Consider the following 112,511-nt stretch of genomic DNA (forward strand, 5'->3'; position numbering starts at 1 on the left):
TCTTGTTGTGTGGGGCCTCGCTACGGGGCCTGCTATCTGATGGAGGATCTTTTTCGTGAACATACTGGTAAAAGTGTTTGGCCTGGCAATTGGCCTCGGCGCCGGCGCGCTCGCAAACAAGACGCTGGAAGGCCTCTGGGAGAAGAAGACCGGCAAGCCTGCCCCCAAAGACAGCACGGACCTCAGTGACTCACTCCCCGGCGTGCTGGTCTTCGCGGTAGTTTCCGCAGGTGTCGGCGCCATAGTTCACGTCCTCACCCAGCGGGGCACCAAGAGGGCCCTGGCCCGTATGAAGAAGACTGCAGACGAGGTTTAACACATGGCTATAGCTAAATACCCGAGTGTCGTTATCGATTGTCCTGACGCTGCTGCCTTGGCCGCCTTCTACGGCGAGCTCCTTGGGTGGGAGGTGTCCGAGGAAGACGGCGGATGGCTCGATGTCCGCCCCGCCGATCGCAGCAACTGCATCTCCTTCCAGCAGGTGGAGGTCTACCAGGCGCCGGTATGGCCGGGGCAGACAATCCCCCAGCAGATGCACTTTGACATGATCGTGGAGGACCTGGACAAGGGTGAGGAGGTTGCCCTCTCGCTGGGCGCCACCAAGGCGGACCATCAGCCCGGCGAAACCTTCAGGGTATTCCTGGACCCCGCCGGGCACCCGTTCTGCCTATGCCTGACGTAACGGTCCACGGATCCTAGCCCTGCTGCGCGGCCCACTCCTCTACCCGGCGGTTGCTCTCCTCCTCCGAGAGGTCTTCGACGCGGGTCATGATGGACCAGCGAACGCCAAACGGATCGCGGATGCTCGCGTAACGGTCACCTGAGACGAACGTGGTCAGCGGCTCCCGGATGGTCGCGCCGGCCTGCTCTGCCTTGTGGACAAGTCCGTCGGCATCGGAGCAATACAGGCCCATGGAGTAGCAGTCGTTTTCGCCCTCCGGTGCCGGGACCAGGTGGTACTCCGGGGTGGGTTCGCCCAGCTGGAGGTGGCCGTTGCCGAAGTCGAGTTCGGCGTGCACCACAACCCCACCCATCTCGGTCTCGCCCACCACTCTGGCGCCAAACACATCCCGGTAGAACGTGATCGCTTCCTTGGCGTTGGGTACAGCGAGGAACGGTGTAAGGCTGGTCAGTCCGTTCGGGATACCGTGTGTGGTGTGCTGGCCGTTGGCGGCGGTGGTCGCTTCGGTGCTTGTAGTATCTGTCATGGTTATGACGCTACGTGCCTGGTGAGGGCAGGCGCTTGGAGATTCGCGACGGGTTTTCGCGAGAGGCATGGTTCCTGGGAAGGCTCCAATGACGGATTCATTCAAAGGCATCCTCTACCCCGCGCGGCTGCCCACTTTTCATCGCCTTCCCGCGCCCGCCGCCGTGGCGGATCTGGTCCAGTGGTTCTGGATTCCCGAGTGGGACATCGAACCTGGCCGCTCGTCCCGCCAGCACGTCATCGCCTACCCGGCGTCCAATCTGGTGGTGCAGCCTGCTGATGTGGTCTTTTCGGGACCCACAACCCGTGCCGCTTACCGGGACTTGACTGGTAAAGGGTGGGCCGTAGGCGCCTTGCTGCGTCCGGCAGCTGTTCCACTGTTTACGGATGCTCCCGGCACTGTCCTGGACACGGAGGTGGCGATGGAGCTGGGGGAACTGCATGCGGACGTCTCCGGCGCCATGAACGCGCGCCCCGGCCAAACAACGCACGACGGCGGCACCCACCGCGGGCGGGCAGTGGAAGCTTTTGCTGCGTGGCTGGCTTCCTTGGGTGTTGTGCCCTCCGAAGAGGCTTTGCTCGCCAACCGGATGATGGACATCATCGCCTCCGCGCCTGAGGTGGTCCTGCTTGAGGACGCGGCTTCCCGTCTCGCGGTGTCCCCGCGAACGCTTCAACGGATCGCGAAGAAGTACGTTGGGTTGAGTCCCACGGCCCTGATCCGGCGACGAAGACTGCAGGATGCCGCGGAGCGCGCCCGGTCCGAGCCGACAGCGGACCTTTCCGCGATCGCCGTCGAACTTGGCTACGCGGACCATGCGCACCTGACGAACGACTTCCGGAAGTACCTGGGCTTCACGCCGAGTACGTATCGGAGGTCAGCTGCGGAGTCTTGAGTGCCGCCGCCGGAGGTTCGGCCGGCACGACGGTGACGTCCGGCGTCGGGTCCTCCCCGCGGAAGGCGGCCAGCATCGCCTCGCGGTCGAATTGGCCCTCCCATTTGGACACCACGAACGTGGCAACGCAGTTGCCGAGAAGGTTGACCACAACACGCATGGAGTCCATCAACCGGTCCGCTCCCAGCAGGAGTGCGACCCCCGCCACCGGGAAGATCCCAAGTGCTCCGGCCGTCGCGGAGAGGGCAAGGAATGCTGAGCCGGGGACGCCGGCCATACCCTTGGACGTCAGCATCAAGACGCCCAGGGCGGCCAGCTGCTGTCCCAGATCCAGGTTGTGGCCGAAGGCCTGGGCGAGGAAAAGGAGTGAGATGGAAAGGTAGAGTGCGGCGCCGTCGAGGTTGAAGGAGTAGCCGGTGGGCACCACAAGTCCCGTAGTAGCCCGCGAGCAGCCTGCGTTGGTCAGTTTGGTCATGATCCGGGGGAGCACGGATTCTGTGGAGGCCGTTCCCAGGGCAAGCATGAATTCTTCACGGGAGTACTTGATGAACTGCCACAGGGGAACGCGGGGATAAACCCAGGCCACCACAAAGAGCAGGCCGATGAAGACCAACGCTGAGCCGTAGCACGCAGCCACCAGAAGTGCATAGGTGCTCAGGGAGCTGAGCCCGTACTGGCCGATGATGAAGGCCATGGCACCGAAGGCGCCAACCGGGGCAACGCGCATCACCCAGGACATGATTTTGAAAAAGAGCTCCAGCGTCGTCTCCATGAGGTCGATGACTGGCTTGCACTTCTCGCGGCCCACCACCACGATGGCCGCGCCAAAAAAGACGGCGAAGCACAAGACCTGCAGCAGGGTGTTGGAGGCGAATGCCCCCACGACGCTGGTGGGGATGATGCCCAGCAGGAACTGTCCCGCGTCCTTGGGCGGGGCGGTGGTGGTCTTGGCGTTCACAGCGTCCTCGGACAAGGAGACCGGGTCGATGTTCAGGCCGGCGCCCGGCTGCACAATGTTGGCGACGACCAGCCCGAAGGCCAGCGCGAAGAGTGTGGCAGCCGTGAAGTAGACCAGTGCCTTGACGCCCACCCGGCCGACCGACTTCACGTCTCCCACGGCGGAGATTCCCGTGACAATGACCAGGAAGATCAGGGGCGCGATGATCATTTTGATGAGCTGGATGAAGCCATCGCCGAGTGGACGAAGCGCGGAGCCGACGCTTGGCCATAAGTACCCTATGGCGATGCCCAACACCACGGCCACCAGGATCTGGAAGAACAAGGACTTGTATAGCGGCTTTTTCGCTGGTGCGTTCACGGTGGGTGCGGGGATCTTCAAGAGGGCGCCTATCTTTGCGAGGGCCACGGCAGGGTCGCGGCTGGGATCACACATGACGCTATGAGGGCCTTGTTTCCGGATTGCTAATTCTGTGGACTCCTTGTGTTTAATATCGGAATCAAGTTTTCAGGATGCGGAAACTCTAGGTCTGGCTCAGGCCGCCCGCATCAAGCACCACACCCGCCGAAATCACCCGGCCGCATTGTTCGCCGTAGGGATAGTCGCCCTTCGGCGTCAACGTCAGCGTCCGCACGGGCAAGGCTATGCCGGCTGGGGAGGTGCCGCTCACGGTTGCCTCGATGGCTGATTCGGAGATCGAGGGCATTTCCAGGAAGCCCTGCAGGGTCCCGTCAGGCGACGAGGTAGCCGAGCACACGCCCTCCGGAGAGCACCCCTGATCCACGGCGACCGAACCCGGATGCAGCACCAACTCTTTGTCCGTGCACGTACCGTCCTGGCAAGCCCTGAGTCGAAGCGAGCCAACGTCCTTCACATAGCCGGCTGACACCGTCAGGGACACCCCGGCAACATGCCCAATGGCCGGGCAGGCCACGGCCTCGGGATAGCATCCCGGAAGCAAAGCCGCCGTTCCGGCAAGCGTCAACGCCACTCCGATTCTGCCCATGATTCAGGGTAGGACTGGCTACGGCCGGTGTCGCAAGAACGGGGCAAAAGGCGCCTGCATTGTTATGCCACACCTGGGTCCGTTGTCGAAGTGAGACCCGTCCACGGAAAGCTACGCCGGAAGCCGCAACCCGCCGTCGTGCATTTCTGCCAGGCCATCCACCAAAAGCCCGTCCAGCGCGCGTTCGAGTTGTTCCGGCGCGGAGTTGAGCCGGTGCAGCGCGGCGAGCGGGATCCCGATGCCGGAAGGCGCGAACCCGAGGTCGGCCGGTGCTTGCTCGAACATCTCACGTGGCACGGGGGTATCGGCTTCGCGCAGGACGGCCATCACGGCACCGCGCACCTGGCGGTCGGTGCCGTGCCAGGACTGGCCCTTGGGCGTGTACGACGGCGGCGGCTCGCCTGCAGCAAGCCAGGCGCAGCTCGAGCGAACGGGACAGTCAGCGCACTTGGGGCTGCGGGCCGTGCAGACCATGGCGCCGAGCTCCATGACGGAAGCATTCCAGCGAACTGAAAGTTCCTGCTCAAGCGGGAGGAGCGCTTCAGCCAAGCGCATTTCGCCGGCGGTCAGGGCCGGCGCCGGCAACGCTTGGCCGGAGATGAGCCGTGCGTGGACGCGCCGGATGTTGGTGTCCACCACAGTCTCGCGGCGGCCGAAAGCAAAAGCGGCGACGGCGGCAGCTGTGTAGCTGCCGACGCCCGGCAGTCCCAGGAGCTCGGCATAGCTGTCGGGAACCTTGCCGTCGTGCTGCTCGCGGATGGCGACGGCGGCCGCGTGCAGCCGCAGGGCACGGCGTGGATAGCCGAGCCGGCCCCAATGGCGGACTGCTGCGCCCGATGGTTCATCGGCAAGGTGGGAGGGTGTGGGCCAGCGTTCCATCCAATCGAGCCACACCGGCAGCACCCGGACAACGGGTGTTTGCTGAAGCATCACTTCGCTGACCAGGATGCCCCAAGGGCTGCAATCGGGCTCGCGCCACGGCAAGTCCCGGGCGGTATCGGCAAACCAATGGTCCAGGGCATCGTGGAGCTTGGCCAGCTGGTGGGAATCGGGAAGTGTCATACTGCCATCCACTCTAGTGGAACCGGGCGAGCGGTCCCCCGATCCCTTCCGCCTGGCCGCCGGGCCTCGCTATCCCTGGGCGGAGGTCAGTCCACCGTCGATCCGCCGGTTGAGGTGCCAGGGGTTGCTGTCCCGCAGTGGAGTCGGCAGGAGTTCGTCGGGCACGTTCTGGTACGCCACGGGGCGCAGGAAACGGTCGATCGCCAGCGTTCCCACGGACGTGGTCCGACTGTCCGACGTTGCAGGGAACGGGCCACCGTGCACCATTGCATGGCCCACTTCAACACCGGTGGGCCAGCCGTTCACAATGATGCGTCCCACCTTCTGTTCCAGTACGGGGATCAGGGGCGCTGCCGTCGGATAGTCCTCCTCGGTCAGCTGCAGCGTTGCCGTGAGCTGGCCTTCAAGGCGTGCGGCGGCCTGAAGCAGCTGGTCCGTGCCGGCATAGCGGATCACCAGCGACGCCGCACCAAAGATTTCCTCATGCAGAACAGGGCTGGCCACAAAATCCCTGACCAGGGTCTCAAAGATGGCGGGAGCTGGCGCGTTCTCCGCGCTGCCCTGCGTGCCCTGGCCCAGGAGCTCGACGCCGTCTGCTGAGCCAAGTGCCCGCGTCCCTGCGTGCCATGACCCGGCAATGCCTTCGGTGAGCATGGTCTGCCCCGAGCAGGTGGACACGGCCCGTGCAACGGCGGCGGCGAGTTTGTCCCCCGCCTCGCCTTCCGGGACGAACAGGAGGCCGGGTGAGGTGCAGAGTTGACCGGAACTTCCTGTGACCGCGCTGACGTACTGCCGAGCCAGGGCATCAACGTGGCTGGCTGGTGCGTCGAGCGTGCCTTCAAAGACGAACACTGGGTTGAGGGACGACATCTCTGCGTACACGGGGATCGGCTCGGGGCGCGCGGCTGCGGTACGCATCAGGGAGATGCCGCCCGACCGGGAACCGGTGAAGCCCACTGCTTTGATGCGGGGGTCCGACACCAGGGCCTGGCCAATGCTGGATCCCGGGCCGTAGACCAAGGAAAAGACCCCCGGATGCAGGCCGAAGTCCCTGACCGCTTTGACCACGGCGTGGGCCACAAGTTCACCTGTGCCGGGGTGGGCATTGTGGGCTTTGAAGACCACCGGGCAGCCCGCGGCGAGGGCCGAGGCCGTGTCTCCTCCCGCCGTCGAAAACGCCAGCGGAAAGTTGCTGGCGCCGAAGACGGCCACTGGACCCAATGGAATCCGGCGTTGCCTGATGTCGGCACGCGGCTGCGGGGTTCGGTGGGCCAGCGCCGGGTCGATGCGGACGCCACGGAAGTCGCCCTGCCGGACCACGTTCGCGAAGAGCCGCAGCTGGCCGGTGGTTCGGGCGCGTTCACCCTGCAGCCGGGACGCCGGAAGGCCCGTCTCCTGGCCGGCGCGGATGATGAGGTCCTCACCGATAGCCTCGATGTTCTCCGCGATGGCGTCCAGGAACGCGGCGTGGGTTTGAGGGTCCAGCGTGCTGAAGGACCGAAAGGCAGCTGCAGCGGCAGACGTCGCAGCAGCCACTTGCTCTTCGCCCAGCAGTGAATAGGCGGGCCCGAGCTGTTCGTTGGTGGCGGGGTTGACGCCGGAGGTAGTTTTTCCGTTGCCGACGACGGTCTGCCCGGCAATCAGGGAATGTCCAGTGAGGTTCACGATGTTTTCGTCCTGAGGTTTGGTGGCGACGGGTTGATCAGGAAATGGTGGCGATGAGCGCTGTGAGATCCGCGAGGTCCTGCGCCGCCAGGTTCTGCAGGGGCGGGCGGACCGGGCCGGCGGATCGACCCACCGCTTCAAGCCCACCTTTGACGATGGATACGGAGTAGCCCTTCACGCGGTCGCGGATGTCCAGGTACGGGATCACAAAGTCGTTGAGCTTCTTGTTGACGGCGACGCGGTCGTTGTTACGGACGTCCTGGTAAAAGTCCAGCGCATATTGCGGAACGAAGTTGTACAGGGCGCTGGAGTAGGTGCTCATGCCCAACTGCAGTAGCGGCAGTGCGAAGGTCTCAGCCGTGGGAAGGCCGCCCAGGTAGAAGAGCCGGTCGCCGAGCTTGGCGTAGACCCGGGCATCGTGCTCAAGGTCGCCCACGCCGTCTTTGAACCCGATGAGGTTCTCATGCCGGTCGGCCAAGGTGGCCACGGTGGTGTCCTTGTAGATGGCGTTGGCGCGGTTGTAGATGATCACGCCCAGCGAGGTGGACCGGCAGATGGCGCTGACATGCTCGGTGAGCCCGGCCTGGTCCGCCTCGGTGAGGTAGGGCGGGAGGAGCAGGATGCCTTCGGCGCCAGCTGCCTCGGCGGCTTTGGCGTTGTCGATCGCCTGGGCGGTGGAGCCTCCGGCGGAGGCCAGCACTGGAACCAGGGTGCCGACTTCCTCGACGGCGGTGCGCACCACACGCTCGGATTCCGCTGGGGTGAGGGAGAAGCCCTCGCCTGTCCCGCCGGCCGCGAACAGGCCGGCCACCGGGAAGCTGGCCTGCCAAGCCAAGTGCTTACGGTAGTTCTCCTCATCGAACTGCAGCTCCGCGTCGAAGGATGTGACGGGGAAGGACAGCAGTCCTTCCTTGAGCGTGCTTGCCAGTTCCTGCGGTGTGTAGCGTGCCATGCTGTGGTCCTTTGACTGTTGTTGCCGCGGGGCGGTGAAATGATGGGTTTCTTTACAAAAAACGGATGCCGCGTGCGGCAGCATCCAGCCGGCCGGTGGACGCCAGTCCCAGGTGGTAGACGTGCAGTTCGCTGCTTCCGGCATCCAGGAGTGCGTCCCATTCGTGGGCCAGCGCTTCGGCATCGGCGGGCTTCGGCGGTAATACCAGCACGTAGGAGCCCACCGTTGCTCCGGGTGCGGCTGCGGTCATCGCGGCCACGGTGGCTGCACTGTCCGCTGCTTCCCCCCAGCAGGGGACCACGGTGCTCACCTTGTCCAGTTGGGCCCACAGCCGGCTCCGGCGCAGCGCCTCGACGGAGACAAACGGGCCGGTAGACCAGGGGTCCGGGGAGGCGTGCAGCGAGATCCGTGCAACGGAACCGGCGGTGGCCCGTAGGCAGGCGTCCAGCAGGGCGGCCGTGGCATCCCACCTGGTTTCAAGCAGCGGCAGGAATTCTGCGGCCTCGGGAGCTGTTGCGGGCGTGGTCTTCGGTGAGTCCGCCTGACGGTGGACGGCATCCCGTACCCGGGCCTGGAGGGCTTCTGCATCCAGGCCACGCGCTGTATAGGCAACCCGGCAGGCGCCGCAGAAGCATAGGGACAGGAGCGCCTGCACCCAGGGGGAGTATCCGGCACCTTCGGTCTTTTCGTGCTGGTTCTGGTGGCCGAACCCCAGCGGACCCGATGCCTCGAGGACCAGGCCGTCCGGCCGGCCGAGGTCCAGTACCTGCTCCACCAGCCGGGCGGCGTAGTCGCGAACGTCCGGCTGTGACGGACACAGGGCATAGCGGTAGGTTTCCGCGAAGGCATTCCGGACGCACAAGTCCTGGTTCCGGCTACCCACGGCACTTGAGTGGGTCAGGACTACCCAGGCGTCCACCGGGAGCCCGGCGCCGCGGACAACCTCCGCAGCCTCCGCAAAGGAATCATCCCGGCCAGTCCACCCAGCGGCATCGCCGGGCCGAAGGGCACTGCCGTCCCAGGCCTGGGTCACCGGGAGGTATAGGGCCGCGGACCCGGCATCCACCACACGGCGCGCCGGATGTCGTGGGGTAGCGGCCCGGACCGAATGGTAGGCGGCGGCCATCGCTACGCGGTGTACGCCGGTGCCCTTGATCCAAGAGGTTGCGGAAGGATCTCCCAGCACATCCCAGGGATACAGGTATCCGGTGACCTGCGGCTTTACCATCGCGGAAGATCAGCTGTGTAGTCCGGGACGAAGCGCTGCATGTAGCCAGTGTCGTCCCTGGCTGTCATCTTGGCGTCCAGGTACTGCCGGTGGAGCTCGGCCAGCTTCTCCCGATCCAGCTCCACGCCCAAGCCCGTGCCGGTGGGAACGCGGACACTGCCGTCAACGAACTGCAGGACGCCCGGCTTGACCACGTCGTTGTGTCCGTTCCACGGGTAGTGCGTGTCGCAGGCGTATGTGAGGGCGGGCGTGGCGGCGGCAACGTGGACCATGGCGGCCAGGCTGATCCCCAGATGGGAGTTGGAGTGCATGGACAAACCTATGCCGAAGGTCTGGCAGAGGGTTCCCAATTCACGCGTGTGCCGCAGGCCGCCCCAGTAATGATGGTCGCCCAGGATGACCTGGACCGAGTCCAGTTCCACGCTCCGCTTAATGTGTTGGAACGACACCACGCACATGTTGGTTGCCAGCGGCATGGCAGCCGTAGCCGCCACCTCGCCCATTCCCTCGAGCCCCGGGGTCGGGTCCTCAAGGTACTCGAGCAACCCATCGGTTTCCCGGGCCACCCACTGGGAAGTTTCCACCGTCCAGGCCGTATTAGGGTCAAGCCGGAGCGGAAGGTCCGGGAACACTTCACGCAATGCTTTGATGGCTTCAATTTCCTGGGCCGGCGGGAAGACGCCGCCCTTGAGCTTGATGGACTTGAACCCGTACTCAGAGATCATCTTCTGCGCTTGGCGCACAATGCCCGCGGGGTCCAAGGCCTCGCCCCACTCATCCGCAATGGTCGGTTTGCCGTCCATGGCGGGATGCTCTGCCCACTTGTAGAAAAGGTACGCGCTGAAGGGAACCTCGTCCCGGACTGTGCCGCCGAGTAACTCGCTGACGGTGCGTCCCGTGGCGTGGCCTTGGATGTCCAGCGCCGCCACCTCGAACGCGGAGAAGACGGCGGCCTTTTCGAACGCGGAGAGGGTGGGGTCGAGGGCTTCGTAGATGAGGTGCTCCATCATGGACGTTTCAAAGACCCCCAGGCCCTTGATGGCGTTGGCGCCCACCGCCAGGTTGTCCAGCCGGCTTTGCCCGCCGGAGCACTCGCCTAAGCCCAGCAGGCCATTGGCGGTGCGGACCTCTATCACGACGCGGTGCACCAGCGGTTCGTGCACACCCACGGCATTCAACAACGGCGGGTCGGAGAACGCGATGGGAGTAATGGTGATCTCGGTGATTTTCAGCCCGGCCGCTGTGGGGGCATGGTCTGAGGTGAGGGTGGTGCGGGTTTTCATTGAACTTCTTTCGTGGGATTGGCGGGCGGGCTGGGCCTGTCCTAGCCCTTGGTGGCGCCCGCTGTGATGCCGCGGATCATGGAGCGCTGCAGGAAGAGGTAGACCAACAGGCTGGGGATCATTGCCATGACGGCGCCGGCCAGCAGGACGCCGGGTCCAACCGTGGTGTCATTGCGGAGTACGGAGAGCGCAACTGTCAGGGTGTAATCGCTGGGATCATTGGCTGCGATGAGGGGGAGGAGGTACTGGTCCCAGACCATCATGAAGCCGAAGATTCCAATCACGCCCAACGCGGGCTTGCAGAGCGGCAGGATGATGGCGAACAGCATGCGGAACTCGCCCACGCCGTCCAGCCTGGCCGCTTCTTCGATCTCGGCGGGGATTTCCTTCATGAACTCACTCATGATGAAGATGGAGAACCCCCAGATGCCCACCGGCAGGATGACTGCCAGCACGGTTCCGCGCAGGCTCACTCCCAGAAGGGGGAGGTCGCCGAGCACCAGCGAGAGCGGGATGCCAATGATTTCCTCGGGCAGCATCATGGTGAGCAGCACCAACAGCAGGATGAAGGCCTGTCCGCGGAACTTCTTCCGGCTCAAGCTGTAGGCCGCGAACACGGATACTGTCATCTGCAGCAGTAGCCCGCCACCGGCGATCACCAGGGAGTTCAGCAGGTAGCTCCAAAGCCCCTGCTGTGACGCTGCCTCGAAGTTGGCCAGGGTGAAGGCCTTGGGCAGTAGCGTGATCTCGGTGGGGCTGCTGTTCCTGTCGAACGCACCCGAGATGATGGCAGCGAACGGCAACGCAAAGATGCAGAAAACCAGGATGCACAGCACGATGCGGAGCAGCATGTTCACGCTGAAGCCAGGGGACCAGCCCAGGGCCGAGTCGAAGCGGGAGGACGACGACGGCCGCTTGGTCCGTGCCGGGGTGCGGGTTGTGGTGGTGCTCATCGTTCCGCCTTTCGTCGGGCCAGGAGTTGGGTGCCCACCGTGAGCAGGAGCGTGACCACCAGAAGCAGCACCGCAGCGGCCGAGGCCACGCCGATGTCGTTGCGCTGGAAGCCGAGTGAATACATCCGCGTCATCCAAACTTCCGTGGAGCCGGCCGGACCGCCACCGGTGAGCACATACACTTCCGTGAAGCTCCTCAGGCTCCGGATGGCGGCAAGCGTCAGGACGATCACGATCGCCGGACGCAGTGCCGGCAGGGTGATGTAGCGCAGGCGCTGCCAGACGGTGGCGCCATCCACGCCGGCCGATTCGTACAGGGCCCGGTCGATACCGGCCAGTCCGGCCAGGATGATCACCATGTTGTAGGGGGCGCCGTTCCAGATCCCGACGACGGCGATTGACCCCAGTGCGGTGTCGGTGCCGTTCAGGAACTGCAGGGGTCCCAGTCCCACCCAGCTGAGGATGGTGTTCAGTGGGCCGTCGGCGGTGGGGAAGTAGAGAATACGCCAGATTTCACCCACTACCGCGAGTGCGGTGACCACGGGAAGGAAGATGGCGGTGCGCAGGAACCACAGGGACTTTGCCTGCCCCTCAAGGAGGAGGGCCAGGACGAATCCGACCACCAGGGCGCCGACCGTCTGGGTAAGCCCCAGTATTACGGTGTGGCCCAGCGCATCCATGAAGCGGGCGTCGGTGAGAACGCTGGCGTAGTTGTCCAGGCCGACAAAAACGTCGCCCAGGAAGGGCTGGACCTTGAAAAGGCTCAGCCGGATTCCCTCCAACATGGGGATGAATTTGAAGTACAGGGCCAGGACGGCCGCGGGAACCAAGAACACCCAGACGGCCAGCATGTGTGCCCGGTTGCTTTTCCTGCGTCGCTTGGGCGGGCTGGGCCGCCTTGCCTGAGCCGGCATTGCCGCCGGCTTTGTTGGTGCTGAGGTCATGACTTGGCGTTCTGGCTCGTCAGTTCTTCGTTGATGGCGTTATCAAGGTCCTTCAGGCCCGATGCCACGTTGTCGCCTCCGCAATCCGAGACGATCTTGTTCAGGGCCTCGGCAGCGGCCTGCTTGATGGGCACGAAGTTGATGGCGGACGGGAACGCCTTGGAGGAGTTCTGCAGGGCGTCCTGGACCACGGTCCAGCGGGGGTCGTTGTACACGTCCGCGGCGTTGACGTCACCGTTGACCGGTACACGGACGATCGGCTGCTTGCCGGCGGTCATGCCAGCCTTCTGGCCATCTGCAGATACCAGGTAGTCGATGACCTTTTTGGTCTGTTCGGGTTTACCGTTGCTGGCAGTGACGTAGATGTTTTCGCCCTCTGCCAGGACGGTGTTGTCCACGGAACCTTTGGGAGCCTCGACAACCTCGTAAGCGTCCTTGCCCAAAGCCGTATCAAAGGACGAGAAGTTGTAGGGGCCGGTAAGGATGATGCCGGTTTTCCCGGTCTGGAAGAAGGGCGATGCCACGCTGGTGGCGGCTGTGAGGGCGCCCGGCTGGGTGTTGCCCGGGGTGCAGAATTGCTTCTTGATCCAGGTGACGCCTTCCTGGGTTTCGGTACTTGCTGCGGTAGCCGTGAACTTCCCGTTGCCCTCGTCCTTGAGGTAGGAGCCGCCGTTCTGCCAAAGGTAGGAGGACGCCCACCATCCCAGGTAGCCGCGCTCTGTGGAGCCCGGTACGGTCATGCCGTAAGTGTCCGCCTGCCCGTTGCCATCTGGATCCTGCGTGGCGAACGCGGTTGCAAGCTTCTCAAGGTCCTCTTGGGTCTTTGGAATCGGCAGGCCCAGCTTCTCGCGCCAGTCCTTGCGGATCATGGTCACCATGGTCTGCCGGGAGAAGGGAACGCCATAGGTGGCGCCGTTCAGGCCCTTGGCCTCGTTCCAGAGGGCGTCTGCAATCTTGTCGTTTCCCTCAACCGTGGATTTGTCCACCTCCACCAAGTATCCCTGCGCGGTGTAGTTGCCCAGGGCGGCCGAATCGTTGATGACGATGTCCGGGAGCTTCTTGGAGGCGGCGCGGGTCTGAAGCTGTTGGTCAAGGTCCGGCACGCCCTGGAAATTCACCTGTACTCCGGTCTTGGCGGTGAACTCCTTGAACATGGCTGCATAAGTGGTGGCGGCATCGGTGCCTGCGCGGGCCCAGACCTCGATGGGCTGGCCGTCATCCGTGGCTGCGGGGGCTGAGGAACCGCCGGCACTGCAGCCGCTCAGCACTGCGGCGGCCGTTACGGCCACTGCCAAAACAGTGCGGGACTGCTTCCTGAATTTTGAATCCACCCTGATTCTCCTTTTACTTCTCTTGCTTCAACCGAGTAATTGTCGCCGCAAATGAATGTGGCCCTGCTGGCCGTGCTTTGAGGAACGGCAGCGATGCAAACAGCGAACCGCCAGCGTCCGGCGGCTGGAGCCATTCTCTTTGCTTGTTTATATATGTAAAACGCTGTTACCATGTGAAACCTACTTCATGAGAGTATGATTTGGATCACGGAGTGTCAACCGTTGGAGGAATCTTGTCTGCAGCACCCCAAAGAGTGACCATTGCCCTCACCGGCGGTGCGGGAATGATGGCCACGCTGCTGAGGCCCCACCTCGCTGCAGCCGGTTACATGGTCCGGCTGGTGGACCTTGCCGCAGCCCCGGACCCCCAACCAAACGAGTCTGTCCACGTTGGCTCCGTGACGGATCCGGACTTCATGGGGGCTGCGCTCAGGGACGTTGGGGCTGTCATCCATCTAGGTGGCCTGCACCGCGAGAAACCCTGGGCCGAACTTGTGTCCACCAACATCACCGGCACCCAAGTGACTCTGGAAGCGGCCCGGCAGAACGGCGTCGAACGTGTCCTCTTGGCAAGTTCCACCCATGCCGTAGGCTTCCACCCCACCGAAGCCGCAGCCCAGGACTCAGTGCTCACGCCCCGCCCGGACACCTACTACGGTGTCAGCAAGGCGGCCGTGGAAGCGCTGGGGAGCCTCTACGCGGACAAATACGGCATGAAAGTGGTCAGCGCCCGCATTGGCACCGGCGGTGAAGAACCTGGAAACCTGCGGACGCTCGGGTCTTGGCTTTCGCCAGCGGACTCCTTCCGCTTAGTAGAGGCTACGCTCAACGATTGTGGCGCCCCAGGGCATCACGTGGTGTGGGCCGTTTCGGCGAACACCCGCGGGTGGGCCAACCTTGAAGCGGGAAAACGTATTGGATTCGAACCGCAGGATGACGCCGAGGCCTTCGCCGCAGGGGTGGATACCTCGGCCCGGGACGCGTGGGCGGAACTATTGGGCGGCGCCTGGGCCAGTGATGGCCATAGGGTGGGAGTGGACAACTACCCACACCCGGCATCCACATGACAGGCCGGGTCAGGTCAGGGGGGAATGTGGAAGGGGGATCTGTGACAGCTTCGTTGGAGGCACAGTCCGGCGCGGCCGGCGACGTCAAAATGGTTAAGTCGGCGGAACGAACCATCGCTATTCTAGAGCTCTTGGCCGGCGCACCGCAGCCGCTTACCACGGCGGAAATCTTCAAGCTGACGGGCTACCCGCGGTCCAGCCTGCACTGGTTGCTGTTGACGCTGCTGGAGCTCAACTGGATAGAGCAGACGCCCGAGGGCGCCTACCGCATAGGCACCCACGCGCTGCTGTGCGGCACGGCCTACCTGGACCGGGACCCGGTGATGGAGCATGTGTCAGCCGTTTTGGAAAAGGTCCGCAACGCCACTACCTTCACCACGCACTATGCCCGGCTGGACCGCTCTGACGTCATTTACCTGGCTACCCGGCAGGCAGTTGATCGCCGCCGGCTTTCCTCCCGGGTGGGACGCAAGTTGCCCGCCCAGGTGACTGCCTTGGGGAAGGCCATCCTCTCCGAGTACACCGACGCAGAGGTTCGGCAGCGGATAGGCGATGGACCGTACGCGCAGATCACCCCCAACTCCGTGCCGGACTTTGAAGCCCTGCAGCGCGAACTGGCCGAGTTCCGCAAGGCCGACCACGCCATCGAATGGGAGCAGAACACGGTGGGTCTCTGCTGCGTCAGCGTGGTGGTTCCTTACCGGATCCCCGGTACCGACGCCATGAGTTGTTCCATCCCGAAGGAACTCGCTACGGAAGAGGTCCTCCGCAGCACGGTGGCCGCCCTCAAGTCTGCGGCAGCGGAGCTTGCCAGGACGCTGCGGGCGGCCGGCATCCGCTAACGGCCGTGTCCCCAGCAGCCCCATGGCCGACGTCACACAGGTCCGGATTGGGGCCCAGCGGCGTGTAGGTTAGGCGCCCTGACACGCGCGAGCCTAGCCTAGAAGCATGGCCAACAAGGGTAAGCAGCAGTCGACCGCGCGCTCATCAGCGCCGGCGAAGGGTGCTGCCCGCGGCTCATCCGGTGCCGGTACGCCGGGCAAAAGCAGCCCGACCAACAGGCGCAGGCCCAGTCCTGCCGTGTATCGCCGTCGTCGACAGGTAGTTTTTGGTGCGCTGCTGCTGGTGATCATGATGATCGTGGTTGCTGCGGTGGCCATTACTGGGGCGCTCACTGGGCAGTCCGGGCCGCAAGCCGTCACTACCCCGGAAGCCTCCCAGGCACCCACGCAGGGCAGCGCCCCGTCAGGTACGCCGTCACCCTCCGCTTCTCCCACGCCAGTGTGCGACTTCAACCTCATGACCGTCGCCGCCAAAACCGACAAGCCTGCCTACGGTGCGGAGGACAAGCCGCTGCTCACCATGACCATTACCAACGGGGGCGCAGCCCCCTGCGAGGTCAACGTGGGCACATCCCAGATGGAATACCTGGTGATGAGCGGCGGAGACCGGATCTTCTCGTCCAAGGACTGCCAGACCGGCGGCGAGGACCTCATCAAGACCATCCAGCCCGGCAAGAGCGAAACCGCGAACTTCCCTTGGCAGCGCAACCGGACACTGGAGGGCTGTGGTGCGATCAACGCCAAGCCCGGTGGCGGCGGGGCCTACTACACCTTCGAGGCGCGGCTGGGAAACAAAGCCAGCCCCAAAGCCGTGTTCCAGCTGAATTAGTCACCGCCGAACCAGCGTTCGACGGCGGCAGCCGGCTTAGAGGAACCTGTCCAGGAGGCTGGCCTCGGCCATGCGGCTCAGGCCCTCGCGGACTGTGCGGGCACGCTGATCGCCGATGCCGTCCACAGTCATGAGATCGTCAATAGTTGCTGCCATGAGGTTCTGGAGCCCACCGAAGTAGTCCACCAGCCGATCGGCCACAGCTTTGGGCACTGACTTCAAACCGGACAGCAGGCGGTAGCCCCGCGGCTGGACCACTGCGTCCAACTGCTCAACCCCGCCAGCGAAGCCAATGATGTGGGCAATACGGCTGAGGTCGATCAGTTCCGTCGGTCCAAGGTTGAGGAGCGCCTGGACGGCTTCCTCTATTTCCTCAGGCGAGGCGTCCGGGTCCGAGTAGTCGCGGATGATGACGTCGCTGCCGGGCCCGCGGCCCATGGTGAGTTCTTCCACCTGGAGGGAAAGGAGCCGGCCATCTTCGCCAAGTTCCAGCACGTACTGGGCGATTTCCTCGGAGATGCGCCGGACCATTTCCTGGCGCTGGAGGGTGACTGCCACGTCCCGGACGGTAACGAGGGCTTCGATTTCGAGGGCTGAGAGGGAACTGGTGACCTGGTCCAGCCTGGCGCTGTACCGCTCGAGGGTTGCCAAGGCCTGGTTGGCGCGGGCAAGGACCTTCTCGGACCCCTCCAGCACGTGCCGCAGGCCGTTCACGTAGAGCGCGATGATTTGCATGGACTGGCTGACGGAGATCACGGGAACGCCGGTCTGGATGGCCACGCGCTCAGCCGTGCGGTGCCTGGTGCCCGATTCCTGGGTTTCGATGCTTGAATCCGGGACCAACTGGACTGCGGCGCGGACGATGTTGCTGGCGTCCTTGTCACAGATGATGGCGCCGTCCATCTTGGCCAGCTCACGCAGGCGTGTGGGCGAGAAGTCGATGCCGATATCGAATCCGCCCGAACAGATGGAGTCGATGGTGCGGTCGTAGCCCAACACGATCAGGGCGCCGGTCCGTCCACGGAGGATGCGTTCCAGGCCATCACGCAACGGAGTTCCGGGTGCGACTCTGGCCAGGGTCGCCTTAAGCGACTCTTCCGGGCTCCGGGCCATAGGGTTTCCCTTCGAAGGTGCAAGCCACGGCTCACAGACAAGCTGAATCCGGCGTCAGCGGGCACTCACAAAAAATGCCCCAAAGACGACAAGCACCATGATAGGGCTTCCGGGCACCGTTAACCGCACCAGCAAGCCGCAAAGTGGGTCATTTCGTTATCTTCGGGGATGCCCGGAAAGTGGTTTGGCGGCCAATCGCCGGGACCCCCATTTCCGCTGATCAGCCGCCTGCCGCCTAGATCCGGCCGCGCCCAAGTCCAGTCAGCAAAGCTCCTCCCGCCTCGCGCCAAAACCCGTGGCTTCCCGGTCCAGCCGCGTTGTTCTCCAGGTACTTAATCCAATCGCGGTACTCGGTAATGTCCCGTCCTTCTGCCGCCGCCACGGCATCACAGGCAAAGCCGACGGCTTTGCTGCCATCGTCCAGCGTGATGGAACCCAGCAGCATGGGTTCCGGCAGTTCAGCAAGAAATGATCCAAGCCCGGCCTCTGAAAGCAGCCACCTCTCGGCCACGAGCCCGGCCCCGTGTTCAGATCGAACCACGCCGGGCTTAGGAGGGGTGGTTTCCAAGGCCACCATTCGGTACCGAGCCGCAGTGACTACCCGCCCGTCCCAGAAAGCCCCGCGCCGCTCAAGTTCAGCCGCCAGCGGCTGCCCCTTCCGGTGCGCCCCCACCACGACGAGGGGAACGACGGCGGCTCCCGCAGCAACCGGCCACGGAACCTTGCGGCCGGGCGACGTAGCGGGTGCGGCTCCGGCTGCGAACAACTCCGGATTCTCCGGGGTCAGTTCAATACGCCGCGCGATGTCCGCGGCCACGCCGTCCTCGAAGGTCCGGGCAACTACAGTCAGGCCGAACTGCGCGATGCTGCTTGTTTCGCCCGCGCCGCCTGTTTCGGTGACGGTACCCGCCGGTACCGCAACGGCGCTGAGATCGAAGAGGTTGCAGAAATTGGTATAGGTGCCCATCCGGGAATTGACCCCCACGGGATCGGCTGCGACCTCTGCCAGCGTCGGATGGAACGGTGTCGTGGGAACTATCAGCGCATCGAAACCGTCCAACCGCTCCATGGCCTGGTGCTTGAGATGCTCCAACGCCGCCGTGTCCGCCACGTACTGGTGCGCAGGGACCGTGCCTGCAGCCTTGATGATGCCGGCCACCGTTGCGTCGAGCCTTGCGGACACCCCGCCGGACGTCACCGAGTCAATGAAGCTCCCGACGGCGGCGGAGCGTTCGGCCACCAATCCGCCGTCGTACAGCAGCCGTGCGGCCTCCAGGAAGACGTCAAGTTCGATGGGCTCGGCCACTACTCCGGTGGACCGCAACCGCTCAATCTGCTCCTGGAACTCGGCCGCCCAGGCGTCCGGGAGTGCCGGCAGAGCGGCCGGATAGGCCACCCGCGGTGTGGACGGCGCCGCAACCTTGGCGTCTGCAGGCCAGGGGCGGCCCTGCCCGGCCATGATGCCCATGGCGAGCTCCGCAGTGGCGAGGTCGCGGGCGAAGATGGTTGCCGTATCCCAGGAACGGCATGCCGGGACCACGCCTTCGGTGGACACCACGCCCAGGGTGGGTTTGATCCCCACAATCCCTTGCAGTGCAGCGGGAATCCGGCCCGAACCCGCGGTATCCGTCCCAATGGCCACGTCCACCAATCCGAGGGCAACGGCCACAGCAGAACCTGAACTTGAGCCGCCGGAGATCCTCCCGGGACGCCTCGCATCACGGACGGCACCGTAGGGGCTGCGGGTTCCGACCAAGCCAGTGGCGAACTGGTCCAGATTGGTGGCCCCCAGCACCAGGGCGCCCGCAGCGCGGAGCCGCGCAACCGGCACCGCATCCCGGGCGGGTGCATCCCCAAAGCCGGGGCACGCCGCCGTCGTGACCAAACCGGCAACATCCACGTTGTTCTTCACGGCGAGCAGGAGGCCGGCAAGTGGCAGGTTCTCACCGGCCGCCACGGCGGCGTCAATCCGGTCCGCTTCTGCGAGCAGTTCGTCCCGCCCCCGCAGGTGGATCCAGATTTCAGGACGGTCGACGGCGTCAATCGCCTTAAGCGCGGCGAGGACGCGTTCCACGGTGGGCCCGCTCATGATGCGCTTCCTTCCAGCATAAGTGCGGGTTCCCGGACGTCCATGGGCTCCAGGACCACCAGTGCTTCGCCTGCCACCACTTGGGCGCCGGCCACGGGCAGGACCCGTTGGACCACGCCATCCACGGGGGCCTGGATGACGGTCTCCATCTTCATCGCTTCCAGGGAGACCAGCGGCTGGCCGGCGACCACGAGGTCCCCGGGTTCCACGTCCACTTTCCAGACGCTGGCCGCGAACGGCGACGTCACCAAAGTGCCGCCGTCGGGCACTACGACCTCGTCGGCCGGTGGGGCCAGTGAAACGGCTTGTTCGGCACGGTCGAACTCGCCGGCCTCCTCCCAAGCCTGGCGCTCCACGGCGAAAGCGGCCGACTGGGTCTCGCGGAACTCTGCAATGGACACGCTGTTGCGGTCCAGGAATTCCTCATGCTCGGCCAGCGAGAACGTGCCGTCCTGGATCTCTACGCCACGGCCGCGGCCCGCAGTCATGTCTGCGCGGAGGTCCAGGAGCTCCTCGGGGCTGACGGGGTACCAGGAAATGCGGTCGAAGAACCGGAGCAGCCACGGGGAGCCGGGCTCGAAGGGTGCGGCGTCCGCGTAGCGCGACCAGACTTGCGTGGTCCGACCAACAAACTGGTAGCCGCCGGGTCCCTCCATGCCGTAAATGCACATGTAGGCCCCGCCGATGCCCACGGCGTTCTCAGGGGTCCACGTGCGGGCGGGGTTGTACTTGGTGGTGACCAGCCGGTGCCGCGGATCCAATGGGGTTGCCACCGGTGCTCCGAGGTACACGTCGCCCAGGCCCAGGACGAGGTACTCGGCGTTGAAGACGGTATCGAAGACGTCGTTGACGGAGTCCAGGCCGTTGATGCGGCGGATGAACTCGATGTTCCACGGGCACCACGGGGCGTCGTCGCGGACACCGGCCATGTAGCGCTCGATTGCCTCGCGGGTGGCGGGATCGTCCCAGGACAAGGGGAGACGGACGCTGCGGCTGGGTACCACCAACTCCGAGCTCGCTGGGAGCGAAGCGTCCACCTCGCGCACCAGGCCCAACAGCTTCGAGGTGGGCAGGACGGAAGGATCGGCTTTGATCTGCAGGGAACGGATGCCCGGGGTCAGATCCACGATGCCCCGGACTGCGAGGCGTTCAAGTTCCTGGTGGAGGGCGTGGACGCGGGCGCGCAGGCCCAGGTCCAGCACCATGTCGCCGTACTCCACCAACAGGTTGTCATCACCGGAGCGTCGGTAGGTGACCGCAGGCCGTCCGTCGCCTTCGGGCACCCGGCCCAGCACTCCGTCGTCGCCATCTCCGCGAAGCAGTCCGGTAGTGCCGGACGCAATGCCTGTACTGAAGCCGGCACTGCCCGGGAGTATCAGCTGCCTCGCAGCGCCGAGTTCCTTGACGGAGGGCGCCTCAACCGAGCGGATGGGCACAAAGCGGACCTTGTCACCAGGCCGCAGTTGCCCCAGCTTCCAGCGCTCGCCGGTCACCACCGTTACCGGGCAGACGAAACCGCCCAGGCTGGGACCATCCGGGCCCAGCAGGATGGGAGTGTCGCCGGTGAAGTCCAAGGCACCCACCGAATAGGCGGTGTCGTGGATGTTGGAGGGGTGCAGTCCGGCTTCCCCGCCGTCATTGCGTGCCCAGCGCGGCTTGGGGCCGATCAGGCGGACACCGGTTCGGGCGGAGTTGAAGTGGACCTCGTATTCGGCGGCATAGAGCTCTTCAATGTCTTCGCGTTGGAAGAATTCCGGTGCGCCATGCGGCCCTTCCACTACCTTCAGCTCCCATTCCGAGGTGAGTGCCGGGCGGCTCTCTGCCGGAACCGCGCCGGGGACGGTCTCAGGCAGGTGACCGGTGACCGTGCGGAGCACATCGCTGGCCCGCAGCACGCGGCCGCCGTGGCCACCGAACTGGCCCAACGTGAAGGTGGACGCGCTGCCGAGGTACTGGGGAACGTCAAGCCCGCCTTCAAAGAGAATGTAACCTCGCAGCCCGGATCCGTCAGCCGATCCGACATCCAGAAGGCCGTTGTCGGGCACGGTGATGGGCTCCCAGGCGTTTGCCGCGATGCCGTTGACAGTCACGGCGACGTCGGCGCCGGTGACGCACACCGTGGTGGCGTGGGTGAAACGGAGAGCCGGGCCGGCCATGGTGAATTCCAGGCCGGGTGCTCCCTCTGGATTGCCCAGTGCGGTGTTGCCAAGCCGGAACGACAAATCATCCATGGGGCCGCTGGGCGGGACGCCGATCTGCCACAGCCCGGTCCGGCCAGGCCAGTCCTGCACGCTGGTCTGGAGGCCTGGCCGTTCAACGGTGATCCGAGGTTCAGGGTCGCCCACGGTGTTGAGGGTTCCGGTGGAATGCTGTGCCGTACGGACCACGTCCATCCCGGCAACGGCACGCAGCATGCCCAGGTTGGTCTCGATGCCATCGATGCGGGTTCCTGCCAGCGCAGTGGCCAGGGCGTCGAAGGCGGCGTCACGGGTGCTGCCGGACGTGATGACCTTGCCCAGCAGGGGATCGTAGCTGGTGGAGACTTCGCTGCCGGTCTCCACCCAGGCGTCAATGCGTACGACGTCGGAGCCCGGGTACTGCGCGTTGGTAACCGTTCCGGCGCTGGGCTGGAAGTTCCGGGCAGGGTCTTCTGCATAGATGCGGGCTTCCACAGCGTGGCCTGAGACGGGCACGCTGTCCGGCACACCATCAAGCACGGGCTCCTGCTGGGCGAGGTTCAGCATCCACTCCACCAGGTCCACGCCGGTGATGGCCTCGGTGACTGGGTGCTCAACTTGCAGCCGTGCATTGACTTCCAGGAAGGATGCTTCCTGGCGGACGGGGTCGTAGACGAACTCCACCGTTCCTGCCGAACGGTAGCCCACTGAGGCACACAAGGCGCGTGAGCTCCGGTGCAGTTCCTCACGCAACGCATCAGGGAGATCCGGCGCGGGTGCCTCTTCAAGTACTTTCTGGTGGCGGCGTTGCAGTGAGCAGTCACGGTCGCCGAGGCTCACCACGCGGCCCTCGCCGTCGCCGAACACCTGGACTTCCACGTGGCGTGCATGTTCGATGTAGCGTTCGGCAAAGACGCCGGCCGTTCCAAAGCTGGAACTGGCCAGGCGGGCCACCCGGGAGTAGTTCTCGCGGAGCCCGGCTTCGTCGCGGCAGACGGCCATGCCGATGCCGCCGCCACCGCCGGTTGCCTTGAGCATGAGCGGGAAACCGATGGTTTCCGATGCTGCCACGGCTTCGTCCAGGTCCTCCAGGAGGCCGGATCCGGCGATCATGGGAACGCCGGCGCGTTGCGCGGCATCGCGGGCCGTGTGCTTGGTCCCGAAAATCCGGAGCTGGTCCGGGGTGGGGCCTACAAAGACCAGGCCGGCCGCTTCAACAGCTTCCGCGAAGACCGCGTCCTCGGACAGGAACCCGTAGCCAGGGTGGATGGCTCCGGCACCGGTGGAAGCTGCCGCACTGAGGATGGCGTCGATCTTGAGATACGACTCCTTGGCCGGTGCAGGTCCCAGGAGGACGGCCTCGTCAGCGAGCTTTACATGCTTGGCGCCGCGGTCCGCTTCGGAAAAGACGGCGACGGTGCGGAGCCCGGCCTTGCGGGCGGACTCGATGATCCTGCAGGCGATCTCGCCGCGGTTGGCAATGAGGAGGGTGTCGAAGCGGTTCATGCGCGGGCCTCCGGACGTGTGACGATCATGCGCACCGGCGTGGGGTTGAAGCCGTTGCAGGGGTTGTTGATTTGGGGGCAGTTGGACACCAGCACCAACGTGTCCACTTCGGCGCGGAGTGCCACTCGCTTGCCGGGCGCGGACAACCCGTCCACGATGCCCAGCGCGCCGTCGGGATCCACCGGCACGTTCATGAACCAGTTGATGTTGGACACCAGGTCCTTCTTTCCGAGGTCCCACTTGGCGCCCTCAATGAGGAAGTTCTCAACGCAGGCGTGCTGTTCGTGGGTGTGCTGGCCGTAGCGGAGCGTGTTGGACTCTTGGGAGCAGGCGCCGCCGATGGTGTCGTGGACGCCAACTTCGTCCGCCACCACTGTCATGAGTTCCTGGCCGCTGTCGGCGCGGAGGGCCGAGCCAGTGGTGAGGAAGATGCTGCCCTGGGTTGCGATGGTCACGGCGGCCGAGTACCGGGTGCTGGTGTCTTTGGCCGCGTAGAGAATGCAGTCCACGGCCTGGTTGCCGTCGTGGTCCACGATGGTGAGCACGTCTCCGGCCTCAACCACGGCAGACCATGGGCCGCGGGCTTCCACCAGTTCGTCCAGTACGGCGCGGCCAGGGACCAGTGCGGGGCTGATTTCTGTGATGGCGTTCATGCGGAGGTCCTTGCGTTGTAGTCGAGTTCTGTGTTGTGGAGGGCCAGACGCCCCTCTGGGCCGAGGTCCACGTTGAGGGTTCCGTCCACCAGGGCTTGGAGGTCCTGCGGCGCCTGCCACGCGACGATGTCCACGGCGCTGCCGCTGAAGTCCGGACGGGGGTCCAACGGGTGGGCGGTATTGGCCAGTACCAGCACTGCGTCCATGTGGAGGAGAAGTTCGACGGCGGCCCCGGCACCGGCGCTGCCGGCGAACGTGATGCTGCCGTCCCGGTCCACGGTGACGCCCTTGAAGAACGACAATGACGGAGGGAGTTCTTTCTGGCTGATGCCATGCTTCATGCCACCAAGGGTCAACAGTTCACGGCCAGCCGGTGATGGGCTGTGCGCTGACCCGGCACCGTACTTGGCGGTGTTTCCGGCCAGATGGGTGGTGCCGGTGAGGGCATCGTGGTTGCCGGACGAGTCGGCCACTACAGTGGCCATCAGCCGCCCGGCGTCGGACAGCAGGGGGTGGCCGGTGGTCAAGTACGCCTGCCAGGGGACCTTGACCGTGTCCGCGACGTTGAGCCGCTCGTGCTGTGCGCCGCTCCGGATGAGGACAGCGTGAACACAGGCATCGCCGTCGAGGTCTGTGATCCTGATGCGCGTCCCGCGGGCCAGTTCCAGATGGGTGTAGCGGCCGAAAGCGAGAGTTTCCGCCCAGGTCAACGCGGTCTTTGCCTCCGCAGGGAGGCTCTCCGTCAACCGGGCCGGAGCCGAAGCGGGCGGGACATGGATCATGGTCTCCGCTGCCCGGCCATGCTGGGCCCGGGCGTGCAACCTGGCGCCTGCCGTGGTGGCGGTTCCGTTTTCAGTAGTCCGTGTTTCGAGAATCTGTGTCATGGCATTCATTTCTGTGCTTGAGCGGGATGGTGGTGCAGCGGGGTCAGCCGGCAGGGTTGGCGGGGTCCAATGCGTCTGCCGCTTTGTTCTGCCGGACCCGGAGGTTCCTCCGGACCCAGATGCCCAGGAGCAGGACGGCGCCAACCATGATGGGGGCGGAGAAGAGCAGGATTCCGTGTTCGCCGGAGGGGTCATACACCTCGGGGCGGGGCCATGACAGGTTGGTGACCATCAGGGCGCCGTACAGGACGGCCAGGACGTTGACGGGCAGGCCCCAACGGCCCAAGGAGAACAGTCCCGCCGGCATGGTCTGGCCCACCCGGCCCCAGTCACCCCGGAAGCGGCTGAGCAGTTGAGGGACCGTGACCATCAGGTACGCCAGGTACACCATCACGATGCACACACTGCAGAGAGTGGTGAAGAGTGCGGAGTTGCCGATATTGATGGCGAGGATCCCCACCGCCAGGGCGCCGATCGCGATGGAGGGCCACATGGGGGTTCCACGTTTGGGGTGGACCTTCGCGAGCCGGGCCGAGGCAGGCAGCTTGCCGTCGCGGGCCATGGAGAACACCAGGCGCGAACCGGCCGTCTGGATGGCCAGGGTGCAGACAAAGATGGCGATTGCCACGTCCACCAGCAGCACCTTGCCCCAGAACGTGCCCAACACGGCCGTCAGCACGTAGGGGAGTCCCTCGGTGGCGAGCCTGCCGTCGTCGAGGCTTGGCGCTGCCATGAGGGCAGCGATAATCATCAGCCCGCCGCCAACACCTGAGATGATCAACGCCGACAAGATGGTGCGCGGTGCGGTCTTGCGGGGGTTCTTGGTCTCCTCCGAGAGTTCGCCGGCTGAGTTGAAGCCGACCATCACGTACGCGGCCATCAGGCCGGAGACCAGGAAGGCGCCCACGGCACCAAGGTCCGAGGTAGTGACCACACTGATGTCTGCTACCACCTCCGGGCCACGCTGCGCGGCTGAGAACAAGGCGAGAATCACCGCGGCGACGCCCACAATCTCGCAGGTGACGCCGATGGAGTTCACATGGGACATGAGCCTCACACCGAGGCAGTTGATCACCGTGGTGATCACCAGGAGTATGGCGCCAAGGATCACTGCGTTGGCCGCGCCCGTGGGGGATGCCAGTGAGGGGTCGCCGCCCACCACTTGGAATCCCTCCCACAGCTGGGGGAGTACCACTTGGAGCGCAATGGCAGCTGCGGCAGCTGTGATCACCTGGGCGATTGCCATGAACCAGCCAGCGAACCAGCCCACCACTTCGCCGCCCATACGGCGCGACCACTGATAGACAGCGCCGGACAAGGGGTATCTGGCGGCGAGTTCAGCGAAGTTCAGGGCTACCAGGAGTTGGCCGACCAGCACCACGGGCCACGTCCAAAAGAAGGCCGGGCCGGCGAAGGAGTAGCCGAAAGCGAAGAGCTGAAAGATGGTGGTGAGGATGGAGACGAACGAAAAACCTGCGGCGAACGATGCGTAGCGGCCTAGCTTGCGGTGCAGGGTGGGCTGGTAGCCGAGGGCTGTCAGGTCTGCGTCGTCAGTGCGGCTGGCCGTCGTCGAAAGGGTGGAAGTCATCGGGTTCTCCGTGTCTGGAACGGGATAGGGGACCAGCCCGGAGAGGTTTCTGATGACCCGCCCGGAATATCGGTCACTTGATAGTTTTCCAGCGCGGTGTCCCCGCAGCGTTTCGCCGATGTAAAGCCTTGGTTACCGTGCGTTGCGGGGAGGTAAAGGAAATCTCACCGTCGGCTCAGCAGGCCGTGAACGGCTCTTTTGGCGGTGCTGCGATGCAAGAATGAAAGGGTGAGTACAGTCGGACCGGGACGCCCCCGCAAGCAGCAAGCGGTACGCCGGGGAGCCACAGCCCGCGACGAGATCCTGGACGCGGCAGCCGAGCTCTTTACGGGCCAAGGTTTCGCCAACACGTCCACGCGGGCCATCGCTGACGCCGTCGGAATCCGACAGTCATCGCTGTATCACCACTTCTCCACCAAGGACGAGATCCTCGGGGAGCTCCTCGGCGGGACGGTATCCACCAGCTTGGCTTTTGCCCGCGCGATACGGGATCATTCCGACGACGCCGGCCTCGATGCTTCTGCGGCACGGTTGCATGCGGTGATGCTGTTCGACGGTTCGCAACTCTGCAGCTCCCGCTGGAACCTCGGCGTGCTGTACCACCTGCCGGAGGCCAGGGCGGAGGTCTTCCAGCCGTTCATGGACGCCCGGAAGGAACTTCGGACCATTTACGGAGACTTGGGGCGGGAACTGACGGCGGTGGCGGATTCCGACGCCAGCCTGGGGGATACGGCCTTCCGGCTGGTGGAGTCCTTGATCAACCTCCGCGCGGACGGACTGATCTCAGCAGACTCGGCGTCCACTACGGCCGACACCGTGATGTTCCTTGCGGGACTCAGGAACGAACTTCCGGCGGTGAGGGCTGCCAGTGATGAACTCATCAGCCGGTTTGGAGCGGCGCCTGAGCCGGCGCTCGCAGCGAAGAGCGCCTAGTAATCCACCTGCCGCTTCAGCTTGTTCCCAAGCCACAGCATTGCCAAGCTCACCACGAGGAAGCCAACGGAGATGGCGAGTGCAAAGATGATCACGCCGCCCCAGCCGCCGGCGCGTGAGGGGTCGATGAACCAGTACGGGTACCAGTTGACGAAGGCTCCCCGGATCAGGCTGTAGACGAGGTAGCCGATGGGGTAGAGCAGCCAGTACCAAATGTGCCTGGGTTGCAGGGTGGCCAGCGGGGGCTGGAAGAGCCAGTCCGCCACCATCACTACGGGGATCAGGTAGTGCACCACGAAGTTGACCCAGGGGAGCAGGGAGCCAAGGTCCTCGCCGGCAAGCAGCGCACCGAACACCAACCCCACTACGGCCATGGCGATAGTTGCCGTGCCACGGGTGACGTCGTCGATCTCGCTCGGCCGCTTGCGGATCAGGACCCTGTAGCCGCTGATGAGCAGTACGAGTGCCGCGAAGATGTTGGACAGATTGGTGAAGTAGCTGAAGAAGTTCCAGAGGTCATAGCCCATGCCCAGATGAACTGTCAGCTGTGTCCCCACCGCCACCAAGGTCAAAAGGCCAAAGAAAAAGCGTCCCCCGATAAGCACAGTCCTCTTGGTCATGACCCAATCCTTGCCGAAACCGCAGCTCAGAGCCGTTCGACACCCCGGAAGGGTTAAGTGATCAGAAGTTCGAGGGCCTCCGCCAAGTGGCCTACCTCGCGCACCGAGAAGCCGTCGGGGATGACCCCGGCGCCCGCCGGGCTGGCCGGAACAATCGCGTGGGTGAAGCCCAGTCGGTGCGCTTCCTGGATGCGTTGGTTAATGCCCGGAACGGGACGGACCTCGCCTGCCAGCCCTACCTCGCCGAAAGCAATGAGCCGTTGGGGGAGTGCCTTGCGGGACTTGGCGGAGGCAACCGCCAGTGCCACCGCCAAGTCAGTGGCCGGCTCCGTGAGCTTCACACCGCCAACAGTTGCCACATAGGAATCGTCCTTGTGCAGCATGCACCCGGCCCGCTGCTGAAGGACCGCGAGCAGCATGGCCACCCTGGAGCTTTCCAGCCCGCTGGTTGCCCGGCGCGGTTGGGAGTTGGGACTCTCAGCCAGCAACGATTGGACTTCTGCGAGCAGCGGCCGGCGCCCCTCCATGGTCACCGTGATGCAGGTGCCCGAGACGGGCTCACGCGTGCGTGAAACGAACAGCCCGCTGGGATCAGCCAGGCCCTCGATACCGGCCTCGTTCAGGTCAAAGCAGCCGACGTCGTCTGTCGCACCGTAGCGGTTCTTGACGGCTCTCAGCAGACGCAGGCGGGAGTGGCGCTCGCCTTCGAACTGGCACACGACGTCCACCAGGTGTTCCAGCAGCCGCGGTCCGGCGATGGTGCCTTCCTTGGTCACGTGGCCCACCAGGAGCGTGGTCATGTTGCGCCGCTTGGCTGCGGCAATAATGGACGCAGCGACCTCGCGCACTTGGGAAACGCCGCCGGCGCTGCCTTCGACGTCGGCGCTGCTCAGCGTCTGCACGGAGTCCACAATCAACAGCTTGGGTTCGAGCTTCTCCACTTGGCCCAGCGCCTGCCCGAGGTCGGTCTCCGCGGAAAGGTACAGCGTATGGGCGACGGCATCTATCCGCTCCGCGCGCAGCTTCACCTGTGCCGCAGATTCCTCACCGGTGATGTACAGGACATCCTGACCCGTACGGGCGAACTTCGCCGCGACGTCCAGCAGGAGCGTGGACTTTCCGACGCCGGGTTCCCCAGCAAGCAGGATCACGGCACCCGGGACGAGCCCTCCGCCCAGGACACGGTCCAGCTCGTCCACGCCCGTGGGCAGGAACGCGGCAGTGGTCCCATCCACCTCAGCGATACGGCGGGCCGGCTCCAAAACTGTAGCGGCCGCCGTCGTACGCGCTACCGTGGCGCCGTACTCCTCAACGGTTCCCCAGGCCTGGCACTCGCCGCACCGGCCCACCCACTTGATGGCAGTCCAGCCGCATTCGGCGCACTTGTAAGCGGGTGTTTTGGATGCGCGGGACGTCTTGGAAGCCATGGGTTCAAGGTTAGCCGCGGGGACTGACAGTATTAGCCGAGCCGTCCCCCGTGCCGCGCTGCGTCCACAAACACCGCAATACCCGTCACACCAAGCGCAAGCCCGAGCGAAGCAACGACGTCCGTCAGCCAGTGGTACCCAAGGTAGACCCGGCTGTAGGCGACCAGCAGCGTCAGCAAGGCGGCGCCAGTGAAGGCGAGCACCGCCGTCGTTCGCGTGCCCGAACGCGAGACGATCAGGTAGGTGAGGACCAGCGCGAAAATGCCGGCGCCAAGCGTGTGGCCGGAAGGGAAGGACAGGGCGTCGTCCGGGCCGAGGAGGAAATCGGATGATGGCGGTCGGGAGCGGCCCACATCCTGCTTGATGACGGTGGAGAGAATACCGGCGAGCAACATAGCGCCCATCAGCACAGCCGGCCGCCATAGTTCCCGCTTCCAGGCCGTCCATGCGGCGGCCACCGCCACGCTAATGACCGTCATCCACACGGGTGAGGTGACCGTAGTCAACGCCGTGAGGAAGGCCGTGACCACCGGGCCGCGCGAATCGACCATGAAACTGTGGACCGTGCCATCCACGGTGGCCAGCCCGGTCTCGGACAGCACGGCGGCGAACATCAACCAGAAGATGGCATCGCCGGCCACCAGCAAACCACCTGCCCACAGGAACAGGAGCCGCTGCCGTTGCCGGAGCGCCGGGGCAGCCCGGAAGCGTGTGGATAAGGCAGGGATCATCGGCCCATTCTGCCAAACAGGTCTGGGGCTTCTCTGGGAGGAACGGAGGGCTACAGCGCCGGCAGCACTGCCCGCGCTTCCTCCGGCTCCATCCCGCTGGCCTCCAACAGGTCAACCATGAGGGGCCGGAACAGCATGACCACGGTTTCGCCCTCCAGCCTTTGGACGTCCAGCATCTTGGGGTGCAGGCGGGCGGCGATGTCGGAGAGTTCGTTCCGGGCGCGGCGCAGGTGGACCCGGCGGGTACCTTCACTCTGCTCGGACAAGCCAATGGTCATCTCGTCGATCGCCGCAGCGGTTTCCTGCAGGACTTCGGAGATGCTGTCGATCGCTTCATCGGACAACGCGGCATGGTTGATGGCGCTGGTGAGCCGCCGGGCGAACACCCGGCTGTTACGTAGGGCCAGGTCGATGTACTCCAGAGAGTGCTCCAGGCCGGCCAGCTCGTCGCGGTGCCTCCGGTGCGCGGGAGCCAGAGTTGCTACTTCGCCCGAGGCACGCAGCGTCTGCCGCATCCGGTCCACCAAAGGCTGGCAGTTGCGGCCGCGGATCAAGGCGTGCCAGGCGATGGTGGAATCGCTCTCGGTAAGGGCCTTGCCGCATTCGCGCAGCACTTCCGCGAGCTCGTGCAGGATCTTCTGGACATCTTTCCGGGGCTCCCGCCGCGGATCCTTCGGCACCAGGATGGTCACCAGCAGAGCGAACACACCACCAACCACGGCATCCAGGCTGCGCGTAAAAGGCCCGCCGGCCGGTGCCGGCAGCAGCACCACCAGCAAGGACTGCAGCCCCAGTTGAGTGGTGAAAATAGTGCCGCTGTCCAGGAATCTGGCCAGCAGGATGGAGAAAAGAAGTACGACGGCGGCCTGCCAGATCCCGGCGCCCAGCCAGTGAAGCAGCAAATCACCAACAACGATGCCCAGTGTGCAGCCGAGGCCCACCTCTATCACCCGGCGCAGCCGCGGGTCACGGGAGAACCCGAGGGCAATCAGGGAAGACGTAGCTGCAAACAGCGGTCCTTGGTGGCCCAGGACATACTCGGCGAAAGCGTAGGCGCCTACAGCGCACACTGTCATCTGGATTGCCGGTGTCAACGAATTCCGGCTGCGGACCAAACCGGTCCTGACTCTGGCGCGCAGGAACCTCTTGCTTGCAGAAAATCCCTTCGCGGCAGCCATGTCGTCCAGTCTATTTGCCCGGCTCGAATTCGGACGAAGGCACCAAGCGCATCCCGGGTGCCGCTCAAGGTGGCGCGCGCCACATAACCCAATGGTCCGCCGTCGTTCACTTTCCGTTCACCTCCCACTGCAGGTCCCGTTACCTGCGCTCCTTACCTTCAGTAAAGGAACAAAAGGTCCTCAGCTCGCGCACGCCGAAATCTCCGTTCGGCCCGCATCGAAGAATCCCTGGAAGGGGCACATCCAAGTGAAGGCAACTCACTTCGGCCGCAACGCGGCAATCGCGGTCATCGCAGCCGGCGCTCTCGCGCTCACTGCTTGCGGTTCAGACAACGCAACGGGCACCACTGGCGGCACCCAGTCGGCCGCATCCGGCACCAAGGTCACCGGCACGCTGACCGGCATCGGCGCCTCCTCCACCGGCGCAGCCATGGACGCTTGGAAGGCCGGTTTCTCCACCGCCAACTCCGGTGCCACGGTCCAGTACTCCCCGGACGGTTCCGGCGCAGGCCGCAAGGCCATCATCGACGGCTCGGCACAGTTCGCCGGTTCTGACGCCTACCTGAAGGATGAAGAGCTCGAGAGCTCCAAGGCCAAGTGCGGCCCCGACGGCGCCATCAACATCCCGGTGTACATCTCCCCGATCGCTGTGGCCTTCAACATCCCGGACGTCAAGGAACTGAAGCTCGACGCCGCAACCGTCGCCAAGATCTTCCGCGGCGAAATCGCCAACTGGAACGACCCCGCAATCGCCGCCCTCAACGAAGGCGTCACCCTCCCGGATCTCAAGGTCACCCCGGTGAACCGCTCTGACGACTCCGGCACCACCACCAACTTCACCGACTACCTCGCAGCTGCTGCTCCCGAGGTCTGGACGGACAAGGCTGCCGGCATCTGGCCCGCAACCCTGGCCGGCGAAAATGCCAAGGGCACCTCCGGCGTCGTCAAGACCGTCACCGACACCCCGGGTGCCGTGACCTACGCCGATGACTCCGCTGTCTCCGGCAAGCTGGGCACCGCCTCCATCAAGGTCGGCGAGGAGTTCGTCAAGATCTCCGCCGAAGCCGCCGCCAAGGCAGTCGAGGCCGGTAAGCCGGTTGACGGCCGCGCCGCCAACGACGTCGCCATCAAGCTGGACCGCAAGACCACCGCATCGGGCGCCTACCCCGTAGTCCTGGTTTCGTACCACGTTGTTTGCACCACCTACGAGACCAAGGAAGTTGCTGACCTGGTCAAGGCCTTCGAAAGCTACGTCGTTTCCGACGAAGGACAGAAGACCGCAGCCGACGCCGCAAAGTCCGCGCCGCTCTCCAAGGCCCTGCAGGACAAGGCCACGGCCGCTATCGAAACCATCAAGGCCAAGTCCTAAGGTTTCCCGGCGGGTTTGCTTGAACCCGGCTGAACATTGAAGTTCCCTGTCCCGCTCTCCGGTGGCCGCCGCGGCACCGGCGCGGGGCAGGGAACTTAGCCATGTAAGACCAGTTCACTGAGACTGAAGGATCGTGAAGTGACCACCAACTCCCTGACAACCTCCCAAGGCGCCGGACGCGCCGGGGACAAGGTTTTCTCCGGGGCCGCCATGGCCGCAGGGTGCCTGATTCTCGCGGTCCTCTTCGGAGTCGCGTTGTTCCTTGTGGTGCAGGCAATCCCTGCGCTCACCGCCCCTGCCGAAGACATCCAGGGCGGAAACGGCTTCTTCGCCTACATCGCCCCGATCGTGGTGGGCACCCTCATTGCCGCAGTCATCGCACTCGTCATCGCCACCCCCGTGGCCATCGGTGTGGCGCTGTTCATCTCCCACTACGCTCCCCGTCGGCTCGCTTCGGGCCTGGGCTACGTAGTGGACCTCCTCGCTGCCATTCCCTCCGTGGTTTACGGCGCCTGGGGCGCGGCCTTCCTGGCCAAGGAAATCTCCCCGGCCTACGACTGGCTGGCCACCTACCTCGGCTGGATCCCGATCTTCGAAGGACCGGCATCCGCCACCGGCAAGACCATCCTGACGGCAGGCATCGTCCTTTCCGTCATGGTCCTGCCCATCATTACCTCCCTGTCCCGCGAAATCTTCCTGCAGACCCCCAAGCTGCACGAGGAAGCAGCGCTCGCACTTGGAGCTACCCGCTGGGAAATGATCAAGATGGCCGTCCTGCCGTTCGGCCGCCCGGGCATCATCAGCGCCATCATGCTGGGTCTTGGCCGAGCACTTGGCGAGACCATGGCCGTTGCGCTGGTGCTCTCCTCCGGTGTCCTGACGGCCAGCCTCATCCAGTCCGGCAACCAGACCATCGCTGCCGAAATTGCCCTGAACTTCCCCGAAGCCAGCGGCATCAAGGTCAACACGTTGATCGCTGCCGGCCTGGTGCTGTTCGTCATCACCCTGGGCGTGAACATGATCGCCCGCTGGATCATCACCCGGCACAAAGAATTCTCGGGAGCCAACTAAATGACCGCCACAGTAGTCCGCAAGCGCTCAGCGCTCACCAAGGGCCAGCTGCCCAAGTTCGCGCCCTACATTGTCCTGGCCGTCGCACTCGTTGTGGGCGCGGCCATCATGGCGCTCATCGGCTTCAACGCCTTCGGCTGGGGCCTCGTCTCCGCCATCCTGTTTGCCGTAGGCCTAGTCTCGTGGAGCGGTGCTGTTGAAGGTGCCCGGAAAGCCAAGGACAAGCTCGCCACGTGCCTGGTGGTCGGCTCGTTCCTGGTTGCACTCTTGCCCTTGATTTCGGTGATTTTTACCGTGCTGGTCAATGGCATCCCCGGCCTCATCACTCCCGGCTTCCTGGGCACGTCCATGAATGGCGTTACCGGCGCGTTCGACAACAAGGCAGTAGAGGAAGGTGCCCCCGTTCTCGGCGGCATCTACCACGCGCTGATGGGCACCCTCCAGATCACCCTGTTGGCCACTGTCATCTCCGTGCCGGTTGGCCTGCTCACCTCGATCTACCTGGTGGAATACGGCAACGACCGTCCGCTGGCCCGCGCCATCACGTTCTTCGTGGATGTCATGACCGGCATCCCGTCCATCGTGGCCGGTCTCTTCGCGGCAGCGTTCTTCTTCGCCATCGTGGGCCCCGGCACCAAGACCGGTGCGGTTGCCGCCGTCGCGCTTTCCGTCCTGATGATCCCGGTGGTGGTCCGCTCCAGCGAGGAAATGCTCAAGATCGTCCCGAACGAGCTCCGCGAGGCCTCCTACGCGCTGGGCGTCCGCAAGTGGCGCACCATCACCAAAGTGGTCATCCCGACGGCGATCTCCGGCATTGCGTCCGGTGTCACCCTGGCGATCGCCCGGGTGATCGGCGAAACTGCGCCGATCCTGGTGACCGCAGGCTTCGCCACCACCATCAACAACAACGTGTTCGGTGGCTGGATGGCCTCGCTGCCCACGTTCATTTACACGCAGATCCTCAACCCGACGTCGCCGTCCAATCCTGAGCCCTCGGACCAGAGGGCGTGGGGCGCCGCGCTGGTGCTGATCATCCTGGTGATGCTCCTGAACCTCGGAGCCCGCCTCATCGCCCGTCTGTTCGCACCCAAAACGGGACGCTAGCCGGGCTGGCCGCCGGGTTTTGCGGCGGCACCTTCAAACTTCCACACCCCCAAGGAACAAAGGAACACCATGTCCAAGCGCATCGACGTCAAAGACCTCAATGTCTACTACGGCAACTTCCTGGCCGTCGAGGACGTCAACATCAACATCCAGGCCAAATCCGTTACGGCCTTCATCGGCCCGTCCGGCTGCGGTAAGTCCACCTTCCTCCGCACGCTGAACCGCATGCACGAGGTCCTTCCCGGCGCCCGCGTCGAGGGCGAGGTCCTGTTGGACGGCGACAACCTCTACGGCCCCGGCGTGGACCCCGTCACCGTACGCACCCAGGTGGGCATGGTCTTCCAGCGCCCCAACCCGTTCCCCACCATGTCCATCCGCGATAACGTCCTGGCCGGCGTGAAGCTGAACAACAAGAAGATCTCCAAGGGTGCAGCCGATGCCCTCGTGGAGAAGTCCTTGGTGGGTGCCAACTTGTGGAACGAGGTCAAGGACCGCCTGGACAAGCCCGGTTCCGGCCTTTCCGGTGGACAGCAGCAGCGTCTGTGCATCGCCCGCGCCATCGCGGTTGAGCCCCAGGTGATCCTCATGGATGAGCCCTGCTCCGCCCTTGACCCCATCTCCACCCTGGCCGTTGAGGACCTCATCAACGAGCTCAAGGACCAGTACACCGTGGTGATCGTGACCCACAACATGCAGCAGGCTGCGCGCGTGTCGGACAAGACCGCGTTCTTCAACATCGCCGGCACCGGCAAGCCAGGCAAGCTGATCGAGTTCGCTGACACCACCAGCATCTTCAACAACCCTGGCCAGAAGGCAACGGAAGACTACGTCTCCGGCCGCTTCGGATAAGGGTTCTTGCAGGTTCCGGCTTCTATGGGGGGAGTCGGCACAGAACGACGGCGGCCGTCGCCTTGGGGGTACGGCCGCCGTCGTTTTTTGTACCCAACTAGGTCGCAGTTCAGGTCGTTCCCAGCGCTGGGAACGACCTGAACTGCTACTTACTTGGGTGCGTCCGTGAAGGTTACAGGTCCGCGAGCGGCGAGAACGCCAACTCCAGGATGAACGCCGCGGCGGCGGTGACCAGCGGAGTCACCACCCAGAACAGCAGAATCCGCCGGACCAGACGACGGTTGACCGTGTGGAACCGTTGGTTGATGCCCGCTCCCAGCACAGAGGCCGTCAGTGTGTGCGTGGTGGACAGCGGCAGATGAAAACCGATGGCGCCGACAAAGAGCATTACGGACGTCAGCGTTTGCGCCACGAAGCCGCGCAGGGGATCAACCCGGATGAGTTTGTGGCCCAGAGTGTGGGAGATCCGCCAGCCACCAAACAGGGTGCCCGCGGTAAGCATGACGGCCGTGAGCAGCAGGATCCACAGCGGCACATCCTCTCCGCCTGACAGCCCCGCGGCCACCATGGCCAGCACAATGACGGCAGCTGTTCGCTGCCCATCCTGAAGGCCGTGACCGAACGCCACAGCGGCAGTGGACACGGCCTGCGCGCGGCGGAAGCGCCGGTTCACCACATTGGGTTGTGTGTACCGGGCAGCCCACGTTACGGGCCAGACCAACAGGTACGCTGCTGCGAACGCGATAATCGGGGACAGGATCAAAGGCAGTGCCACTTGCGTGAGCAGGGCGTTGTCCATGCCACCCACGGCGTTGCCGCCCACCAGGACACTCGCGGCGCCGGAGCCAATCAGGCCGCCGACCAACGAGTTGGTGGAGGACAAGGGGATACCGCGCCACCACGCGTACACACCCCACAGGATGGCTGCCGTGAGGGCCGAGGCGAGGATGGTCAGCCCGCTGGTGCCACTGGGCAGGGTGATCCAGGACTGAGTGAAAGCCAGGATGAAGGTGCCGCTGAGCATGGCACCCAAAAAGTTGAAGAGGGCCGCCAGGAGCACCGCGATTGAAGGAGTAAGGGCGCGGGTCCGCGTGGACAGCGCGACGGCGTTGGAGACGTCGCGGAAGCCATTGAGGAACGCGAACCCAGAGGCCAGGCCAACTACAAGGACCAGGATGGCGATGGTCACGTCATGATTCCTTGACGATGATGCTGCCTACCTGGGTGGCGACCTTCCGCATGTCCTTGGTAACTTCCACCAGTTGGTTGGCGATGTCCCGGTGCCGCGCGTATTGCGTGGACTTCATGTCCTTGAGCATCTCGGCCACCCAGATCCGGTGCGTGCGCTCTGCGCGCTTGGCCAGCCGGAGGATTTCGATCCAGTAGTCCTCGAGTTCGTCCAGGTCTTCGAGTTTCCGCATTGCGTCCACTGTGAGCTCAGCCTGCCTGCTGATGATCTCCAGCTGGTCTGCCGCCCGTTTGGGGAGGCGATCCAATTTGTACAGGGCTACGAGGTCGCCGGCGGCATCCAGCTTCTCCATGGCCTCGTTGAGGTGGCGGGAGAGCGTGTACATGTCCTCGCGGGGGAGCGGGTTCACGAAGCTGGTGCGCATGTGGGTCAGGAGCGCGAAATGCAGGTCCAGGGATTTGGACTCATGCTCGTGAAGTTCTTCTGCAAGGCGCTCGTGTTCGCTTGCCGGGGCTCCGAGGATTTCGGAGAGCGTTCCGGTGGCGGCCACGATGACGCCGGCCATCTGCGCGAGCAGTACGAGCCCGGCAGGTTCCTGGGGGAAAAGGCGCAGCTTCATGTCGCTTCCGGGCCGGGGACGGATGGGCACGGGCAGTTTGACTTGACGGCGCCCGTTTCGGTCTCAACTTTACCGGCACGGCCGAGGCGTCTGCGAAGTTCGGGGAGCGTTGCGGGCAGATCTCCCCATCGCTGCGCCCCTGCAACCGTGCGACACTAGGTCAAACACCGATTAATCCACTCAATGGGGGAACCATGCGCTTCAACAATGTCATCAAAATTTCCGGCCTCGCCGCTGCCGGCCTGCTGGCCCTGACCGCCTGTGGCCCAATTACGGCCGGCCCGACGACGGGCGGTTCCGAACCGTCGTCGTCCTCCTCCGTGGCTGCCTCGCCGTCAGCCTCGGCGTCCCCGTTGGCTTCCACCTCGTCCGAAGGTGCCGATTCGTCATCGGGCGACTACAAGCTGGCAGCCTGGGCGCTCCCCATCTCAGATGCCGGCGAGAAGCTCGGGAACCTCAAGGGCGACAGCTTCAGCGTTGACATCTACCAGGTGGCCACGGACGTCGCGTCCAAGGACAGCATGTTCGTGGACAAGGACACCAAGGAGAACCTGCTCAAGAAGGGCGATCCCGTGGTGTACCTGAACTACGTGGTCACCAACACCTCATCGGCCGAGATCCCCTTGAGCCACTCGCTGATCACGCCCAAGGCAAAGTACACGGACTGGAAGTACATGGGCGGCATGCCGTCAGATTCCAGCAGCGATGGCTACAAGAAGCACGGGCTGAGCAGCTCCGGTGTGAAGCTGAAGGAGAAGGACCCGTTCATCCTGAAGCCGGGCGAGTCCTTCAACATCGCGGAGAACTTCGGCTACACCGCCGGCAAGGAAACCGAGATCTCGGCGACCATGACCCCGCAGGACGCTGCAGGCGACCTTGACCACGACAAGAAGGAAACCGCGGAAACCATTGTCACGTTGAAGTAGTTTCCCGGTGCACTTTGCCCGGGTCCGCTTCAGTGCTGGCCCGGGCAAACTTCGTTCGGGCATAAAAATGGTGCCGAACCGGATACGCCTCTCGGCGGTAGGCCGCTCGAAGCGGCTATAAGTTGAAGCCCGGGGGTTTCGCGGTTCGACACCAGTTTTAGTTTTCACCGTCAGGCGGTCTAAGTCAACATTGACAGTCCGGGGCCGGCGTGGGTACGTTTCGCCCTCTTTGTTGGCTAGTCCAGCTCGCCCAGGCGCCACGCATTGGCGGCGTGCTCAAGGTCCTCGGCCGTTTTGACCAGCTGGTGCGAGTTGCGGGTCAGCTTGCTCGCGTGGCCTTCATTGCTGTGTTCTGCGCCGTCGGCAAGTGTGGCCTGGCCGAGTGCTACTACGCGGCAGAAAGCGGCGGAACGTTCCAGCGCGACGTCGAACTCGCCGTCGAACGCGCCGGACAAAATGGCGTCAGCCATGGTTTTCATTTCGTCGGCTCCGGGCGGCTCCGCAGCGCCGGCCACCACGTTGGAAACCTGCGCGGTATCGCGGCCGGCTCTGAAGTAGACGGAGATCTTCTCAGGGTTCTGGATGGTGGCGGCGCGGAGGGCGTAGAGCCGCCACAGCGCGCCGGGAAGGCTGCGGGCGGGGCTTTCTGCCCACATCTCGGCGATGGCTTCCAAGCCCTGCTCATCGGCCAGTTTCACCAGGCGGCGCGTGACCTTGGGGTCGTCGCTGTCGCGGCCCCGTCTCACCAGTGCCTGCGCGGCAAGATGGGCGGCCTCGGAGACCCGCGCGGGGTCGGCGCCACCTGCGAACGGTTCAAAATCGATGGGCGCGAAGGGCTTCGGCTTGTGATGCCGGTTTGCTCCGCCGTACGCTCGCGGTTCTGGCTGTTCGCTCATGAGTTCACCGTACTCCTGTGCTCTGGTGGGGTCGAGTAACGGTTGCCGGGGCTGCCTTGTTACTGGTGGCGTGCCGTCACTACCCACTTTGCCGCCGCGCTGGGCCCGACACGCCGCGGCCGCCGCGTGCCGCCGTCGAACGTTCGCCCAAAGAAGGTGACGACGGCGCACGTCACGTTGAGTTCCTTGCTGGCCTTGACCTTGGGGTACAGTATTCATGGCTGTTTCTACAGCTGGAGGGGCCTTTAGCTCAGTTGGTAGAGCATCGGACTTTTAATCCGTGGGTCGTGGGTTCGATCCCCACAGGGCCCACCCTCCAAGACAGGCCGGAGACCTTGAGTCTCCGGCCTGTTTTTTATTTCCCGGTCACGTCCCACACTCTGGTTCCGTCAGTTATGCTATTCGATGGATTAACTATTCAAGTGAGGGGGCTCGGCGTGGGGATCTTTGATACGGCGGTGGAGATTGCGTTCGACGATGGCGCCGCCGACGCTCTGATCAGCGCTGCTGATTCCGCGGATCAGACCCTGCGCTCCGAAGGTAGCTTCCTGGTTGTCGCCACGGGTTATGCGATGGAGGACTTTAGGGGCGGCTATGCGACCTTGTTCGCCCGCACTTTGGCCGTCCGGGCCGATGACCGTGGCCGGCTTGCCGGTGTCCTCGCGGCGTTGGCGGAGGACGTCAAGCAAGCAAAGGTCAAGGCACGGGAAGAGAAGTCCCGGCTGAAGGAACTTGCTGCGTGGCAGCAACGCGCCGATTTCCGTGAACAACACTTTCAAACTTTCCAGGGTGTGGCGAGCGATCCGATGCCCGCGGAATGGCCGGTGGCTGCTCCGACGATTTCAGCGGTGTTTTCGGCGGGGGCCCGGGACCGGTTCGCCGGCGGAGCGGGGGGCGCAACCAGCTCAGCTGATCCTGGAAAGCTGCGCGAATTTGTGTCCCAATCCCGCGCCTTCACCAACATCATGGACGCGGAACTGGGGAGAATCCGAAACGCGTGGAGCGGTTTCACCTCCGCGTGTTCTTGGGTGAATAGCGGCAGTGTCACGTTCGTGTCCGGATTCGAGCAACTGCTGACTGAGAACGCCGCTGACGCGATCTGGCTTGAACAGATCGCCGCGGCATTCGAAACAGCCGGCAGCGGGTCCATGGCCGACATCACGCTCAACAGAGCTCTCATACTTTACGCACCACCGGGGCAAGTCGGTTTGAACGATATCGGGGCCCTGAACGCCGCACAACTGAAAGCCTGGCTCGCCGTACCTGCCAACAAGGACCGACTTCAGGGGCTGCTTGAACAACCAGGGCAGGACCCCGTGGTGATAGCAAAGTGGTGGGCTGGGTTCGGCCAGACAGTCGCTGGCGGGACACTTGAACCCGGCGAGGCCCAGTTGCTCCTGATCGAGGCCATCCCCGGAGTCATCGGGAATCTGAACGGAATCACCGCGACCGCCCGGAACCTCGCCAACCGCAAACGCCTCATCACCGAGCAGGACCGCATCAACGCCGAACTGGCCAGGACGCCTCAACTCCTGCCCGCCAGCCAAGGCATGTCCATGACCAACCCGGCTTGGACACGGCTGCAAACGCAGCAGAAAGCCCTGGATGGCATCACCGACGCACTGAGGAACGCGGGCGGAACCAAAGCTGTCCTGCTGGGTTTCGACCTGACTCACGGCTCACCGAAGGCACAGGTCTCTGCTGGTAATCCCGATACGGCTGACAACGTTACCTACGCTGTGTCGGGTATGAACATTACACCGCAAAGCGGCTTCAATGACTGGGCAACAAACGCCGCGAACCTCAAGTTGCGGCAAAGCCTGAACGACGCGGGTGAGTCCTTCGCGGTGGTGGCGTGGATCAACTACGAGCCGCCCACGGTTCCGACGGTGAACAGCGGTGATGCCGCCCGCACCGGTGCCGAACGGTTCGTCACAGACCTTCAGGCGTTCAACGCCGTCAGAGAGAGCTTGGGCAACAGGACCCCGGAGACCCTGCACGTCTTGGCCCATTCCTACGGCACCACCGTGACGTCCAACGCCCTTGCCGCCGCGGCATTGAACGTCGCCTCCTTCACGATGCTCGGCTCCGCCGGCATCGAAAAAGAGATCCGAAACACCGGAGACCTCCACGTGCCCGGGGGGCACGTCTACGCCTCCGAAGCCAGCGGTGACGGGCTGGCTGACCTGGGTCGCTTCCAACGCCAAGATCCGCGGCTGGAATCCTTCGGTGCGAAAGTGTTCTCCTCAGAAGAAGCGACGATCGACGGGACCCAGTACCAAGGCACTACCGAACACAACACCTTGGTACACAGGACAGCCAGTGACGGCTACGGCTACCTGGATAAAGAAACCACGGCCCTGTATGAAGCTGCCCTCACAACAACCGGCAACGGAGACCGTATCCTGCCAAACGGACGGCCTGTTTCGCCTCCCCTTGGATTTGCTGGCCGTTGAACAACACAGGAAGAGTGAACCACATGCCCTTTGAACCCAAAGCCCGGCTCGCGGGCCGCCGCCTACTCGCCACGTTGGTCGGCGCGGCCCTTGCACTGAGCGCCTGCACACCCACCACGGAGAACCCCATGACCGGCTCAAGCAATCCCAGCGACCCCGCAACTGTCAAAGCCCAGGTAGAAGAACTAAAACAAGCCCTGAAGGATCTCCACGCGTTCAAAACCGAAACCCAGAAAGCCATCGGACCCCAGAAATGGGTCGATAAAGGCACCCGAAACAGCGCCTGCAATGCAGGTGATGGAAGGGAGGGCGTGAACTACAGCGTCATGAGCCAAACCCCTGATCCCGTCGACCTGGAAGCATCAGTCAACGTCGTCAAAATGTTCTGGGAATCGAAGGGCTTTACCACCCGCGTGGAAACCAACCCGTTGGACCCTGGTCTCATCCGCCTCTACGCCAATCAGAACGGCGGAAACCTCATATCCTTCACCGCGAATGTCAAAGGCTCCGGCCTGGAAATGGACACTGTCTGCATCGCCGGGAACCAACACGAAATCTATGAGGAATTGGACAGGCAGGAAGCAAGCGCCAGTCCCTCGCCGAGTACCAAGGAGAGCTGACGCAGAGTGCTGGCTTCTGGGGTGTCCTGTCCTGCCTCATGCTGGCGCGTGAGTCTGGAACGATTTCAGGAAGCGTGAACCACATGCCCTTTGAACCCAAAGCCCGGCTCGCGGACCTCCGCATACTCGCCGGACTGTTCTGCGCGGCCCTTGCACTGAGCGCCTGCACACCCACCACGGAGAACCCTATGACCGGCTCAGCCAATCCCAGCGACCCTGCGACCGTCAAAGCCCAAGTCGAAGAGCTCAAACAAGCCCTCGCGGATCTCCACGCCTTCAAAACCGAAACCCAACAAGCCATCGGACCCCAGAAATGGGTCGATAAGGGCACTCGTAACATGGATTGCAGAACCTCCGACGGGCAAGACGGCGTGAACTACAGCATCCTGACCCAAACGCCTGACCCCGTGGACCTGGAAGCATCAGTAAGCGTGGTCAGAGCGTTCTGGGAATCCAAGGGCTTCACCACCCGTACCGAAACCAACCCCAGGGAACCGGGCCTCATCCGCCTCTACGCCAACGAGAACGGCGGACACCTTTTGTCCTACTTCGCAAACATCAAAGGCTCCGGCCTGGAGATGAACAGCGCCTGCGTCGCCGGAGACCAGACCGCAATCTACAAGGAGCTGTATCCCGAAATTTACGGGACCCCGTCTAGCCTCGGCTCCTCTCCGTCTGCTAATTAGGCTGTCTGGTGCGCCAAAGGAGCTGCCTATGTCGCCTCGTGCTGGCTATGGCCTGTGGAACGGCTTCAGGAAGAGTGAACCGCATGTCCTTTGAATCCAAGGCCCGACTAAAGGCCCGCCGCCTACTCGCCGGACTGTTCTGCGCCGCCCTTGCGCTGAGCGCCTGCACGCCCACGACCACGGAGAACCCCATGATCGGCTCAAACAGTTCCAGTGACCCTGCAACTGTCAATGCCCAGGTCGAAGAACTCAAGCAAGCTCTCTCGGATCTCCGCGTCTTCAAAACCGAAACTGAAAACGTTGTCGGGCCCCAGACCTGGGCGGATAAGAGCCTTCGAAACATGGACTGCAGCACCCCTAAGGGAGAAGAGGGTGTGAACTACAGCGTCATGAGTCAGACCCTTGAAACCCTCGACATGGAATCGTCGGTCAACGTTGTCAAGACGTTTTGGGAATCCAAAGGCTTCACCACCCGCGTCGAATCAAACCCAAAGGACCCAGGAAACATCCGTCTCTATGCCAATAAGAGCGGCGGACATCTCGTATCCTTCACGGCTACCACCAATGGCTTGAGCCTCGAGATGAACAGCGCCTGCGTCGCTGGGAATCAGCATGAAATCTACAAGGAATTGGACAGGCAGGAAGCGAGTGCCAGTCCCACGCCGAGTACCAAGGAGAGCTGACGCAGAGTGCTGGCTTCTGGGGTGTCCTGTCCTGCCTCATGCTGGCGAGTGAGTCTGGAACGATTTCAGGAAGAGTGAACCGCATGTCCTATGAATCCAAGGCCCGACTAAAGGACGGCGGTATTCTTGCCGCCTTGTTTTGTGCCGGCATTGCACTCAGCGCCTGCACGCCGACCACCACGGAGATCCCCATGACCGGCTCAAGCAACCCCAGCGACCCCGCAACCGTCAAAGCCCAGGTCGAACAACTCAAACAAGCCCTCGCGGACCTCCACGCCTTCAAAGTCGAAACCCAACAAGCCATCGGACCCCAAAAATGGGTCGACGAAGGCCTCCGAAACATGGACTGCAAGACACCCGACGGAGAAGGTGGCGTGAACTACAGCGTCCTGACCCTCACGTCCGACCCCGTAGACCTGGAAGCCTCAGTCAACGTCGTCAAAACGTTCTGGGAATCCAAGGGCTTCACCACCCGCACCGAAACCAACCCCCGGGAACCGGGCCTCATCCGCCTCTACGCCAACGAAGACGGCGGACACCTCGTGTCCTACTTCGCAAACATCGAGGGCTCCAGCCTGGAGATGAACAGCGCCTGCGTCGCCGGAGACCTCAGCGCAATCTACAAAGAGCTGGACAGGCAGGAAGCAAGCGACAGCCCCTCACCGACTGCAGAGTAGAGGCGTTGCGGCATGATGCCTTCCGGGAGGCTGGACAGTCCTGCCTCCTGCCGGTGTGTGGGCTGTGGAACAGTTTCAGGAAGAGTGAACCATATGCCCCATGAACCCAAGGCCCGACTAAAGACCAGCCGCATACTCGCCGCGTTGGTCGGCGCGGCCGTTGCACTGAGCGCCTGCACACCCACCACGGAGAACCCCATGACCGGCTCAGCCAATCCCAGCGACCCTGCAACTGTCAAAGCCCAGGTCGAACAACTCAAACAAGCCCTCGCGGATCTCCACGCCTTCAAAAGCGAAACCCAACAAGCCATCGGACCCCAGAAATGGGTCGATAAGGGCACTCGTAACATGGATTGCCGAACCTCCGACGGGCAAAACGGCGTGAACTACAGCGTCATGAGTCAGACCCTTGAAACCCTCGACATGGAATCGTCGGTCAACGTTGTCAAGACGTTTTGGGAATCCAAGGGCTTCACCACCCGCGTCGAATCAAGCCCAAAGGACCCAGGAAACATCCGTCTCTATGCCAATGAGAACGGCGGAAACCTCATATCCTTCACCGCTACCACTAAAGGCTTCAGCCTAGAGATGAACAGCGCCTGCGTCGCTGGGAACCAGCACGAAATCTACAAGGAGCTGGACAGGCAGGAAGCAAGCGACAGCCCCTCAGCAATCACGAAGTAGAGCTGAAGAGCCCCGGCCCCTTGTTGACTCTGGGCTGGTGCACAGTTATCAATGCGCGTAGGTGCGTTCAGCCAACGCGACCGGGAGTGAGCAGCCGTTGCGCGACGATGGCCGCGTGGGGACGCACTCCGGGGTCGGCGCGCGAGTGCGTGCCAATCACGCTGAAACCGGCTTCCTGCAACCGTCCCGACATCTCCTCCAGAGACCAGAAATAGGCAGGAGTCACTGCATGCGAGAACGACTCACCCGCCGGGCCATCGAAGAAGCCGATCAGGAGGCCACCGCCTGGTTTGAGGCACCGGGCAAACTCGTTCAGAACCCGGCTGATCCCAGCCGGGGGAGTGTGAATCAGTGAGTACCAGGCGAGGATTCCCGCCAATGAGTGATCCGGGGTGGGCAGCCGATCAAGTGACCCGACAGAGAACTGGGCATCCGGGCAGAATTGCTTGGCTGTCTCAATGAACTCCGGTACCAAGTCCACGCCTTGGACGTCCACCCCGGCGGAGTGCAGAAAGGCTGTCCATTGCCCAGGCCCGCAGCCGGCATCGAGGACTTTCCCGGACAATCCCTGGGCCCATGACAACACCAGCTCCCTATCGACCGGATGCGTGCTGCTGATGGACCCGAACAATGAGGTGTACTCGTCGGAACGCGCAGAATAGGCGGCTCTCACTGCTCCAAAGGACATGCGTCTCAGCCTAGGAGCCGGAACGCCCGCCAAGAAATCCCTTGACTCCCACACCAACACCACGTCAGCATGTTTCTATAACGTTGTAAATCGATAAGCAGAACAAGCAGACAAGGACCCACCCTTTGGGAAACCAAGACAAACCCACGGCCAAAATCACCATCGACCCCGCGTTCGTCGTAGGCCCCGTCAGGAGGAAGACCTTCGGCGCCTTCGTTGAGCACCTCGGCCGCTGCGTCTACACGGGCATTTTCGAGCCTGAGCACCCGAAAGCGGACGACGACGGCTTCCGCACCGACGTCCTCGACCTCACCAAGGAACTCGGTGTCTCTACGGTCCGCTACCCCGGCGGAAACTTCGTGTCCGGCTACCGCTGGGAAGACGGAGTGGGGCCCAAAGAAGACCGCCCAACAAGGCTCGACCTCGCCTGGCACTCCAGCGATCCCAACCTGGTGGGCGTGGACGAGTTCGCAAAGTGGTCGGAGAAGGCCGGCGTGGAACCCATGATGGCGGTCAACCTGGGTACCAGGGGCCCGCAGGAAGCGCTGGACCTGCTGGAGTACTCCACCATCAAGGGTGGAACGGCCTTGTCCGAACAGCGCAAGGCGAATGGCGCCGTCGAGCCTCACAACATCACCATGTGGTGCCTCGGGAACGAGATGGACGGCTTCTGGCAGATCGGCCACAAGAAGGCCGGCGAGTACGCGCGGGTTGCCGCCGAAACGGCGCGGGCAATGCGCATGGTCAACCCGGACCTGGAACTGGTGGCTTGTGGAAGTTCGGGGCCAACCATGCCAACGTTCGGCGAATGGGAGCGCGTGGTCCTCAACGAGACATACGAGTTGGTGGACCTGATCTCGGCGCACCAGTACTTTGAGGACTTCGGGGATTTGCAGGAGCACCTGTCAGCCGGGCACCGGATGGAGGCGTTCATCAAGGACCTGGTCTCGCACATCGACCATGTGAAGTCGGCCAACAAGTCCGGGAAGCAGGTCAATATCTCGTTCGATGAGTGGAACGTCTGGCACATGTCCCGCGACGAGTCCAAGGTGCCCACAGGCGACGACTGGCCCGTGGCGCCAGTGCTCCTCGAGGACCGCTACACGGTTGCCGACGCCGTGGTGGTGGGAGACCTTCTCATCACGCTGCTGCGCAACACGGACCGCGTCCACTCCGCGAGCCTGGCTCAGCTGGTCAACGTGATCGCACCCATCATGACCGAGCCGGGTGGCCGGGCCTGGAAGCAGACCACGTTCCACCCGTTTGCGCTCACTTCGCAGAATGCATCTGGCACGGTGTTGAACCTCGCCGTCGAATCCCCGCTGCTGGAGACCGAAAAGACGGCGGGCTTCACCGCCCTGTCAGCCGTGGCGACCTATGATGCAGAAGCCAAAGAGGCCGTGGTGTTCGCCGTGAACCGCTCGGCGTCGGACCCGCTGACGCTGGATGCCGCCGTCGGAAGCCTCAACGCAAGCAAAGTCATTGAGGCCGTCACCTACTCGAACAAGGACCCTTACTGGCAGGCCACTGCCGACGATTCGACGTCGGTCCTGCCGTCCGAAAACGTCAGTGTAAAGCTCGACGGCGGCCGCCTCACCGCCGGGCTTCCGGCCGTGAGCTGGACCATGATCCGGTTGTCGCTTGAGGACCAGGTCAACTGAAAACTAGGCGATCTGCTGCGTGCCGTCGTGGAACATGGGGTACGCGGAGATCGGTGTGACCGTAGCTGACGGAGTTGGTTCCGGTGCCCGCGATGCGGGTGCCGGAGCCGGCTCGTCAACGGTGACGATTTCCATGGACTCCATGTCCAGGAGCCGCCTGCTCCCGGTGTCGTCCGTGAGCCAGAAAAGGTCGGTGCCAGCAACGGTTTTGACCACGGTGCCCCGGTGATAGAGGCGGCCGTTATGCCAAGCCTCCACATGATCGCCCGCGCTCAGGGCGTGCGGCTCGTCTTTGCTCCCCGGCATGGTGCCGAATGCTTGGGCCAGGCTCGCCTGCATTTTCAGCGCCTGGAAAAGATCCCTGTTTGCAATACTCATGTCTGCTCCTCCCAGCTGTCGCCGTCCTTGCCCTCAGCTTTGCGCATGTATGTTGCGGGCGCGTTGCAAGGGGATGAGCGATGTGTGACGGCTGCAGGGGCTTGAGTGACGGCCCGACTGCCGCCCCATCTGCAACGATGTATGCCAACAGTTCAAAAGGAGCACATTGATGGCCGTCACCATGAACGACGTCGCACGGGTTGCCGGGGTCTCGTTGAAGACGGTGTCCAACGTGATCAACAACTACGAGTTCATCCGGCCAACCACCAAACAGCGCGTCCTCGATGCCATCGATGAGCTCGGCTACGAAACCAACCTGACGGCCCGCAGCCTCCGCTCAGGCAAGACCAGCATGCTCGGATTGGTCCTGGCAGACCTTTCCATCCCGTATTACGCCGAGTTGGCGTCGGACATCATGAAAGTGGCGTGGGCCCGGGGATACCGCGTTCTTGTGGAACAGTCCGGTAACGAGCCTGACCACGAGAAGGCCGCGCTCCAAGGCCAATTCCGCACCCTCACTGACGGTCTCCTTTTCATTCCACTCGCCCTCAACGTCGAGCAGATTATCCAGGCCGCAGGTAAGAAACCGCTGGTACTCCTTGGCGAGTACGTGCAGGATCCGCGCCTGGACATGGTCCTTATCCAAAACCACAGAGCCGCCGCCGCCGTCACCACGCACCTGCTGGCGGGTGGCCGCCGTCGTATAGCTGTTGTGGGTGCGCACGACGGCGACACCACCGGCAGCGGTGGCCTGCGCCTTGAGGGGTACAAAGCTGCGCTCGCTGACGCCGGCGTGGAGTATGACCCCGCCTTGGTGGTTCCGTGCGATTGGCGGCGCGACGGCGGTGCTGATGCCATTGCAAGGTTGCTGGACAGCGGCGTGGAGTTCGATGCTGTTTTCGGGCTCAACGATGCACTTGCCCTCGGAGCACTTCACGAACTCCTGGTCCGCGGCAAGAAGGTGCCGCAGCAGGTTGCCGTTGCGGGCTTCGATGACATCGACGAGGCACGGTTTGCCTCGCCGTCGCTGACCACGGTGGCGCCGGGGCGTGCGGAAATTGCGGAGCGCGCCGTCGAACTCCTCATCAACCGGATTGAAAGCAAAACCGCAGCAGCCAAGGTTCAGCAGCCGGAGGCGGCGTTCGAGCTGCGAGTCAGGCAGTCCGCGCCCTGACCGCCTGCAGTTGGTGTCCCGGGCCGTTAGTGTTTGAGGAATGAACGTGATCCCCGCTGAAGTCGTCACCCCCGCCGTCATGATCGATGTCGATGTCCTGGACCGGAACATCGAACGCATGGCGTCCAGCATGCTCAGCAGGGGACTCAAGCTCCGCCCGCACGTCAAGACGCACAAGACGCTGGAGATCGCCCGGAAGCAGTTGTCGGCCGGTGCCGCGGGGATCACCGTTGCCACCATCGGCGAGGCCGAGGTTTTCGCGGCGGATGGAGTGAAGGACATCTTTATTGCCTACCCGCTCTGGGTTGAAGCCCCTCATGCGGAACGCCTTCGGGCTTTGGCGGCCAAGGGCCGCATCGCCGTTGGCGTGGATTCTGCTGAGAGTGCGACGGCGATGGGTCGCCACTTGGGCGCAGATGCCGGCAGCATTGAGGTGCTGATCGAAGTGGACAGTGGACATCACCGCAGCGGCGTATTGCCCGACGAGGCGGTGGACGTTGCCCACGCAGCGGCTGCCGCCGGACTGAGCGTGCAAGGCGTCTTCACGTTCCCCGGACACAGCTACAAGCCGGGAATGCCCACGGGTGCGGCCAGCAACGAGAATGAGGCCCTTGGCCTGGCCGCGACGGCGCTGACCTCGGCCGGGTTTGAAGTCACCACCATCAGTGGAGGGTCTACACCAACGGCCCTGATTGACGGCGAAACGGTGGCCACAGAGCTCCGCCCCGGTGTCTATGTATTCGGGGATGCCCAGCAACTGGAACTCGAACGATGCACGTGGGACGACATTGCGCTGACGGTTGCCGCCACCGTGGTCAGCCGGCACGAGGCCAACGGTGGCAACGTCCGCCGGGTTGTGGTGGACGCCGGCAGTAAGGTCCTGGGCAGCGACCGTCCGGATTGGGCCACAGGATACGGGCGGCTCCCCGAATACCCCGAAGCCAAGGTGACTGCGTTGTCCGAGCACCACGCCACGGTCGTTTGGCCGGACTCCTTGGAACTCCCGGCGCTGGGTACCCGGCTCCGGGTGATCCCCAACCATGTGTGCCTGACCATGAACCTGGTGGATGAGGTCACCGTTGTCCGCGACGGTGCCGTGGTGGATCAGTGGGCTGTGGCGGCGCGCGGGCGCAACAACTAGCCCAGCACCGGAACGCCCTGGAACAGGGTGTGGAACTCCCGGTTGTGGTAGACCAGCGGGGCTGAATCGGCGGGTCTGAACCGGATATCCACAACGGTTGCGGCCAGCAAGACAGAGCCACCCAGAGGCGCCCGATGGACGATTTCGCATCGCAGCGCCCATGGCGCTTCCCTGAGCAGGGGCTCGCCTGTGGGCAGCAGTTCCCAGTCCATGTCGCTGGTGAAGCGCGGGGCGTTGGGGTCGGAGAATGTGCGCACGAGGTTTACCTGGTCCGCGCCCACCAGGTGCACGACGATCGTTTGCGCGGCAGCGATGTGCGAAGCTGACCGGCCGCCTGTGACGGAGAAGGCGAGCGTTGGCGGATCCACCGCCACCGATGCCACCGAGGACGCCGTGAGCCCTACGGCTCCTTCCGGCCCTGACGCGGTGATGATGGCAACTCCTGCTGGATGAGAGCGGAAGGCGGCCTTGAAGAGCTCGCCGACCGGCTCTGCCGGCAAGGGGGTGTGATGGGACATTCATGAACCTTCGTGGGACTGGTTGGGGTTGGCGCCGCTTTGCGGAAGCGCACCTGAACGATGCTAAGACCTCAACTTAAGTTGAGGTCAATTCGGCATATTCGACCCCCGCCTGTGACGCCGTGGAAACGTAGCTGAAACTTCCGCTCCCTACGCTGGTCACACTCTGTCCTTAAAGTGCCCAGCTATCAGGAGAATCGATGCATCTTTTGCCCCGTGAGCAGGAGAAACTCATGATCGTGGTGGCTGCCGATCTCGCGCGGCGCCGCCAAGGGCGCGGCCTCAAGTTGAACTACCCCGAAGCCGTGGCCGTCATCAGCTACGAGCTCATCGAAGGTGCCCGCGACGGCCGGACGGTCGCCCAACTGATGAGCTACGGGACCACCGTGCTCCGGCGCGAAGACGTGATGGAAGGCGTCCCGGAGATGATCCACGACGTCCAGATCGAAGCCACCTTCCCAGACGGCACCAAGCTCGTCACCGTCCACAACCCCATCCGATAGGAGCCCCATGATCCCCGGCGAATACAGGCTCCAACCCGGATCCATCGCGTGCAACAGCGGCCGTGAGGCGATCGCCGTCGAGGTGGTGAACCGCGGAGACCGTCCCGTGCAGATAGGTTCGCACTACCACTTCGCCGAGGCGAACCGCGCCCTGGAATTCGACCGCGAAGCAGCTCACGGCCGCCGACTGGATATCCCGGCGGGCACGGCCGCGCGCTTCGAACCCGGTGACCGGAAAACCGTCCAGCTCATTGCCTTGGCGGGAACACGTGAGGTTTTCGGCCTCAGCAACGCAGTTAACGGAAGGCTCGACGGCGGAACTGGCGTTACCGGGGAACTGCGCCCGGGCGTCGCAGCGGAAAGGGACCACCAGTGAGTTTCGAGATTTCCCGCAAGCAATACGCCGAGCTGTACGGCCCGACGACGGGTGATGCCATCCGCTTGGCCGATACTGAGCTCTTCCTTGAGATCGAGAAGGACCACACGGTCCATGGCGAAGAAGTAGTGTTCGGCGGCGGCAAGGTCATCCGGGACGGCATGGGCCAGAACGGCCAACTGACCCGCGCAGAGGACATCCCGGACACCGTCATCACCAACGTGATCGTCCTGGACTACAGCGGAATCTACAAAGCAGACGTTGCCCTCAAAGACGGTCACATTTTTAAGATCGGCAAGGCCGGCAACCCCCAGATTGCCGACGGCGTGAACATCGTGATCGGCGCCAGCACGGAGATTATTGCCGGCGAACGGAAGATCCTCACCGCCGGCGGCATCGATACCCACATCCACTTCATCTCCCCGGAACAGGTCCCGGCCGCCCTGTGCAACGGCATCACCACGATGGTGGGCGGGGGCACCGGTCCGGCCGAAGGAACCAAAGCCACCACCATCACGCCGGGCGCCTGGCACATCTCCCGGATGCTCCAGGCCGCCGAAGGACTCCCCGTCAACATCGGCCTGTTCGGGAAGGGCCACGCGTCCGCCGTCGAGCCCCTCGCCGAGCAGATCCGCGCAGGCGCCGTCGGACTGAAAGTGCATGAAGACTGGGGCTCCACCACGTCCTCCATCGACATGTCCCTGCGGGTAGCCGACGAATACGACGTCCAAGTTGCCATCCACACCGACACCCTCAATGAATGCGGGTTCGTGGAAGACACCATCCGTGCCATCGATGGCCGGGTCATCCACACCTTCCATACCGAAGGCGCCGGAGGCGGACACGCCCCGGACATCATCAAAATCGCCGGCCTGCCCAACGTGCTCCCGGCCTCCACCAACCCCACGCTGCCCTACACCAAAAACACCATCGAAGAGCATCTGGACATGCTCATGGTCTGCCACCACCTCAACCCCGACATCCCGGAAGACGTGGCCTTCGCCGACTCCCGCATCCGAGCCGAAACCATCGCCGCGGAAGACGTCCTGCACGACCTCGGAATCTTCGCCATCACGTCCTCCGACTCCCAAGCCATGGGCCGCGTGGGTGAAGTAGTGACCCGGACCTGGCAGGTAGCCGACGCCATGAAACGGCAACGAGGCGTGCTGAAGGATCCATCCGGCACTACCCATGGTTCCGCCGAATCCGACAACTTCCGCCTCAAGCGCTACGTGGCCAAATACACCATCAACGCAGCCATCGCGCAGGGCATGGCAGACGTCATCGGCTCCGTGGAAGAGGGCAAATTCGCTGACCTCGTCCTCTGGGATCCCGCGTTCTTCGGAGTGAAACCCGAGCTCGTCATCAAAGGCGGCCAGATCGCCTACGCACTCATGGGCGATGCCAACGCCTCCATCCCCACACCACAGCCGCGCACCATGCGGCCCATGTTCGCCACGTACGGCAAGGCACTTCAGCAGACGTCCATCACCTTCCTCTCCAAGGCAGCCATCGACGCCGGAGTGCCCGCAGAGCTAGGCCTCGAACGCATCATCAAACCCGTCTCCGGCATCCGCAACCTCACCAAAGCGGACCTCAAATACAACGGCGAAACCCCGGACATCGCCGTCGACCCGGAAACGTACAAAGTGACAGTCGACGGCGTCGAAGTCACCTCCCAGCCCTCCGACGTGCTGCCCATGGCGCAGCGCTACTTCCTCTTCTAGGAGCCTTCATGATCATCGAAAAAATCCTAGGCAACCTCCACGAACAGCCCAACGACTACGCCGGCCACCACAAAGAAAAAGTGGTCCTCCCCAGCGCCCTGCTGGTCAAACGCATCCAACGCGTCACCACCGACCACGGCAAAGAACTCGGCATCCGCCTGCCCACCGGCACCGGCGACCTCCGCGACGGCGACATCCTCGCCGTCGGTGACAACAACCTCATCGTCATCTCCGTACTGCCCACGGACGTCCTGGTCATAGGGCCGCGAAGCATCCACGAAATGGGCGTCGTGGCCCACTCGCTCGGCAACCGCCACCTGCAGGCGCAGTTCTTTGATACTGACTCTGAGTACGGAGCCGAAGTGATGGTTTGCCAGTATGACCACACCGTGGAGGACTATCTGAAGAGCGTCGGCGTCCCCTACGACAGGCAAGAGCGGGTCATGCCGGTGCCGTTCCGCCATGCTGAGCATTCGCACTAGGCAAATTCCGGTGCTGGCTTTTGGGGTTGGCAAGCCTGCGGCGGGTGATAGGGGCCGTGCCCGCTTCGCGGTGCCCACCACGCCGCGGCCCCTATCACCCGCCTCCGCCGAGGTTCGCCGCGGCAACGTCGCGGTTGAGCCCACTAGCGAGGCAGCATGACCTCATATCAGCTGGCTCTTCAACAGTTGACCGACTCCGCTTTGCCTACGGGGGCGTTTGCTCATTCTTTGGGGTTTGAGAGTTACATACATCGTGAGTTGGTTCATGATGAGGGGTCGTTTGGGGTTTGGCTTTCCTCTTTTGTGGGGCAGCAGTTGACCTATTCGGATGGGTTGGCTTTGCGGTTCCTGTATGAGGGGGTTGGGGTTGGGCTGTTGGATTCCGTTCTTTCGGCGCAGTTGTTGGCCCGGGAGGTTCGGGAGGCTTCGCTCAAAATGGGTGGGCGGTTGTTGGAGATCGGCGGGGAGGTTTTTCCGTCGGGGGAGCTGGCCGACTACCGGGAGTTGGTTCGTGGGGGTGGCGCATCGGGGCATCAGCCGTTGGCGTTTGGGGTGATCGCGCGGTCATTGGGTGTTCCCTTTGAAGCGGCGCTCTCTGCGTATTTGTTTGCCACCGTTACTTCGCTGACCCAGAACGCCGTGCGCGCCATTCCGTTGGGGCAGAACGCCGGGCAGCGGGTACTTCGCCACGCGCACGACGCCGTTGCTGCCGCCGTCGACGATGTAGCACAGCTGTGCTGGGACGACTTTGGGGCCGTCAGCCCCGGACTTGAAATTTCACAAATGCGGCACGAACGGCAACGCGCCCGCATGTTCATGAGTTAGCTAGTGCAAAGGACAGAAAACATGTCAGAACCCATCAAGATCGGCGTCGGCGGACCTGTCGGAGCCGGCAAAACCCAGCTCGTGGAACGTATCACCCGGCACATGAGCGGCGACATCTCCATGGCCGCCATCACCAACGACATCTACACCATCGAAGACGCCAAAATCCTGGCCGCCAACGGCATCCTCCCTGAAGACCGGATCATCGGCGTTGAAACCGGCGGCTGCCCCCACACCGCCATCCGCGAAGACACGTCCATGAACACTGCGGCCATCGAAGAACTCAAGACGCGGCACCCCGACCTCCACGTCATCTTCGTCGAATCCGGCGGCGACAACCTCTCCGCCACCTTCAGCCCCGAACTGGTGGACTTCTCCATCTACATCATCGACGTCGCCCAAGGTGAGAAGATCCCCCGCAAAGCCGGCCAGGGGATGATCAAATCCGACCTCTTCATCATCAACAAAACGGACCTGGCGCCCCACGTCGGAGCTGACCTGGCCATCATGGAGCGGGACTCCAAGGAGTTCCGCGGCAATAAACCGTTCTGCTTCACGAACCTCAAAACGGACGAAGGGTTGGACGCAGTCCTCAACTGGATCCGGCGGGACGTCCTGATGCTCGACTTGGCGCAGTGATCAACGCGGCTACGGCGGTGCCGGGTCTGGCGGCTACGCCGGGGATAAGGGGCCGTGCCCGCTTCGCGATGCCCGCCACGCCGCGGCCCCTTATCCCCGGCTCCGCCGCCTCTGCGGTCGAGTCACCTGAAGGCCACAGCCTATGAATACGCCGGTGCAGGTTCCTGTCGTCGGTTCGGTCACTCGGGAAAACGTGGGGCCCGGCTCCGCGTTGGCTTTGTCGGGGCGGGAGGTGCGGGGGCGGTTGGAGCTTGGTGTCAGTGTGCGGGGCGGGCGGTCCGTTGCTGTGCGGCAGTTCCATGAGGGTGCGTTGCGGGTGCTGAGGCCTCATTACCTGGATGAGTCCGGGCAGGTTTGTTATGTCATGGTCAACCCCGGCGGGGCGTATTTGGGGGCCGATCTGTTCCTTATCGATGTGGAGGTTGAGGCGGGGGCGGATCTGTTGTTGACCACGCAGTCGGCCACCAAGGTGTACAGGACTCCGGGGTCGTTTGCTGAGCAGCGAATGAGTGTGCGGCTGGGGGAGGGCTCGCGGTTGGAGCTGATGCCTGACCAATTGATTGCCTACCGGGAGGCCAGCTATCGGCAGAATTCGCGCCTCAGCCTGCACCCGACGTCGAGCCTTGTCATGGCCGAGGTCGTCACGCCTGGCTGGTCGCCGGACGGTGCATCCTTCAAATACGAAGAGGTGCGGCTGCGGAATGAGATCTGGATAGAGGGTGACAGCGGCGCGAAACTGTTGGCGCTCGATAACCTCCTGATTCGCCCACCTGTCAACGACGTGACGGGGATGGGGTTCATGGAAGGCTACAGCCATCTGGGGTCGTTGGTGGTGGTGGATCCGCGGGCGGATCAGGCGCTCGCCGATGAGCTGGACCAAATAGCCCGGGATTTTGACGCCTACACTGGCGTTTCCTTGACGGCGGCTATTGCCGGGACTGCCGGGCTTGTGCTGCGATCGTTGTCGAACAGCACTGAGGAACTCAACAAACTGCTGGGTACTTGCACCGGCGTTCTGCGGGAACGTTGGTACGGGCAGGGACCCTTGAACCTGAGGAAGTATTAATGACTGCGCTGACCGAGTTCGCCACCATGTATCGGGAGCGGGAGACGCTGTCCCTGCGGACCCGGCTGTTGTTCACGTTTGGTGCCGTCGCCGCTTTGCACGTTGCCGCCGTCGTGCTCTTGATTGCTGGTACGGCAGGTGCCGCGCAGCCGTTGGCGCTGGGGCTGGTGGTCACCGCGTATGTGGCCGGCATCAAGCACAGTTACGACTGGGACCACATCGCCGCGATCGACAATTCGACCCGCAAATTCGTGGCGCAGCGCAAGGACCCCGTGAGCGTGGGATTCGCGTTCAGCCTGGGCCACAGCTCGGTGGTGATCCTGGCGGGATTGCTGGTGGTGGCGGGTGCCACGTTGATCGGGCAGTTCATGGAGGACGGGACCACCGGAAACAAGGTGCTGGGCCTGATCGGCAGTGGGGTTTCCGGGCTGTTCCTGTTGGCGATGGGACTGTTCAACGGCTCCGCCTTCGTTCGTGCCAGCCAGGTCTACCGCAGGGTGCAGGCCGGCGGTGGGGTCCGTCCCGAGGACCTTGAGGCCAAGGGCTTTGTTGCCAGGCTTCTCGCCAAGCCGCTGTCCAAGGTGGAGCGCCCGCGGAATATCTACGTGATCGGCTTCCTGTTCGGGCTTGGCTTCGACACGGCCACCACCATTGGGCTGCTGGTCATCACGACGACGGCGTCACTCGCCGGAGTTTCGCCGCTCGCCTTGATGGCCCTGCCTCTCGCTTTCACAGCGGCCATGACCCTGTGCGATTCGATCAACGGCGTGGCGATGATGAAGATGTACAAATCCGCCATCCACAACCCGCAACGCAAGCTTGGTTTCAACGCCGTGATCACTGGCATCTCAGCCGTCTCGGCGCTGTTCATCGCGGTGATCACGCTGGGTGGGTTCCTCAACTCGGCCTTTGAACTGGGCGATCCGCTGACTACGTGGCTCGCCGGCATCGACCTTGGCGATGCCGGGCTGATCCTGGTGGGCCTGTTCGTGCTGGTGTGGGCCGTGTCCGCGATGCGCGGCCGGCATGCGCGGGCCGGAGCCTAGGAAGCTGCCACCGCGTTGAACAGCTCGGTAGTGTCCACGCCGCGGTCCATCGGCCGTGGGCTATCGCAAAGAGAATTTCCCGCACCCTGTAACCGATGGTCTTGAGCCGGAAACTATACAAGTATCCTGCAGTTCAGGGCTCAACATTTTCAGGGGGAAATCGTGCTTTCCGAGCGCGAATTGGCGTTTATCGCCATTCACAAAGACAGCTATCCATCCGTTTTCAGGTTCGTGCGCCGACGCGTGGAATCGGCGGAGATGGCTGAAGAGATCGCCGCCGACGTTTTCCGCGTCATCTGGCAAAAGTGGTCCGACGATGTCCGCCCGGATCTCGCCTACTTACTGACCGTTGCCCGCAACCTGGTGGGCAACGCCTACCGTAGCCGCGACCGGCAGCAGGCCCTGCAGGAAAAACTGCGGACGACGGCGGTGGAGCGTTACGGCGATGACTCCGAGAACGTCGCGGTACAGGATGCGATGGCCCGCCTGCGTGTCCAGGACCGGGACATCCTGCAACTGGCCTATTGGGATGGCCTGGGCACGGCCGAGATGGCAAGTGTCCTGCAGTGCAGTGAATCCGCCGCAAAAGTCCGTCTGCACCGCGCCCGTGCAGCTTTCCGGAAGCAACTGCCGGCGGGCATAGAAACGACTACAGAGAAGTTGGGGGTCTGAAGAAAATGGATCCGATCAAGAACCTGGTTGCCTCGACCGACCCACTGGCGAACGAGCCTGCTGAGCTCAACGCCGAAGAAGCCCTGGCCCGCATGCTCACTGGGCCGCGGGTCTTCAGTGACAACAATCCGGCGGCGGCCGTGGTGTCCCTGGAGGACCGAAGGCGCCGTAAAGCCCGGATCGCTGGTGGGCTGCTGCTCGGTGCTGCGGCCGTGACTGCAGGCGTCCTCGTGGCGGCCAACTTCGGGCCGCTGACGACTGCTCCAGCGCCGGCAGTCTCTGTCACGCCGACAGAAGCGAACCCGTCACCCAGCGTGTCCCTCACACCGACGCCGACCGCGACGCCGTCGGCCACTCCGGAGGCGACTCCGACGACCGCCCCCACCCAGGCGCCGACTCCCACCATGCCCGCGGCGGCCACCACCGCACCCGTGGTACCACCGGTTCAGGTGCCGACGAGTCAGACATTCACCTTCCCGGACGGCCACCTTTCCTTCACGTACCCGGTCGGTTGGAGCGTCAAAACGGAACCGGGGCCATACGCGACGGAGGCGGACAAGGCTGCGTCCACCATCGCCAAGGTCTTGGACAGCTCTGGCACTGAGGTCGCCGTGATATTCAACGGCAATTATGGCGATGGTACCGGGGGGTTGGTGGACCGAACCATCCTCGACAGGGCAGTGGTTCCCGGTGTTCGCGCCACCTCAGGTGAGCTGGTGGAGTTCGGTTTCTCCTCGTACCAGTCGCAGTACGTTCCGTACGAAGGTCCCCCTTACGAGGGAATGCCCTCACCACAAACGGGACCGGTCGACGGTCCTCCGACGTACATCATGGATGCGCGGCTCTCGTCGGAACTCAAGGCCGGTCTCAGCTCCTCCGGGACCAACCAGGTCCGGGTTCCCAACGGCATCATGAGCGCCTACGTTCAGTTTGATGCCACCAAGAACCCAGCCTTCGCTACCCCTGCAGCCGCCAAGTCCTGGATGGGCACCACGCAGTACGCCCAACTGAAGAGCTTGCTCCTGAGCCTCAGCTACAAGTAGTCCACATAGGTGACAGTAAACGGCGCACTGACGGTTCAGAGCGACGTTTGCTGTCACCTACTTGGGTTAGCGGGGAAATGCCACTGTGCTGATGCATGGCGCTGCGCGAAAATGTTATGCATCCGTCCATAACAAAGCCGTTGTCACTTGCATAGGGTTGAAGAGATCTGCTTCACACCACGCAGTGCCCCGATCTATCCCCAAGGATGAGTTTCAACGATGAAGAGCATCGCCCTCCTGCGCGAACGAGCCACCCGCACCATGCCAACCGGGTCCCACTGCCCGGCGTCGGGCCTGTGGAGCCCGGACTCCGATCCGGACGCTGTCCAGGTGTTCCCGGAAGGCCACGTGCTTCCTGCCCACAACGGAGTGGCAACTGTCTGGCGGCGCCGCACTGCCGCTGAAGTGTCAGCGTGACCAGCTCCATCCTGAACCGGCCCGCCGACTACCGGCACGTCCCGGCCGCGGAGTGGTCCGAGCTCAGCTCCGGGGATCCTGTGTGGATCTACGACGTCGCGTGGGGTGCCGGCACCGGCCGCGTTGACGACGTTTCCAAGCACCAGGAACTGCTGTGGGTTGTCCTGGAACCCACGGGCCGCAAGTTGATCTGTGGCACGGACGACGTCCAGGTCTGGTCCGTCTAAAAAGACTCGCCGGGACGGCAAATAATGACAATGTCTGAGCGGATGATTGTCACTTAAATGCCGTCTCGGCGGCATTTAACCGGCGGGAACCAGCACGCTGGGTGAGCCCGTCTCCACCCGGCTGAAGGGTCCGTCCGGCAGCCCGGTTGCGGGGTCGAGTTTAAAGCTCACGACGTCGTTGGACCGCTCATGCGCGATGTACAGCCAGTCTTCGCGGACGAGGTGGTGGCGTGGCCAGTCGCCGCCGCAAGGGACGTCGGCGAGGGGCTCAAGTTCCTTCCCGTCGTGGGTCACCTTCAGCACGCAGATCCGGTTGGAGCCCCGGACGCCCACGTAGGCGAAGCGACCGTCCGGCGACAGCGCGATCTCCGCCGCTGAGTCGCCGTCGAACGGCTTGTTGATGCTGGCCGGAACCATTGCAGTGAGTTCGTAGGTGCCGTCCGGCTCCATCCGAACCGCTGCCACCTCCACAGAGTATTCCGTGTCCACGAACACCGTTCCGCTGCGGTGGCGCGCCAAGTGCCGCGGTCCCGAGCCCTTGGGCAGCACCACCTGATGGTCAGGCTGCAGGCCCTCGCCCGGCACGTACTTCCACAAGCGAACCAAGTCATGCCCCAGGTCGGTTGTCATGACCCTTCCGTCGGGAAGCACCAGGCTCGAATGGGCCCGGCTGGGCCGCTCGTGGTCGGTGGGAGCAGTGAAGTGGGGATCGACGGCGGCTGCCGCGCTTGTGCGCGAGGCAATGGCGCCGTCGTCGTCCAGTTCGTAGAGGATGACCTGGCCATCGCCCCAGCACGTGGCCACGACAAAGCGGGCTTGGGGATCCACCGAAACGTGGCAGGTGGCGTCCCCTGCCGGCCAGGGTTCGCCGAACGCCTCCAGTTCGGCGTCGCCTTTCCGCAGATAGGCGCGCACTGTCCTGCCTTCTTCGGCGACGGCGTAGACCACCGGGAGCGTGGGGTGCAGGGCGAGGAACGACGGGGAGTTCGCTGCAACGGCCAAGCCAGCGGACGTCAGCTTGCCGTCCTCATCAGCCGAGAGCGCAGCGATTCCCTTTCCGTGGCCGTTTCTGTCGTCCGTGTAGGAGCCGACCCAGATCAGGGTTTCCATGCTCAGTGCCCCTGGACGTCGGAGTCGACGCCTGCGTCCGGGCCGGCGTCGAGGGTTTGCAGCTTGACGAGGTCGTCCTGGTCCAGCTCGAAGTCGAAGACGTCCAGGTTCTCCTTCATCCGTTGCGGGTTGGCGGTCTTGGGAATCGCGACGAGTCCTTGTTGGACGTGCCAGCGAAGAACCACCTGGCCAGGCGTCTTTCCGTACTTTTCGCCGATACCAGCCAGAACTGGAGCATTCAGGAGATCGCTGCTGGCACCCAGAGGGCTGTAGGACTCCGTGACGATGCCGTGCTGCTCGTTGAAGGCCCGGGCGACCGACCGGGGGATGGAAGGGCTGACCTGGACCTGGTTGACGGCCGGAATGACGTCTGTTTCCCGGAACAACCGGTCAAGGTGCGCCGGTTTGAAGTTGGAGACGCCGATGGAGCGCGCCTTGCCCGAAGCCTGAAGTTCCTCGAAGGTCTTCCATGTGGACACAAACTCGTCGCGGCGGGGGAGCGGCCAATGGATCAGGAGCAGGTCAACGTAGTCCAGCCCCAGACGTTCCAATGAGCCGTCCAGCCCGGCGACAGCCTTTCCCGAACCCTGGAACCCGCCGTCCAATTTGGTGGTGATGAAGAGTTCCGCGCGATCCACCCCGCAGTCGCGGATGCCGTTGCCCACACCCTTCTCGTTGCCGTACTTCACCGCAGTATCGATGTGCCGGTAACCGTGGGATACCGCCTCCACCACGGCTTCGGCAACCTGGGCATCGTTGAGGGGCCACGTGCCCAACCCGAGCTGGGGGATGTGGTTGCCGTCGTTCAGTTCGATGAGTGGGGCGCGTGTCATGGGCGTAGGTTCCTTTCATAAAGCCGGTCGCTGAGCTCCATAAAGTCTTCCTTCACCACTTGCAGCTCAGGATGCTGATCATGCCACGCCATGATCTCCCGGGCACCGTCCGCGAACGGGATGCTGGCCCGGTAATCAGGTACCAGCGCTTTGATCTTGGCGTTGTCGAACACCACGGAGTGGGAGCGGTCGCCCAGCAGGTTGGGGCCCAGTTCCGGGCTGTGGGCAGCTATGGTCTCGGAGGAAACGTGAAACAGCTCGGGTTCAGGTACACCGGCCGCACGCGCAAACAAGCGGTAAATCTGGTTCCACGGGAGGAACTCGTCGGAGGTGATCGTGTAGCTCTCGCCCACGGCTTGCGGCCTGCCCAGGAGCCCGACAAACGCCTTGGCGAAATCCCTGCTGTGGGTCAGTGTCCACAGCGAGGTTCCATCTCCGTGAACCAGGACGGGCATTCCGGCGCGCATACGGTGAATGTCGGTCCAACCGCCCACCATCGCGATCTTGGTGCGGTCATACGTATGGGACGGCCGCACCACAGTCACCGGAAAGTCCTCCTCCCGGTACGCCTCGAACAGGAGTTCCTCGCAGGCGATCTTGTCCCGCGAGTACTGCCAGAACGGATTCTTCAGTGGTGTCGATTCCCGGATCGGCAGCGTTGTTGGCGGCTTTTGGTACGCCGAAGCGGAGCTGATGAAGACGTACTGCCCTGTTCGACCTCGAAACATTTCCAAGCCGGCCAGCGCTTGGTCCGGTGTGAAGGAGATGAAGTCCGCAACGGCGTCGAACTCCCTTCCTTGCAGTACCCCGCGCACCGCCTCGGCGTCCCGGATGTCAGCGTGGAGGACCTCGGCGCCGTCCGGAACCGGCCGCCCGGCCGACCGTCCCCTGGTGAGGATGGTCAGCCGGTGGCCCAGCTCGACGGCGCGTTCAGCCGCCGCCGCACTGATGACCCCGGTCCCGCCAATGAACAAGATGTTCCGCGGCGAGACAGTGTCCGCCTGCGGCAGGAGGCTGCCCTCGATGAGGGTGCTCACCAGGCGTAATCCTCGGGAGCAGGACGGTGGCCCGGGAAGATGTCGTCGAGCCGCTTGAGGGCGTCCTCGTTCAACGTGACGTCGAGTGCACGGATGGCGGCATCCAACTGCTCCTGGGTGCGCGGACCGACGATCGGTGCCGTCACGGCAGGCTGGTGAAGCAGCCATGCCAACGCGACATCACCGGGCGCGTGGCCGAGTTCGTCCGCGAAATCCTCGTACTGGCGGATCTGGTCCTCGTGCTTCTTGAGGGTCTCAAGTGCCCGGCCCTCGGCGCGGCGGACACCCTGCTCTTCCTTCTTCAGGACGCCACCCAGCAGGCCGCCCTGCAGCGGCGACCACGGAATCAAGCCAAGACCGTACTGCTGGGCCGCCGGAATCACTTCAAGCTCCAGCTCACGCCGGAAGAGGTTGTAGATGGACTGCTCGCTGACCAGCCCGGTGTAGTTCCTTCGGCGGGCAGCTTCCTGGGCCTGGGCGATGTGCCAGCCGGCAAAGTTGCTGCTGCCCGAGTACAGGATCTTGCCCTGTTGAACGGCAACCTCGATTGCCTGCCAGATCTCGTCCCAAGGGGTATCGCGGTCAATGTGGTGGAACTGGTAGATATCGATGTAGTCCGTCTGCAGCCGCTTCAGGCTCGCGTCCAGGGCGCGGCGGATGTTCAGGGCCGACAACTTGGACTCGTTTGGACGGTCTGTCATGGTGCCGTACAGCTTGGTGGCCAGAACGGTCCGCTCCCGGCGCTCGCCGCCCTTCGCGAACCAGCGGCCGATGATTTCCTCGGTCCAGCCACGGTGCTCGACTCCGCCGTAAACGTTGGCGGTGTCAAAGAAGTTGATGCCGGAATCCAGTGCGGAATCCATGATCGAGTGGGCTGTTGCCTCGTCCGTCTGCGGGCCGAAGTTCATGGTGCCCAGGCAGAGACGGGAGACTTTCAGGCCGGAGCGGCCAAGATGCGTGTACTGCATGGCTGTTGAGTCCTTTGCTGTTGTTCGGGAGCTTAGAGCTGGGTGAAGGCGGCGACGGCGGGATCGGAACCGATGCGGGCACCCGCCTCCAGTGCCGTGATGGCTGCCAGTTCGGAATCGGTGAGGCTGAGGTCGGCTGCCCCGAAGTTCTCGCGCATGCGGGTGGAGTCTGCGGACTTGGGGATCACGATGGTTCCCTGGGCGAGGTGCCAGGCCAGGATCACCTGTGCAGGGCTGGTGCCGTGGGCAGCTGCAACGAGTGCCACCTGTTCGGCATTCAGGTCCTTGCCTTGGCCGAGCGGGCTGTACGCTTCAACAGCGATTCCCAGATCACGGCACTTGCTGGCCAGTTCGCCCTGCTGGAAAGTCGGGTGGACTTCGATCTGGTTCACGGCAGGCACCACCTCTGCCTCCTTGAGAAGCGTGTCCACGTGGTCGGAGAGGAAGTTGGAGATGCCGATGGCCCGGATCTGCTTGTCCTGGTACAGCTCCTCCATCTCCTTCCAGGCCTGCGTGAAGAGGCCCTGCGATGGTACGGGCCAGTGGATCAAGTAGAGGTCGATGACCTCAAGGCCCAAGGCGTCCCGGCTGCGCTGGAAGGCATCATGCGCGTCGCCTTGCTCGCCGTTGCGGAGTTTGGTGGTGATGAAAAGTTCTTCGCGGGGAATTCCCGAGGCTGCGACGGCGGCGCCAACACCGGCTTCGTTTCGGTAGGCGGCCGCGGTGTCGATGTGACGGTAGCCGGCTTCCAAAGCATCTTCCACGACCTTCTGCGTTTCGTCGGCAGGTACTTGGAAGACACCAAATCCGAGCTGGGGGATGGTGACGCCGTTATTCAATGTCAGCTCTGGCATGACAGTCTCCTTCGACGGGATGGCTATGGCGGTGACACTCCGTCTTCCTAGTTTCCAGAAAGCGTTTTCGGAGGCTCTGTACTGAGCCTATGCAGTTTTGGCGGCAGAGTCAGCAATCCAACCTGATCCTGTTTTTCCTAGGTCTGGCAGTCCTACCCACAATGATGGTTTTTCACACACCTGCAACGGCAGAATAGACGGATGGGTCAAAGCGCCGAGTTCGGAAAATTCCTCAAAGTCATGCGTGCCCGCCTCTCACCCGAAGACGCTGGAGCGCAGGAGTCCAGCGGCTCCCGGCGCGTGCCCGGACTCCGCCGCGAAGAGGTGGCACGCCTTTCCGGCGTGAGCACCGACTACTACACGCGCCTTGAACAGGGCCGCAACATCCACCCCTCCAAGGCAGTCCTGGATTCCGTGGCACGGGCACTGCGCCTGGACGCGGGGGAGCAGGCACACATGATGGACCTGCTGGAACACTGCGCCAGTTCTGCGGGCAACCCCGGACCCGTTCAAAAGGTGAGGCCGGCGTTGCGGCAGTTGCTGGACGCCGTCGGAGATGTTCCTGCCATGGTCTTGGGCCGGCGGGCGGATGTCCTGGCCGGAAACCGGCTGGCTTATTTGCTCTTTACCGATTTCACGGCGTTGCCTGCGCCCGAGCGGAACCTGACACGCTGGATCATCCTGGATCCCTCGGCCGGGGCGCTGTTCAGGGATTGGAAGACCGTTGCAGCCGAGGCCGTTGGCGCGCTGCGCATGGACGTGGGCCGGCACCCCAACGATCCCCAAACCAACCAGTTGGTGGGCGAACTCGCCGTCCACAGCGAACATTTCCGTCAGTGGTGGGCCGGGCACAGGGTAGCCACTCGTTCCGCGGGGACAGTCCGGCTGCACCACCCGGTGGTGGGCGACCTGGAACTGAACTTTGAAACCCTGAGTCTCCCGGACGACCCCGACCAGCTCCTCCGGGTCTATTCCGCGAAGGCCGGTTCGCCGTCGTCGGACGCTTTGACGCTGCTCAGCTTCGGTGAGGTTGGGGCCGACGCGCAGGCCCCCGAACCCGCTCGCCGAGATGGCACTTAATGCCAATGTTCGCGCGGCAAAGTCATAGGGTCGTTGCAACGCTCTGATTGATGGAGCGTTTCATGGTCAAGTTGTTTCCTTCGGGTGCGCGTGCCGAGTTTGTTGATTTGGTGTGTGCGGGGGTCTCGGTTCTTGAGGCTTCCCGGCGTGTCGGGGCGGTGCACGCGACCGGGGGAAACTGGTGGGCTCAGTCTGGCCTGATGATGACGTTGAACCGTGGCGCTGTCGGGGGTCTTGCCGATCCTGCGCCTTCGGCAGAGGGACCTGGCCGGGCCTTGGGTCTGGGCGAGCGGGGGATGATCCAGATGGGTGTTCTGCTGGGGCTCAGTTACGCCAAGATCGGTGAATTGATTGGCCGGGATAAGTCCGTGGTCTGGCGGGAGGTGAAACGGCACAGAAGCGCGGACGGGAAGTATTACGCCTCGGTCGCCCACGCCAAAGCGCACCAGGACAGGCGCCGGCCCAAACCGTTCAAACTCGTCCAGGACGAGGACCTCTGCCGGCTGATCGGTGTGTGGATGGATGACGGGTGGAGCCCGAAATTGATCTCCTCAATGTTGGCGCACTACTTCGTCGACGATCAGACTATGCAGGTGAGCCACGAGACGATCTATCAAGCGCTGTATGTCCAAACCCGCGGGAACCTGCGGGCGGACCTGGCCGAAAAGCTCAGCCTGAAACGCAAGCAACGCGTTCCGCACACCAGTGACCGCCGTAAGAACAGCCCTTACGGTGAGGCATTCAAGATCAGCCAACGCCCGCCCGAGGTCCAAGACCGGGCAGTGCCTGGCCACTGGGAAGGGGACCTCATCATCGGGACCGACGGGACCGCGATCGGCACGTTGGTGGAACGCTCGACCCGGTTCACGATCCTGCTGCACCTGCCCGGGGACCACACCGCGGAGACCGTTGCCGCTGCGATGATCCGGGAGATGGCTTCCCTCCCGGATCACCTGCGACTCTCGATCACTTGGGACCGCGGAACCGAACTGGCCGACTACGCGAAGATCCAAACCGCACTCGAAACGACCCTGTATTTCTGCGACCCGCACTCACCCTGGCAACGCGGCACCAACGAGAACACCAACAGGCTCCTGAGGTTCTGGTTCGAGAAAGGCACCGACCTTTCAGTGCACACCCCCGAGGACCTCCGCCTGGTCGCAGCGAAACTCAACCGCCGACCCAGACCAACCCTGAACCTCGAAACACCAGCCAACCGACTAAACCAGCTGCTACAAGCGGCCTAACCCCCAGCGTTGCTCCCACCAGTTGACTTTGCCCGCGGAACATCCGCATTAAATGCCATCCCGCGTAGAGGGGTTCAGCGCTCCAGGCGGAACCCAAGCTTGATGGTCACTTGCCAGTCGGCAACTGCGCCGTCTTCGAGGTGGCCACGGATCTCCTTGACCTCAAACCAGTCCAGGTTCCGGAGGGTTTGGGAGGCTGTCGCGATGCCGTTCTTGATCGCGTCGTCAACGCCTTCGGTGGAAGTTCCTACAATTTCGGAAACGCTATATGTGTGGCCAGCCATGGTGCTCCTCATCATCGGTCCCTGAATCTCTGGAAACCGGCCCGCAGGGCAGGCCGTCCATGCAGATTAGCCCACTGATGTCCGTGCGGCCAGAGTCCCGTTGGCCCGGCTTTCGCCCCAGTCCTTGCTGGTGAGTGTAGATTTCTTGCAGCAGCACCCAGCGAATCCCCACAACCAGGAGTACTCATGTCAGAAGTTATTGTCGTCGGCGTCGACAACAGTGAGACTGCCAAGCGCGCAGCAGTTGCAGCAGCGAAGCTCGCCACGGCTCTCGGTGCCGAGCTGCACGTGATCAGCGGCTTCTCCGATGACCGCATCGAAGAATTCGGCAGCGGCAGCGACCGCATCACCGTCTCGTCGGCCGACTCCGCGGAATACGTCGCCCGCAAGGTTTCCGAAGAGCTGGACGTCCCCGGTGGCAGCGTCAAGTACTTCGCGGCCCGCGGCACGCCTGCCAACGCCCTGATCAACTACGCAGAGACCAACAACGCCTCGCTGATCGTGGTGGGGAACAAGCGCATGAAGGGCCTGGGCCGTGTCCTGGGCAGCATCGCCAACAGCGTGGCACACGGTGCCCCGTGCGACGTTTACATCGTCAACACGGACGTGGACGCGTAGCCCACTCCCGGGAGGTAGCAGCAGGCGCCCTTTGAGCCTTCAAAAGGGCGCCTGCTGCTGCTCTGTTGGGCTCCAGGGCACTTAGTGGCCCTGGAACGCCTCAGCCAGCCACCACGAGCCGCCGTCGGAAGCGATCTTGGCGTCGATCACCAAGGGGCGGTCCTGCGATCCGGCTTCGTAGGCGGCGATCCACGGGCGTACTGCTTCGAGGTCGGCTACAGTCCGGACTGTCACCCCTTCGGCTCCGAATCCGCGGGCTATGGCGGCGATGTCCGTTTCCGGGAACACGACGCTGGAGAGTTCGGCATCCGAGTGCTCCGACGCGAAATGGTGGACCTCGGCCCCGTACGCTGCGTCGTTGTAGACGATGCACACCAGCGGCAGTTTCAGCCGGGCGGCCGTCTCCAACTCGCTGATGCCCATGAGGAATCCGCCGTCGCCCGCGCCGAGGACCGGCAATCGGTGCGGCTGGGCAAGCGCGGCGCCAATGGCCGTGTAAAGTCCCAGCCCGATCGCCTGGAACGCTTGGGTGAAGCAGAAACCGAACTCGTCCGGCACGGCGAGATACTGGCTGGGATAGCCCATGAAGTTTCCCGAATCGACGGCCACGATCCGCTCCGCGGGGAGCATGGAGTCGAGTTCGCGGCTGAGGACGCGCGGATCGATGGCCGTGGCCGTGGACAAGTCTTCTGTCTCAACGTCCCGCCAGCGTGAGCCTTGCTTGATGGCCAGGGCGTTGGTTTCGGTGCGGTACTTCCCGGCGGGCTCCGGCTGCACGGCGCGCAAGGCGTCCAACGCGTCGGCGGCCGTCAGCGCCGAGTCACCCAGGAGCCCGAGGGTGATGGGCCGGTTGGCGCCCAACGCGGAATCCTCGACGTCGATCTGCACCACGTTCGCGTCGGCGGATATCAGCCGCCCATGCCGCATGGTCCACATATTCAGGGCGCAGCCCCACCCCACAATGAGGTCCGCGTCGCTGATCAGCCCGGCGGTCAGCGGGGAGGAGAAACCTCCGGAGATACCGAGGTTGTGGGAGTCGCCGTTGAACAGCCCGTTTGCCACCGCGGACGTTGCCACCAGCGCCCCCGCATGCTGCGCCAGCTCCAGGATTTCGTCCCGGGCGCCCCGTCCGCCGCGACCTGCCACGAAGACCGGCCGTTCCGCTTGTGCAATCATGGCGACCAGATGCTCTACGGCGGCAGCGTCGGGGCGCACTTTCAGGGGTTGAGGCACGACGACGGCACTCACGTCGTCCGCGGCGGTGGCACTTTGGACGTCCAACGGCAGGCTCAGGACAACAGTGCGGCGCTCATTCACGGCGGTCCGGAAGGCCCTGACGGTGTCCGCGACAGCTGTGGCGGGGGAATGGATCCGTTCCGCGACGGCGCCGACGCTGCGGGCCAAGGCATCCTGGTCGATCTTGAAATTGGACCTGATCGCGGCAGCCTGGGTGTCGGCAGTCAGGACGATCATGGGCGTGCGGCTCTTCGCTGCCTCCCCGATTCCCGTGATGGCGTTGCTCAGCCCGCAGCCTTGGTGCGTGGTGACCACGCCAACCTTTCCTGACATCCGGGAGTAGGCGTCGGCCATGGTCGCCGCGCCGCCCTCGTGCCGCGTGGCGGTGAAAGGGATGCCCTCGGCCATGAGGGTGCCGGTGACGTCGAAATTGCCGCTGCCCACCACCCCGAAAACATGCCCGACGCCGAGCTTCGCCAGCGTCCTGCCCACCAGGGTGGAAACCCTCATCTGTTCACTCATGCTGTTTCCGCCGCGGACTTCTCCACCAGCGCGTACACGCGGCTCGGGCTGCCCGTGCCGCCGACGATCGGCAAGGGAGCAACCACCAGCGTGGCGCCCGTGGTGGGAAGCCGGTCCACGTTCCGCAGCGAGGTGACGCCGTACTTGTCCGCCCCGAGGAGGAATGAGTGGACGGGGAACATCGGGTCCAAGCCGCCCGCCTGGCCGGCGTCGATGCCCACGGTTTCAACACCGAAACCGCTGATCGAGGCGTTGCCGGCGAGCCACTTGGCACCTGCCGCGGAGACCCCCGGTGTGTGGGGTCCGGCGTCGTCCGCGTTGACGAAAGCCGCGGCGTCAGTGCCGCGGGCCGCCCAACCGGTCCGGAAGATGATCCAGCAGTTCCCGGGGAGCTGGCCGTGTTCCTGCTGCCATTGTTCGAAGTGCTCCGGTTCGAGCAGGAAATCCGGGTCCGCGGCAACTTCTGCTGTCTTGTCGATCACGACAACGGGACCAACCAGGCGCTGTGGCTCGATCTGGTCCACGGACTTGCCGTCCTTGCCCGTGATCCAGTGCACCGGAGCGTCCAGGTGTGTCCCGGCATGTTCGCCCACGGTGACGTCGTTCCACGCCCAGGCCGGTCCGGCGTCGTCGAAATTGCTCACCGGTGAGACGGACAATCCCACCGTGTTCGCGAACGGCTGCGGCAGGGTCAGGATGGGGGTTTCGGAACTCAGGGGAGTGGTGAGGTCGATGATCTCCACCGAACCGCTCGAAAGGGCTGCAGTGAGCCCGGCCAGAACAGACATTGTTCTCCTATCGCTTGCTTGGTTTCAGTGCTGCTTGAAAACGGGAAAATCGTGAGGGTTGCGCGGTCAGTTTTTGGGCCACCAGGTGCCCGGAACCGCCTGACAGTCCGGGGCCGGGGTGGGTTGAGGCGCCGATATGCCAGAGCCCCTGGATGGCAGTCCGGTGCCCCGCGGCCTCCGGGAAGGGCCGCCAGAGCAGGTTCTGGAACAGCTCCGCGGAGCCTCCGTAGGGGTCGCCGTTGACGGCATTGGGATTGGCGGCGGCCAAGTCCGTGGGAGCGATGATGTCCGAGGCCAGGACTGTAGCCCGGGTGCCAGGGGCGAACTGCTCCAGCCGGGCGAGGACCCGATCCAGATAGCCTTGTTTCAGCTCCTCGGTCCAGCCTTCCTGCACTGTCAGTTCGCCGGCCGCATCGCCCACGGGAGAGAACGGAACTTCCTGCAGCTGCAGCCATAGCGTGGCCTTGCCCTCTGGAGCGCGGGACGGATCCAGCACGTATTGCTGGCCGACCACCACCGTGGGCTCGCTGGGCAGCAGGCCGGCCTCGGCCTGGGCGCACGCAATGCCTGTGCTGTCCGACCCGTTGCTGATGTGAACCAGCGGAACCCGGTTGAGTCGGGGATCGAGCCACTCCACGGGCTTATCCAAGGCGAGGTGGATCTGCATCGCACCACGGCCGTTCTGGTAGCGTTTGGCAGCCGCGGCGGGTCCGGCCGGCGGCTGGCTGAGAAGGTGTCCGTAGAGTGCTTGGGGCGAGACGTTGGCAAGCACGGTGCCTGCTGAAAGACTGCCCTGCGAGGTCCGGACGCCCGTGACAGTTGTGCCCGAAACCAGGATCTCCTCCGCTTCAGCGCCCAGCAGGATCCGCACCCCGTTGTCCCGCAGCAGAGACTCAAAGGCAGCCACGAACTTCGACGCCCCGCCCTTCACCACCGGGAGCCCGAAGCTGTGCATGCTCATGGCCATCACAGGCAACATCACCCCGCCTGTCGCCTGGTCAGGGCCCAGCCCTGCATGCAAGAGCCAAGGGGACCAGAGCTGGTCAGCTTCCCAGCCATCGAAGCGGCTCCGCACGTAGTTCCGTCCGCTCATCACCGAGTCACGGACAAAAGCCTCTGTCCCGGAGAAACGCCCTCGTCGGACGGCCCCGAAGGCAATTTTCGCGACCTCCCCAAACGATCGAAGTTCTGCCCCGAACGCCCCGAAAACCGTGCCGGAGTTCCGGCCCAGATCGTCAAGCATGGCCAGATAGGCCTCTTGGTCGCCAGGAATCTTCAACGAGGCGGCTGTTTGGGCCGGGTCCCGGTGCGCGATGACCACGCGTTGGGCTCCCGTGGCCGGATCAGCACCAACGCTCGCCGTCACCTCGGTGGTGGTGTTGCAGTATTCCAGCCCCCTGGCATGAAGCTCCTTGCCCAGCGCCGAGTACGCACCGCCTGACACGAACAGAGGATGCCAGGAAGAGAAGGAGTCGTGGACAAAGCCCGGCAGGGTCCGCTCCGAGGAGTGGATGAAACCTCCCAGCCGGTCCGCACGCTCGATGATGCACACCCGCTTCCCGTCCAGTGCCAGCTCGGCTGCCGCTACCAGGGAATTGATGCCCGAGCCAATGATCACGACGTCAACGGAATCGTCCATCTCCGCTCCTTTCAAAATTAGAAGTCCGGGTGGCTGGCGGTTGCGTGGTATTTGCCGCCGTGGAATACCAGGGGAGCGCCGCCGTCGTAGTTGTAACTCTCCACTTCACCCACGTAGATGACGTGGTCGCCGGCGTCATGCCGGGAGACCGTGCGGCACTGGAAAGTGGCCACGGCGCCGTCCAACAACGGGACGCCGGCGATGCCCTCGGTAGTCTCCGTCCCGGCGAATTTGTCCGTTGCCGGCGTTGCGAACTGGCGGGACAAGACGTGCTGGTCGCTGGCCAGGATGTTGATGGCGAAGTGCGTGGCGTCCTCGAAGTCACCCAGGCTGGGGGACCGTTTGCTGGGGCACCACAGCACCAGCGGCGGTTCCATGGAGACGGACGTGAACGAGTTCGCGGTCATGCCCACCTTTCGGCCGTCGGCGGCAACAGTGGTCACCACGGTAACGCCCGTGGCGAACTGGCCCAACGCGCCCCTGAAGTCCCGGAGGTCGAAAGCCGCGGTGTCGTCTTCTTTGCGGGCCTGCATGAAGTCCGCCGCAGCAGTGGGGTCGAACCACCAAGGGTACGACGTCCGCGGATCATCGAACCCGCCCACAATGCTTGCTGCCAAAGCCGGATGCTCCGCAGCCTCGCGCAGCAGTGTCTTCTGGTGGTCCCTGCGCGGCTTGAGGAGATCGTTGGTCCATTCAACCGCCCACTGACCCCAACCCCGCCAGAACTCGTCGAAGGTCCGCTCCATCCAGGCACGGTCAAAAGGCTGCTCGCCACGGCGAACGATCGAATCAAGGTAATACTTGGCAGCCAGCGTCGCGTTGTTGGAACCCTGTCCGGTAAGGGGATCGTTGAGGACCACGGCATCGCCCAGGCCGAACACCAGGGTCCCGTTGCCGAGTTCCCCGACGGCGGACCTCACCGTGGGGGTGATGCGCCCCAGGAGCGTGGCGCCGTCGTCTGTCAGTTCTGCGTCGACAAAGTTCGCTGCTTCGTGGGGGAAATGCTCGCGCAGGATCTCCAGCGAACGCTTGAGCTGCTCTTCAGGGGTTCCGACGTCGGTCCAACGGTCCATGGGGCCGCCCACCACGCCTTCGAACACCATCATGCGGCACGGGCCGGAGACGGTCAGGCCCGGGAACGTAAAGAACTCGCCGACGCCGGGTGCCATGGACATGCGGATGGCGTCGCCGCCACTGGGGTTGCTGTCGGGTGACGTGCCGGTCGCCGGTCCGGCGGCAGCGCCGCCGTCGGGCTTGACGTAGTTCAGTGCCAAGACCCGCTGCGGCCGGTCGAAGGGAGACTTTGCCTTGTCCCGCGGGAAGATTTGCCCGATTTCGCCCTTACCCGTGCTGACGATGACCAGTTCATGGTCGTGGGTGAGTTCTTCGAGCATGCGCGGGGTGACCTTCTCGATCCGGAAGTCGCCGCCGTTGGACACGAACGTCTCGATCCAGAGGGCACTCTTGATCCGCTGGTCGATGGAACGGGCGGGCCCGTCCAAGGGAGCCTGCCATTCGATGGGTTCGTCGGCTTCCACGCGCAACCGGATGGTGCCGATCTCCGGTACTGATCCGGACCCGTAGAATTCCGTGAGCGCTGTCCCCAATTGGGCTTCGGCGTCGAGGGCTGTGGAGAACATGCACTGGCTGGACATGACCTTGCCGGTGCGGATCTGGGCCGCGGAGCGGTCGGACAACAGCGTTACCGCGTAGCCGTCCCGTTGCAGGCCCAACGCCAGCTGGGCACCGGATTCGCCGGCCCCCACGATTGCTATCTTTCGCATGATTGAGTCCTTATTAGCAGGGTTGTGCTACGAAACCTTGGCGGCAGAAAGGCTCGCAAGATAGTCGGCGGCCTTGTCCGGGTACATGAACCATTCCTGGAATTCCGGTGGATGGTTGAAGCCGTTGGCAAAGCGGTGCGCGATGTCCGGCTCGCTGTTCGCGGCGCCCAGGAGTTCAAGGACGTGGGGCGGCGGCGGGGCCAGGAGGGCATTCGTCCAGTGTGCAACGTGCTGCGCGTAATCCCAATAGCGCTCGAACGTCGCCTGCATGAAGCTTGCATCGAAAACACCGCCGTGCTGGATGATGCTGTCCAGATACGACGCCGCGCACTTGCTTGCGTTGTTGGACCCCTGTCCGGTGATGGGATCGTTCAAGACCACGACGTCGGCCAGGCCCAGCACCTGCCGGCCGCTCGGCAGCGTGGCAATCGGGTGGCGGACGGTCGGCGCGAACCTGCCTTGGAGGACGCCGTTGGCATCGGTCAGTTCCACGTCCGTGGCGCGCTCGGCTTCCCATGGCAGGAAGGTCTTCAGGATGTTCTTGGAATTCTCCAGGTGCTCCTCGGGCGTGAGACCCTTCCACGAGTCCATTGGGCCGCCGGGTACGCCCTCGAAGACCATGATTTCGCACGGTCCGGTGGTGGTGAGCGCTGGGAAAACGAAGTATTCGCCAACGCCGGGGATGAGGTTGAAGGAGACCGCCGAGTAGTCTTCGCGAGGCTTGAGGCCCTTCACGTAGGTCAAAGCCAGGGCGCGTTGCGGGGCGTCGTAAGTGCTGCGTTCGGCGTCGCGGGTGAAGAGTTGCGCGATCTCACCCTTGCCCGCAGCCACAATCACCAGGTCCGAGTTCTGCGTGTACTTTTCCAGTTCGGCTACCCCGGCGTCCTCGAAGACCAGCTCGCCGCCGCGCGCCGTGAACTCCTCCATGAACCGCGGGAACTTAACGCGCTGGTCGATCGACTTGGCGTGGTGGTCCAAACGGGATGCCCAGCTGATGGCCTTTTCGCCCGGCAATTCGGGGTGGGGGATGGTGAACGAGATGCCGTCCACAGTGGGGGCGTCAGGCCAGAAGTCCAACCCCAGTGCGCGCTCGTGCTCCAGCGCGTTGTGGAAGATGCACTGGCTGGAGGCAACTTTGCCTTCACGGATTTCTTCCGGCGTGCGGTTGGAGATAGTGGTTACCTGGAATCCGGCGTCCAGCAGGCCGATGCCCAGCTGCAGCCCGGACTGGCCGGCCCCGACGATGGTGATGTGGCGTTGCGTCATGGTGTTGCCCTTTTCTCTTGGTCTGTCGGTGGTTGTCAGTTGGCGGCCAGCAGCGGAATGGTTTCTTCGGCGCGTTCCGGACCCAAGGCGGAGTAGCCGCCGTCGACCGCCCAATCTGCTCCGGTGACGAAGCTGGCTTGGTCGCTCGCCAGGAACGCGACGACGTCACCCACCTCGTGTGGCCGGCCTACGCGCTTGAGGGCGTGGAAAGGGGCCGCGACGGCGTCGGTCCTTTCGAGGCTTCCGTTGCTGAGGGTGTCCATGATGTTGCTCCACACCCAGCCCGGGCTCACGGAATTGACCCGGATGCCGTCCGCGGCGAAGTCCACGGCCATGCTGCGCGTGATCTGGACCAGGGCAGCCTTGCTGGCCGGGTATAACCAGCGGCCGGTTTGGGCGATCGAGCTGGAGATCGAGGTGAAGTTGATGATGGCTCCGTGCCCCGAGGCCTCGAGGTGGGGGCGGGCCGCGTTGGCCGCCATTACGGCGCTCACCAGGTTGACGTTGAGGGCTTCGAGCCAGTCCGCCCTACCGGAGGATGCGCCGTCGTCCTTGTAGGTGCAAGCGAGATTGACCAGGATGTCCAGGCCGCCATGCTGGGTTACGGTCTGGCCCACGAGTGCGTTCACTGCGGCATCGTCGGTGATGTCTGTGTGGGAGTAGTGGATTCCTTCGCCCAACCCGGCGGCCAGTGATTCGCCGTCGGGGTCTATGTCCGCCACCACCACCGTGGCTCCGGCGTCCCGCAGCGCGGTCACCACGCCTTGGCCCACCTTGGTGGCCCCGCCAGTGACGATTGCTGTCCTGCCTTCGAGTGCTGACATAACCGGACCCTTTCATTGCGGATTAGCTGTTACGAGAATATGACGTGCGTCACGCTTGTCTTATGGACGACTCTAGGCAGTCCCTGGAATCCGGACTATCCACTTGGCGCGAGGGTCATCCGAATTACGCAAGGTCCTCCTCTTCTTCATGCCAACCAACCCAAGCCGCTGAGGTGAGCCGGGCTTCCTTGGCCTGGAGCTCCGCCGCCCAAAGTTCGAAGTGGCTTCGGTCCCATTCATCCCTGCGGTCATGCACGAGCTTGATGTTCTTCACTGGTCCTCACCTCCCTTTCGGCACTGTTATGGTGATGTGAGCTGCGCCATACTTGTCTTAAAGCGACTCTAGGCAGTCCTTGAAATCCGGAATATCCACGTGGCGCTTGGATCATCCGAAAAGCGCAAAACAGTGGAGTGGGTGCCCAAATGGTGAGGATTCTTCCTCGTGACGTTCTGCGGGGACGGCCAACAACGGCAACAACAGACGTGGACGAGGCACATGCCAAGATCGCGGAGTTGTTCTGCAGCCATGAGCTCGCCCCACGGACGCGGACGTCAGCGGTGGATATGAAGCTGCGCTCCCTTCACCGGGGCGACGTCGGGATCGAGTTCCTGGACTATGGAGCAGATGTCCGTATTGAGCCCGAGGGACTGCAGGATTTCCATTTGGTGCAAATTCCGCTGGCCGGGCACGCGTCCATGCAAGTGGGTGCGAGTGTTGTGGACTCAAGTCCGCGTTTCGCTACGGTTCCGCCCATCGACCGGCCATTTTCGATGAGTTGGGATGGCGGAAGCCCGCACCTCATCGTCTACGTACGGCGCACAGCGTTGGAGCGGGTGGCCGGGCAGTTGTACGGCGAAACCGCGGTGGACCTTGGCTATGGCATGGACCTTTCAGGTGCCGCCGGTCGAGCATTCTTGAGGTCCGTCGTCGAACTTCATGATGACCTGATCAGTCGGCCACAAGCCACGGCCCCCGTGTTTGTTCAGGGCTTGTTGGCGGACAGCATGGTGTCGCGGTTGCTGATGGCGATGGAACTGCCCGGCAGGCAGGCCGGGGACGCTGAGTCCGAAAGCCGCCTGGTGCGCGAGTGCCGTGAGCTGTTGGAGCGGCACGCCTCTGAAGAACTCACGGTGCCGGACATCGCCGAGTGCCTTGGCGTTTCGGTACGAACGCTGCAAACTGCCCTGCGGGCGGAAACGGGCGCGACGCCGTCGGAGTTGCTGCGGAGTATCCGGCTGGATAGGGCCCGGGAGATGCTGTTGGAAGCGAGCCCGCGGGAGCAGAGTGTCACGGCCGTTGCTGAGTTGTGCGGCTTCACGCATCAGGGGCGGTTCTCTGCCCTGTACGTCAAAGCCTTCGGCGAGTTGCCGAGCGAGAGCCTGCGCCGCTAGGGATCCCTTGTGCGTGCACAAGGTAGCGAAAACAGCTGACTATGTTGCTCCATTTGCTGTGCGAATCAGGGACCCTCCCCAAAGGAGGGTCCCTGATTCTTGTCTGGCATCACGTGCGACGGCCCCGACAGTTGTTAGTCCACCGCTGGTCTCCACGACGGCCGGTCGTGGCTCTGGCACAGCCGCGAGGTTCATGAACCCGCGAGAGGTCTCTGTACCGCCGCATTTTGCCGCGAGAGTGAAGCCCTCTAGCCTGTGCATCATGTCGTATGACCTTGCCGTGTACCTGCCCGAAGCCTTGGACGCCGAGGCGCTGACCGCTCTCGTGGATGCTTCTCCCGGTTTGCAGCTCGAGGCAAGCACCAGCGGCGACGCTGCTGGTCCTCAAAACTGGCACATCCTCAGAGGCAAGAAAGCAAACTACTGCTTCACCCTCGAAGGCCCGTATCTCGTCGAGCCGGAGGATGTTCCCCATGAGGTGACGGCTGCTGTCCTTGGCGCCTGCGTCATGTACAGCATCCTGGTTGAAGGCACCGATCCGGCATCCATTCCGCACGCTGTCCGGTTCGCCAAACGCCTGGCCAAGGAAGGCAACGGGGCGGCACGGGACCTGCAGACCGAAGAGATCTGGCCCAAGACCAGCAGCCGGGCGGCAGCCAGGCCAGATCGCGACACCATGATCGACATCGTGGAGGTCCGTTGGTATCACCTCATGGACGAAGTCCGGGACGACTTTCCGCAGCGCTATCTGGACCTGGCCCGACAGTATCTGCCGGAGGCTCTGCCGAAGCGCTTCGGCAGTTACGAACCGCTCCAGGGAAACCTGGCACGTGATGGAGATCAGGCGTTCGTGAAGTTCTTCGCCGAGGACTACGACGTTTCGGCCGTAGGGAGTTTTCCGACCGCCGGAGCCTACTTCAAGGGCGTGTTCGGCGGCCACACGAACCAAGACCGCCCGACCAGGAAGGGCGACATCCAAGCTGTCTCGCTTAGTATCCACCGTGTTGCTTTGGAGAATCCACGATGGAGGGAGGCCTTGGAGCGCTTCTTCGTTGCCGTGGCCATCGAGCTTCGCAGCTTCTATGCCACCGCCGAAGTCGACTCCGGATGGGGATGGAACGGTCGCTCATTGTGGTGCTACGCCTCTAAACCCAGCCTCTACTCCCAGAAGGAAGCATGGGGCCAATGGCTGGGACTGAGCACCCACCCTGTCTGGCTGGCATGGTTCTCCCCGCTTTACGCAGACCTTGTCCGCCCGCACCTGCAAGGCGCTGTTCAGGAGTATTCGGAAGGTTTCGTGCATCGATTCGGTGACGGGCCGCTTGGCCCAAAGGAGATCATTGAACGCTGGCCGGCGGCTGAAGACTGGGTTCCTGCCGAGTTCACCGGTGCCACGGGACACCCTGAGAGCCGGTTCGCCGATGTCATACCCGAACGACTCACCCAGATGCTCGTCCCGGCACCGCCTAAGCCAGGCTAGGCCTGAGCGCAGCTAAGAGCAACCACACGATTGGCGCACTGCCAGTTCGGGAATGGTTTTATCGATTGATGTCGGTGTACCGGGTTCCTTGATGCGTTCGAGCAGCATACGGGCTGCCCGTCGTCCGAGCGCCTCGCCCTGTGTGGCCACGCTTGTAAGGGGCGGCTCCCAGAGCGCCGCCCCGCCGATGTTGTCGTAGCCGATGACGCGAGTGTTGTTGCCCAGACCATGGATTCTCAGAGCTCGGTAGAGCCCGAAGGCGACGCTGTCGCTGTGGCAGATGATGCCGTCCGGAAGAGGCCCTGACGCGATAAGCCGTTCGCCCAGTTCAAGCCCACCGGTCCCGGAGACCTCACCCGGCATGTCGATGAGCGCTGAGGTGTCCAATCCGCGATGGAGGAGTGCATCTTTCACGCCATTGGTCCTGTCACCACGGGAAAGGATGGCAGGCAGCCCGCCCAGATATGCGAGGGATTCGCATCCGTGGGTTTCGAGCAGGTGGGTTGCAGCCAACCGCCCACCGACGACATCGTCGGCCCCAACATAGGGTGCGTTGACGTCCTTGAGATAACGGCTGACCAGGACATGCTCCATTTTCCAGGCCCGAAGTTCATCGATCAGGGACGCGGTCGTCCCGGTTGCCGGAACCAGAGCCAGGCCGGCCACTTGGTGCTCGCGTAGTTTACGAATCGCTTCGTGTTGGCGCGCGGGGTCATCATCGGTGTTGACCAGGAGGGGAAGATACCCCGAATCAGTCAGTCCGGTTTCGAGCCCGTGGATGACTTCGCCGAAGAAGGGGCTGGCAATGTGGGTCACCACGACGCCGATGGTGCTGGCCGTTTGAGTGCGAAGGGACGCAGCCCCGCGGTTGTAGACGTAGCCGAGAGTGGTCATGGCCTCGGTAACCCGTTGCCGGGTCTGCTGGGAAACCCGTCCGGTCTCCCTGAGCACCAACGATGCCGTGGCCCGCGAAACACCGGCATGATCGGCGACGTCTTGCAGTGTTACGGGTCCGGCCACGAACGCCTCCTTAGGTTCTCTGAAGTGATGGTGAACATTCTCCCACGTCAAACACGAGAACAATGATATATCGATCTATCGGAAACCGAAAAGATTCATAGCGAGCCCGTCTGATTCAGCCTCGTTTACCAACTTGCTTCTTGACAGTGATCGACGGCACATGCTCACATTATTGCTAGATCGATTGATCAACATCCCTAATCCAGGAGACCCATCATGAACGCAAAGAAGCGGCATATTGCAGCAATGGCTGTTGCGGGAGCCCTCGCACTTTCAGTTTCAGCATGCAGTCCCGGAAGCGAACAACCGGCCGAGGACCAGAAGCTGACCGTTTGGACCTTGGAGCGTCAGCCCGATCGGGTGGAGATCCAGAAGCAGATCGCTGCGGACTACACCAAGCAGTCCGGCGTCGAGGTGGACATCGTTGCCATTGACGAAGCGCAGTACAACCAGCTCCTGGTGTCCTCAGCGGCATCGGGGGAGCTGCCCGATGTCGTTGGAGGTCTGGGTCTGCCCGGGGTTGGGGCCCTTCAGGCAAACGACCTGCTGGACGGTGAGGCCGCAGCCCGTGTGGTCGATGAACTGGGAAAGGACACCTTTGCCCCGCGTGCCCTGGAACTGGCAAGCATCGACGGCCAACAACTGGCTGTTCCCAGCGATTCCTGGGCTTCGGTGCTCGTCTACCGCAAAGACCTCTTCGACAAGGCGGGCCTGAAAGCTCCGGAAACCTATGACGACATTATGAAGGCGGCGCAGGCACTCACCGGCGATGGCCGTGTCGGCTTCTCCGGATTCACCACCAACCAGGAAACCTTCGAGCACCTCGCGCTGGGTAACGGCTGCCAATTGGTAGGGCAGGACAAGAAGATCGGCCTCGAAAGCCCTGAATGCGTTGAGTCCTTCAGCTTCTACCGCGAACTCATGACCAAGTACTCGGTTCCTGGCGAGCAGGACACTAACACCGCCCGGTCAAACTACCTCTCCGGACGTTCAGCCATGACCATGTTCTCCTCGTTCATCCTCGACGAGCTGGCTGGCCTGCGGAAGGACATGCTCCCATCCTGCGCCGAATGTGCCAGCGACACCGGCTACCTGGCCAAGAACACCGGCGTCGTGACCGCCATCAAAGGCCCCAGCGGTGAGACCCCGGCGCAGTTCGGTTCACAGGTCAACTGGGCCATCCCCGTTGAAGCCTCCCCCGCAGCATCGGACTTCGTGAAGTACATGATGAGCGACGGGTACGAGCGTTGGCTCGCCTTCGCCCCGGAAGGCAAAGTCCCCGCACGCCAGGGAACCAAGGACAAGCCATCCGCCTACGTGGACGCCTGGAAGGCACTCCCGTCCGGCACCACCACGAAAGCCCCGCTGTCCGATTTCTACCCGCAGTCCGTTATTGACCAGCTGAGTTCATCGCCCGAGAAAATGACCCTCTGGGCAGTGCCCCAGGGCCAAGGCGCATTGGCCGGGGCATTGCTCGCAGAGCAGCCCGTGGCAAAGGCCATCAACTCCATGGTGACCGGCAGCACGACAGGCCCGGAAGCTGCCAAGAGCGCAGCTGACACCGCACGCACCATCCAGTCGACCCTCAAATAACGGATCATCATGAGCACCACAACCACACTCCGGCGCAAGGGAAGCGTCAGCCGCCGCCAAGCCCGCGCGGGCATCGCCCTTGTCTCACCCAGCGTCATCATCGTCCTCGTCCTGGTTGTCCTGCCGATCCTCTGGACCGTCATGCTCGCCTTCCAGGACGTGCGCCTCATCCAAATCCGCAGAGCCAACCTCTTCGGCAACTACACGCTCGACAATTTCATCAATGTTCTGACCTCCGAAGCACTCTGGTCCTCCCTGGGCACCACCCTCACGTACTCGGTGCTCGGTACCGGCGGGGCAATCGTCGTTGGCCTCATGGCAGCACTTTCCCTCCGCAACGCCTTCCGCGGACGCACCCTGGTCAGGGCAGCCATGCTGCTTCCCTACGTTTCGCCCGTCGTCGCAGCAGCCTTCGTGTGGAAGACCATGCTCAACCCGCAGTTCGGCGTCGTCAACGCATGGGGGACCGGTGCACTGGGCTGGGACCAACCAGTCTCCTTTCTTACCACCCGCACGAGCGAGGTTGAGATCCTCGGATTGACCGTCCCTGTGCCCACCGCCCTGTTCACGGTCATCGCCTTTGAAATCTGGCGGACCTTCCCGTTCGTGTTTCTCTTCGTAACGGCCCGGCTCCAGGCAGTGCCGAAGTCCATCGAGGAAGCGGCACGCATGGACGGGGCCGTACCTACCCAGATGTTCCGGCACATCCTGCTGCCGCAACTGCTCCCCACCATCGCCGTGCTCAGCGTGCTCCGCTTCATCTGGACGTTCAATAACTTCGACGACGTCTACCTCCTCACCGGCGGCGGGGCAGGCACCGAAGTGGTGAGCGTGGGCGTTTTCAACTACCTGATCGGCCGCGGAGACATCGGCTCCGCCTCAGCCCAGGCGCTGGTTCTGGCAGCCATCCTGACCGTGATGGTCCTGATCTACATGAAGTTCGCCGTCAAGGACGAGGAAGTGGCCTGATGACCGTCATGAATGAAACCCCCGTACGCCGGAACACCGCGGCCGCCCGGCCGCCGCGAAAACGGCAGTTCTCACGGGACCTCGCGGAAACCAAACTCTTCCGGATCCTCCGCTGGCTCGTGATTATCGGGCTGCTGGTGGTGACGGTGTTCCCGTTCTACTACATGATCACCCTCTCCGTGCGGGACATCGGTTCGCTCATTGCCGACCCCGCCCGGATCTGGCCCAATCTCGCCGAGATCAGCTTCGACGCCTATACCAGCGTCCTCGCCTCCGTCGCCGACGGCGGCCAAGGCTTTACCGGTTTCATCATCACCAGTGGGCTGGTCGCACTGGGAACCGTTGCGCTCACCCTGCTGATCGCCATTCCCGGCGCCTACGCCGTGAGCCGTCTGCAGTTCTTCGGTCGCCGGCAAATCAGCGCCCTGTTCCTTGCCGTGTACCTGTTCCCCAGCATCTTGCTTGCCGTCCCGTTGTTTGTCTTCTTCACGAGGCTGGGGCTGCGCGGCGCTGTCGGTGTGCTGCTGGTCGTCTACGTCTCCCAAACCATTGCCGTCTCCATCTTCATGCTCCGCAACTATTTCCAGACCATCCCCGAAAGCCTCGAGGAAGCCGCGGCCCTCGACGGTCTTGGCAGGATAGGCACGATGCTCCGTATCAGCCTGCCCCTGGCGGGACCGGCCATCATGTCCAACGCGCTGTTCGTCTTTATGATCGCCTGGAACGAATTCCTCTTCGCACTGCTCTTCCTCGTCGAAGACCGCGACAAATGGACAGTATCGCTCGGCCTGGCACAGCTCTCAGGGAGCCTCGAAGTCCCCACGACGGTGCTCATGGCCGGCTCCGTGATCCTCACACTGCCGATCATCGTCCTCTTCTTCGGCAGCGAACGCCTCCTCAGTGAAGGCCTGACGGCAGGATCCGACAAATGACCGACACAATTCCGCTCGACTCAACCAGCCTGCCGACTGCCTACTCAGACACCGGCGACATGCCGGTGCGTTTTACCGACTACCGTGTTCCAGACCCGGGAATCCGGGACCTCTTCACCCTCGAAGCACGGTGGGAGAGCTGGCTCCACGTAGAAGCAGCCTTGGCCGGGGCACAAGCCCGGCTCGGCATCATCCCTACAGGAGCAGCCACAGAAATAGCAGCTCAGGCGCACCTATCCAGCCTTGACGTCGTCTCCATCCGTCGCGGCATCGCCGCCACTAGTCACCCACTGATGGCTCTGATCACAGAACTGAGCAGAGCCACCGGTGAGGAACATGGCGGCTGGGTGCATTGGGGCGCAACTACGCAGAACATCACCCAGAGCGGTGACGTTCTCCAGCTCAAGCAAGCCCACGTCATCCTGACGGGCCAACTGCAAACGGTTCTTTCCGCCGCCGCAGCGTTGGCCCGTAAAGGTGCTACGGCAGTGATGGCAGGGCGGACACACAGCCAACAAGCCGTACCCATCACCTTTGGATTCAAAGTCGCCGTCTGGATTGACGAGCTGCTCCGGCATCAGGAACGGCTCGCCCAGCTCGAACCACGGGTCTTCACTGCAATGGCAGGCGGCGCCGTCGGCAGTTTCGCCTCCCTCGGCCGGAAGGGCCCAGAAGTCCAACGTCTCATGGCCGCAGACCTGGGGCTCGGAAGCATGAGAATCCCCTCCCGAGGGATAGGCGATCAATTCGCAGAGTACGTCACTGTTCTGGCGCTTCTGGCCGCCACAGGCGGACGGATAGCCGGTGAGATTTACAATCTCATGCGACCAGAGATCGCTGAAGCCCGCGAAGCGTCACCGGGCGGAACAGTGGGGAGTTCGACCATGCCCCACAAGCAGAATCCCCAGCTGTCACAGGACGTGCTCACTATCTCGGCACAGATTCGAGCAAACGTTCCCCTCGCTCTGGAAGCCATGCTCCAAGACCAGGAAGTCAATGGCGCCAACACCGCCATGATGGACGACGCCCTCAGCCGCTCAGTGATCCTCACCGGGGACATGCTGGCACGGCTCCACATCATCCTCTCCCAACTCGACATCGACGAAGAGAGGATGCGCGCCAACCTCGAAATTACTCACGGCCTGATCTCCTCCGAAGCTGTCATGCTTTCCTTAGGCCACGTCATTGGCAGGCAGCACGCCCACGACGTCGTCTATGAATCGGCTCAGGAAGCGATCCGGACCGGACGGCAGTTCGGGGACGTCGTCCGGAACGACCCAGCCGTGACAGCCCATCTGGGGCCCGAACAGATTGATGAGCTACTTGATCCACTCAACCACGTTGGCTTGTGCCATGACATGGCACTTGAGGCAGCCGGGCGAGCGGAAAAATCCGGCTGACACCATGGCGCAGTGTCGGACAGATACGCTGGGGCCCGGTGGTGGCATTGAGTGGCACAGAGACTGAGATCGGCAGTGTTTGAAGTAGTCAAAGGGTACTCGATCCTCAGACAGACCGTGTTTCTGCCCCTCGCGGGGATCAGTCGGCCAGCCACTCCGGAAGCGGAATGTTGAGCCGTCCAAGAAGCCGGACAACGGTGTCCTCCACGAAGGTGTCGTCGGGCTCTTCAACAGCTTCGACCGCCATGAATGCCCTGAGCTCGTCGGCGGGGACAACCGCACCCGCCACTGTGGCGGCCCAGGCAGAGAAGCTTTCCGATTCGGTGATCAGGTCCACCGGCGCGCTGGCGTCAGGGTTTTCGAAGTAGTCCCTCGGCTGGAAACCTAAATAGAAACGCCCGGACGCTCCCTCATGGGGACGGTAGTCAATCGTGGCGATGTCGCTGTCGTGGACAGAGATCCGGAGCTGCCACTCGTCGGCGGCCTCGTTCCCTGACCATGATCCAGCGGTGTAAACGGACGTCTCAAAATTTCCCATGGTTTCCTTTCCAGCGGGGACCACCGTATCAAGGCGATCGCGGGCGGTGCGGTGTCATGGGTGAAAAGCCTTTATCGGTACGCCGTGGCTCCCGAGGCGATGCCGTGAAGTACACCGCCCCGTTCGGCGAAAGCAGTGATCATCAGTTCGATCTATGCAGTGCGGCTGACTATCTGACGTTTTGCGAGTCTCTTGTCGATTCGATTCAGGAGTACTTGAACCACCTTGAGGAGATGGGGAAGCTCCTCAGACTTGTAATGCTCGAGTCCGACACCAAAGCGTACAAACTGATCGTCGTCAAGCGTGATCTTGTTGATGAGGTTTGGCTGTGGGGCGCTCGTTAGAGCAATGTGGTTCCCTACTTCCAGCGAAAAGTCCTCAGGACTAACGAGAGAGCAACTTGACACGTCCTTGAGGCGAAAGAGCAGCGGCTGGCCATCATTGGTGTCCTCTAGAAGACGCTCTTCCGGGCAGCGACTTTACTGCTGTGTGTGCGTGTAGGGATAACGGGACCTGCTTGCCGTTGTCCTATTCCAAAAGTTTGTCGAGTGAGCGCTGCTTTATGGCCCTCGCGTCGTTAAGGTGTCCTCATGGAGGATACGGTCAAAGAATTCTGCCTGGCCAGCGGCAAAGCAACCCTGCGCTTGGATGCCGCCGGGGTCCTGCACCTCATTTGGGCAACGAACGTTCCGATCCTTGCTGCAGACGCCATGGAGGTCGCCGCCGCGAGCCGTGAGCTCACAGAAGGCCGCGTCATAGCTCTGCTAGTCGAAGCCAACGGGAACCATTTGGCGTCAGGAGTCAGGCAACACGCACTGTCTTCCGTTAGTCCCTCAGCAGTCGCGATTGTCGGTGCAACCAGTATCGACCGTGTCCAAGCAGCGCGAATGGGCCGTAACAGCGACATCCCCCAGGCGTACTTCAACTCCAGAGAGTCCGCTCGGGAATGGCTAGCAGGGTTCGCTCGTGCGGATAACTAGGGCAGAAAGCAGGCTCACAAAGATGCCCAGGGTGTTGCCGCCCTGCTGGCACGTCCGCTAAAACTTGGTAGCCCCTAGAACTCGATGAGGTCATCGATGGCCGAGTGCAACCAGGCATCGAAGTCTTCGAATTCGCCACGGGCCTCCCACCCGGGGGAGGCGAAGTCGTGAACTATCGCGACCTTGCCGGTGTTCAAATCCCAGCAGGCAGTGTCGTCATTGTCCTGACGCCTGGCGAAGAAGATCAGCTTCCGGTCCGGATAGCGTACGGCCAGGCCACGGTTGCGGTCCCGGAGCCGATCACCGGTGAGGATCCACCACGGTTCCAGTTCGAACAGTTCCAGTTCCACGAGCCGCAGCAGTCCCCGCGGGTAAACGAAACCCTCAGGGAGCTCTTCAGCCGTCAACAGCAGCGGCGTCGGTGCCACATCCTCGACTTCGACTGTGCTCGCCACTTCCACGGTGATTTCTGGTTCGACAGTGCCCGCCGCTTCTACGGTGCTCTCTGTTTCAACAGCCAGGGCAGGGCCGTGGGCCTTCTTCCGAAATAATCCCATGCTCAGAGGTAACCACAACTTGGCGATGGTTGCCGACTGCTACATTGTTCCCGATGGGGGCGCACTGGGTACTCCCTGCACTCTTAGAGGGAACCCGTATGAGCCTTCAACTGCCGCGCCCAAGCGACTTACCTGCAGCTGCTGCTCCAACCGCGGACACGAAACAACTCCGCAGGGGACGAACCAGTGTCGGTATCGCCCTTCTTATTGTTGGTGCGTTCAACATCTACAGCATGATCTGGGCGTACTCGACCTACGGGTATCTTCTCGAAACCCTTACCGCGAGCCAAAAGAGTGAAGTCGTCGTGGCGGATGCTCTCGTTGTTCTTCTCATTCTGGCGCTGATCGGGGTGGGAATCTGGAACATTGTCGCCCGGAGAAGCACGTCGGTGGTGCCGCTCATCGCTGCCCTGGTCATTGCGGTGGTCAGCCTGGCGTCCGATCTCTTTAGCATCGTCGATACGCTCGAAGTCAACGGCAGTTTCCCGTACTTCATACTGTTCCTCCAGTTCGGCCTCATCGTGCAGACGATCCGACTCCTGCGGCTCAAGCCGGACGCTACTGAACCGGACTCCGGCCGTGGACAGGCCAGCCAGAACGTTGGATAAGGAACTGCGGGTCTTCTTCCATACGGCACTAGGTGTCTGGGGAGGTCCGGCCAGAGCCGCCGACAACTTCGCACGGCAGCACGGCTTTGACGACGCCGATGCCTTCACCGCATGGCGCCAGGACCTCATGGTGCAGCTGGAGGTCGGTGCGGCCCTTTCCCTGGCCGAGCTGGGACGGTTACTCCGGATCGCACGCATTGCCGTCTATGACGACTACTACGGGGCAGGCTGGGAGTGGATCCACGTCACGCCTTACAGCCAGGAGGAAGCTGAGCGACTGCTGCAGCGAGCAGAGACGGAACTGCAGGCACTCGGCAGTCAAAACTGACGCAGGAAAGCCCGCCGATGGGGGACCGGCGGGTGGGGATCCAGACGGCTGGACTTGACGAAAGGCTCCGCCAAAACACGAAGGGGCCGCATCGCCTCATTCATCGTCTCGGTCATCACGGAGCAATCCTGCCATGCTCGGGACAGCTCCCGGTTCTAGGTTTCGACGGGAGAAGGCATCACGGAGAAGTGCTGCCGGGCATCTGCAGCAAACTCGGGTCCGCCGCTGCTGGGGAGCCGTCGGCGCCACCAGGGGACGGTTTCGTCTCGTATTGCTGGGCCGGAGTTCAGAACGGCGGCGAAACGGGCATCGATTTCAGCGACAGCATCCGCGAAGACGGCAACTGCAGCGTCTTCGACCGGACCAAGCGAAGTCATTACCTTCTCGATCACGTACCGGACGCTGATGTCGTTTTCGTATTCGTAGATGTTCCCTTGGTACCCGTTCTCGCAGTCCTCCGTGAAGGCCGCCCAAGCCTCCAAGTAGGCAGCCGGTGACCATCCGGACCGTAGACCCTCTTCATTGGTCGCTGCAGCGAAGCGTTCCAGGAAGGTACTCATGATGACACCTTTGGGCCGGTAGTCATGCCCTCCTTTAGCTCGGCACCAACTGAGGCGGCGCTGACCTCGAGTAGCCCAAAATCACCTTCCAAGCGGTAGACGTTGTCTTCGATTGTGAAGGAGTCGATTCCGCCGTAATCGATCTCGTCGTTGGCGTCGATCGGCGGGTTGATGCGGCCCTGACCGCTCCATGAAATTTCTTTGACGCCGCTGAACACTAGGCGGCCTTTTCGGTAGGAGTACTGTTCTCCCGGCAGGGGAGAGGCGTACTGCGGGTGGCCTTCCCGGAGGACAAAGTCGAGCATGATGGAAAACCTGCCCGGGGTGGCCCGGACGTCCAGCACGAAACTGTCCTCCAGGTAGTACTCGGTGAGTGGCTCCAGGTCCCAGTACTGCATCAACAATTTCGCCCCGGCTTTCTGTGGGTGGGCCGGCACCCGGCGTGGCACTTCGGGACATTGCCCATCGGTTGGTCAGTTCTGATCGTGCGACCGAGCCTCATGGTTGAGTCTCGCTCTCAGCAGTCCTGACCGAGATCGCCCTGAAGGCGTACCCGTCCTGCTCAACGGCCTCCCACTCCAACTCCACGTTTTCGCCGGCAGTGAGCGACCGATAGCCGGCAACCTCGACGACACTGAAATGGGCCCAGCACCCGCCGGGAGTCGGTGCGGAGTCGATGACGCCCCATCCGTGTTCGTCGCTCCAGAAACGGACGACCCCTTGAGTTTTCATCGCACCAGTCTAGGTGCGTCGTGAAAGCAGTTTCGGAGCAGGGCAATAGCTGAGTAGCCAACCTGAGCGGACAGCGCACGCTCCGGCATGGGCACCCCTTCCCATGTTCCATGCCCCGCCCACGCTGATAGTTTCGCTCTATCCATTCAGGACTATTTGGGGGAGTAACCATGAAACGCAGAATTGCTGCAGCATTGCTCGGGTTGGGCATCGCCGGATCCACACTCGTCAGCGGTGCAATTCCCGCCCAGGCGGCCACCCTCAGGGTGTACACCTACGAGTCGCTTTCAACATGCAACCAGGCCGCTGAGTACTACGCACAGCGCGGCATCATCGTCCAATACTGCACTGTCATCACCACCGTCAACGGTGTGCCGGTCAAATGGCGTCTGATGTTCAACATGTAGGTACCGTCTGGCCCGTCACTGACTGCCAAGATGCCTTGACAGTAGAGGCGGACAAGCTCACCACGAGCCATGGCACGATATAGCGGCGGGCCAACCGTCCACAGGGCCATGACCGGTCCTCGGAGCATTGTGGTGTCCTTGACGAGCCCGGAGGGGTGGAAGACGGAAGTGACGACCACCCTGACCGCCATCCAGCAGGTCCGTCAAGCGTGCGACCTCACCGAACTCCGAACCGTGCGATACGCGCGGAAGGCCGGCCTGTCTTGGGCCGAGATCGCCACAGCCCTGGGGGTGACCCGCCAAGCAGCATGGGAACGATGGCATGAAGTCGACGAGACCCTGCCCAAGAATGATGCGTGGGGACCGTTCTCGCTCAACGACGAGGTTCCGGAGCGTTTCCTAGGAACGGGTCGAACGCCGCAAGGCGTTGAAGGCTACGTGTACTAACCCGGTAGCTTGGTGACGCGGCTGGCTGGGGAGGCGCCTTTGAGCGCGGTGTGTGGCCTGGTGTGATTGTAGTGCTCGATGAAACCGGGAAACAGGCTTGCCGGTCGGGTTTTGAGGTGTAAGGCCGGGCGTACGCCCATTCTTCGAGGAGGATGCGGTTGAAGCGTTCGACTTTGCCGTTGGTTTGGGGTCGGTAGGGCCTGGTGCGTTTGTGTCGGATCCCGGCTTCTTTCAGGACCTGGGCGAAGGTCTTGGACCGGTAGCAGGAGCCGTTATCGGTGAGCACCCTTTGGATCTTCACGCCGTGGGCGGCGAACGCGGCAATGGCGTTGCGCATGAAAGCTGAGGCGGTTTCCTTGGTTTCGTCGGGCAGGATTTCGGAGTAGACGTAGCGGGAGTGGCCATCGACGGCATGGTGGATGAACGTGTAACCACGGAGCAGGCCTCTGTTCTTGCGGGTTCCTTCAGCCAGATTCCGGGCCCGGGAGTTGGCCTCCCCGGCCACCCGGCCAAGGCTCTTATGGCCACCGCCATCGGGGATCCTGCCGAGCTTCTTCACGTCGACGTGGATCATTTCCCCGGGCCAGGCGTATTCATAATGGCGTGCGCGTTCTCGGCGGATCCTGATTCCGGTGGCACGGTCCGTGAAGCGCAGCGGTGGGCAGTGATAGCGGTGCAGGATCCGATGGACCGTGGAGATGTTCAAGTGCAGGTGGTAGGCGATCCTGGCCGGTCCCCAGCGCTTGGATGTCCGAAGGCCCACGACGCGATGTTCTGTCCGCACTGAACTGCGGTGCGGGCAGCTCAGCGGTCGGCTGGGACGGTCCTGCATGCCGGCTTCGCCGAGCTCGACATTGCGCTTGGCCCAGCGGGCAGCCGTTGGTACCGAAACGTTGAAGCGTTCAGCGGCCCGCCGCAAAGGTCAGTGGCCATCGACCACGCAGTGGGCGAGTTTTAGGCGGCCGGCAGGGGTAAGGATCGCGTTAGAGTGGGACACGACGACCTCCTGGTTTGTGTGTTTGCTCTCGACAAGCACCACACAACACCCGGAGGTCCTCTTATTGCGTCACATCAATCCGTGTCACCAACCTGCCGGGACACTACAGTTAGGCCTCCAGCACGTACGTCTTCAGGTCATCCAGCGTCTGCTGCATATGGGCGTCCATGGCGAGACGCGAGTCGTTGGGATTGCGTGACTCCAATGCGGCAGCAATTTTCCGATGATGGCCGATCGCGTGTTCCTGGATTTCCGGGAACGCAGAGGTCTCGGTGCGCCTGGCCTCGAGGACCCGGTGCAGCGGCTCAAACAGGACGGCCACGAACACGTTGCCCGAAGCGTGGAGGATGACGTCGTGGAAGGCGAGGTCTGCCTCCACAAAAGCTGCGAGGTCGTTGGCCTCATGGGCTGCCTGCATTTTTTCAACGTGTTCCTTAAGCGCAACCAGCTCGTCGTCTGAGATGCGCTCCGCCGCGAGTTCGCACGCACCGGTTTCGAGCATCCGACGGAGCTCAATGAGCTGGATCGCCGCAGCAGCGTCCTTGGTTCCCTCAGACGCAGCACGCAGCACAGCTTCCAGCGATGCCCACTGGTTCAGGGGATTCACAAAGGTTCCGCGGCCCCGCTCGACGCTCAGGATCCGCTGCGCCTCAAGGGTTTTCATGGCCTCACGCACGGTCATGCGGCTTACCTCGTGCTTGGCGCTGAGCTCCAACTCTCCAGGGACCACCGTTCCAGGCGGAAACTCGCCAGCGATGATCCGGTCCAGCAGCTCATCAGCCACGACGCCGACCAGCGACTTGCGTGCCATGTATCCCCATTCCTGTACTCCGGACCGCCCGACGCCCCGTGGATCTTCCCCTGGGGCGGGATGGTTGTCAGACATCTTACGCTGGCGGTGGCCAGCTCGTTCTCCAAAATTCGTGCAGTGTGTCGGCGCATTCTTGCGGCTGCTCCCAGTGGACGCTGTGACCCGCTCCGGGAATGGCCTTCAGGTGCCGATGTGGGCCGGCATCCACGAAGGCAGCCATATGGTCGATGGACCGCACACGGTCTGCGGTCCCGGCAATGACCAGCAAGGGCGCGTGGACGCGCCCGGGCACTGAAGGCTCGACGCCGGTCATTGCCGCCAACGCGCTCGCGGCCAGAACCTCGAACGGCGCGTCGAAGCCCTTGCTGAGCTGCTCCATCTCGTCCCCGGCCAGTTCCCCGTACCAAGCGTTCATCAACTTCGCCCTCGTGCCGGCGTCGAAGAATCCCTGCTCCAGCTGCGAGACCAGCAGGTTCTTGAATCCCTCGTTTGGTGGCGCCGGGACCATGCCCACCAAGGTCACTGTGGCAACCAGTTCGGGACGGGCTGCCGCCAAGGTCAAGGAGACGCTTCCGCCCATCGAGTGCCCCACGAGATGCACTGGGCCGGTTCCCCGGGCATCAAGTGCCGCTGCAACCGAGGCTGCTGCGGAGTCCAGCGTCCACTCATGGTGACCGGGTAATTCCTCTCCGGGGTGGTAGCCCGGGAGGTCAAGAATCCAGGCCGGCCTGCCGTCGTCGAGTAGTTTCCCTGCCAGTGGTTCCCAATACACCGAACCCGAAGCCCAGCCATGGATCAGCACCGCCGGGACATCGTCCGCAGCATTCCTGGGCATCCGCACATCCATGAAGGGAAGCGGAACCGCGCTGTCAGCCATGCACCCAGCCTAGTGACGGCGGGCACCTTGCGCAGCGAAGAGCCGTGTGTCACACTAGCATTCAAATGTTAGATGTCTGACATCTTACATTCACTAAACCGCTACACAGATTTCCCACGATGGAGTGCACAGTGACCCTTGAAGCAGACGTTCTGGCCGCCTTCCCGGCGGAAGTCCAGATTCCCGCTCACCTGGTGGCCGACGCCGTAGCAGCGTCCGCAGCCACCACCCCGCGCGTGCTGGTTGTCCTCGACGACGACCCCACGGGAACGCAGTCCGTGGCGGATCTCGCCGTGCTCACCCGCTGGGAGGTGGAGGATTTCACCTGGGCCTTCACCCACATCCGCGAGAACCAGACCAAGCCCGCCGTCTACGTCCTCACCAACACCCGCAGCCTGGACCCGGCCGAAGCCGCAGCCCGCAACGAGGAAATTGTGCGCAACGCCCTGGCCGCAGCCGCCAGCGACGGTACTGGTCCTCGGCTGCGCCTCGGTTTCGTGAGCCGCAGTGACTCCACCCTCCGTGGCCACTACCCGCTGGAACCGGACGTCATCGCAGCCACTGTTGCAGCCGAAACCGGCGAAGCAACCGACGGCGTGGTGATTGTTCCCGCTTTCCCCGACGCCGGCCGCGTCACCATCGGCGGCGTGCACTACATGCGCGGCACCGGAGAGGATGCCGGCTCCCTCACTCCCGTTGCCGAGACGGAATTCGCCAAGGACGCGAGCTTCGGCTTCGCCAACTCCGAGATGGCCAAGTACGTGGAGGAGAAGTCGCACGGCCGGTTCCCCGCCAGCGACGTCATCGTCCTGGACCTGAACATCATCCGCGCCGGAGCCTCCGCGCAGGACCCCACCATCTCCGCCAAAGCCATCGCCGACGCCCTGGAATCCGCCACCAACTCCACGCCGATCGTGGCCGACATCGTCACCGAGAACGACTTCCGCGCCCTGGCTCTTGGCCTCGAGGAAGCCGAACGCCGCGGCAAGAAACTCCTCTACCGCGTGGGCCCGCCGTTCGTCCGCGGCCGCATTGGCCAGGAAATCCGCACCGCGCTGACCTCCGAAGAAGCCTTCGCGGGCAACACCCCGTCCACAGCGGGCGGCTTGATCGTGGTCGGCTCCCATGTGGGTGTCACCACGCGCCAGCTCAATGACCTCACAGCCGCGCATGGCTCGGCACGGACCATCGAGATCGACGTCGAGAAGCTTCTCGAAGCCGAAGCCGATGCCTATATCGAAACCGTCGTGTCCGACGTCGTCGATGCCCTCCGCCAGGGCGACGTGATCGTCCACACCAGCCGCCTGCTCATCAAAACCGACGACGCCGCAGCGAGCCTGAAGATCGCCCGCACCGTTTCGGCCGCCGTCGTCACCGTCGTGAACCGCACCCTGAAGACCTTCCCGCCGCGGTTCGTCATCGCCAAGGGCGGCATCACGTCCTCGGATGTGGCTGCGCACGGCCTGGAAATCCGCCACGCAATTGTCCGCGGCCCCATGCTGCCGGGCATCGTCTCGCTCTGGGAGCCGGTCGACGGCCCCGCCAAGGGCATCCCGTACATCGTCTTCGCGGGCAACGTCGGCGACGACCAATCCCTCACCCAGGTCACCCGCAAACTCAGCGCCACCTTCTAGAACTCCCGGCCCCAAAAAATTCAATGGAGAACACCATGACCAGCAGCAACTACACCGTCACCGTCCTGGGCCTCGGCGCCATGGGCCTGCCCATGGCAACCCGCCTCGCGTCCGAGCTCACGGTCCACGGCTTCGACATCGCCGAGCCGCGCCTGGAACTCGCGGCAGCAGCCGGCATCAAGACTTTTGCTTCCGCCCGCGAAGCTTCGAATGGCGCTGATGCGCTGCTCCTGGCCGTCCGCAACGGCGAACAGCTCAACGATGTCCTCTTCGGCGAGAACGGCGTGGCTTCGGTCCTGAAGCCGGGCGCCGTCGTGATCCTTGGCAGCACCGTCGGCACGGAAGCAATCCCGGCCACGGTGGAAAAGCTTGCAGAATACGGAGTGGCCCTGGTGGACGCTCCGCTGTCCGGCGGCCCGAAGCGTGCCGGCGAAGGTGACCTGCTGATCGTTGTTGGCGCCGAGCCGGAAGCACTCGGGAAAGCCCGTCCCGCGCTGGAACTGCTGGCCTCTACCCTCAGCATCGTGGGCGACAAGCCCGGCGACGGCCAGGCACTGAAGACCGTCAACCAGCTCCTGTGCGGTGTGCACATCGCTGCCGCTGCCGAGGCCATGGCCCTCGCCGACGCCCTCGGCCTCGACCAGGCCAAGACCCTCGCTGCCCTCGAAGCCGGAGCCGCTGGTTCCTTCATGCTCTCCAACCGCGGCCCGCGCATCCTCGAGGCCTACACCGAAGACGGCGCCGAGGTGCTCAGCCGCCTGGACATCTTCGTCAAGGACATGGGCATCGTGGGCAAAGCCACCCGCGCCGCAGGACTTGCCGCTCCCGTCGCCGCCGCCGCTGAACAGCTTTACCTTCTCGGCCAGGCCCAGGGCCTCGCCGCTGCCGACGACTCCGCCGTCATCAAGGTTGTTGCGCCCTCCAAGCGCACCGCCTAACCACCCCCAACAAAGAACCCGCGACGACGGCGGTCCCCCCTTCGCCGTCGTCGCCACCTCCGCCGGTCTTCTCTAGACTGGTATGTCAAAGGAGACACCCCCAATGAATCCCCTCGTCAACTCGCTGATGGTTCGGGCGGCCGATGCCCCCGCCATCAAGCCCGCAGTGGAGCTGGGAACACCGCTTCTGCTGACCATCGCCGCGGCAGGGATCGCCCTGTTGCTGGTGCTGATCATCCGATTCAAGATCCAGGCTTTCGTTGCCCTGCTGGCCGTCAGCATCCTGGTGGGCGTCGCAGCCCAGATCCCGCTCAAGGACATCTTCACCGTAGTGACCACCGGCGTTGGCAGCACCATGGGTAAGGTCGCTCTGCTGATCGCCCTCGGTGCCATCCTTGGCCGCATGATCGAGGTGTCCGGTGGCGTCCAGTCGCTGGCCACCCACTTCACTGACAAGCTCGGCGCCAAGCGCGTTGCTGTCGCCTTGACGGCGGTGGGCTTCCTGGTGGCCATCCCTGTGTTCTTCGAAGTCGGCGTGATCGTCCTGGTCCCGATCGTCTACGCCTTCGCCAAGATCGCGAATGTCCACCCGATCAAGTTCGGTTTGCCCATGGCCGGCATCATGCTGTCCATCCACGTCGCGGTCCCGCCGCACCCGGGCATCGTGGCCGGTGCCGGCGTCTTCGGCGCGGACATTGGACTCATCACGATGATTTCGCTGATCATCTGCATTCCCCTCGGGTTCCTGTCCTACTGGGTTGCCAGCATCATGAACCGCAAGGATTACGAGCTTCTCCCGGGCGTGAAGCAGCAGGTGGAAGAATTCGGTTCCGAATCCCTGGTCCACGTTGGCCACGACGGCCCGGGCGCCCGTGCCATCGCTCCACCCCGTCCCGGCCTGATCATGTTCCTGATTGCCGCCCCGATCGTCCAGATCCTCCTCGGCACCGTCGGTACGCTGACCATTGCCAAGGACAACTACTGGTACGGCGTGGCCGCGTTCATCGGCAACCCGTTCTTCGCGCTGCTGGTCGCCGTCGCCCTGTCCTTCTTCCTGCTGGCGGTCCGCCGTAACTGGTCCCTCAAGGAAACCGGGGAGATCTTCGAAGGGGCCCTGCCTCCCATCGCCTCCATCCTCATGGTGGTTGCCGCAGGCGGTGTCTTCGGTGAAGTCCTCCGCACGTCTGGCATCGGTGCCGCACTTTCGCACACCCTGGACAGCCTTGGGCTGCCGGTGATCGTGCTCGGCTTCATCATCTCCCTGGCTCTGCGCGCCGCACAGGGTTCGGCCACCGTCGCCATCGTGACGACCACCGGCCTGCTTACGTCCGCGGTCATGGAGGGTGGCTACTCGCCGGCCCAGATCGCCGTGATCGTGATCGCCATCGGCTTCGGCTCGCTGGGCCTGTCCCACGTGACTGACGCGGGCTTCTGGACCGTTATCCGGTACTACGGCCTCACGGTTTCCGACGGCCTCAAGACCTGGACCGTCCTCACCACCATCCTGGGCCTGGCCGGCTTCGCCCTGACGTACGTCGCCTGGATCCTGGTGGGAGGCCTGGCCCACTGATGCGCACCAAACTCGACCAGCTGGTCACCTCTGCACTGGCCTCCGGCTCCGCCGTTCCGGCCTTCACCTGCTACGACTTCACCACCGCACTGGCTGTTGTTTCGGCTGCGGAGGAATCCCGGCTTGGAGTCATCCTGCTGGTGGCCCCGAAGACTGCCTCCACTCCGAACGGGCTGCGTCTCATCGCAGCCCTCCGCGGCCTTGCCGATGACGCCGGCGTTCCGGTCTCCGTGCAGCTCGACCATGCCTCGGACCTGCAGGTCATCCGTGATTCCGTGGCTGCCGGTGCGGACGCGGTGTTGGCGGACGGCTCGTCCTTGCCCTTCGAGGACAACATCGCCCTGGTCCGCGAAGTCCGTGCCGTGCTGGACGCGCAAGGTGCCTCCGACGTCGTGATCGAAGCGGAGCTTGGCGGCCTTGCGGGGGATGAAGACAAGGCGTTCGGTACCGATGATTCAGCGCACGACGCCGGCGCTTCAGTTGCGGGGCTCACTGACCCGGCGCAGGTGGCGGACTTCGTTGAACGAACCGGCGCGCAACTCCTGGCCGTTGCGGTGGGGAACGTGCACGGCAAGTACAAGGGAGTGCCCAACATCCGCTGGGACGTGCTGCAGGACGTTGCCGCGCGCACCGACGTGCCGCTGGTGCTGCACGGCGCATCGGGAATCCCCGCCAGCGAGCTTGCCAAGGCTTCGTCCCTGCGGGTTGGCAAGGTCAACTTCAATACTGAGCTCCGGACCGGAATCCTCTCGACTCTCGAAGCTGAAACTGCGGCGCACCGCGCGGACGGCGAGAATCTCCAGGGTCTGCTGGCGCGCTGGAACGGTTCGGCCGCGGCATTCGCGGGCGCCACGCTGGAGCTGCTCAGCGCCTGAGTCCCGCCGCATCACCGGCACTGTACGTCAGGGAGGCTAGGATCAAACCATGATCCTGGCCTCCCTGATTTTTGCCCTCTTTGCGGCATTGCTGCACGTGTATATCTTCACCATGGAGTCCATCACATGGACCAAGCCCAAGACCTGGAAAACGTTCAGCATCACTTCCCAGGCCGACGCGGAAACTACCAAGCCGCTCGCGTACAACCAGGGTTTCTATAACCTGTTCCTCGCCATTGGTGCACTGATTGGCATCATCGCCGTCTGGGCTGGGTCACCCCAGGTCGGCTGGACCCTTGTCTTCAGCAGCTGCGGTTCCATGCTCCTGGCAGCCTTGGTGCTCGCAGCGAGCGGCAAAAAGTATCTCCGGGCAGCGACGCTGCAAGGCACCACTCCGCTGCTCGCGGTCGTGCTCGGGGTGCTGGCGATAACGCTGGGCTAGTGCTCCGGGGGACCGGCCTGCGCTGCAGCTTCGTCCATCCAGAGGACTTCCCAGTGGTGGCCGTCCAGGTCGCGGAATGCCCGGCTGTACATGAAGCCAAGATCCTGGGCGTCGTACGTTTCGGATCCGCCGGCCTCAAGGGCCTTGCTGGCCAGAGCGTCCACGGATTCTCGGCTGTCGGCTGAAATGGCGACGATTGCCGCCGTCGAGTTTTTGGTGTCTGCGATGGGCTGTTTGGTGAACTGGCTGAATTTGTCGTGGGTCAGGAGCATGGCGTAAATGGTGTCGCTGAAGACCACGCAGGCGGCTGTCTCGTCGGTGAAGTTCGGGTTGATGGAGTAACCAAGTGCTGCGTAGAAGGCCTTGGAGGCCTCGAGGTCGCTGACGGGCAGGTTGACGAAAATGGACGTAGTCATGCGTCTGATCCTGCCGGTGTTTTTGCGCCCCGTCCAGACCCCAAACACCAGTTGTGGATTCCGCTAAGGTGCTTCCCTCCACAGCGGAAGGGGCACCACGGACAAACTGCGTCCGCTTCCATCAAGCAGGTGGCCCAAGCGCTTGTAGGTTCGGACTACCGCCTGCCGGGAGATCACTGTGCTGCCCGGTGCGCGCTCTGCCAGTTCCCGTTCGAACGCCTGGGCCTCCAAGTAGTCGCGCACCCACAAGGTGACCACCATATTTTGCGTGCCCAGCACTTGGGCACAAAGACGACAGTTGCTTTGTGCCGCGAAATAGCGGCCCACTTGGTCAACGAATTGCGCCGGGATGTTGAGCATGAGCGTGACCTCCCGCAGGCCCCTGTTCGCTGCAGTAGAGGCATCGCACCTCAGCGTGACGTAGCCGGACGCCAGAAACCGCTCCACCCGGCGTCGTGCTGTTTGCGGTGAAACGCCACAGGCGACGCCCAGGTCGGCCCAACTGGCGCGGCCGTCCTTGGCGAGTTCCTCCAGCAGCGCGGCGTCCAATCGATCGAATGAGTAGCCTGCGGGCGCGGCCTTGGACTGCGACGAGACCTGTCGAGCGCGAGCGGGTTCCAGCGTTCCACTGCGCCATTCGGAGGCCTGCCGGTACAGCTTGGTGACGAAAACGACCTCGCGGTGCGTAACCCCCGGAAGCTTCGGAAAGGAGTCGGTGACAATGTCCATCAGTTCGTCGTGGCTCGACGCGAAGCAATCAATGAACACATCGTGCGAGCCGCTGACCATCGAAACCGTGCCGAAGGCCGGCTCCGCGCACAGCCGTTGGATCAGTGCCTCGGTTTCGCCGGGCAATGACGAGAGTTGGATGAAAGCGGACCAACCTGCGTTGAGGTAGCGCTGCCCGGGAGACGGTGTGATCCATGCCAGCCGGTCCCCGGCCAGGGCTTGCCAGCGCCGCGCAACGGTTGGGCCGGACAGCCCCAGCGCATCCGCCACCCGGCTCCATTCCGCACGCGGATTGATCTGGAGTGCATTGAGGATTTCCAGGTCCAACTCGGTGATCATGGATGATTCGTTCAATATTCGCTGCCTCGTGTTGTTTTCAAACAATCTGGAGGTCAGTGTAATCGACCGCCCTAACGTTGTGACTCGCATCACCACCAGCGAATCCGGCTGAACCAACCGGCACAACACCCAAGGAAACACATGGCAAGCAACACAGCACCTCCTGCGGCGGCGGCCACCACCCGCAGGGCCATAGCGGGCATGATCCTGGCAATGGCGCTCATCGAGTCGCTCAGTGGCGTCACCCAGGGGTACTTGAACCCCATCCTGCCCGCGCTGGGACCGGTCTTTGAGATTGACGACCCCACCATCAACGGCATTTTCCTCATCTCCAACGTCAGCTTCGCTGTCCTGACCCCCATCATTTCCAGGCTCGGCGACAGCTACGGTTACCGCCTTGTGCTCCGCTGGTCCACCGGTGTGGTGACTGTCGGCGTGCTGCTCATGGCGTTGTGGCCATCGCTGTGGACAGTGACCCTGGGCGTCGTCATGCTCACCTGCGTGGTGGGCTTCATCCCCCTGATGATGGGAATCCTCCGCGTTACGAGCCCCGCCGACACCCGCACGGGTGTCAGCGTCATGATCGGCATGCTCATGATCATGGTGGGTGCGGGTGGCTTGCTCGCCGGGATTGTTGGCGTCACGGATCCCACCCTGGGGTTCTGGGTCGCTGTGCCATTCGCGGTGATCGCCTTGGTTTGTTCCTTCTTACTGCCCGACGCCGGGATCCCGACTCGTGAGGGCATCGCCTTGGCCCCGCTGTTGGCGTGTTCGCTCGGTCTCATAGCCTTTGTTGTAGCGCTCTCCATGGCTCCTGAATGGGGATGGCTGGACGTCCGCACGCTGGGGGCCGGCCTGCTGGGACTGGCACTGCTGGCCTCCTGGGCCAGGCGCGACTACAGCGGTGGTGCCGGCAGCCGGTTCATGGACCTGCGTATGCTCGCCAATCCCCGGATCCGGGTCATTTCCCTGGCAACGTTCTTCTTCGGCTTTGCCTCCATCAGCTACTTCGGCACCAACGGGATCTTCCTGCATTCCAACCCGGACAAGACCGGCTACGGGTTTGGCCTCAGCCCCCTGATGATTGCGATCGTCCTGGCTTTGGCTTCTGTTCTTTCGCTGGTGTCCTCATTGTTGACGGCACGTGCTTTGCGGCGTTTCGGTGAGCGGGCCACGCTCGTTCTTGCCGGGGTCATGCTCGCAGGCGGATTCCTGGTCATGATGCTCGCCCATGGTTCCTTTGCCGGCTACTGCTTCGGCTTCGCGATGTTCAACCTGAGCCTGGGGATGTACCAGGCGGGAACCCGCTCCCTGTCGGTGGAAGGCGTTCCCTTGGAGGAGACCTCCACGGCCGCGGGGCTCAACGAGCTGGCGTTGTCGGTAGGCATCGCAGTGGGAGCGGCAGTCGTCAAACTGTTGTCATCAGCGTCCGTCGAGTCCGGGCGCATCACCGAAGCCGGGTTGTTGACTATCTGGGGAACCTTGGCCTTCGCCGCCCTGATCGCTGCAGCGGCCAGCGCCCGCTACCCGAAGCTACAGCCTGTCGGGGTGACCGCATGAACGCCGGGGTGGACAGCCTTCACGCAACTCTGGACAGCCTTCACGCAACTCTGGACAGCCTTCACGCAACTCTGGAGAGCACAGTGCAGCGCTGGAGGACGGAAATTCTGGACCTCAGCCACGCCATCCACGCTGATCCGGAGCTTGGCGGGGAGGAGTTCCGCGCCGTCAAACGCGTACAAGAGTTGCTCCGAAAAGCCGGATTCACTTTCGATGAAGAGCAGCCTGCGCAGCCAACGGCCTTCAGCGCGAGATACGGCAGCGGCGAACTGGTGGTGGCGCTCTGTGTTGAATACGACGCCTTGCCGGACATCGGGCATGCCTGCGGCCACAACGTCAACGCGGCCGGCGCAGTGGGGGCAGCTTTGGCATTGGCCGCCGTGGCCCGGGAGCTGGACATCACCGTCAAGGTGTTGGGGACGCCGGCGGAGGAAACCACCGGAGGCAAAGTGGACCTGATCGAGGAGGGCTTCTTCGACGACGTTTCGCTCGCCATGATGGTCCACGCCGGCGCTGCGGATGTAGTGGGTGGCTCCTCGTTGGCGATGTCCATGTGGGAAGTGCTTTTCGAAGGGCGCCCGGCACACGCTGCAGCGGCACCTTCTGAGGGTGTCAACGCCTTGGACGCGCTGGTGGTCGCGCAGCTGGCCATCGCTTTGGCGAGGCAACAACTCCCGGCTGGATCGGTCGTGTCCCTTATCGTCACCGAGGGTGGCAGCGCGGTCAACGTCATCCCTGAGCGGGCACGGGCGAGCGTGGAAATGCGGGCTCCCGGAATCGGCCAGCTGCGTCTGATCCAGGACAAGGTCCGGCGATGCTTGGAAGCCGGCGCCCTCGCGAGCGGTTGCACAGTGCAGGTGACCCCGAAGGGCAACGATTATGCCGAGTTGCGACAGGATCCGTTCCTGTCCCAGGCCTACCGGGAAGCGATGCAGGCCAAGGGAAGGGATGTTGCCTTCAATGCCGATCCTGTGGCTTCCACGGACATGGGCAATGTTTCGCAAGTGGTGCCATCCATCCACCCGGTTGTCGGCTATGACGTACGTGGCGCCGCGCACCACACAGCGGAGTTCGCCGCATTCGGTGCGTCGGCAGGGGCGGACGCAGCAGTCTTGGAAGGGTCGTTCGGGTTGGCGGCAGCGGCAACCGCGGCGGCCCGGGACCCGGAACAGAGGAGGCGGCTGCTCCGGGGTGGGCGGGACAACTAGTCCGGTCCGCTTGCTGGCCCCGGCCCATGACCGGGCGGACAATGGACTCAGCACGCGGGTGCGTGCCTCGTAGGGAGAGCCATGGAGAGGGACACGTATCCTGCGGTCAGGGCAGTAGCGGCTGCGCGAAGGGATCCGGCGATCGATCTTGTCCGTTTCACCTGCCTGCTGGTGGTGGTGGCATGCCACTGCATGATGGTCAGTTCTGTTCTACACAAGGACGGGACGGTCACCACGGAGAACGTCCTCATGGATCAAGGCTGGTTTGTTCCCGTTGCCTGGGCGCTCATGATCGTTCCATTGTTCTTCGTCCTTGGCGGTGTGACGGGGCTGCAGTCGTGGCGGCGGTTGAAGGCCCGCGGCGGTACCGGGTTCGACTTCGCCCAGCTTCGGCTCCTGCGCCTGGTCCGTCCTGCCATGGCACTGCTCGCTTTCATGTGGGGAGGGCTGTGGGTGGCGCTGCTGCTTGGTGTCGATCCCCAAGTCATCCAGCTCATGACCGCCGGCGCGGCCATGCCCCTGTGGTTCCTGGCGGCGTATCTCACGGCGCAGCTCAGCGTTCCCCTCATGGCACGGTTTCACCAACGCGCACCGATCCTGACCTTCGCGGCCTTGGTGGTCCTCATCGTCACCGTCGATTCCCTACGCGGCACTCTTCCCGTGCTCGCGTTCAGCAATCTGGTCTTCGTGTGGTGCGCGGTCCAGCAGCTGGGATTCCTCATGGCCGACGGCTTCTTCGAACAGCGCAGCCGCACCTGGCTGGTAGGTGCCGTTGTTTCCAGCAACTTGCTCCTGGGCCTCGTGACCGGCGTGGCTGTCTATCCAGGGAACATGGTGGTCAATATCAACCCGCCCAACCTGTGCCTGCTCTTGCTGGGCATCTCGCAGGCCGCATCACTCCAGCTGCTGAAAAACGTCATTGGTTGGCTCGCAGGAGTTCGCTGGATCCAGTCGATGATTGCTGTCGCCGGGCGCCGATCCATGACCGTTTACCTGTGGCATCTGCCGCTGCTGGTAGGTATGTCAGGGCTGCTGTTGCTCACCAACGTCCCCAAACCCCTGGCCGGGACCGCGGAGTGGTGGTGGGCCCGAATCCCCGTCTTCTTCGCCGTCGTCAGCCTGCTCGTTCCGGTGGTGTGGCTTTTTGGCCGTCTGGAGAACCGTCCGACGGCGGCCAGCCACGCCCGTGGTCCCTCGCGTATCGCTGTGGTGACGGCCGCCGTCGTGGTCTTTATTCCGGTGGCGGACGCAGCGTTCAACGGTTTGACGCTGGCGCTGCTGGGTGGGGGAGCGGCATGCTTTGCCCTTTCAGTCCTTTTGCTTGGCAGGGTTCCGACGCCCGTATTGCCGCCATCGCCCGACGTTAACGTCCTGAAGCGTCAGGAGGGTCAGTCGCCCACGTTGCCAGAGCCAGGTTTAAGTGCCAATCTCGAACCATGACCGAGTACACGGATTCACTGGCAGAGTCTTTTCGCCCTGGCGTCACTACGGTGCGCAATGACAAATTCCACCGCTATGAGCTGCACGTAGACGGCGAACTGGCCGTGATTTCCCAGTTCCTGGACCGGCCCGGTCACATCGATTTCATCCATACCGAAACGAAGCCCCAGTTCAATGGCCAAGGCCTGGCTAAAGTGCTGGCCCATTTTGCTTTGGACGATGTGGTGGCGTCCGGCAAGCGCATCATTCCGCATTGCCCGTACATCGCTGCGTACCTGAAAAAGCACGAAGGCTACGAGCAGGATGTCGACTGGCCCGCCGAGAAGCCGGTGGGCGAACCGGACAACGAGTAGTGCCTAGGCGGGCACCGGCTGCCCGGGGTCCTTACTGCGCCTTCGCGGCTGTTCGGCCCTGTCGGACGGGAACGGCCAGTCCCTCCGCGTACCGCTGAGGGAGACGATTGCGTCGTGCTCATCGGAAACTACCTGGCCGCGGCATGTCGCGCGGACCTGCATTGCGCTGACCAGGCTGCCGCCATGGACGTGGTCGGCGTCCGTAACCAGGTAGGAAAAGCTCCGCATCACGGATTGTCCGGGAGCCAGGCGGCGGATCCGTAAGTCACGCTCGACGGGTTCTGCCGTATAGGACAGCATCTCCATGCCCTCGTTGGTGAAGGAACGGGGTACAAGCGTCACGTCCCGCAGGTGGCTTGGGGAGTCGTTGGTGATCCACGCTGTGAAGATGACGGTATCGCCCGGAATGGCCACGGGCCTGTCAGCTCCATAGACCAGGGCAACATGTCCCGCATTGATCTTCCTGGCGAGGACGGCCGAACGGAGGGGCGGCACTACGCGAACGATGGTGTTCTGTTGCTGCGCGGCGTCCTTATGGATGGCACGCATCAGTTTCAGGAAGGGGCGGGGGCGCTGGATGTCCATGGTTCCTCGATTCGCACCAGGGGGATTGGAAGGTCACGTCATATACGTGGGGCGCGAGGCGGAATCGTGATGCGAAAGCAGGAGTTCTCTACAGGCAGGGAACGCTCGATTCAAGTCAAACAGTTTCTGATGTCACACTATTGTTTATGGATCAAGTATTTGCGGTAGGCGCTGATGGGGCGTCACCAACTTTGGCGATGGCCTCCGACAGCGATCCCCAGATCATTTCATTGGTGCGCCAGGGCGTCACGAACGCCTTCGATGTGCTCTATGAGCGGCATGTGAAGGTCGCCCACTATGTGGCTCGTGCCCAATCGGACAACCCCAGCGATGCCGATGACGTCGTCGCCGAGGCCTTTGCCTCCATCTTCCAACTGCTGACAGAAGGCAAGGGGCCCAAGGAGTTCTTCCGGTCCTACCTCCTGACAGTTGTGCGGCGTACCGCCCACGATCGGAACCGCAAGGCCCGCCGCATGCCGGTGGCGGATGATGAGACGCTTCTCGATGTGGCTGTCCTGGATGACGATCCCGTCCTCAGCGACCTCGAGTCGAGCATCATGGCCAAGGCTTTCAAATCATTGCCTGAGCGTTGGCAGGCCGTTCTTTGGCACTTGGACATCGAAGGCCTGAAGCCCGCAGCGGCTGCCCCCTTCGTGGGGCTTACCCCCAACGGTGTTTCGGCATTGGCGCTAAGGGCCCGGGAGGGCCTGCGCCAGGCTTACCTGCAACAGCACATCAGCAATACGGTTGACGAAGCCTGTGACGAATATGCCAGCCAATTGGGGAAGTACGCCCGCAATGCGCTGAAACGGACGTCGAAGGAAAGGGTCGGCAGTCACCTGGAAGGCTGCGCCAAATGCACGGCTTTGTTGCTTGAACTCAATGACGTCCAAAGCGGCATGCGCGCCATCCTGTTCCCGTTGCTCACGGGGATCACTTTCACCCCGGCTGTTGCTGCAGCCATTGGCTTCGGAGGAACGGCTGCAGGCACGGCCACGGGCGCAGGAAGCGCTGCGCCGGGCAACGTCGCCACGCACGCGTTCGGCAGCGTCAGCAAAGTATGGAAGTTGACCGCTGCCATTGTGCTGGGTGTGGTCGCGTTGGCTGCAGCTCTGGCATGGATTCTTCAGCCAGACCCGGCTTCGCAGTCCACTGTCACTTCCGAAGCGACGTCCGACGTCCCGCCGGTGAAGGAATCGGTTCCCACGGCGACGCCCAGTCCCACTGCGTCGCAAGCGCCAGAGCCGGCACCCCAGCAGGCGTCGAGCCCTCCCGTGGAAGCGGCACCGCAGCTTCCCGCCGTCGTGGTTCCTCCGGTGGCGCCGTCGCCGCGAAGTGCCGTCGTAGTCGACTCCGGGACCGTAGTGTCGACGCCCGGAGCCACGGCCTCGACGCCCACGGCGCCCACAACCCAAACGGTTGACGCCGCGTTCTCGGCCTCCCAGGGCTCGATTCCAACGGAACGGGAACTGCAGGTGCAGTTTTCGCTTCAAGGTGAGGGCGTACCGACAAGCGGTGACGTGCTGTTCACCCTTCCGGACCAAGCGACCTTTGTGGCGGGACAGACCGTTGCCCCAGCTGGATGGACATGCGCCAACGATTCTTCGAGCGTCCGCCAGGTTCGTTGCGCCACTGATTCCCTGGCCAACAACGGCCTCGCGTTCACGCTGGGAATTGCCATGCCTGCTTCCGCCGGGAGTGGAACGTTGAACTACCGGTTCACCGGGCAGGGCATCGTCACCAAGAACTTCACCAACACCTTCCACTAGGCGCCTTCCGCGTGGTGCAGGTGACCCGGTTTTCGCTACGCCAGCGGGCTATGACCGGCACTTTCACGAGCCCGCGGTTGGCATTCCAGGCCCGGCAGAACCTGCCCGGGAGTCGCCTGGCCAGAATTTCTTGAATATTTTTTGAAATTTCTCAGATTTTCGCGTCACGAACACGCGACTTCTTCCACTGGAGTACTGGCGAGAAGCCTAGCTCGATGCCGGTTCATGCTGTGGACCGGCCTCTTGCGTGACCACTAGAAGCGAGAAAACCCGTGAAACACGCACGTTCACAGAAGCTGTTGGCGGCAGTTGCCGCCGCAGCGATCATGTCGCTGTGGATGGGTGGCGCCGTAGCGCCGCCAGTCTTGGCCACCACGCCCGGCACCCCTGGCGTAGCCCAGCCAGGCACCCCCGTCTACACGGAAGACTTCTCGAACCAGAATGCCACCGCTGGTGCCGTCAGCATTCTCAACTACGCGGGCGGCCCCGCCGCAGCCAAGGAGATGTACACGGCTGATACGCCCTACACTCCCGCTGGCGGACAATGCGACGGCTGGATACTGAACTCCCTGACCCCGCTGCCAACCTCCGATACCGGCTGCCTCAGGAACCAGCCCGACGGCTGGGGCCAAATCCAGCAAATGTCGACTGCCCTTGGCTTGGCGCAAGGGCAAACGGCAGCGCAGGCCGCCAGCAACCAGTCGCTCTCCGAGTACACCAACAGTGCCTCGGGAATCATTGCGCCGGGTGTCCAGTTCCGGACCAAAGCCAACACTATTCCCGCGATCGCGGGCCACTACTACGCCGTATCCGGCTACTTCGCCCAAGTCAATTGCCACGCGGCACACGCCAGTGAGACCTTCAGCCTTCTCATCAACGGCACACGGCAAGTGCTCAGTACAGGGCTTGACCCCTGTGGCGGCAGCAATCTGGCAAAAGTGCAGGTCACCAAGCTCCAATCGGCTGCCTACCAGATTCCCGCAGGCACAACCCCCTCCCTCGGCCTTGAGCTAAGGAATGAGGCCACCACCGGATCCGGTAACGACGTCGCCTTCGACCTCCCGCAGATTGTGGACGTCACCCCCCAAGTGGACAAGTCCTTCCTGCCCTCCCTCATCGCACCTGGCGGGACCTCCACCGTTACCCTGACGGTGACCAATACGGATGACCTGAAGGCCAAGAACGACTGGTTTATCACGGACACCCTCCCGGCAGGAGTGGTTGTCGCCGGTACTCCCAACATCGGGGGCACCTGTGTGCAAGCCTCGGGAACCAATCCCTTGGTGCGGACGGCGGTGGCTGGAAGCAACACCATTTCTGTCGCCGGCGGTGACATGGCGTTGGGGATGACCTCATGCACCATCACCGTAGATGTCACGGCCGCCGAGGAAGGAACGTATGTCAACGGTCCCGCCAACATCGCGACCAACCTCAATCCTCCGGCAAACGCCACTCTCATCGTTCGTGCACCTCGCCTCCAACTGACCAAGGCACTGGACGCCCCGAGACTGCTGGATTCGGATCAATTCACCGTTGAAATCCGTACGGGTTCAGCCACAGGACCGATTGTCAGCAACACCGCCAACGCGACCACCACGGGTACGGGTTCCACCGTTACTGCCGGTACGGGCATGACCGGCGAATACGTGGCCAACGCAAACGCCACCTACTTCCTGACCGAGTCGGGTGGCGCCAACCTGGCCAGCTATGACAGTGCCATCACGTGCCTCGACGCCAACGGACTGCAGGCCGAACTGCCCAACGGTGATGCTTTTGATGGTTCGCTGGATCTGGTGCCCGTTGCCGGCGCCGATATCAGCTGCGTGCTCACCAACACCGCCGTCCCGGCACCGGAGATGGAGTTCAGCAAGTCCGCCGACTCGTCCGGCATCCGGAATCCGTCGGTTGTGGGTGACCGGATCACGTACACCTTTACGTCCAGGAACACCGGAAATGTGCCGCTGACCGGCGTCACCATTAATGACCCGCTGGATGGCCTGTCCGCACTGACTTACACCTGGCCGGGCACGCCGGGTACATTACTGCCCGGGGAGACCGTCACCGCCATGGCGACCTACGCGATCACCCAGGCGGACATTGGCGCGGGTCATATAGCCAACCTGGCAACCACCACGGGTAATCCTCCGACAGGTCCCCCAGTCACCCCGCCGCCCGCAGCAACCGATACTCCGTTGACACCTGGTCCGGCCATGGAGTTCAGCAAGTCAGCCGACGCTTCCGGCATCCGGAATCCGTCGGTTGTGGGTGACCGGATGACCTACACGTTCACGTCCGCGAACACCGGGAACGTGAAACTGACGGGTGTGGTCATCGATGATCCGCTGGCCGGTCTCTCGGCGCTGGTTTATACGTGGCCGGGAACTCCCGGCGAACTGCTCCCCGGCCAGGCCGTCACGGCCACGGCAACATACGCGATCACACAGGCTGACATTGAGGCCGGCCACGTCGCGAACAGCGCCACGACGACTGGTACTCCACCCACCGGTCCGCCAGTCACCCCGCCGCCCGCAGGAACCGATACTCCGTTGACTCCTGGTCCGGCCATGGAATTCAGCAAGACTGCTGACGCTTCAGCGATTCAGAATCCCTCTGTTGCAGGCGATCTGATGACCTACACGTTCACGTCCGCGAATACCGGGAACGTTGCGTTGACCAACGTGGCCATCAATGATCCGCTGGTGGGTCTCTCGCCGCTCACTTACGCATGGCCGGGCACCCCGGGCGAGCTCCTCCCCGGCCAGGCAGTGACTGCCACCGCAACGTACGCGATCACGCAGGCTGATATCGACGCCGGCCATGTCGCCAACAGTGCCACGACCACTGGCACTCCACCCACCGGTCCGCCAGTCACCCCGCCGCCCGGAACGACGGATACCCCGTTGACCCCGAAGCCTGCGATGGAGTTCAGCAAGTCTGCAGACGCTTCGGCAGTCCGGGACCCTTCAACGTCTGGCGACGTGATCACGTACGCCTTCTCCACGAAGAACACCGGAAACGTCACGTTGAAGGATGTTGCCATCACCGATCCGCTGGCTGGCCTGTCTGCGTTGACCTATACCTGGCCTGGTGTTGCAGGGACCCTGTTGCCCGGTGAAACCGTGACGGCTACGGCAACGTACGCCATCACACAGGCTGATATCGACGCAAGTCATGTCGCCAACAGCGCCACGACCACTGGCACCCCGCCGACGGGTCCCGCCGTCACGCCTCCTCCGGGCGAAACGGACACCGCGCTGATCACGGCTCCTGCGATGGAGTTCAGCAAGACCGCTGTGGCACCGGCAATCGACAGGCCGTCGAAGGTGGGTGACGTGATCACCTACGATTTCACGGCCAGGAATACCGGCAACGTGAAGCTCGCCAACGTGTCCATTACCGATCCGCTGGCTGGTCTCTCGGCGTTGACCTACACCTGGCCTGGTGTTGCAGGGACCCTGATGCCCGGTGAAACCGTGACGGCTACGGCAACATACGCGATCACACAGGCTGATATCGACGCCGGCCATGTCGCCAACAGCGCCACGACCACGGGCACTCCGCCCGCCGGTCCGCCGGTAGGGCCTCCTCCGGGCGAAACGGACACCCCGCTCACGCCGGATTCCGGCGTGGAGTTCACCAAGACAGCGGATGCTTCAGCAGTGGGAGACCCCACCCAAGTGGGTGACATCATCACCTATAAGTTCAAGGCAAAGAACACTGGGAACGTGCCCATAACGGACGTCGCTGTCAACGATTTGATGCCCGGCCTGTCGGACTTGGCTTACGTGTGGCCCGGTGCTGCCGGGACCTTGCTGCCCGGCCAGATGGTGACTGCCACGGCTACGTACGCAATCACCCAGGCGGACATCAACGCCGGCAGGGTCGCCAATTCGGCGACCGTGACGGGTACGCCTCCGGCGGGACCCCCTGTCACCACTCCACCTGCAAGTGTTGTTGTGACGTTCCCGCCGGTGGTTCCGAACCACTCTGGAGGCCCACTGGCCAACACGGGAGTTGTCCTCACCGTGCTGCCTATCAGCCTCCTGGTTGTTGGCTCGGGACTGTTCCTGTTCCTCGTTGGACGTCGTCAGCGTTCCGAGGCGTAGGACAAGAGTGCGCGGCACCCGGGGCCCCAACCCCGGTTGCCGCGTATTTTCCTTGAACTCACAAACGTGAACCCACAAAACTGGAAAGAACCAGGTAGTCATCACATGAAGAAGACAGTCGCGTGTATTGCGGGCGTGCTTGTTTCTGCAACTGCACTTGCAGGTTGCTCGTCGTCCTCAAGCAGCGAGGCGGGGACGCCGCCGTCGTCAACGACAACCCAGGCCGCTACGACAGGCGAGGCAAGACCGGCCAACCCCGGCACGGGCATCATTGGGGCCACCAAGATGACCTCCTGCGATACAGCGCCTGGAAAGGTGACGGCAAAGGGGACCGTGACTCCTCCTGAGGGAACCAAAGGCACGGTCAAGATCACTGTCAGCTGGGTGGATCCGACAACCTCGGCCGTCCTGGCCCGGGGTGAGCAGACCTTCGAGGACGCCGCAGCAGGCGAGGCCCTTGACTGGGTCGCGAACGCAGAGGTGACCAGGCCTGCCACGGCGCTTAAGTGCGTTCTGGGGGCCACGGTCCTGTAACTGGAACCAGGAAGGCGCGGCCGATCGGGTATCTACTACCTGGTCGGCCACTTTTTTTGCCACTGAACCGCGTGCCACAAGAGGAGAGCAGCGGTGATCAGGATGGAGCCCAAGAGCGCATATGGTGCGTTGGAGAAGATCATGAAGTTCAGTTGGGCCGACTCGGCGGACTGGACTGGTATAGGACCCGCAACCGCGCTCATCGCCGCAGTAAGTGCCCACATTCCGAACCACGCAAGGCCGGCGTCCAGAACCCACAACGCAATGATGAACGGGTTGACCGGGAAGCGCTTGCGTTCCGGGCCTGCGGTCTCCGGCACATGGGGACTGACGGCCTGCACGGCGTTGCCATGTTCGTCGATTTCGCGGAAGCCGATGCGCTCGTGAACGTGGTCCTTCATGTGGTCCCCCAACCGTTGGCAGTGGATAGTCCTTGCACTCTACTACTCCAGGCCCCCTGGGAGGCGGGGCCCAGCACATGGCCCGAGGACGACACTCCGTGGCCGAAAAGAGTGCCATATTTTGCACCCAAGAGGGCCCGAAGAAAAGTCAATGACGCGCTACCGGGCGGTACAAGCGCGAGAAACCGCCTTCTAAGCGAAATAGGTCACAAAAGTTTGACGGAAAGGCTTACCTAAGTAAGGCTTGCCTTTGCTAATAAGCGCCCCAACGCAATGGAAGGAAGCTGACGTGACGTCACCTAGTGTCGAAGAGCGGATCGCTCAGGAGCAGGATTTTGGCTCCAAGGTGGAACTGGCCCTCGCTGCCACCAACCAGCTGTTCAACGCACGAAATTCGCCCAGCTACGTCGCGCAGGTTCTTCAAGGAGTCAATGCTGTCTCCACCAAAGTCCAGCGGACCACCCAGCCGTTCACCGGCGTCGGGCATGCTGAACTGAAGGCCAAGGTGGGTGCCGTCGATCTTGAGCGTCCCTTGCCGGACACAGCCGCCGCCCTCGAGGAGCTGGACGAGCTCTACCTCAAGGACGCCATCTACTTCCACGATTCCCGCTACGCCGCGCACCTTAACTGCCCGGTGGTCATTCCCGCGTTGGTTGGCGAAGCGGTGCTCTCGGCCGTGAACTCCTCCATGGACACCTGGGACCAGAGCGCCGGAGCCACCATGATCGAGCGCCGACTCATCGATTGGACCGCGGAGCGCATCGGTTTCGACGCCGATGCCGACGGCGTGTTCACTTCGGGTGGCAGCCAGTCCAACTTCCAGGCATTGCTGATTGCCCGCAACCATGCCGTTGCCAAGCTGCGGGCCGCGAAGGGGGACGCGCGCCTGCCGCACCTGCTGGACCGGCTCCGGATCTTCACCTCCGTGGACAGCCACTTCAGCATTCAGAAGTCCGCTTCCATGCTGGGCCTGGGCTTCGACGCCGTCATTGCAGTGCCCACGACCGAAGACCACCGCATGGACCCCACCGCACTTGCGGCTGCTTTGGCCGAAGCGCACGACGCCGGACTGGTGCCGATGGCGGTAGTGGCCACTGCCGGGACGACGGACTTCGGTTCGGTTGACCCGCTGTCCGAAATGGCCGCCTTGGTTCGTGCTTACGATTCCTGGCTGCACGTGGACGGCGCCTACGGTGGAGGACTCATCGTTTCCGGCCGCCATCGCCACCTCCTGAACGGGATCCACCTTGCGGACTCCGTCACCGTCGACTTCCACAAGACCTTCTTCCAGCCGGTCAGCTCCAGCGCAGTCCTGGTCCGCAACGGCTCCATGATGGGCCACGTCACCTATTACGCGGAC

At 63.3% G+C, this 112,511-nt stretch carries 113 protein-coding genes, 1 tRNA gene and 1 pseudogene (1 of these 115 only partly in view); 62 read left to right on the forward strand and 53 right to left on the reverse strand.

Annotated elements, in window-relative coordinates; translation table 11 throughout:
- Positions 1–55 precede the first annotated feature (55 nt).
- Together J3D46_RS05435 and J3D46_RS05440 are read left to right on the forward strand one after the other, a co-directional pair.
- Positions 56–316, forward strand: coding sequence for a DUF4235 domain-containing protein (locus J3D46_RS05435; protein WP_253465554.1), 261 nt, complete (start codon positions 56–58; stop codon positions 314–316).
- A 3-nt stretch (positions 317–319) separates the two neighbouring features.
- Positions 320–682 (forward strand): VOC family protein, encoded by a 363-nt coding sequence (locus tag J3D46_RS05440; RefSeq protein ID WP_253465557.1) that lies wholly within the window; start codon positions 320–322, stop codon positions 680–682.
- Positions 683–695: 13 nt separating this feature from the next.
- Here the strand turns inward: J3D46_RS05440 and J3D46_RS05445 are convergent, their stop codons facing one another.
- A complete protein-coding gene (locus J3D46_RS05445) occupies positions 696–1,208 on the reverse strand; it encodes a glyoxalase/bleomycin resistance/extradiol dioxygenase family protein (protein ID WP_231339694.1) in 513 nt (170 codons plus the stop codon).
- 88 nt (positions 1,209–1,296) lie between these two features.
- On the opposite strand from J3D46_RS05445, the gene J3D46_RS05450 reads away from it, so the two are divergent.
- Positions 1,297–2,103, forward strand: a complete 807-nt coding sequence (locus J3D46_RS05450; RefSeq protein ID WP_253465559.1) for a helix-turn-helix domain-containing protein — start codon at positions 1,297–1,299, stop codon at positions 2,101–2,103.
- Here the strand turns inward: J3D46_RS05450 and J3D46_RS05455 are convergent.
- The 10 genes from J3D46_RS05455 to J3D46_RS05500 form a co-directional block, all read right to left on the reverse strand.
- The gene (locus J3D46_RS05455; RefSeq protein WP_374110832.1) at positions 2,063–3,442 is read right to left on the reverse strand and encodes a cation:dicarboxylate symporter family transporter; all 1,380 of its coding nucleotides are present in this window, start codon (positions 3,440–3,442) and stop codon (positions 2,063–2,065) included. The two genes, J3D46_RS05450 and J3D46_RS05455, sit on opposite strands and share 41 nt — an antisense overlap.
- Before the next feature lie 142 nt (positions 3,443–3,584).
- The gene (locus tag J3D46_RS05460) at positions 3,585–4,067 is read right to left on the reverse strand and encodes a hypothetical protein (RefSeq protein WP_253465566.1); all 483 of its coding nucleotides are present in this window, start codon (positions 4,065–4,067) and stop codon (positions 3,585–3,587) included.
- Between the two features lie 111 nt (positions 4,068–4,178).
- Positions 4,179–5,129, reverse strand: coding sequence for an A/G-specific adenine glycosylase (locus tag J3D46_RS05465; RefSeq protein WP_253465569.1), 951 nt, complete (start codon positions 5,127–5,129; stop codon positions 4,179–4,181).
- 69 nt (positions 5,130–5,198) lie between these two features.
- A complete protein-coding gene (locus J3D46_RS05470; RefSeq protein ID WP_231339689.1) occupies positions 5,199–6,794 on the reverse strand; it encodes an aldehyde dehydrogenase (NADP(+)) in 1,596 nt (531 codons plus the stop codon).
- Between the two features lie 37 nt (positions 6,795–6,831).
- Positions 6,832–7,746, reverse strand: a complete 915-nt coding sequence (gene kdgD, locus J3D46_RS05475) for a 5-dehydro-4-deoxyglucarate dehydratase (RefSeq protein WP_231339688.1) — start codon at positions 7,744–7,746, stop codon at positions 6,832–6,834.
- Positions 7,747–7,798: 52 nt separating this feature from the next.
- On the reverse strand, positions 7,799–8,974 hold the full coding sequence (locus J3D46_RS05480; protein WP_231339687.1) for a hypothetical protein: 1,176 nt from the start codon (positions 8,972–8,974) through the stop codon (positions 7,799–7,801).
- Positions 8,968–10,257, reverse strand: a complete 1,290-nt coding sequence (locus J3D46_RS05485) for a glucarate dehydratase family protein (RefSeq protein ID WP_253465571.1) — start codon at positions 10,255–10,257, stop codon at positions 8,968–8,970. Before J3D46_RS05485 ends, J3D46_RS05480 begins: the two co-directional genes overlap by 7 nt.
- Before the next feature lie 41 nt (positions 10,258–10,298).
- Entirely contained in the window at positions 10,299–11,210 is a 912-nt protein-coding gene (locus J3D46_RS05490) for a carbohydrate ABC transporter permease (RefSeq protein WP_231339685.1), read from the reverse strand.
- Positions 11,207–12,154 carry a carbohydrate ABC transporter permease gene (locus tag J3D46_RS05495; protein ID WP_231339684.1) on the reverse strand — a complete coding sequence of 316 codons (948 nt, stop codon included), beginning with the start codon at positions 12,152–12,154 and terminating at the stop codon, positions 11,207–11,209. The genes J3D46_RS05490 and J3D46_RS05495 overlap by 4 nt, the downstream gene beginning before the upstream one ends.
- Entirely contained in the window at positions 12,151–13,485 is a 1,335-nt protein-coding gene (locus tag J3D46_RS05500; RefSeq protein WP_231339683.1) for an extracellular solute-binding protein, read from the reverse strand. Before J3D46_RS05500 ends, J3D46_RS05495 begins: the two co-directional genes overlap by 4 nt.
- Positions 13,486–13,718: 233 nt before the next feature.
- Here J3D46_RS05500 and J3D46_RS05505 point away from each other — a divergent pair, with 233 nt between their 5' ends.
- The 3 genes from J3D46_RS05505 to J3D46_RS05515 all read left to right on the forward strand — a co-directional run bounded on the left by J3D46_RS05505 (position 13,719) and on the right by J3D46_RS05515 (position 16,223).
- Positions 13,719–14,552, forward strand: coding sequence for an NAD(P)-dependent oxidoreductase (locus J3D46_RS05505; protein WP_256490938.1), 834 nt, complete (start codon positions 13,719–13,721; stop codon positions 14,550–14,552).
- Between the two features lie 41 nt (positions 14,553–14,593).
- Positions 14,594–15,394 carry an IclR family transcriptional regulator gene (locus J3D46_RS05510; protein ID WP_253465574.1) on the forward strand — a complete coding sequence of 267 codons (801 nt, stop codon included), beginning with the start codon at positions 14,594–14,596 and terminating at the stop codon, positions 15,392–15,394.
- Between the two features lie 106 nt (positions 15,395–15,500).
- Positions 15,501–16,223 (forward strand): hypothetical protein, encoded by a 723-nt coding sequence (locus tag J3D46_RS05515; RefSeq protein WP_253465577.1) that lies wholly within the window; start codon positions 15,501–15,503, stop codon positions 16,221–16,223.
- A 36-nt stretch (positions 16,224–16,259) separates the two neighbouring features.
- Here J3D46_RS05515 and disA read toward each other — a convergent pair whose 3' ends face one another.
- From disA to J3D46_RS05545, 6 genes are all read right to left on the reverse strand, one after another.
- A complete protein-coding gene (gene disA, locus J3D46_RS05520) occupies positions 16,260–17,336 on the reverse strand; it encodes a DNA integrity scanning diadenylate cyclase DisA (RefSeq protein WP_231339680.1) in 1,077 nt (358 codons plus the stop codon).
- Positions 17,337–17,571: 235 nt separating this feature from the next.
- Entirely contained in the window at positions 17,572–19,425 is a 1,854-nt protein-coding gene (gene atzF / locus J3D46_RS05525) for an allophanate hydrolase (RefSeq protein WP_253465580.1), read from the reverse strand.
- Positions 19,422–23,108, reverse strand: a complete 3,687-nt coding sequence (uca, locus tag J3D46_RS05530; protein WP_253465584.1) for an urea carboxylase — start codon at positions 23,106–23,108, stop codon at positions 19,422–19,424. The genes atzF and uca overlap by 4 nt, the downstream gene beginning before the upstream one ends.
- Positions 23,105–23,761, reverse strand: coding sequence for an urea amidolyase associated protein UAAP2 (locus tag J3D46_RS05535; protein WP_253465587.1), 657 nt, complete (start codon positions 23,759–23,761; stop codon positions 23,105–23,107). The genes uca and J3D46_RS05535 overlap by 4 nt, the downstream gene beginning before the upstream one ends.
- Positions 23,758–24,645 (reverse strand): urea amidolyase associated protein UAAP1, encoded by an 888-nt coding sequence (locus J3D46_RS05540; RefSeq protein WP_253465590.1) that lies wholly within the window; start codon positions 24,643–24,645, stop codon positions 23,758–23,760. Before J3D46_RS05540 ends, J3D46_RS05535 begins: the two co-directional genes overlap by 4 nt.
- Positions 24,646–24,688: 43 nt before the next feature.
- Positions 24,689–26,233, reverse strand: coding sequence for an amino acid permease (locus J3D46_RS05545; RefSeq protein ID WP_253465593.1), 1,545 nt, complete (start codon positions 26,231–26,233; stop codon positions 24,689–24,691).
- 228 nt (positions 26,234–26,461) lie between these two features.
- Between J3D46_RS05545 and J3D46_RS05550 the strand changes: the two genes are divergently transcribed.
- Complete coding sequence (locus J3D46_RS05550; RefSeq protein ID WP_253465596.1) at positions 26,462–27,166, forward strand: TetR/AcrR family transcriptional regulator; 705 nt, start codon at positions 26,462–26,464, stop codon at positions 27,164–27,166.
- Here J3D46_RS05550 and J3D46_RS05555 read toward each other — a convergent pair.
- Genes J3D46_RS05555 through J3D46_RS05570 form a run of 4 tightly spaced genes read right to left on the reverse strand, consistent with a single transcriptional unit; the run spans position 27,163 to position 31,122 of the window.
- A complete protein-coding gene (locus tag J3D46_RS05555) occupies positions 27,163–27,786 on the reverse strand; it encodes a Pr6Pr family membrane protein (protein WP_253465598.1) in 624 nt (207 codons plus the stop codon). The two genes, J3D46_RS05550 and J3D46_RS05555, sit on opposite strands and share 4 nt — an antisense overlap.
- Before the next feature lie 53 nt (positions 27,787–27,839).
- A complete protein-coding gene (radA, locus tag J3D46_RS05560; RefSeq protein ID WP_144653216.1) occupies positions 27,840–29,213 on the reverse strand; it encodes a DNA repair protein RadA in 1,374 nt (457 codons plus the stop codon).
- A 32-nt stretch (positions 29,214–29,245) separates the two neighbouring features.
- A complete protein-coding gene (locus J3D46_RS05565) occupies positions 29,246–29,944 on the reverse strand; it encodes a phosphatase PAP2 family protein (protein WP_253465601.1) in 699 nt (232 codons plus the stop codon).
- Between the two features lie 50 nt (positions 29,945–29,994).
- Positions 29,995–31,122 (reverse strand): aromatic acid exporter family protein, encoded by a 1,128-nt coding sequence (locus tag J3D46_RS05570; RefSeq protein ID WP_231339670.1) that lies wholly within the window; start codon positions 31,120–31,122, stop codon positions 29,995–29,997.
- A 247-nt stretch (positions 31,123–31,369) separates the two neighbouring features.
- On the opposite strand from J3D46_RS05570, the gene pstS reads away from it, so the two are divergent.
- The 4 genes from pstS to pstB all read left to right on the forward strand — a co-directional run bounded on the left by pstS (position 31,370) and on the right by pstB (position 35,515).
- Entirely contained in the window at positions 31,370–32,491 is a 1,122-nt protein-coding gene (gene pstS / locus J3D46_RS05575) for a phosphate ABC transporter substrate-binding protein PstS (protein ID WP_253465604.1), read from the forward strand.
- 138 nt (positions 32,492–32,629) lie between these two features.
- Positions 32,630–33,562 carry a phosphate ABC transporter permease subunit PstC gene (gene pstC, locus J3D46_RS05580; protein ID WP_017197022.1) on the forward strand — a complete coding sequence of 311 codons (933 nt, stop codon included), beginning with the start codon at positions 32,630–32,632 and terminating at the stop codon, positions 33,560–33,562.
- Positions 33,563–34,666, forward strand: a complete 1,104-nt coding sequence (gene pstA, locus J3D46_RS05585) for a phosphate ABC transporter permease PstA (protein WP_231339668.1) — start codon at positions 33,563–33,565, stop codon at positions 34,664–34,666.
- Positions 34,667–34,735: 69 nt separating this feature from the next.
- Positions 34,736–35,515 carry a phosphate ABC transporter ATP-binding protein PstB gene (pstB, locus tag J3D46_RS05590; protein WP_011772968.1) on the forward strand — a complete coding sequence of 260 codons (780 nt, stop codon included), beginning with the start codon at positions 34,736–34,738 and terminating at the stop codon, positions 35,513–35,515.
- Between the two features lie 172 nt (positions 35,516–35,687).
- Here pstB and J3D46_RS05595 read toward each other — a convergent pair whose 3' ends face one another.
- Together J3D46_RS05595 and J3D46_RS05600 are read right to left on the reverse strand one after the other, a co-directional pair.
- Positions 35,688–36,704 (reverse strand): inorganic phosphate transporter, encoded by a 1,017-nt coding sequence (locus tag J3D46_RS05595; RefSeq protein ID WP_253465607.1) that lies wholly within the window; start codon positions 36,702–36,704, stop codon positions 35,688–35,690.
- A 1-nt stretch (position 36,705) separates the two neighbouring features.
- A complete protein-coding gene (locus J3D46_RS05600; protein ID WP_231339666.1) occupies positions 36,706–37,323 on the reverse strand; it encodes a DUF47 domain-containing protein in 618 nt (205 codons plus the stop codon).
- Positions 37,324–37,517: 194 nt separating this feature from the next.
- Here J3D46_RS05600 and J3D46_RS05605 point away from each other — a divergent pair, with 194 nt between their 5' ends.
- Positions 37,518–38,249, forward strand: a complete 732-nt coding sequence (locus J3D46_RS05605) for a hypothetical protein (protein WP_253465609.1) — start codon at positions 37,518–37,520, stop codon at positions 38,247–38,249.
- 236 nt (positions 38,250–38,485) lie between these two features.
- Here J3D46_RS05605 and J3D46_RS05610 read toward each other — a convergent pair whose 3' ends face one another.
- Positions 38,486–39,145: a hypothetical protein gene (locus J3D46_RS05610; RefSeq protein WP_231339664.1), complete on the reverse strand. Its 660-nt coding sequence runs from the start codon at positions 39,143–39,145 to the stop codon at positions 38,486–38,488.
- 239 nt (positions 39,146–39,384) lie between these two features.
- On the opposite strand from J3D46_RS05610, the gene J3D46_RS05615 reads away from it, so the two are divergent.
- From J3D46_RS05615 to J3D46_RS05645, 7 genes are all read left to right on the forward strand, one after another.
- Positions 39,385–39,457: transfer RNA gene (locus J3D46_RS05615), tRNA-Lys, on the forward strand.
- A 125-nt stretch (positions 39,458–39,582) separates the two neighbouring features.
- Positions 39,583–41,601: an alpha/beta hydrolase gene (locus tag J3D46_RS25070; RefSeq protein ID WP_253465612.1), complete on the forward strand. Its 2,019-nt coding sequence runs from the start codon at positions 39,583–39,585 to the stop codon at positions 41,599–41,601.
- Between the two features lie 23 nt (positions 41,602–41,624).
- On the forward strand, positions 41,625–42,221 hold the full coding sequence (locus J3D46_RS05625) for a hypothetical protein (RefSeq protein WP_231339661.1): 597 nt from the start codon (positions 41,625–41,627) through the stop codon (positions 42,219–42,221).
- Between the two features lie 83 nt (positions 42,222–42,304).
- Complete coding sequence (locus tag J3D46_RS05630) at positions 42,305–42,907, forward strand: hypothetical protein (RefSeq protein WP_231339660.1); 603 nt, start codon at positions 42,305–42,307, stop codon at positions 42,905–42,907.
- A gap of 83 nt (positions 42,908–42,990) precedes the next feature.
- On the forward strand, positions 42,991–43,590 hold the full coding sequence (locus J3D46_RS05635; protein WP_231339659.1) for a hypothetical protein: 600 nt from the start codon (positions 42,991–42,993) through the stop codon (positions 43,588–43,590).
- Positions 43,591–43,673: 83 nt separating this feature from the next.
- Entirely contained in the window at positions 43,674–44,267 is a 594-nt protein-coding gene (locus J3D46_RS05640) for a hypothetical protein (protein ID WP_231339658.1), read from the forward strand.
- 93 nt (positions 44,268–44,360) lie between these two features.
- Positions 44,361–44,951, forward strand: coding sequence for a hypothetical protein (locus J3D46_RS05645; RefSeq protein WP_253465615.1), 591 nt, complete (start codon positions 44,361–44,363; stop codon positions 44,949–44,951).
- A gap of 67 nt (positions 44,952–45,018) precedes the next feature.
- Here J3D46_RS05645 and J3D46_RS05650 read toward each other — a convergent pair whose 3' ends face one another.
- Positions 45,019–45,639: a class I SAM-dependent methyltransferase gene (locus J3D46_RS05650; RefSeq protein WP_253465618.1), complete on the reverse strand. Its 621-nt coding sequence runs from the start codon at positions 45,637–45,639 to the stop codon at positions 45,019–45,021.
- Between the two features lie 125 nt (positions 45,640–45,764).
- On the opposite strand from J3D46_RS05650, the gene J3D46_RS05655 reads away from it, so the two are divergent.
- The gene (locus J3D46_RS05655) at positions 45,765–47,300 is read left to right on the forward strand and encodes an alpha-N-arabinofuranosidase (RefSeq protein ID WP_253465621.1); all 1,536 of its coding nucleotides are present in this window, start codon (positions 45,765–45,767) and stop codon (positions 47,298–47,300) included.
- Positions 47,301–47,303: 3 nt separating this feature from the next.
- Here J3D46_RS05655 and J3D46_RS05660 read toward each other — a convergent pair whose 3' ends face one another.
- Positions 47,304–47,678, reverse strand: coding sequence for a hypothetical protein (locus J3D46_RS05660; protein WP_231339654.1), 375 nt, complete (start codon positions 47,676–47,678; stop codon positions 47,304–47,306).
- A gap of 169 nt (positions 47,679–47,847) precedes the next feature.
- Here J3D46_RS05660 and J3D46_RS05665 point away from each other — a divergent pair, with 169 nt between their 5' ends.
- Positions 47,848–48,852: a LacI family DNA-binding transcriptional regulator gene (locus J3D46_RS05665; RefSeq protein ID WP_231339653.1), complete on the forward strand. Its 1,005-nt coding sequence runs from the start codon at positions 47,848–47,850 to the stop codon at positions 48,850–48,852.
- A gap of 40 nt (positions 48,853–48,892) precedes the next feature.
- Positions 48,893–49,993: a D-TA family PLP-dependent enzyme gene (locus J3D46_RS05670; RefSeq protein ID WP_253465624.1), complete on the forward strand. Its 1,101-nt coding sequence runs from the start codon at positions 48,893–48,895 to the stop codon at positions 49,991–49,993.
- On the opposite strand, the gene J3D46_RS05675 is transcribed toward J3D46_RS05670, so the two are convergent.
- Complete coding sequence (locus J3D46_RS05675) at positions 49,990–50,511, reverse strand: flavin reductase family protein (protein WP_253465627.1); 522 nt, start codon at positions 50,509–50,511, stop codon at positions 49,990–49,992. The genes J3D46_RS05670 and J3D46_RS05675 overlap by 4 nt on opposite strands.
- Before the next feature lie 200 nt (positions 50,512–50,711).
- Here J3D46_RS05675 and J3D46_RS05680 point away from each other — a divergent pair, with 200 nt between their 5' ends.
- The 12 genes from J3D46_RS05680 (at position 50,712) to J3D46_RS05735 (ending at position 59,534) form a co-directional block, all read left to right on the forward strand.
- On the forward strand, positions 50,712–51,014 hold the full coding sequence (locus tag J3D46_RS05680; protein WP_231339650.1) for an urease subunit gamma: 303 nt from the start codon (positions 50,712–50,714) through the stop codon (positions 51,012–51,014).
- 7 nt (positions 51,015–51,021) lie between these two features.
- Positions 51,022–51,390 carry an urease subunit beta gene (locus tag J3D46_RS05685; RefSeq protein WP_231339649.1) on the forward strand — a complete coding sequence of 123 codons (369 nt, stop codon included), beginning with the start codon at positions 51,022–51,024 and terminating at the stop codon, positions 51,388–51,390.
- On the forward strand, positions 51,387–53,117 hold the full coding sequence (ureC, locus tag J3D46_RS05690; protein WP_253465631.1) for an urease subunit alpha: 1,731 nt from the start codon (positions 51,387–51,389) through the stop codon (positions 53,115–53,117). The genes J3D46_RS05685 and ureC overlap by 4 nt, the downstream gene beginning before the upstream one ends.
- An 8-nt stretch (positions 53,118–53,125) precedes the next feature.
- Positions 53,126–53,599: an urease accessory protein UreE gene (gene ureE / locus J3D46_RS05695; protein WP_253465634.1), complete on the forward strand. Its 474-nt coding sequence runs from the start codon at positions 53,126–53,128 to the stop codon at positions 53,597–53,599.
- A 156-nt stretch (positions 53,600–53,755) separates the two neighbouring features.
- Positions 53,756–54,424, forward strand: coding sequence for an urease accessory protein UreF (locus J3D46_RS05700; protein WP_253465637.1), 669 nt, complete (start codon positions 53,756–53,758; stop codon positions 54,422–54,424).
- A 21-nt stretch (positions 54,425–54,445) separates the two neighbouring features.
- Entirely contained in the window at positions 54,446–55,063 is a 618-nt protein-coding gene (gene ureG, locus J3D46_RS05705; protein ID WP_253465640.1) for an urease accessory protein UreG, read from the forward strand.
- Positions 55,064–55,205: 142 nt separating this feature from the next.
- The gene (locus J3D46_RS05710; RefSeq protein ID WP_253465643.1) at positions 55,206–56,129 is read left to right on the forward strand and encodes an urease accessory protein UreD; all 924 of its coding nucleotides are present in this window, start codon (positions 55,206–55,208) and stop codon (positions 56,127–56,129) included.
- The gene (locus J3D46_RS05715) at positions 56,129–57,175 is read left to right on the forward strand and encodes a HoxN/HupN/NixA family nickel/cobalt transporter (RefSeq protein WP_253465646.1); all 1,047 of its coding nucleotides are present in this window, start codon (positions 56,129–56,131) and stop codon (positions 57,173–57,175) included. Before J3D46_RS05710 ends, J3D46_RS05715 begins: the two co-directional genes overlap by 1 nt.
- A 162-nt stretch (positions 57,176–57,337) precedes the next feature.
- Complete coding sequence (locus J3D46_RS05720; RefSeq protein WP_231339642.1) at positions 57,338–57,847, forward strand: RNA polymerase sigma factor; 510 nt, start codon at positions 57,338–57,340, stop codon at positions 57,845–57,847.
- A gap of 5 nt (positions 57,848–57,852) precedes the next feature.
- A complete protein-coding gene (locus tag J3D46_RS05725) occupies positions 57,853–58,890 on the forward strand; it encodes a hypothetical protein (protein ID WP_253465649.1) in 1,038 nt (345 codons plus the stop codon).
- Between the two features lie 219 nt (positions 58,891–59,109).
- Entirely contained in the window at positions 59,110–59,307 is a 198-nt protein-coding gene (locus J3D46_RS05730; protein WP_207595847.1) for a hypothetical protein, read from the forward strand.
- Positions 59,304–59,534: a hypothetical protein gene (locus J3D46_RS05735; RefSeq protein ID WP_159704347.1), complete on the forward strand. Its 231-nt coding sequence runs from the start codon at positions 59,304–59,306 to the stop codon at positions 59,532–59,534. Before J3D46_RS05730 ends, J3D46_RS05735 begins: the two co-directional genes overlap by 4 nt.
- Positions 59,535–59,609: 75 nt before the next feature.
- Here the strand turns inward: J3D46_RS05735 and J3D46_RS05740 are convergent, their stop codons facing one another.
- Genes J3D46_RS05740 through J3D46_RS05760 form a run of 5 tightly spaced genes read right to left on the reverse strand, consistent with a single transcriptional unit; the run spans position 59,610 to position 64,336 of the window.
- On the reverse strand, positions 59,610–60,644 hold the full coding sequence (locus J3D46_RS05740) for a beta-propeller fold lactonase family protein (RefSeq protein ID WP_253465652.1): 1,035 nt from the start codon (positions 60,642–60,644) through the stop codon (positions 59,610–59,612).
- Positions 60,645–60,646: 2 nt separating this feature from the next.
- Positions 60,647–61,477: an aldo/keto reductase gene (locus J3D46_RS05745; RefSeq protein WP_253465656.1), complete on the reverse strand. Its 831-nt coding sequence runs from the start codon at positions 61,475–61,477 to the stop codon at positions 60,647–60,649.
- On the reverse strand, positions 61,474–62,514 hold the full coding sequence (locus J3D46_RS05750) for an SDR family oxidoreductase (protein WP_253465658.1): 1,041 nt from the start codon (positions 62,512–62,514) through the stop codon (positions 61,474–61,476). The genes J3D46_RS05745 and J3D46_RS05750 overlap by 4 nt, the downstream gene beginning before the upstream one ends.
- Positions 62,511–63,482, reverse strand: a complete 972-nt coding sequence (locus J3D46_RS05755) for an aldo/keto reductase (RefSeq protein ID WP_253465660.1) — start codon at positions 63,480–63,482, stop codon at positions 62,511–62,513. Before J3D46_RS05755 ends, J3D46_RS05750 begins: the two co-directional genes overlap by 4 nt.
- A 32-nt stretch (positions 63,483–63,514) precedes the next feature.
- Positions 63,515–64,336, reverse strand: coding sequence for an aldo/keto reductase (locus J3D46_RS05760; protein ID WP_253465663.1), 822 nt, complete (start codon positions 64,334–64,336; stop codon positions 63,515–63,517).
- Positions 64,337–64,537: 201 nt separating this feature from the next.
- Here J3D46_RS05760 and J3D46_RS05765 point away from each other — a divergent pair, with 201 nt between their 5' ends.
- Positions 64,538–65,416, forward strand: coding sequence for a helix-turn-helix transcriptional regulator (locus J3D46_RS05765; protein ID WP_253465666.1), 879 nt, complete (start codon positions 64,538–64,540; stop codon positions 65,414–65,416).
- A 62-nt stretch (positions 65,417–65,478) separates the two neighbouring features.
- A complete protein-coding gene (locus J3D46_RS05770; RefSeq protein ID WP_374110765.1) occupies positions 65,479–66,663 on the forward strand; it encodes an IS30 family transposase in 1,185 nt (394 codons plus the stop codon).
- Positions 66,664–66,737: 74 nt separating this feature from the next.
- On the opposite strand, the gene J3D46_RS05775 is transcribed toward J3D46_RS05770, so the two are convergent.
- Positions 66,738–66,947 carry a dodecin gene (locus tag J3D46_RS05775; RefSeq protein ID WP_011773002.1) on the reverse strand — a complete coding sequence of 70 codons (210 nt, stop codon included), beginning with the start codon at positions 66,945–66,947 and terminating at the stop codon, positions 66,738–66,740.
- Between the two features lie 186 nt (positions 66,948–67,133).
- Here J3D46_RS05775 and J3D46_RS05780 point away from each other — a divergent pair, with 186 nt between their 5' ends.
- A complete protein-coding gene (locus tag J3D46_RS05780) occupies positions 67,134–67,565 on the forward strand; it encodes a universal stress protein (RefSeq protein WP_159704332.1) in 432 nt (143 codons plus the stop codon).
- Between the two features lie 81 nt (positions 67,566–67,646).
- On the opposite strand, the gene J3D46_RS05785 is transcribed toward J3D46_RS05780, so the two are convergent.
- The 7 genes from J3D46_RS05785 to J3D46_RS05815 form a co-directional block, all read right to left on the reverse strand.
- Positions 67,647–69,323: a thiamine pyrophosphate-binding protein gene (locus J3D46_RS05785; RefSeq protein ID WP_253465669.1), complete on the reverse strand. Its 1,677-nt coding sequence runs from the start codon at positions 69,321–69,323 to the stop codon at positions 67,647–67,649.
- Entirely contained in the window at positions 69,320–70,111 is a 792-nt protein-coding gene (locus J3D46_RS05790; RefSeq protein ID WP_253465672.1) for a cyclase family protein, read from the reverse strand. Before J3D46_RS05790 ends, J3D46_RS05785 begins: the two co-directional genes overlap by 4 nt.
- Positions 70,112–70,118: 7 nt before the next feature.
- The gene (locus J3D46_RS05795; protein WP_253465675.1) at positions 70,119–71,750 is read right to left on the reverse strand and encodes an NAD(P)/FAD-dependent oxidoreductase; all 1,632 of its coding nucleotides are present in this window, start codon (positions 71,748–71,750) and stop codon (positions 70,119–70,121) included.
- A 17-nt stretch (positions 71,751–71,767) separates the two neighbouring features.
- Positions 71,768–73,534 (reverse strand): flavin reductase, encoded by a 1,767-nt coding sequence (locus J3D46_RS05800; protein ID WP_253465678.1) that lies wholly within the window; start codon positions 73,532–73,534, stop codon positions 71,768–71,770.
- Between the two features lie 27 nt (positions 73,535–73,561).
- Positions 73,562–74,800: a styrene monooxygenase/indole monooxygenase family protein gene (locus J3D46_RS05805; RefSeq protein WP_253465681.1), complete on the reverse strand. Its 1,239-nt coding sequence runs from the start codon at positions 74,798–74,800 to the stop codon at positions 73,562–73,564.
- A gap of 35 nt (positions 74,801–74,835) precedes the next feature.
- Complete coding sequence (locus J3D46_RS05810) at positions 74,836–75,624, reverse strand: SDR family oxidoreductase (protein WP_253465684.1); 789 nt, start codon at positions 75,622–75,624, stop codon at positions 74,836–74,838.
- A 124-nt stretch (positions 75,625–75,748) separates the two neighbouring features.
- Positions 75,749–75,898 (reverse strand): hypothetical protein, encoded by a 150-nt coding sequence (locus J3D46_RS05815; protein WP_231340790.1) that lies wholly within the window; start codon positions 75,896–75,898, stop codon positions 75,749–75,751.
- A 149-nt stretch (positions 75,899–76,047) separates the two neighbouring features.
- Between J3D46_RS05815 and J3D46_RS05820 the strand changes: the two genes are divergently transcribed.
- Together J3D46_RS05820 and J3D46_RS05825 are read left to right on the forward strand one after the other, a co-directional pair.
- Positions 76,048–77,016 (forward strand): AraC family transcriptional regulator, encoded by a 969-nt coding sequence (locus J3D46_RS05820; RefSeq protein ID WP_253465687.1) that lies wholly within the window; start codon positions 76,048–76,050, stop codon positions 77,014–77,016.
- 262 nt (positions 77,017–77,278) lie between these two features.
- Positions 77,279–78,496 (forward strand): hypothetical protein, encoded by a 1,218-nt coding sequence (locus J3D46_RS05825; RefSeq protein ID WP_231340792.1) that lies wholly within the window; start codon positions 77,279–77,281, stop codon positions 78,494–78,496.
- Between the two features lie 12 nt (positions 78,497–78,508).
- Here J3D46_RS05825 and J3D46_RS05830 read toward each other — a convergent pair whose 3' ends face one another.
- Positions 78,509–79,516: a LacI family DNA-binding transcriptional regulator gene (locus J3D46_RS05830; RefSeq protein ID WP_253465690.1), complete on the reverse strand. Its 1,008-nt coding sequence runs from the start codon at positions 79,514–79,516 to the stop codon at positions 78,509–78,511.
- Between the two features lie 216 nt (positions 79,517–79,732).
- On the opposite strand from J3D46_RS05830, the gene J3D46_RS05835 reads away from it, so the two are divergent.
- From J3D46_RS05835 to J3D46_RS05850, 4 genes are read left to right on the forward strand one after another with little or no spacing between them, the layout of a single operon-like run.
- A complete protein-coding gene (locus J3D46_RS05835) occupies positions 79,733–81,109 on the forward strand; it encodes an ABC transporter substrate-binding protein (protein WP_231340794.1) in 1,377 nt (458 codons plus the stop codon).
- A 9-nt stretch (positions 81,110–81,118) separates the two neighbouring features.
- The gene (locus J3D46_RS05840) at positions 81,119–82,078 is read left to right on the forward strand and encodes a carbohydrate ABC transporter permease (protein ID WP_231340795.1); all 960 of its coding nucleotides are present in this window, start codon (positions 81,119–81,121) and stop codon (positions 82,076–82,078) included.
- Positions 82,078–83,010, forward strand: a complete 933-nt coding sequence (locus tag J3D46_RS05845; RefSeq protein ID WP_231340796.1) for a carbohydrate ABC transporter permease — start codon at positions 82,078–82,080, stop codon at positions 83,008–83,010. Before J3D46_RS05840 ends, J3D46_RS05845 begins: the two co-directional genes overlap by 1 nt.
- Entirely contained in the window at positions 83,007–84,410 is a 1,404-nt protein-coding gene (locus J3D46_RS05850; protein WP_231340797.1) for an adenylosuccinate lyase family protein, read from the forward strand. The genes J3D46_RS05845 and J3D46_RS05850 overlap by 4 nt, the downstream gene beginning before the upstream one ends.
- Before the next feature lie 139 nt (positions 84,411–84,549).
- Here the strand turns inward: J3D46_RS05850 and J3D46_RS05855 are convergent, their stop codons facing one another.
- A complete protein-coding gene (locus J3D46_RS05855) occupies positions 84,550–84,948 on the reverse strand; it encodes a hypothetical protein (protein ID WP_231340798.1) in 399 nt (132 codons plus the stop codon).
- A 104-nt stretch (positions 84,949–85,052) separates the two neighbouring features.
- Between J3D46_RS05855 and J3D46_RS05860 the strand changes: the two genes are divergently transcribed.
- Both J3D46_RS05860 and J3D46_RS05865 read left to right on the forward strand, forming a co-directional pair.
- Positions 85,053–85,292, forward strand: coding sequence for a hypothetical protein (locus J3D46_RS05860; protein WP_231340799.1), 240 nt, complete (start codon positions 85,053–85,055; stop codon positions 85,290–85,292).
- A 246-nt stretch (positions 85,293–85,538) separates the two neighbouring features.
- Entirely contained in the window at positions 85,539–85,928 is a 390-nt protein-coding gene (locus J3D46_RS05865; protein ID WP_231340800.1) for a hypothetical protein, read from the forward strand.
- 74 nt (positions 85,929–86,002) lie between these two features.
- On the opposite strand, the gene J3D46_RS05870 is transcribed toward J3D46_RS05865, so the two are convergent.
- Positions 86,003–86,485, reverse strand: a complete 483-nt coding sequence (locus J3D46_RS05870) for a hypothetical protein (RefSeq protein WP_231340801.1) — start codon at positions 86,483–86,485, stop codon at positions 86,003–86,005.
- Positions 86,486–86,583: 98 nt separating this feature from the next.
- On the opposite strand from J3D46_RS05870, the gene J3D46_RS05875 reads away from it, so the two are divergent.
- Both J3D46_RS05875 and J3D46_RS05880 read left to right on the forward strand, forming a co-directional pair.
- Complete coding sequence (locus tag J3D46_RS05875) at positions 86,584–87,093, forward strand: hypothetical protein (RefSeq protein WP_231340802.1); 510 nt, start codon at positions 86,584–86,586, stop codon at positions 87,091–87,093.
- Positions 87,065–87,421, forward strand: coding sequence for a hypothetical protein (locus J3D46_RS05880; RefSeq protein ID WP_231340803.1), 357 nt, complete (start codon positions 87,065–87,067; stop codon positions 87,419–87,421). Before J3D46_RS05875 ends, J3D46_RS05880 begins: the two co-directional genes overlap by 29 nt.
- A 155-nt stretch (positions 87,422–87,576) precedes the next feature.
- On the opposite strand, the gene J3D46_RS05885 is transcribed toward J3D46_RS05880, so the two are convergent.
- The 3 genes from J3D46_RS05885 to J3D46_RS05895 all read right to left on the reverse strand — a co-directional run bounded on the left by J3D46_RS05885 (position 87,577) and on the right by J3D46_RS05895 (position 88,713).
- On the reverse strand, positions 87,577–87,981 hold the full coding sequence (locus J3D46_RS05885; RefSeq protein WP_231340804.1) for a hypothetical protein: 405 nt from the start codon (positions 87,979–87,981) through the stop codon (positions 87,577–87,579).
- Positions 87,978–88,379, reverse strand: coding sequence for a hypothetical protein (locus J3D46_RS05890; RefSeq protein WP_253465693.1), 402 nt, complete (start codon positions 88,377–88,379; stop codon positions 87,978–87,980). Before J3D46_RS05890 ends, J3D46_RS05885 begins: the two co-directional genes overlap by 4 nt.
- 100 nt (positions 88,380–88,479) lie before the next feature.
- Complete coding sequence (locus tag J3D46_RS05895) at positions 88,480–88,713, reverse strand: cold shock domain-containing protein (protein ID WP_231340806.1); 234 nt, start codon at positions 88,711–88,713, stop codon at positions 88,480–88,482.
- Between the two features lie 170 nt (positions 88,714–88,883).
- Here J3D46_RS05895 and J3D46_RS05900 point away from each other — a divergent pair, with 170 nt between their 5' ends.
- Both J3D46_RS05900 and J3D46_RS05905 read left to right on the forward strand, forming a co-directional pair.
- Positions 88,884–89,120 (forward strand): hypothetical protein, encoded by a 237-nt coding sequence (locus tag J3D46_RS05900; protein ID WP_231340807.1) that lies wholly within the window; start codon positions 88,884–88,886, stop codon positions 89,118–89,120.
- 168 nt (positions 89,121–89,288) lie between these two features.
- Positions 89,289–89,567, forward strand: a complete 279-nt coding sequence (locus J3D46_RS05905) for a hypothetical protein (protein WP_253465696.1) — start codon at positions 89,289–89,291, stop codon at positions 89,565–89,567.
- Here J3D46_RS05905 and J3D46_RS05910 read toward each other — a convergent pair.
- The 3 genes and pseudogenes from J3D46_RS05910 to J3D46_RS05920 all read right to left on the reverse strand — a co-directional run bounded on the left by J3D46_RS05910 (position 89,564) and on the right by J3D46_RS05920 (position 92,252).
- Positions 89,564–90,564 (reverse strand): annotated as a pseudogene (locus tag J3D46_RS05910) (IS481 family transposase). The gene J3D46_RS05905 and the pseudogene J3D46_RS05910 sit on opposite strands and share 4 nt — an antisense overlap.
- Positions 90,565–90,673: 109 nt before the next feature.
- Positions 90,674–91,375 carry a FadR/GntR family transcriptional regulator gene (locus J3D46_RS05915; protein ID WP_159704310.1) on the reverse strand — a complete coding sequence of 234 codons (702 nt, stop codon included), beginning with the start codon at positions 91,373–91,375 and terminating at the stop codon, positions 90,674–90,676.
- A gap of 76 nt (positions 91,376–91,451) precedes the next feature.
- Positions 91,452–92,252 (reverse strand): alpha/beta fold hydrolase, encoded by an 801-nt coding sequence (locus tag J3D46_RS05920; protein ID WP_253465700.1) that lies wholly within the window; start codon positions 92,250–92,252, stop codon positions 91,452–91,454.
- Between the two features lie 131 nt (positions 92,253–92,383).
- Here J3D46_RS05920 and J3D46_RS05925 point away from each other — a divergent pair, with 131 nt between their 5' ends.
- From J3D46_RS05925 to J3D46_RS05945, 5 genes are all read left to right on the forward strand, one after another.
- Positions 92,384–93,886, forward strand: coding sequence for a four-carbon acid sugar kinase family protein (locus tag J3D46_RS05925; RefSeq protein WP_253465703.1), 1,503 nt, complete (start codon positions 92,384–92,386; stop codon positions 93,884–93,886).
- 35 nt (positions 93,887–93,921) lie between these two features.
- Positions 93,922–94,824: an NAD(P)-dependent oxidoreductase gene (locus J3D46_RS05930; protein WP_231340811.1), complete on the forward strand. Its 903-nt coding sequence runs from the start codon at positions 93,922–93,924 to the stop codon at positions 94,822–94,824.
- Positions 94,825–94,927: 103 nt separating this feature from the next.
- Positions 94,928–96,394, forward strand: coding sequence for a GntP family transporter (locus J3D46_RS05935; RefSeq protein WP_231340812.1), 1,467 nt, complete (start codon positions 94,928–94,930; stop codon positions 96,392–96,394).
- Positions 96,394–97,269: a class II fructose-bisphosphate aldolase gene (locus tag J3D46_RS05940; RefSeq protein ID WP_253465705.1), complete on the forward strand. Its 876-nt coding sequence runs from the start codon at positions 96,394–96,396 to the stop codon at positions 97,267–97,269. Before J3D46_RS05935 ends, J3D46_RS05940 begins: the two co-directional genes overlap by 1 nt.
- Before the next feature lie 49 nt (positions 97,270–97,318).
- Positions 97,319–97,711, forward strand: coding sequence for a DUF1304 domain-containing protein (locus J3D46_RS05945; RefSeq protein ID WP_231340814.1), 393 nt, complete (start codon positions 97,319–97,321; stop codon positions 97,709–97,711).
- Here J3D46_RS05945 and J3D46_RS05950 read toward each other — a convergent pair.
- A complete protein-coding gene (locus tag J3D46_RS05950; protein ID WP_231340815.1) occupies positions 97,708–98,127 on the reverse strand; it encodes a VOC family protein in 420 nt (139 codons plus the stop codon). The two genes, J3D46_RS05945 and J3D46_RS05950, sit on opposite strands and share 4 nt — an antisense overlap.
- 63 nt (positions 98,128–98,190) lie before the next feature.
- On the reverse strand, positions 98,191–99,195 hold the full coding sequence (locus J3D46_RS05955; protein ID WP_253465708.1) for an Lrp/AsnC family transcriptional regulator: 1,005 nt from the start codon (positions 99,193–99,195) through the stop codon (positions 98,191–98,193).
- Between the two features lie 141 nt (positions 99,196–99,336).
- On the opposite strand from J3D46_RS05955, the gene J3D46_RS05960 reads away from it, so the two are divergent.
- The 4 genes from J3D46_RS05960 to J3D46_RS05975 all read left to right on the forward strand — a co-directional run bounded on the left by J3D46_RS05960 (position 99,337) and on the right by J3D46_RS05975 (position 103,756).
- Complete coding sequence (locus J3D46_RS05960; protein ID WP_253465711.1) at positions 99,337–100,755, forward strand: MFS transporter; 1,419 nt, start codon at positions 99,337–99,339, stop codon at positions 100,753–100,755.
- The gene (locus J3D46_RS05965; protein ID WP_253465713.1) at positions 100,752–101,963 is read left to right on the forward strand and encodes a M20 family metallopeptidase; all 1,212 of its coding nucleotides are present in this window, start codon (positions 100,752–100,754) and stop codon (positions 101,961–101,963) included. The genes J3D46_RS05960 and J3D46_RS05965 overlap by 4 nt, the downstream gene beginning before the upstream one ends.
- 81 nt (positions 101,964–102,044) lie before the next feature.
- Positions 102,045–103,403: an acyltransferase gene (locus J3D46_RS05970; protein ID WP_253465716.1), complete on the forward strand. Its 1,359-nt coding sequence runs from the start codon at positions 102,045–102,047 to the stop codon at positions 103,401–103,403.
- A complete protein-coding gene (locus J3D46_RS05975) occupies positions 103,400–103,756 on the forward strand; it encodes a GNAT family N-acetyltransferase (RefSeq protein ID WP_231340820.1) in 357 nt (118 codons plus the stop codon). Before J3D46_RS05970 ends, J3D46_RS05975 begins: the two co-directional genes overlap by 4 nt.
- 3 nt (positions 103,757–103,759) lie before the next feature.
- On the opposite strand, the gene J3D46_RS05980 is transcribed toward J3D46_RS05975, so the two are convergent.
- Positions 103,760–104,341: a hypothetical protein gene (locus J3D46_RS05980; RefSeq protein WP_231340821.1), complete on the reverse strand. Its 582-nt coding sequence runs from the start codon at positions 104,339–104,341 to the stop codon at positions 103,760–103,762.
- A 146-nt stretch (positions 104,342–104,487) separates the two neighbouring features.
- Between J3D46_RS05980 and J3D46_RS05985 the strand changes: the two genes are divergently transcribed.
- The 3 genes from J3D46_RS05985 to J3D46_RS05995 all read left to right on the forward strand — a co-directional run bounded on the left by J3D46_RS05985 (position 104,488) and on the right by J3D46_RS05995 (position 110,750).
- Entirely contained in the window at positions 104,488–106,110 is a 1,623-nt protein-coding gene (locus tag J3D46_RS05985) for a sigma-70 family RNA polymerase sigma factor (RefSeq protein WP_253465718.1), read from the forward strand.
- 326 nt (positions 106,111–106,436) lie between these two features.
- A complete protein-coding gene (locus J3D46_RS25075; protein ID WP_374110833.1) occupies positions 106,437–110,216 on the forward strand; it encodes a hypothetical protein in 3,780 nt (1,259 codons plus the stop codon).
- Positions 110,217–110,321: 105 nt separating this feature from the next.
- On the forward strand, positions 110,322–110,750 hold the full coding sequence (locus tag J3D46_RS05995) for a hypothetical protein (protein ID WP_231340824.1): 429 nt from the start codon (positions 110,322–110,324) through the stop codon (positions 110,748–110,750).
- A 35-nt stretch (positions 110,751–110,785) separates the two neighbouring features.
- Here the strand turns inward: J3D46_RS05995 and J3D46_RS06000 are convergent, their stop codons facing one another.
- Entirely contained in the window at positions 110,786–111,151 is a 366-nt protein-coding gene (locus J3D46_RS06000) for a hypothetical protein (RefSeq protein WP_253465724.1), read from the reverse strand.
- Between the two features lie 289 nt (positions 111,152–111,440).
- Here J3D46_RS06000 and J3D46_RS06005 point away from each other — a divergent pair, with 289 nt between their 5' ends.
- Positions 111,441–112,511, forward strand: partial view of an aspartate aminotransferase family protein gene (locus J3D46_RS06005; RefSeq protein ID WP_308292018.1) — the 5' portion only. 492 nt of this gene lie beyond the right edge of the window; the window shows 1,071 of its 1,563 coding nt (coding positions 1–1,071); the start codon lies at positions 111,441–111,443; the stop codon falls past the right edge of the window.

It is taken from the genome of Paenarthrobacter sp. A20, from assembly GCF_024168825.1.
In the GTDB taxonomy this organism is placed as follows: Bacteria; Actinomycetota; Actinomycetes; order Actinomycetales; family Micrococcaceae; genus Arthrobacter.

Coding starts and splice junctions, on each gene's coding strand:
- J3D46_RS05650 (WP_253465618.1), bottom strand. CDS start 45,639: ATGTCCTTTGGAGCAGTGAGAGCCGCCTATTCTGCGCGTTCCGACGAG.
- J3D46_RS05890 (WP_253465693.1), bottom strand. CDS start 88,379: ATGCAGTACTGGGACCTGGAGCCACTCACCGAGTACTACCTGGAGGAC.
- uca (WP_253465584.1), bottom strand. CDS start 23,108: ATGAACCGCTTCGACACCCTCCTCATTGCCAACCGCGGCGAGATCGCC.
- J3D46_RS05770 (WP_374110765.1), top strand. CDS start 65,479: ATGGTCAAGTTGTTTCCTTCGGGTGCGCGTGCCGAGTTTGTTGATTTG.
- J3D46_RS05600 (WP_231339666.1), bottom strand. CDS start 37,323: ATGAAGCTGCGCCTTTTCCCCCAGGAACCTGCCGGGCTCGTACTGCTC.
- J3D46_RS05795 (WP_253465675.1), bottom strand. CDS start 71,750: ATGGACGATTCCGTTGACGTCGTGATCATTGGCTCGGGCATCAATTCC.
- J3D46_RS05760 (WP_253465663.1), bottom strand. CDS start 64,336: ATGCCAGAGCTGACATTGAATAACGGCGTCACCATCCCCCAGCTCGGA.
- J3D46_RS05680 (WP_231339650.1), top strand. CDS start 50,712: ATGCATCTTTTGCCCCGTGAGCAGGAGAAACTCATGATCGTGGTGGCT.
- J3D46_RS05605 (WP_253465609.1), top strand. CDS start 37,518: ATGCGCTTCAACAATGTCATCAAAATTTCCGGCCTCGCCGCTGCCGGC.
- J3D46_RS06000 (WP_253465724.1), bottom strand. CDS start 111,151: ATGAAGGACCACGTTCACGAGCGCATCGGCTTCCGCGAAATCGACGAA.
- J3D46_RS05740 (WP_253465652.1), bottom strand. CDS start 60,644: ATGGAAACCCTGATCTGGGTCGGCTCCTACACGGACGACAGAAACGGC.
- J3D46_RS05540 (WP_253465590.1), bottom strand. CDS start 24,645: ATGACACAGATTCTCGAAACACGGACTACTGAAAACGGAACCGCCACC.
- J3D46_RS05565 (WP_253465601.1), bottom strand. CDS start 29,944: ATGATCCCTGCCTTATCCACACGCTTCCGGGCTGCCCCGGCGCTCCGG.
- J3D46_RS05885 (WP_231340804.1), bottom strand. CDS start 87,981: ATGAGTACCTTCCTGGAACGCTTCGCTGCAGCGACCAATGAAGAGGGT.
- J3D46_RS05915 (WP_159704310.1), bottom strand. CDS start 91,375: ATGGCACGCAAGTCGCTGGTCGGCGTCGTGGCTGATGAGCTGCTGGAC.
- J3D46_RS05835 (WP_231340794.1), top strand. CDS start 79,733: ATGAACGCAAAGAAGCGGCATATTGCAGCAATGGCTGTTGCGGGAGCC.
- J3D46_RS05970 (WP_253465716.1), top strand. CDS start 102,045: ATGGAGAGGGACACGTATCCTGCGGTCAGGGCAGTAGCGGCTGCGCGA.
- J3D46_RS05780 (WP_159704332.1), top strand. CDS start 67,134: ATGTCAGAAGTTATTGTCGTCGGCGTCGACAACAGTGAGACTGCCAAG.
- J3D46_RS05920 (WP_253465700.1), bottom strand. CDS start 92,252: ATGGCTGACAGCGCGGTTCCGCTTCCCTTCATGGATGTGCGGATGCCC.
- J3D46_RS05440 (WP_253465557.1), top strand. CDS start 320: ATGGCTATAGCTAAATACCCGAGTGTCGTTATCGATTGTCCTGACGCT.
- J3D46_RS05730 (WP_207595847.1), top strand. CDS start 59,110: ATGAAGAGCATCGCCCTCCTGCGCGAACGAGCCACCCGCACCATGCCA.
- J3D46_RS05775 (WP_011773002.1), bottom strand. CDS start 66,947: ATGGCTGGCCACACATATAGCGTTTCCGAAATTGTAGGAACTTCCACC.
- J3D46_RS05710 (WP_253465643.1), top strand. CDS start 55,206: ATGAATACGCCGGTGCAGGTTCCTGTCGTCGGTTCGGTCACTCGGGAA.
- J3D46_RS05685 (WP_231339649.1), top strand. CDS start 51,022: ATGATCCCCGGCGAATACAGGCTCCAACCCGGATCCATCGCGTGCAAC.
- J3D46_RS05845 (WP_231340796.1), top strand. CDS start 82,078: ATGACCGTCATGAATGAAACCCCCGTACGCCGGAACACCGCGGCCGCC.
- J3D46_RS05450 (WP_253465559.1), top strand. CDS start 1,297: ATGACGGATTCATTCAAAGGCATCCTCTACCCCGCGCGGCTGCCCACT.
- J3D46_RS05870 (WP_231340801.1), bottom strand. CDS start 86,485: ATGGGATTATTTCGGAAGAAGGCCCACGGCCCTGCCCTGGCTGTTGAA.
- J3D46_RS05875 (WP_231340802.1), top strand. CDS start 86,584: ATGAGCCTTCAACTGCCGCGCCCAAGCGACTTACCTGCAGCTGCTGCT.
- J3D46_RS05515 (WP_253465577.1), top strand. CDS start 15,501: ATGGCCAACAAGGGTAAGCAGCAGTCGACCGCGCGCTCATCAGCGCCG.
- J3D46_RS05625 (WP_231339661.1), top strand. CDS start 41,625: ATGCCCTTTGAACCCAAAGCCCGGCTCGCGGGCCGCCGCCTACTCGCC.
- J3D46_RS05785 (WP_253465669.1), bottom strand. CDS start 69,323: ATGAGTGAACAGATGAGGGTTTCCACCCTGGTGGGCAGGACGCTGGCG.
- J3D46_RS05930 (WP_231340811.1), top strand. CDS start 93,922: ATGACCAGCAGCAACTACACCGTCACCGTCCTGGGCCTCGGCGCCATG.
- J3D46_RS05840 (WP_231340795.1), top strand. CDS start 81,119: ATGAGCACCACAACCACACTCCGGCGCAAGGGAAGCGTCAGCCGCCGC.
- J3D46_RS05610 (WP_231339664.1), bottom strand. CDS start 39,145: ATGAGCGAACAGCCAGAACCGCGAGCGTACGGCGGAGCAAACCGGCAT.
- J3D46_RS05820 (WP_253465687.1), top strand. CDS start 76,048: ATGGTGAGGATTCTTCCTCGTGACGTTCTGCGGGGACGGCCAACAACG.
- J3D46_RS05570 (WP_231339670.1), bottom strand. CDS start 31,122: ATGGCTGCCGCGAAGGGATTTTCTGCAAGCAAGAGGTTCCTGCGCGCC.
- J3D46_RS05790 (WP_253465672.1), bottom strand. CDS start 70,111: ATGTCTGTTCTGGCCGGGCTCACTGCAGCCCTTTCGAGCGGTTCGGTG.
- J3D46_RS05800 (WP_253465678.1), bottom strand. CDS start 73,534: ATGCGAAAGATAGCAATCGTGGGGGCCGGCGAATCCGGTGCCCAGCTG.
- J3D46_RS05630 (WP_231339660.1), top strand. CDS start 42,305: ATGCCCTTTGAACCCAAAGCCCGGCTCGCGGACCTCCGCATACTCGCC.
- J3D46_RS05980 (WP_231340821.1), bottom strand. CDS start 104,341: ATGGACATCCAGCGCCCCCGCCCCTTCCTGAAACTGATGCGTGCCATC.
- pstA (WP_231339668.1), top strand. CDS start 33,563: ATGACCGCCACAGTAGTCCGCAAGCGCTCAGCGCTCACCAAGGGCCAG.
- J3D46_RS05865 (WP_231340800.1), top strand. CDS start 85,539: ATGGAGGATACGGTCAAAGAATTCTGCCTGGCCAGCGGCAAAGCAACC.
- J3D46_RS05895 (WP_231340806.1), bottom strand. CDS start 88,713: ATGAAAACTCAAGGGGTCGTCCGTTTCTGGAGCGACGAACACGGATGG.
- J3D46_RS05825 (WP_231340792.1), top strand. CDS start 77,279: ATGTCGTATGACCTTGCCGTGTACCTGCCCGAAGCCTTGGACGCCGAG.
- J3D46_RS05485 (WP_253465571.1), bottom strand. CDS start 10,257: ATGAAAACCCGCACCACCCTCACCTCAGACCATGCCCCCACAGCGGCC.
- kdgD (WP_231339688.1), bottom strand. CDS start 7,746: ATGGCACGCTACACACCGCAGGAACTGGCAAGCACGCTCAAGGAAGGA.
- pstB (WP_011772968.1), top strand. CDS start 34,736: ATGTCCAAGCGCATCGACGTCAAAGACCTCAATGTCTACTACGGCAAC.
- J3D46_RS05445 (WP_231339694.1), bottom strand. CDS start 1,208: ATGACAGATACTACAAGCACCGAAGCGACCACCGCCGCCAACGGCCAG.
- J3D46_RS05670 (WP_253465624.1), top strand. CDS start 48,893: ATGAACGTGATCCCCGCTGAAGTCGTCACCCCCGCCGTCATGATCGAT.
- J3D46_RS05465 (WP_253465569.1), bottom strand. CDS start 5,129: ATGACACTTCCCGATTCCCACCAGCTGGCCAAGCTCCACGATGCCCTG.
- J3D46_RS05675 (WP_253465627.1), bottom strand. CDS start 50,511: ATGTCCCATCACACCCCCTTGCCGGCAGAGCCGGTCGGCGAGCTCTTC.
- J3D46_RS05950 (WP_231340815.1), bottom strand. CDS start 98,127: ATGACTACGTCCATTTTCGTCAACCTGCCCGTCAGCGACCTCGAGGCC.
- atzF (WP_253465580.1), bottom strand. CDS start 19,425: ATGAGCGGGCCCACCGTGGAACGCGTCCTCGCCGCGCTTAAGGCGATT.
- J3D46_RS05940 (WP_253465705.1), top strand. CDS start 96,394: ATGCGCACCAAACTCGACCAGCTGGTCACCTCTGCACTGGCCTCCGGC.
- J3D46_RS05955 (WP_253465708.1), bottom strand. CDS start 99,195: ATGATCACCGAGTTGGACCTGGAAATCCTCAATGCACTCCAGATCAAT.
- J3D46_RS05965 (WP_253465713.1), top strand. CDS start 100,752: ATGAACGCCGGGGTGGACAGCCTTCACGCAACTCTGGACAGCCTTCAC.
- J3D46_RS05985 (WP_253465718.1), top strand. CDS start 104,488: ATGGATCAAGTATTTGCGGTAGGCGCTGATGGGGCGTCACCAACTTTG.
- J3D46_RS05755 (WP_253465660.1), bottom strand. CDS start 63,482: ATGCAGTACACGCATCTTGGCCGCTCCGGCCTGAAAGTCTCCCGTCTC.
- J3D46_RS05555 (WP_253465598.1), bottom strand. CDS start 27,786: ATGACCAAGAGGACTGTGCTTATCGGGGGACGCTTTTTCTTTGGCCTT.
- J3D46_RS05545 (WP_253465593.1), bottom strand. CDS start 26,233: ATGACTTCCACCCTTTCGACGACGGCCAGCCGCACTGACGACGCAGAC.
- J3D46_RS05960 (WP_253465711.1), top strand. CDS start 99,337: ATGGCAAGCAACACAGCACCTCCTGCGGCGGCGGCCACCACCCGCAGG.
- ureE (WP_253465634.1), top strand. CDS start 53,126: ATGATCATCGAAAAAATCCTAGGCAACCTCCACGAACAGCCCAACGAC.
- J3D46_RS05480 (WP_231339687.1), bottom strand. CDS start 8,974: ATGGTAAAGCCGCAGGTCACCGGATACCTGTATCCCTGGGATGTGCTG.
- J3D46_RS05700 (WP_253465637.1), top strand. CDS start 53,756: ATGACCTCATATCAGCTGGCTCTTCAACAGTTGACCGACTCCGCTTTG.
- J3D46_RS05745 (WP_253465656.1), bottom strand. CDS start 61,477: ATGACACGCGCCCCACTCATCGAACTGAACGACGGCAACCACATCCCC.
- J3D46_RS05495 (WP_231339684.1), bottom strand. CDS start 12,154: ATGACCTCAGCACCAACAAAGCCGGCGGCAATGCCGGCTCAGGCAAGG.
- J3D46_RS05975 (WP_231340820.1), top strand. CDS start 103,400: ATGACCGAGTACACGGATTCACTGGCAGAGTCTTTTCGCCCTGGCGTC.
- J3D46_RS05945 (WP_231340814.1), top strand. CDS start 97,319: ATGATCCTGGCCTCCCTGATTTTTGCCCTCTTTGCGGCATTGCTGCAC.
- J3D46_RS05765 (WP_253465666.1), top strand. CDS start 64,538: ATGGGTCAAAGCGCCGAGTTCGGAAAATTCCTCAAAGTCATGCGTGCC.
- J3D46_RS05715 (WP_253465646.1), top strand. CDS start 56,129: ATGACTGCGCTGACCGAGTTCGCCACCATGTATCGGGAGCGGGAGACG.
- J3D46_RS05810 (WP_253465684.1), bottom strand. CDS start 75,624: ATGTCAGCACTCGAAGGCAGGACAGCAATCGTCACTGGCGGGGCCACC.
- J3D46_RS05850 (WP_231340797.1), top strand. CDS start 83,007: ATGACCGACACAATTCCGCTCGACTCAACCAGCCTGCCGACTGCCTAC.
- J3D46_RS05855 (WP_231340798.1), bottom strand. CDS start 84,948: ATGGGAAATTTTGAGACGTCCGTTTACACCGCTGGATCATGGTCAGGG.
- J3D46_RS05935 (WP_231340812.1), top strand. CDS start 94,928: ATGAATCCCCTCGTCAACTCGCTGATGGTTCGGGCGGCCGATGCCCCC.
- J3D46_RS05635 (WP_231339659.1), top strand. CDS start 42,991: ATGTCCTTTGAATCCAAGGCCCGACTAAAGGCCCGCCGCCTACTCGCC.
- ureG (WP_253465640.1), top strand. CDS start 54,446: ATGTCAGAACCCATCAAGATCGGCGTCGGCGGACCTGTCGGAGCCGGC.
- J3D46_RS05995 (WP_231340824.1), top strand. CDS start 110,322: ATGAAGAAGACAGTCGCGTGTATTGCGGGCGTGCTTGTTTCTGCAACT.
- J3D46_RS05490 (WP_231339685.1), bottom strand. CDS start 11,210: ATGAGCACCACCACAACCCGCACCCCGGCACGGACCAAGCGGCCGTCG.
- J3D46_RS05665 (WP_231339653.1), top strand. CDS start 47,848: ATGGCCGTCACCATGAACGACGTCGCACGGGTTGCCGGGGTCTCGTTG.
- J3D46_RS05725 (WP_253465649.1), top strand. CDS start 57,853: ATGGATCCGATCAAGAACCTGGTTGCCTCGACCGACCCACTGGCGAAC.
- J3D46_RS05805 (WP_253465681.1), bottom strand. CDS start 74,800: ATGACGCAACGCCACATCACCATCGTCGGGGCCGGCCAGTCCGGGCTG.
- J3D46_RS05645 (WP_253465615.1), top strand. CDS start 44,361: ATGCCCCATGAACCCAAGGCCCGACTAAAGACCAGCCGCATACTCGCC.
- J3D46_RS25075 (WP_374110833.1), top strand. CDS start 106,437: ATGTCGCTGTGGATGGGTGGCGCCGTAGCGCCGCCAGTCTTGGCCACC.
- J3D46_RS05660 (WP_231339654.1), bottom strand. CDS start 47,678: ATGAGTATTGCAAACAGGGATCTTTTCCAGGCGCTGAAAATGCAGGCG.
- J3D46_RS05640 (WP_231339658.1), top strand. CDS start 43,674: ATGTCCTATGAATCCAAGGCCCGACTAAAGGACGGCGGTATTCTTGCC.
- radA (WP_144653216.1), bottom strand. CDS start 29,213: ATGGCTTCCAAGACGTCCCGCGCATCCAAAACACCCGCTTACAAGTGC.
- J3D46_RS05900 (WP_231340807.1), top strand. CDS start 88,884: ATGAAACGCAGAATTGCTGCAGCATTGCTCGGGTTGGGCATCGCCGGA.
- J3D46_RS05535 (WP_253465587.1), bottom strand. CDS start 23,761: ATGAACGCCATCACAGAAATCAGCCCCGCACTGGTCCCTGGCCGCGCC.
- J3D46_RS05460 (WP_253465566.1), bottom strand. CDS start 4,067: ATGGGCAGAATCGGAGTGGCGTTGACGCTTGCCGGAACGGCGGCTTTG.
- disA (WP_231339680.1), bottom strand. CDS start 17,336: ATGGCCCGGAGCCCGGAAGAGTCGCTTAAGGCGACCCTGGCCAGAGTC.